This window comes from Corynebacterium sp. c24Ua_83, from assembly GCF_039907245.1.
Classification (GTDB): domain Bacteria; phylum Actinomycetota; class Actinomycetes; order Mycobacteriales; family Mycobacteriaceae; genus Corynebacterium.
The window spans coordinates 1-115,343 of the sequence record NZ_JASBOI010000001.1; the positions used below are offsets into that span (position 1 = coordinate 1).

The window sequence follows — 115,343 nt, forward strand, 5'->3', positions numbered from 1 at the left end:
GTGTCGGGCTGGCAATTAACCGCTTTTGACAACTCTTGCATCTAACCCCGCACAACCTTCACAGTCACGCCGCCGAAAATCGACAGCCCGCGGATCAGCAACAGGGGAGCGTCCTCCGGCGAACTATTCGGGTGGATCGCGCCGTTCTCCACCACTAGCTCGTTGCCGCCGAAAATAGCCAGGCCGCCCATATCGACGCGCACGCCCTCCGGCACCAGCACATCCGCCCCACCAAAGCAGCTATTCAGCCACAGCGTGGTCACCGGATCGCTAAACCGGCAATCCCGCAGGTCAAAGTCCGAACCGCCGAAAATATTGAAGTTCCAGTGAGCCTTCGGCACCTGCCACGCAGCCTTCGTCACCCCGCCGAACATCGCTAGGCTGAAGCCCGTCTCGGAGCCCCCGGCAGTCACCAGCGACCGCGACCGCGCAAGTACCATTTCACGGTGGCGTTGGGCGTCCGAAGCCTGGTGAGCAGCCCACTCCACGTCACTCGGCGCGCGGTGCGCAACCGCAGTGCTCGCGCCAGGTCCAAAGAGCAACCCCGCAGGCTCATCCACCAAATCATCCAGCAAGTCCACCAACTCGCTACGCTGGGTCGCAGCATGCGCTTGGCCCGACCGCTCGTCGAACTCTGCGATAGTCAGCTGACCATCGGCCATCGCCCTGGACAGCGCCTCCACGGCGCCGGATCGTTCCTGGTCGGTGCAGCGCTTGTCTTTGTACTCGCTCATGGTTTTACCCTACTAAAGGAGTCCCCCATTCTCTCTCCATATCGCGTAAACCTAGATTGGCTCTGGGGCACCCCACCCGGCAACGATGGCACGCCCGCCACTGTTCGCGCCGCTCTTTTTGGTGTTGACGCCCACACTTCAGCCGAAGCCTGGCTCCGTACCCTGTCCGCGGACGAAGACGGCCGGCGGGGCGAGGGAGGTTGGGGTGCCGAACTGGTCAACCCCGACGACACGACTGGTCCGGCGTTGGTGGACATCACCTCCGCCGGCGAGGATGTGGCCGACGGAATCGAGGACGGCACGCAGAACTTCTACGAGTTCCTTGCCGAACGTGCCGCCCGTGCCGAGCGCGGCGAAAACCCCTATGCCAGCGAGTTGACCGTGGAGTGGCGCGAGCTGCCGCGAACCTAGCGCGTCCAGCCCGCCGCTACTTGTCGTCGTTCTCCAGTGGCCCGAGCTCCGCGACCAGTACCTCCTGGGCGACCTTCATCGCCGAGAGGGCAGCGGGGGCGCCGCAGTAGCCGGAGGCGTGGATGATCGCCTCCGTGATCTCCGTGCGTGTCAGGCCGTTCTCCAGCGCGCCGCGGACGTGCCCGCGCAGCTCTTCGGTCGCGCGCAGCGCCACCAGCATGCCTATGTTCAGCAGGCTGCGGTCGCGGCGAGCCAGCCCGTCGCGGGTCCAGACGGAACCCCAGACGGTCTCGGTGACGTGCTTCTGCAGCGCCTCGCCATCGGAGCCCGCGTTACGCTCCAGGGCGGCATCCACGAATGCGTCACCCATGACTTCCCGGCGGACCTGAATGCCTGCCTCAAAGCGCTCGTCGTTGGTGGCCGGGTTCTGATTCGCGGTGTTATCGCTGGTCATGGGTCTGATTCTCCTAAGATGTTGGGAAAGATTGTGTGTCTAAAATTTTTTTCTGCTACTTCCGCAGCAGGTTCTCCAGCTGGCGGGCGGATTCCTTCAAATCCGCGCCGAACTTCTCTGCCGGGTGCTCGCCCATGCGGGCGACGGGGCCAGAGATGGAAAGGCAGGCGATCACCGTGCGGTTCTGCGCGTCCGCCCCGTAGACTGGCACGGAGGCCGAAGCCAGGGAGGGGTCGCGCTCGGCGGAGGATTCCGCGATCCCCTCGGCGGCGATCTTCTCTAACTCCTCGCGCGTGTACGCGGCATCCGGCAGGACCTGGTTCTGGAATGCCTCCGGCGCATAAGCAACCAGCAGCTTGGCCGCGGATCCGGCAGTCAACGTCATCCGGTGGCCCACCGGAACCGTATCCCGCAGCCCGGTGGCGGGCTCAGCGTTGGCGATGCACACGCGCTCCATCCCGGAAAGGCGGTATAGCTGCACTGATTCGCCCGTCTTTGCCATGAGGTCGGGCAGGATGAACTCTGCGGCGTCCTCAAGACGAGAAGAGGTAGACGGCGCCATCTCGGACAGGGCTGGGCCAGTGACCCACGCACCGTCCACCCCGCGCTCGATCAACCGGTGCTTCTCCAGCGCGACGGCGATACGGTGCGCCGTGGCGCGCGGAAGGCCGGTGATGGCGCACAGATCGGAAAGGTTGCGGGGCTCCGCTGCGATCACCGTTAGAATGTAGATCGCACGGTCCAAAACTTGAATGCCGCTCGTTGCGGGAATTTCCGTATTGTGTCCCATGATTTGATACTATACATTCCATCCAGTGGAACTGTATAGCGGACACAGAGGAGAGACTGTGACGAACCAACCCCTAACCCTCGCGGAAAAAGTCTGGCGCGACCACATCGTTGCAGCCGGAGAAAACGGCGGCCCCGACCTGCTGTACATCGACCTGCACCTGGTGCACGAGGTCACCTCGCCCCAGGCATTCGACGGCCTGCGCCAGGCCGGCCGCAAGGTCCGCCGCCCGGATCTGACCATCGCCACCGAGGACCACAACGTCCCCACCGTTGGCGTGAAGACCGGCGACCTGCAGGAGATCCAGGAGCCCACCAGCCGCCTGCAAGTATCCACCCTGCGCGACAACGCCAAAGAATTCGGCATCCGCCTGCACTCCATGGGTGACATCGAACAGGGCATCGTCCACACCGTCGGCCCCCAGCTGGGCCTGACCCAGCCTGGCATGACCGTCGTCTGCGGCGACTCGCACACCTCCACACACGGTGCCTTCGGCTCTATCGCCATGGGCATCGGCACCAGCGAGGTCGAGCACGTGCTGGCCACCCAGACCCTGCCGCTGAAGCCTTTCAAGACCATGGCCATTGAGGTCTCCGGCGAACTGCAGCCGGGCGTGACCTCCAAGGACCTGATCCTGGCCATCATCGCCAAGATCGGCACCGGTGGCGGCCAGGGACACATCATCGAATACCGTGGCGAGGCCATCGAGAAGCTGTCCATGGAAGCCCGCATGACCATGTGCAACATGTCCATCGAAGCCGGCGCCCGCGCGGGCATGATCGCCCCCGACCAGACCACCTTCGACTACCTCGAAGGGCGCCCGCACGCGCCGAAGGGCGAGGACTGGGACGCAGCCGTGGAGTACTGGAAGTCCCTGCGCACCGATGACGACGCGCAGTTCGACACAGTCGTCCACATCGACGGCTCCGCACTGACCCCCTTCGTCACCTGGGGCACCAACCCCGGCCAGGGCCTGCCGCTGGCGGAATCCATCCCGCAGCTGGAGGACTTCACCAACGACAACGACCGCCTCGCCGCCGAGCGCGCCATGGAGTACATGGACTTGAAGCCGGGCACCCCGCTGCGCGATATCAAGATCGACACGGTCTTCCTCGGCTCCTGCACCAACTCCCGCATCGAGGACCTGCGCGCCGCCGCGGAGGTCGTCAAGGGCCGCTCTGTCGCCGAGGGCACGCGCATGATCGTTGTTCCTTCCTCCACGCGAGTGAAGATGCAAGCGGAAGAAGAGGGGCTAGACAAGATCTTTATTGACGCCGGGGCGGAGTGGCGCACCGCAGGTTGTTCCATGTGCCTCGGAATGAACCCGGACCAGCTTGCCCCGGGCGAGCGTTCGGCCTCCACATCCAACCGAAACTTCGAAGGCCGCCAGGGCAAGGGCGGGCGCACCCACCTGGTTTCCCCACCAGTTGCCGCCGCCACCGCCGTGACGGGCCACCTTGCAGGCCCGGCGGATCTGTAAGACAGACCGCTAGATACCCGCACAAGACCCGCCTAAAAATTTTTCGAGCCTCCCCGCCAGCGACCTAAGTAGCAGGTGGGGGGCAGAAAGCAGAAGAGAACACCATGGAAAAGTTCAACACCCACACTGGCGTGGCGGCACCGCTGAACCGCTCTAACGTCGACACCGACCAGATCATCCCCGCCGTCTACCTGAAGCGCGTGACCCGCACCGGCTTCGAGGACGGCCTGTTCGCCGGCTGGCGCAAGGACCCGGAGTTCGTTCTGAACCAGGAGCCCTACAAGAACGCCTCCGTGCTGGTGGCCGGCCCTGACTTCGGCACTGGCTCCTCCCGTGAGCACGCCGTCTGGGCACTGATGGATTACGGCTTCCGCGTGGTTCTATCCTCCCGCTTTGCCGACATTTTCCGCGGCAACTCCGGCAAGGCCGGTCTGCTGGCCGCCCAGATGGAACAGAGCGACATCGAGCTGATCTGGAAGCTCCTGGAACAACAGCCGGGCGCGGAAATCACCGTGAACCTGGAAGACCGCACCGTCACTCTGGGTACCCACACCTTCGGCTTCGACGTGGACGACTACACCCGCTGGCGCCTGATGGAGGGCCTGGACGACATCGGCCTGACCCTGCGCAACGAAGAGGCCATCGAGGCCTTCGAATCCCAGCGCGCCAGCTTCAAGCCGCGCACCATTCCTGCAAGCTAGCGCAGGCCAGCCCGGGTGCCGGGGAACTGGTCGCTACTTCACGGATAGCGGGCTGGCCAGGTAATCCAGCCCCAGCAGCTTATCCCCGGCGAAGTGCAGCACCCAGGTGCTGGACTTCTTCACGCGCATATCCTCAATCTCCACGTCGTGCTCGCCCGCGATGCGGGCCAGCACACCCGGGATCACCGTGCCCTGGGCAACAACCATGGACACCGGCGCGGCCGTGGCGGCGTGGAACGCATCCACCGCTGCATCCGAATCGGCAGCCCACCCGGCATCGCCCAGGTTGGCGTCAAAAGTAACTTCCAACCCTAAGTCCTGAGCAATCGGCGCGGCCGTGTGCTCGCAACGCACCGGAACGGCCGAAGAAATCGTCTCCGGGCGGTAGCCCGACAGCTCAGAGACCAGCAGCTCCGCCTGGCGGCGGCCCTTCTTGCTCAAGGGGCGCAGGTCATCGTCGCCGGCCCAACCCTCGCGGGCATGCGCCTTCGCGTGGCGAACGTACAGCACGCGGCGGTCACAACCCAGCTTCAGCACACCCATGGCGGCATCCACGACCTTCAGGTCGGCCTCGTAGCTCAGCAGCTCCTTGGCCTCCTCCGGGGAAACCCAGCGCAGCTCATCGGATTCATCGTTGGGCTCGAACTTGCCGGACAAGTGCTGGGCAGTCCAGTAATAAACCACCTTCGTGCGCGAACCAACCGGGTAGTGGACATAACCCAGAACCCAGCCCAGGCGCACGCTGAATCCGGTCTCCTCCCAGATCTCGCGCATGGCGGTACCCGGCAGATTCTCGCCCGGATCGACCTTGCCCTTCGGCAGCGACCAGTCGTCGTAACGGGGACGGTGGATGATCGCGATCTCCACGTCCGTGGACTCGGGAGAGTTAGGGGTGGAGGCGGCGGCGTCCGAAGAGAAGCGCCAAATAACCGCACCCGCGGCGAAGGTCGGGCGGGCGAACTCCTCGCTGGGGCGGGATCCGATGCGGGTCACGTGGCCCTGATCGTGCCGCGACATGGCCAGGGACGTAGAAAGATCGCCAGTTCCTGTGTGAGTGATCACTTTTAAAGGGATCCCTTTCGATAGACTATTGCCGACAATCGTATAACGAACCCAAAAGTTATACCGAACTCAGCCAGACAAGTAGGCACGCAGTATAGGCGCACAGCGCAAGTGGGAAGGCGACAAGCAGATGGTGCAAGTAGCAGTGATGGGCGCAGGCTCCTGGGGCACGACGGTTGCCAAGGTTTTTGCTGACGCCGGTAACGAGGTCCGCCTCTGGGCGCGCCGCGCCGAAGTCGCCGACGACGTGCGCGACAATCACCGAAACAGCGCCTACCTGGGGGACATCGAACTGCCGGACGCGATGACCGCGACGGCCGACCCAGCCGAAGCACTGAGCGGCGCGGAGATCGTGGTGCTGGGAGTACCGTCGCAGTCGCTGCGCGAAAACCTGCAGAACTGGAAGGGGCTCATCGGCCCGGATGCCTCCTTGGTGAGCCTGGCCAAGGGCATCGAACACTCCAGCGGCCTGCGGATGAGCCAGCTGATCTCCGAGGTCGCGGAAGTGCCCAGCGAGCGCGTTGCCGTGCTGACCGGGCCGAACCTGGCCCGCGAAGTGGCCCAGGGGCAGCCCGCCGCAACCGTTGTGGCCTGCACCGACATGGACCGCGCGAAGCTGATCCAGGCGGCCGTGGCTGCACCGTACTTCCGCCCGTACACCAACACGGACGTCATCGGCTGTGAAATCGCCGGCACTTGCAAGAACATCATCGCCCTGGCGGCGGGCATTGCTGCGGGCATGGGGTTCGGCGACAACACCGCCGCCACCGTCATCACCCGCGGGCTGGCGGAAACGACCCGCCTGGCTCTGAAAGTCGGCGCCGACGCGCGCACCCTCAGCGGGCTGGCGGGCATGGGAGACCTGGTTGCCACGTGTACCTCCAAGCTCTCGCGCAACCGCAGCTTCGGCGAGCGCCTCGGCCAGGGCGAAAGCCTGGAAGAAGCTGCCAAGGCCACCAAGGGACAGGTGGCCGAAGGCGTGGTCAGCAGCCAGTCCGTCTTCGAGCTGGCGGAGAAGGTCGGCGTAGAAATGCCTATCACCGAGGCCGTTGTGGGGGTATGCCACGAAGGTGCGGATGTGCAGCAGATAATGATGGGGCTGCTTGGGCGCAGCAAGAAGGCCGAGTAGACCTAAGCAGACTGGCAGTTCGGTTGAAGGGGCGGGGCGGTGAGGATGTGGCGTCCTAAAAACGGCTAAGGTAAAAAGCCGTGAGTAACGAAGCCAAGAAGCACGCACGCACCACCGTCGCCGTCCTGTACGGCGGCCAGTCGACTGAGCACTCCGTATCCTGCATTAGCGCAGGTGCGGTGATCGACCACCTGGACCCGGAGATTTACGACGTGGTTCCCGTGGGGATCACCGAGGCCGGCGCGTGGGTGCCCGGGACGACCGACACCTCCCAGCTGCGCGCGGACGGGCGGGACATGCCGCGCGTGGAAGACGGGGGCGTGCACGTGCAGCTGACGTTTGGCGGGGCTGGAACTGACGCGGCGGGCGAGATGCGCTACGTGACTGGCCCGCAGGCAGGCGAAGTGTTTGCGCAGGTGGACGTTGTTTTCCCGGTGCTGCACGGCATGAACGGCGAGGACGGCACCGTGCAGGGCGTGCTGGATCTGGCTGGCGTGCGGTACGTCGGCAATGGCGTGCTGGCCTCGGCGGCGGGCATGGACAAGGACTTCACCAAGCGGCTGGCGCGCGAGGCTGGCATCCCGGTGGGCGAGGAGCTGATCCTGTTCCAGCCCCGCGAGCTGACAGCGGAGGAGAAGGAGCGGCTGGGGCTGCCCGTGTTCGTGAAACCGGCGCGCGGCGGATCCAGCATCGGCATCTCCAAGGTGGACAGCTGGGAGGAGTTCGATGCCGCCGTTGACCTGGCCTTTTCCCACGACAACAAGGTGATCGTGGAGGCCATGATCCACGGCGCCGAGGTCGAGTGCGGTGTGCTGCAGCACGCGGATGGCTCGATCGTGTCTTCTGTTCCGGCGATGCTGAACGGCACTGAGGATGGTGCCGAAGGGTTCTATGGTTTCGACGCCAAGTATGTCGACTCCACCGTTTCCGCCACCATTCCGGCGCCGCTACCTGCGGAGACGATCAAGGAGATCCGTCAACTGGCCATTCGCACGTTCAACGCGCTGGGGTGCGACGGCATCGCGCGTGTGGACTTCTTTGCGACGGAAAACGGACCCGTGCTGAACGAGATCAACACGATGCCTGGATTTACGCCCATCTCGATGTATCCGAAGATGTTCGCCGCTGAAGGTGTGAGCTTCGGCGACCTGGTCAGCGCGCTGATCGCCCGCGCCCTGGCCTAGCTGGGTTGCTGGCTCTAGCTCTGATTTAGCTGGGAGTAGCTGCCCGGCTCTGGCTTAGCTGGCTGGGTCTGATTTAGCTGGCTGGCTCTGGCTGGAGCTGGTTTAACTGGGAGTAGCTGCCTGGGGCTTTGCTGGCTGGCTCTGCCGCTGTTGCAGAAGTGAAGGTGATAGACAAATGCGGCTGTAGGGGCGGTTGTTAGTTCCTTTCGGGATGTACATCGGGCGAGCTTCCGGTGCAGATGTCGCTAGAACGGGAATCTGTTATTGATACCAGTTTTCTTTAACCTAAACCTGCAGGTCAGAGACTCGATCTAATTTGCGGGGATTTGGTCGCGGCGACATATTCCCGTTCTAACGACATTTGGTGCCGGGGTGTGCCTATTCTTTCGCCAGCTGCGGGGATGGATTTCTGTTCTGATGACATTGAGGCTGGGATGTGCCCATTACTAGCCGGCACGAGGGGGAAGTGCCGGAATGGCTGCAGATTTTTGGACCGCGGAGAGGAGAAGTGCCGGGATAGCTGCCGTTTTGGGGCCGCGGAGGGCGAAAGTGTCGGAAAAGTTGCAATTTGTTACTGGGACGTATTTTCAATATTGCAAACATGCAGGTCAGGAGCTTTTTGCTTGCGAGGGTGAGAGTAGCGTTTTGACGTTTTGCAACTTTTCCGACATTTGGCACTGACGGCATGGTGTGAGTGAGGTTCCTGTTGCAGGTGGGAAGCGCGGGGCTGCGGATGTGGAGTGTGGGACTGCAGAGGTGGCGTGTGCAGGGCCGCTACTGCTGGACCTGGGCGGGGCGGCTACCGTCGGGGGCGCCAGGCTGCTACTGCTGAGCCGGGGTGGACTGCTTCTCAGTCTGCTTGAGGGAAGAAGAGATTGCGCTGGTCACGGAAGTGATGACCTTGTCGCCGGCGGATTGCGGCATCGCCAGCCCCACAATCTGCTCCCGGCCCAGGGCATACCAGTGGCCCATCGTCGACCCGCGGGAAAGCGAGGGGTCGGAGAACCACGGAACGTCATCTACCTGGGTTAGGTTGGCTCCCGGCTCATAGGCCTCAGGCATCTCCAGGCCACAGCGAATGACCACCGGCTCATGCCCTTCGGCCAGGTAAGTCGCCGAGCCGCTGGGAGCCTTGTCGAACACCGACTCGTCCACACCCTCGGGCAGCGCATCGGGGTTCTTCACCTTGGAGCCACCATCAGATGCAGCGCCGTTGGACTTCCCGTTGCCGGATTTGTCGTCGCCGGTATTCCCACCAGACTTGCTACCGGTCGAAATGTGAACCAGGCGCCAATCGCCCAGCGAATCCGGCAGAGATTCCAGGAACTTGCGGCACGCTGGGGACTCGGTCGCGCCACCGGATGTGCCAGCCTCGCCGGAGCCACCGGAATCACCGGATGTGCCAGCCTCGCCGGAGCCACCGGAGCCACCGGAGCCACCGGAGCCGCCAGCGCCGCCAGCCTCGCCAGTCTCGCCAGTCTCGCCAGAGCCACCGGATGCGCCAGCGCCGCCGGAACCACCGGTGCCGCCGGCCACCGGAGCCTCGGACAGTGGGTAGGGGGCGGGCTTTGCTGGAGAGTTGGCGTCATAAAGAGAAGAAAGAGTAGAACCAACCCCCTCGAGCGCGCTGCCCACGTCGGAAGAAGCCGTCACCGCGACCGCGGGCGAACCCCCGACCGCGTACCAAGTACGCAGGTCAGAGCCCGGGGTGGCATCGGAAACGGCGGTCCAGCGTGCATCGCCAGAAGTAAACACCGGCGATAGCACTGTGTACTGATCCGGCACATTCACCCCGCAGCGCACAGACAGCTCCGCGCCCGAAGAATCACGATAAGCCGCGGCCCCATCTGGCGCTGGATCCCGCACCTCCACGGAGCGGAATCGATCTAAGTCCCGCGGCAGTGCCGCCACGAAATCGGCACACACCTGCGACGATGCCTCCGGCGCATCCACCGGCCCCATCGCCACCGGAGCGTAGACCTTCTTATCCATCGTGATCTTCGCCGCCACGATCACCACAACAATCAGCAAAATAGCCAGCACCGTCGACAACACCAGAAGGTACCGCGGGGTGGACACGGGAGAGGTGGAATCGTCACTCATAGCGCACCATCTTAATTAGACTTGTCGCGGTACCCCAAGCATCACTCGACTGAAAGGCCGCATGCGTACTTCACTCACCGTCGCCGAGGCCGGCGAGGCCGCCACCATCGCGGCGATCCGCCAGGCTGCACCGAGTTCTCTTAATGGTGATGACGCCGCAGTGTTGGAGCCCACAGGCACCAATTCACGGCACGTGTGCTCGACGGACATTCTCGTTCAGGACCGGCACTTCACCTTCGACTACTCGACTCCGTGGGAGGTCGGGGTGAAAGCTGTGACGCAGAACTTCGCGGACATTCAGGCGATGGGCGCCAGGCCGACGGCGATCCTGATGGCGATCGCCACGCCGGGGGATTTGCCGCTGCAGACGGTGGCGGATATTGCGCGCGGCATTGACGAGGGAGCCTCCCCGTGGGCGGCGGAGCTGGTCGGCGGGGACGTTGTGACCAGCAAAGACTTGGTCATTTCCATCACCGCCTTGGGTGAGATCTCCGGGCCTGCTGCAGCACTGACCTTGGACGGCGCGGGCGTGGGGCAGCGGATTATCGCCAGCGGGCCGATCGGTTACAGCGCGGCGGGCCTGGCGATCCTGCGCCACTACGGCTCGCGCAAGGCGATCCCGGCGGACGATCCGATTCTCAACGAGCTGGCGGATTGGCACTGCGCCCCGCGTCTGGAGCCAGGCCGCGGCTCTGTTGCGCGTGCGACGGGGGCAAGCGCTATGACAGATAATTCCGATGGCTTGATCGTGGACCTGTGTGCCATCGCGGAGCGCTCCGGGGTGTGCCTGGATTTGGATGGGGCGGCGCTGGTACCCGATGAGAAGCTGCGGCATGCAGCTCAGATGACTGGCAAGAATCCTCTGGAGTGGATCTACACCGGCGGTGAGGACCATACTCTCCTTGGAACTACGGACGCCCGCATGCCCAGCGGCTACCGCCGCATCGGGACTGTGCGTAGCCTTTCGGATGAGGGAGACTATGTGTTGGTCGACGGCGGGCGCCCGCCGTTTACGTCCGGCTGGCAGTCGGTGTAGTTGAGACGGCACAACAAGGCGAGGGAGCAGGCGTGAATTCTGTACGGGAGCAGGCGCACCAGCTGATCGAGCGGATCCACCCGGCGTGGTATCTGCCGGGGCTGCAGTCGGTGCTGGAGGGCGCGCTGGCTGAGGGGCACCAGGTGGCCCAGCAGGCGCGGGGGCAGCAGGTGCAGGCGGGACAACGAGCGCAGATCCTGCCCGCGCCAGAAAAAATTTTGCGGGCTTTCGAGGCCGACCCCACGCAGGTGAAAGTGCTGATCGTCGGCCAGGATCCGTACCCGACCCCTGGGCACTCCGTGGGGCTGGCGTTCTCCGCGGAGCTTCCCGCGGGCGAGCCGCTGCCGAAGTCGCTGAAGAATATTTACACCGAGTACGCAGATGACCTCGGCCTGCCAGCCCCCACCAGCGGGGATCTTTCTCCGTGGGCCGGCCGCGGGGTGCTGTTGCTTAACCGCGTGCTCACCGTCCAGGCGGGGAACGCCGGTAGCCACCGCGGCCGCGGCTGGGAGGCCATCACCGAGGCCGCCGTCCGCCAAGTCGCCGCCAACCCGCACTTCGCCGCGATCCTGTGGGGTAAGCAAGCTCAGCAGCTGGCGCCGCTCATCGGCGCGGAGCGCTGCGTGATATCCCCGCATCCCTCGCCGCTGTCCGCCTATCGAGGCTTCTTCGGTTCGCGTCCCTTCAGCAGGGCAAATGCGATCCTGGAGGCATCGGGTGGCGCCCCGGTCGACTGGCGGCTTTAGCTGTACTGGCTGGGGACGTTGATAAGTCTTGAGAACGGGGGGCTGGTTGTTGCAAGCGGTGTGCGGCCGGTGCTGGTTGTAGTGGTGCAGCCACGGCAGTAGAGCGTCTCGGCGTTGCTGCTCGCTGGTGTAGCAGCGAGCGTACGCCCAGCCGTCGGCCATGGTGCGATGGAAGCGCTCGACCTTGCCGTTGGTCTGAGGCCGGTAAGGGCGCGTGTGCTTCGGCATGGTCGAGAGAGCTTCGCAGGTGCTGTGCCACAGGTTGGACCGATAAGCACCTCCATTGTCCGAAAGCACTCTCTCTATGGTGACGCCGTGCTTGGCGAACCACTCCACCGCGCGGCACAGCACACCGACTGAGGTCGCAGCTGTTTCGTCATCGTGGACCTCGGTGAAGGCGACGCGGGAATGGTCGTCAAGGACGGTGTGAACGAACGAGTATCCGAGCTTTGGACTACCGTAGGCACTGAGTGACTTGCCCGGTGTTGCGGCGCGATGCTTCTCGCCATGGCGACGACCGACGTAGCGCCAGCCGCCACCGTCAGGGATGTTTCCGAGTTTCTTCACGTCGACATGTACGAGTGACCCCGGGAGGTCGTGCTCGTACCGCCTAACCGGCTCATCCGTAGCTCGATCGGTTTACGAGAGGCGATTGAGACCCGCCGAGCGCAGGATACGGTGAACCGTCGATGGGGCAACGTGGAGCCGGCCGGCGAGCCGAACGGGTCCTTCTCTCAACCGCATCCGCAGGCTCACGCACCGCTTCACCACATCCTTGCTCGTCCTTTTCGGTGACGACTTCGGCCGAGAGGATCGATCGTGCATGGGCTCACCGGCACGGTAACGGTCGACCCATCTCTTCACGGTCGGCCATGTCACCTGGAAACGAGCAGCGACCTCACTGATCGGCCATCCTTCGTGCACCACGAGACGAGTGGCTTTGAATCGGTGACGCGGCGCCAAGGCCGCGTTAGCTTGTGGCATTCGATCTCCTGGAATTAAGCAGGCGGCCCTATATGGGCCCTATATGGGATTGCCTGTCGATGGCAATTTCCCCTGCACGTTCAATCTCTTCAGAGAACGGGGATGAGCTCCTCATGGAGCCAACCACGCAGATGCGTCGACGTGGTGGTCAGCGGGGTGCGATTCTGCTCGGGGATGAAGCCCTCACGTAGACCGGTGGACATCTCAAGGATTGCCTCGGCCATGTCCGGTGGCATCCCTACCTGGAGATACTGTTCACGCATCTGGGCATCGCTGATCTGCTCGACTCGGACCTCCCGGTCGAGCTCTTCTGAAAGGATTGTCGCGACCTGGGACCATGTCAGGTCCTCAGGGCCGTGAACTGCCTGGACATGGCGTCCGCTCCAGTTGCGATTCAGCAAGATGAGCGCTGCTACCTCAGCAATATCTCGCGGGGCTACCCAGCTCATCGGAAAGTTGGGTGGCAGTACGGTCTGGAGGTGCCCCGTTCTGATCGACGCCAGGTCCAACAGCAGATTAGTGAAGAAGAACCCGCAGCGAAGGTGAGTGACGTCCACGTCACAGGCATCGAGAGCGACTTCCGTCTCGGCCAGGCCATCGATTTCACCGGCACCGTGACGCTTTTCCGCGCCAACGCTGCTCTGGAAAACAACCCGTCCGATCCGGTTCGCCTCAACTGCGGCGACGATTGACTCCGTCGCACGCCGGTAGTCTGCCAGAGGAGCCGACGAGGTGGTTGGGGGATCGACCCAATAGATCGCATCTATACCAGCGGTGGCTGAAACGATCTGGTCAGGGTCGAACGAGTCTGCTTTTACCACGTCCGCATACTCCGCAACGGAGGTCGAGATTTTCTCCGGGTGGCGGGTGAGTAACAGCGGTCTGACTCCGGCTCGGATGAGCATGCGCGTCAAGTGTTGACCAACGTTCCCCTGCGGAGTCGTGATGGCGATCGTCATGATGATTCCTCTCTTCCGTTCGTGCTTCCACTCTAGAGGCAGATCCGGCCTGATCCTGTCCGCAATTTCTGGAACCATGGAGACATGGACACTCCATCGACGCGATCACTCAAGTTGCTGGCGCTGCTCCAGTCAGGAGGACAATGGGGTGGTCGCGAGCTGGCAGATAAGCTGCAGGTCAGCGAACGAACCGTGCGTCGGGATGCCATGCGGCTGCGCGACCTGGGTTACGACGTTCGCTCCCGCCCGGGCCCCGGCGGCACTTACGCTCTTCGGCCGGGTATGAAGATTCCGCCGTTGCTGCTGACAGCGGACGAGGTCACGACGATCATCACGAGCCTGTTGGTTCTCGAAGCGTGGTCGCCCGACGACGCCACCGCTGTGACAGCACGCGCCAAGCTCGAGCAAGTCCTGCCCAAAAAGCTGAAACAGAGGGCTGCGGCGGTGGCCCTGTCGACACAAGTCTCTCGGGAACCTCCAGCGTCCGTGGATTGGAATCTCGTGGGCACGATCGCCGACGCCATCGCGACAAGTTCGCGGGTCACCTTCGGCTACACCGACCAGCATGGTCGTCGTTCGCACCGGACCATCGAACCGTATCGACACTTCCTGCGCCAGCAACGCTGGTACCTCATTGCCTACGACCTCATGCGCGAGGACTGGCGCATCTTCCGCCTCGACCGCGTAGAGGATGTGGCAACCTTCCCTGGACCTCATGACCCGCCAATATTCCCGTGGCACTCGATCGAGGACTGGCTGACAAGCGACTTCGGAGCCACCTACGAACACTGAACTAATGTCTCCGGTCAGTACAGGTAGTGGATGTTCATGACATCGGTAGCGCTGAGGATGGCGGCGGCACCCCCGTCGCGGATGAGTTCGTTCGGGGCCTCGCTGACCGGACTGGTCACCGGTCCCGGCACCGCGCCGACGGGGCGTCCCAGCTCGTGGGGCCGATCGACCACGGCCCGGGAGACGGACCGGTCGCGGGCTTCGACGAGAGTGACCGACCCGGAGATCGCCGCCTCGATTCTCAGGCGGGCCAGCACGCGCTCCAGGGTCGACCCGAACCCGGGCGGGGTCTCGCTGAGCAGCAGACCCTTCGCGGCGATCTCTTCGAGCCGTTCCCCGCCGCTGGCCCAGCACAGCGCGTCGAGGCCGGTCGCGACGACGGCAATGGTGCGCCCGCCTTTGCGCAGTGCCGTCTCATGCACGGCGGCATCGATCCCGGAGGCCCCACCGGCCACGACCACGCCCCAGTCATGAACCAGGTCCACGGCGAGCTCGCTGGCCATCTGCCTGCCATAGGCGGTGGCGTGGCGAGTGCCGGTGATGGCGAAGGCGCCCACAGGACCCAGCAACTCGGTGTTTCCGGCCGCCCACAGCACGTACGGTGCCTGATAACCCAGATCGTTCAGGCCCCTCGGGTAGTCCTTGTCGCCGGGGATGAGCGCGCGCAGGCCCGCCTGCTCGGTGCGTTCCATCACACTGTCGACCCTGTCCAGCTCGGCTTGCGGTCGCAGCCTGCCACGCCACAGGCCGGCCGAGATCCCGTCCAGGCCCGGGACCGGGCCGTCGTCGGCCAGCAGGCGCAGGGTCTCGACCGCGCCGACACCGGTAAGCACCTTCCCGGTCAGCGGGTCACCCGGCGCCGCGAGGGTCGCGAGCGTGATCCACGCCGAGCGCTCATCACCGCCTGCCGTGGTCAGGAGCTCCATGAGGGTCCTCCCTCCGTCAGTGACCAGCTACGCCGCTTGAGCATCGCCGCGACTCGGCGACGCAGCACGAACATGCACGCGAAAGCAGTATCCGAAAACACCCGTTGTAGAGATGGGTGAAAACGTTGCGGGCCGGGGTCTCCCCCGATATAGACAGCGGCATCGGTGCTGACGTTTAGGCCTTTGTCTTTTGACGCGCACGTTTCCGACTGAACTTCATGCCTCTCAGGTGCGTCGTCCCGACCCTGGGCTGGACTCCGATGCTGTCTGGATTCCCGACTCGCCATCGAGATCCACGACGGTCAGTCGGGATTCCTGACGGCCGGTCACGGTTCCTGAAGTCGCGGAGCGAAGGAACGCTCGATGGAGGATCGCCGGAACTGCTACGCGCCGTTCGTCCACCCTCTTCTGACTGCTCAACCCCGAGCGCTCGAAGCCGGTGGACATGGGATCAGGCCGAGGTGCCCGAGGTCACATCGTCAACGACCTCGACAACTGCACCGTCGAGAACACGGCCGTTTACCTGCACTTCGATACGGTGTGGACCGGGATGGATCTTTCGCACTGAGACGTGCCCGAATCGGTGTTCCCGCGAGAGGACCACGGACTTGCCTGCAGGCAGGTCTTTGACGGACAGCTTGAACACCTTGCCCGCCTTCAGGCCGCGGGCACCCTGATAGTGCACGACATAGTCGATCGCCGCTCTCGTCGCAGCAGCGGCCTGCAGGGTGAAGCTGATGGTGACCGCCTCGCCGATTGCGACAGTTAATGGCGTGCAGGTGAGATTCGTGATCTCGATCGGGACAGCGGGGTCGAATCCGAGGATCGTCAGCGCTTCCGGGTGCCCGCGTTTGATGAGTGTGCGCAACCCGTGCCGCACCACGAAGTCGCCCTGCGTGGTGGTCGCGGCCCACCGCTTGGCGGTGTCGAGGACGAGGTCGGGGTGGTCCTTGGCGATGTCGTTGAGATGGTTCACGACCGACCGGCGCACATACAGCGATTCGTCATCCACGAGAACATCCAGCAGCTCCAGTGTCGGCGTGGGGTCGGCGATGAACCCGGACAGGCGCCTGCCCCAGGGCAGCCGCGGCCGGCTGCCCTCCGAGACGAGCCGACGCACATGCTCGTCCGGGTCACGGGTCCAGACCCGTAGGTGTGCCATCGTGGCCTCGTACTGGGCGTCGATGAACGGGCGGATCGCGAACTCAGCCGTGTACCGGGGAGTCAACGCCGCCAGCAGCGGCAACCCGATATCGGGCCGATCGAGCATCGCCCGGGCGACGTAGGCGTTGACCGGCATCGACGCCCACCCCTGCAGACCCCCATCAGCCAGAGCCGCACGAACCACCCGGTCGGCGTCCTCGGGAGCGGGTGGCATCGTCTCGGTGAGGGCGTGGGCGATCCACTCCATCCGTGCCATCAGCTCGCGCCCCTCCAGCCCCTCGATCGCGCACTGCTCGAACGCTGTGCGGTCGAACGACGCCGAAGCACCGGCGAGCTCGCTGCCGAGACGCTTGATGAGCTCGGGTGAGAGCTCGTCCTTGAAGTCAGCCAACGTCCTGTCCCTCCTCGGCTCGGCCCCCCGCCCTGAGGGCCGCCGCTACCTTCTCGTTCATGCACTTCATGCGGGCCTCGCTGGTGTGAGGCATCCCAGAGATGGGGCCTCCTCGCGCGCAAACCTCGCCTCTTCGCGGACCGTTAGCCCCAGTCTGCCGGAGACCTCCGCGTGCCGGGAGAAGGCGCGCTCGGTCAGCCGCCTGATCGAGGGCAGAAGAAGGTACGGCATATGTGACCGGGCCAGCAATTATCGAAGCAGAGATGGGCCGGTAGGCGCATCAGATTCACGCCGTCCCTCACGATCTCGGCTTGCTCGACGAATTTCTCACTCTTTGCCTCCCGAATCGCATTTCGCGACTGCCTGTCATCCCGTCCCGGTGTTCTTTACTTGCCGCAGCAACCGTTGCGGCAAACAAGAAGCGCGACTCACTGTCTTCTGGTGGTACCGGCATGAATTCTCGGGTCATCAGGCGGCCGATTCAGTTGTTGGCTCGCGAGTTGTCAGAAGGATCAGGACGACGAGTGCTGCCGCGACGGCGAAGACTCCGCTGGCGGTCGCGACGGCTTGGTGGAATCCGGGAAGAAAACCGTTGCTGCCTGCGATCATGGCACCGAGGACCGCGATGCCGAAGATGCTTCCTGTCTGTCTGGCTGCGTTGATGACGCCCCCGGCCACGCCGGTGTGTGAGGGTGGAGCCGCCGTCACGGCAGCAGAGGTTGCGGCGGGCATGGTGAAGGCCATTCCGAACCCTGCGATGAAGGACAGCACCGCGATCAGCGGGTATGGCGTGGTCCCGGTCAGCACGATCAGGCTCCCGAATCCGATTGTCCCGATGCACAATCCGATCAGCATGGTTGGGAAGGGTCCGATACGAGCCGCGACCCGGCCTCCCAATGGGGAGGCGATGACTGCGCTGCATGCTTGGGGCGCCAGGGCGAGCCCGGCGAGGAGTGGCTCGTATCCGCGATAGGTCTGGAAGTACAGCGAGAGGACGAACAACTGTCCGAAGAAGCTCACGTTGAGGGCGAAGCCGACGACGGCGGCGACCGTGAATCGTGGTTTCCGGAAGAGCACAGTGGGCAACATGGGGTCGGGATGCCGGTGCTCCACCCAGACGAACACCGCCACAAGGGTCACGCCGAACAAAAGCAGGCCTAACCGGGGCGGGTTCCATCCTTGTTCACCGGAGGTGATGACGGCGTAGGTGATCGCCACCAGCGCGGTGATGGAAATCAGCTGGCCCGCGGGATCGAGCCGACGGGTGCGGTCATGCCGCGGGACACCGATACTACGCATCGTCAGCCAGCAGCCGAAAGCGATGATCGGGACGTTGACCCAGAAAACGGCTTGCCAACCGATCACCGACACGAGGGCTCCGCCGAGAACTGGCCCACAGGCGGCAGCGATGCCACCGGCCCCGCCCCAGAGCCCGATCGCCCGTGACCGCTCAGCCGGGTCGGGATAGATCGTGGCCAGTAAGGCGAGGGACCCGGGCACGACTGCTGCGGCACCGATGCCCTGGAGTGCCCGGGCGATGATGAGGGCCGGTCCGTTTGGCGCGAGTGCGCAAGCTATTGAGAGGACTCCGAAGGTGATGAGCCCGAAGATGTAGACCTTGCGTGCACCCAGCCGGTCGCAGGCGGCACCGGCAGTCAGCAACAGCGCGGCGAACACCAGTGTGTAGGAATCGACGACCCACTGCAGTGTGACCACCTGCGTATTCAAAGTCGCTGCCATGTCGGGCAGGGCCACGTTGACGATGGTGGTGTCGAGCATGACGATGAAGAATCCCAGCACGACAGCCACCAGTGCGCCAGTTTTTCGTGGTGCGCTCACCTTGCTCCTCCCTGGGTCTCGTGATTCTTAGCCATCCAGAAGTACGGGGCCAGCCCCGCATAGCGTGGCAGCGGGCTGGGGTGGAAATTGATGATGTCCTCGGTCGGCACGTCCCTCAGCGCGCGCCCGACCTGCAACTGGTAATTCGCCACGATGATGTAATCCGGCGCCAGCGTGCGCATCGCCTCCACGATCTCGAAAGCATTGGGGTCCTCGGGCTGATACACGTCGACCCCGTTCGCGCGGGCATCGGCGGCGACATCCACCTGCACGTCGTCGTCGAGGTAGTAGTCACAGAGCACACCAGGGGCCCGCGTGATGACTGCGGACAGGGCGCTGCGCTCGTTAGCGAGGAGACGGCGTAGAAACTCGTAGCCGAACAGCGAGTTGGTCTCAGTGATGAGGACGAATCGCGTGGTCATTGCGCCCACCACGCCTTCTCCACCAGCTTCGCCTGCCACGTGAGGGTGTCGAAGAGCGCATAGCCGGGCTGCACCGGAAGCGGCACCCGACCGGGAAGGTCCATGATCTCCTGGGCCAGGCGTTCGACGAGCACACCTTCAGCCAATGGCGGGCAAGCTCCGAAGATCGGCATGGTCTGGTTCTTCACAAACCATTCCTCCAGGGTCTCCTCCGACGGGAAGTCCTGGTACTCGGGCATGATCCGTTCCATCAGACGGCGCGTCACCTCTGGTGTGAATTCGGCGTCCTCGGGCACGTCGTAGACTTCTTCGATCGGCATCGACTCCTTCTTATAGGTGAAGATGATAGTCGAATGCGCCACGGTCGGGATCTTGAAGATGAACTTGCACCGGTCGGAGGCGCGGAATGCCCGATGCAGGGCATACCGGTTCTTGATCTGGAAGAACTCCATATGATCCATGACGTAGTCGCATCCGTCCATGAATTCCTCGGCGGTGTCGGGTGTGATGCCTTCGGGGAAGACATCGATGTTGACGTCGCCTGTGAGGTCGTAGACTTGCTCGGCGACCACTTCGGCCTTGTTTCGACCGATCGTGTCGCGTCCGGCACCGTACTGCCGTTGCACGTTCGTGAGATCGAAATGGTCGGGGTCAGCCAGCTTCAGATTCAGTGCTCCCATGCGCACCAGGCGGGCCGCCACTGCGCCGCCGATGCCACCGGTGCCGACGACTCTGATCACCGAGTCGCGGAGCTTCTCCTGCCGGGCCCGCTGTTCCTCGGTGGTATCGCCGAGCCAACCGAGATTGCGGTTGACTCTTTCCCAGTAGAAGTCGTCATCATATGTGCCGCGGTACTGTTGACGTTCCTTACTCACCGTCATCCCTCCTTCTGAATACGACGGGTGTGATGGCATCGAGTCTTGTCCAGGAACTGTTCGGTGGTCACCGAACAGAGCGGGGTCTATACTGAACGGATGGACACGCGCACGTTTCCCGAAGCTCTGCCGGACATCTCCCGGACCGCCGCCGCGCTGGCCGACCCTTCACGCGCAGCGATGTGCGCTGCTCTCATGGACGGGCGCGCATGGACCGTGGGCGAACTCGCGCGTTACTGCGGTCTGGCACGCTCGACGGCTCGGAACACGTCGACCTGCTCACTGCGCGCGGACTCGTCCTTGACGTCCGCCAGGGCCGGCATCGCTACGTTTGCCTCGCCGGCGGCGACATCGCCCACGTCATCGAGAGCCTCGGAATCGTGGCGCAGTCGACGTTCGATACCGCACATAGTCTTCGAGCCTCATCCGCGACTGACCGTGCCCGCGCAGGACGCACGTGCTACAAGCACCTTGCAGGCCGCCTCGGCGTCGCGCTCGCTGAACAGCTTCACGACAGAGGATGTCTGACCGACACGTGGGAGCCCACCGCTGCCGGGCGTGAGGTGCTGGCTGCCTGGGGTCTTCCCCATGCCCAGTCGGTGACCGCCACACCCTGCATGGACTCGACCGAGCGACGATTCCACCTTGCTGGACCGCTCGGAAAAGAACTGTGCACGGTGTTCTTTGACAAGGGGTGGATTGAACGCCTCGGTGCCAGTCGAGCGGTGCGCCTAACCGACGCGGGTACGACCGCGCTCGCAAACGCTGGCATTCGGCTGCTGACTGCAGCCGCATCCTAAGGCCGGAAACGCGACTGGTTATTAGTTCATACCGTCGCACCCGTAGGTCAGTGTCTCTTTGTTGAGACAATGCTTTCAGTGAAGATGTCGTGGACACAGACTGTAACTTCTATGTCGTCATGCGGCTTGTCGTGTCAAAGATTCCTCTCTTCCGTTCGTGCTTCCACTCTAGAGGCAGATCCGGCCTGATCCTGTCCGCAATTTCTGGAACCATGGAGACATGGACACTCCATCGACGCGATCACTCAAGTTGCTGGCGCTGCTCCAGTCAGGAGGACAATGGGGTGGTCGCGAGCTGGCAGATAAGCTGCAGGTCAGCGAACGAACCGTGCGTCGGGATGCCATGCGGCTGCGCGACCTGGGTTACGACGTTCGCTCCCGCCCGGGCCCCGGCGGCACTTACGCTCTTCGGCCGGGTATGAAGATTCCGCCGTTGCTGCTGACAGCGGACGAGGTCACGACGATCATCACGAGCCTGTTGGTTCTCGAAGCGTGGTCGCCCGACGACGCCACCGCTGTGACAGCACGCGCCAAGCTCGAGCAAGTCCTGCCCAAAAAGCTGAAACAGAGGGCTGCGGCGGTGGCCCTGTCGACACAAGTCTCTCGGGAACCTCCAGCGTCCGTGGATTGGAATCTCGTGGGCACGATCGCCGACGCCATCGCGACAAGTTCGCGGGTCACCTTCGGCTACACCGACCAGCATGGTCGTCGTTCGCACCGGACCATCGAACCGTATCGACACTTCCTGCGCCAGCAACGCTGGTACCTCATTGCCTACGACCTCATGCGCGAGGACTGGCGCATCTTCCGCCTCGACCGCGTAGAGGATGTGGCAACCTTCCCTGGACCTCATGACCCGCCAATATTCCCGTGGCACTCGATCGAGGACTGGCTGACAAGCGACTTCGGAGCCACCTACGAACACTGAACTAATGTCTCCGGTCAGTACATTTATCAACGATGGCCGGGTCCGTTCGTTGCTTTGTCGGATTGTGCAGCCTCGAGTTTTCCGAGGAGTTCTTCCAAGTTGGTCAACTCTCTATGGGTGAGTCCCTGGAAAAATGAGTCACGTCCTTGACGCAGGGCAGGCTGAACATCGTCCCACCACTGCTGGCCAGCGGGTGTCAAACAGAGGAGTCGTGATCTCGCATCGGCGGGGTTTGATCGAGCTTGAACCCACCCCACCGCCGTGAGCTTTTTGATTGTGGCGCCGATGTTTCGCGGGTCAACGGCTGTAACCATTGCTACGTCGTTTTGTGTTCGTTCGCCTTCCGCGATCGCCGCCATGGCTGTGAACTGCGCGGTGGTAATTCCCTGCTCTGTGAGGAGAGCTGCCCATGCTCTCTCGGCACGGCGTCCAAGTGTGGCCAACAGGAAACTAGCGCCTTGGCGGTACTTGACTTTGCTTGAATTATTCATATTTTATGTATACATGACTTCGTTGAAAATCCCGACTGGACACAACACCATAAACCCCTTCGCCATCGTCCCCGACTCCGTGAGCTTCATCCACTTCGTGGAAACAGTTTTCGATGGTCGAGAAGCAGCGCATGTTCGCACGCCGGATCGAGATGGTTCGATCATCCATGCGGAAGTAATGGTTGGAGATGCCACCATCATGCTTTGTGATCGAAAGCAAGATTGGCCGTTCACGCCAGCCCTCCTGCAGGTCTACGTTCCTGACGCCCAGGCGTGCCTCGATAGGGCTGTAAAGGAAGGAGGCCGCGTCGTTACTCCAATTAGCGATTTCTACGGTGGCTATCGTCTCGCAAGACTTCTTGATCCGTGGCAAAACCTCTGGTGGCTCTACGAGCCGACGGCTCAACCGCAAAACCAGGACGAGCGCGACAGTGACACCGAGTGGCACGATAGCGAGCCGAGTGCCGTCTACAGCACTCTCATGGAGACTATGTGCTCTATGGGTGAACGATAAACAAGTCAACCCCCCCACCTGGATTCGCGTTGGATGCGGGAGATCTACATCACTGGCACGGAAGGAATAACGCGCCGCGATCCCGCAAACCGCACTGCTGTCTGGCTGGTTCGCTAGGGTAGTGGGAGTGAAATCTAGCAAGGCAGAGGCGCAACCGGTGGCAGAAGCACAACCGGCGAATCAGGCGCCCACTCAGCTCGACGCGCGCGTCGTCGCCCAGTGGGCTCGCCTCTCGGCCAGCCGGCTGCGCGAGCAGAGCCAGGCGATCAACGCCCTGAATGTCTTCCCGATCCCGGATTCCGATACCGGTTCCAACATGGCGCACACCATGACCACCGCAGTCTCGACGGTCGACGCGCTGGAGGAAGGCGCAAGCCTCCCCGAGGTCACCATCGCCCTGGCCACCGGCGCGGTTCGTGGCGCCCGTGGAAACTCCGGCCTGGTGCTCAGCCAGGTGATGCGCGCCCTCGCCGAGGCGGCCTCGCAGGGACACATCGACGGCCCCGCCGTGGCGGACACGCTCTCGCAGTCTGTGGGCTTCGTCCGCACCGCAATCTCCACGCCTGTCGAGGGCACCGTCATCAGCGTGCTCGATGCCGCCGCCACCGCCGCTCACGAGGCCGAGCCGAACCTCGCGGACGTCGCCACCCGCGCCCTCCACGCCGCCGAGGAAGCCCTGGCCAACACCCCCAACCAGCTGCCCGTCCTCGCCGAAGCGGGGGTCGTGGACGCAGGCGGCCAGGGCCTCGTGGTGATCCTGCAGGCCCTGGTTGATGTTCTGGACGGTGCGGGTCTTATTGAGGACGCCCCCACGCCCGACCACGAACGAACCCAGCAAGAGGTCGAGGTGATGTTCTTCTTCGAGGGGAACCTGGCCGCCCTGCGGGAGCTGCTGGAGGCTCACGGCAATTCGGTGATCGTCGGACCCCTGGGGCCGGAGTCCGGCACCGCGCACGTGCACACCAACCGAGCCGGCGAGGTCATCGAGAAGGCCTTCGCCCTTGGAACTGTCACCGACTTGCGCATCGAGGTTCTGCCGGCCGACGGGGAAGCCGCCGACAACGGAAACCCAAGCACGCCAGCCCCCGCGGGGTCCCAGGCACGGACGGAAGACCAGGGGCCGTTCATCGTGGCGCTCACGCCCACCGGCGGGGTCGCACAGTTGTTTGAGGCTGCGGGGGCGGTGGCGGTGGCGTCACCAAACAATAAAACCTTGGGCGAAGCAGTGCAGGGGCTGGGCGCAGGGCCGATAGCCGTGCTGACCAACGGGCAGGACGTCGCCGCGCTGCAGGGGTTAGACGGGACGCGAGAGGTCGACATCATCGATACGAAATCGCTGGTCGGCGGGCTGGCGGCACTGGCGGTGAACGACCCCACCGTGGACTGGGACGATAACGTCGAGGAGATGATCGACGCGGTGGAGGCCCAGCGTTTCGCCACTTGCCCGCCCGACACGATGGTCGATACCCTCAGCGCCATGCTGGCCGACGGCGGGGAACTCGTGACCCTGCTGTGGAGCGCCCCCGCGACCGACCAGGCCGCCATCGAAGGACTGAAGGCCACCTTCGCCGAGCTGTACCCGGACGTGCAGATCGACGACCACCACATCGAGCTGCAAGGTAACGACCACGACCCGTGCCTGGTGCAGATCGGGGTGGAGTAGCCCATGCTGGGATGGCAGGACTCGCGCCCGCTGTCGGTTGCGATCTCCAACGACCGCGCGAAGCGGCTGGCCGATAAGCCCGGCATCAAAACCATCGCCGATGCGGTGCTGAACTTCCCCGTCACCTACGCGCGGCTCGGCTCGCCGCAGGGGCTCGACGAGCTGCGGGTGGGGGAGAAGTACACCTGTGCCGGGGAGATCCTCAGCGTGGGGGAGAAAGACAACCACTCCGGGCGCGGCCCCAGAAAATTTTTGGCGTTCACCTTCACCGACGGCGTGCGAACCTTCCGCTCCGCGCTGTTTGGGAACGTGGCCTACCACCGGAAGCGCATCAAGAGGGGCTCGATGATGCTGCTGCACGGCAAGCTCTCCGAGTTCAACGGCCAATGGGAGCTGAAGAACCCCAGCTACGTATCCATCCTGCCCGCCCTGGACGCGGAGTTCGGCATGTTCGGGCCGCTGAAGACAATCGTGGACGTCATGGGCTCCGAGACCGCCGCCCAGGAGCTACTGGCCAAGCCGTGGATGGCCGGTTACAAGCGCCGCCCCGGTACCTCCACCGCGGAGATGCTGGGAGTGATGGACCACGTACTGCGGGTGATGGACGAGCCCGGCGAGTTCCTGCCACTCCCGCGCCGCAACCCCGGCGCGCCCGCCTGGCCCACGGATGAAAAGGGCCGCCCGCTGATTAGCTTCGCCGACGCGCTGAGACACATCCACCAGCCGAGCGAAGCTGGCCCCGAACCCGCCCGACGCAGGCTGAAGTTCAACGAGGCGCTCGAGCTGCAGCTGGTCATGGCTCTACGGCGCAATGACGCCACCAAGCGCACCGGCATGGCGCTCGCGCCGGGTGAGAACGTGGAAAAGCTGATCGCGGGGCTGCCCTTTGACCTCAGCGCGGGGCAGAAGATGGCGCTGGAGGACATCGGCTCCCGTCTGGGCGGAACCACCCCGGCGAACCTGCTGCTGCACGGTGAGGTCGGCTCCGGCAAGACGATGGTGGCCTTGATCAGCATGCTCTGGGCCGTGGACTCCGGCTATCAGTGCGCTTTCATCGCGCCGACGGAAATCCTGGCCGTGCAGCACGCCCGCAGTCTGGTGAAGATGCTGGAGAACACCGACGTGCGGGTATCCGTGCTGGTCGGTAGCCAGAAGCAGGCCGACAAGCAGCGCACGCTGCTGGATCTGGTCTCCGGCCAAACCGACATTGTGGTGGGCACGCACGCGGTGATCCAGGACTCGGTGGAGTTCTACCGCCTGGGCATGGTGATCGTCGACGAGCAACACCGCTTCGGCGTGCAACAGCGCAACAAGCTGCGGGAATCCGCGCCGGTGGATGCCACCCCGCACATGATGGTCATGACAGCCACCCCGATCCCGCGCTCCGTGGGCATGACGATGTTCGGAGACCTGACCCCCATCACGCTGGTCGGAAAGCCCGGTGGCCGCGGAGACATCGAGACTGTGGTGGTGCCCGCCGATAAACACCGCTGGGTGCGGCGCGCCTGGGAGCGCATGGGCGAGGAAATCAAGGCCGGCGGCCAGGCCTACGTAGTTGCGCCCCGCATTGAGGGCTACTCCGGTGTGGAGAAGTGGTGCGAGCGCATCGCCACCGAGGAACTGCCCGGCTGCCGCGTGGCGATGCTGCACGGCAAGATGGATCCAGCCGACAAGGACCAGGTGATGCAGGACTTCGCCGCCGGGAAGATCGACGTGCTGGTCGCCACGACCGTCATCGAGGTCGGCGTGGACGTCCCCAACGCCTCCATGATGATGATCCTGGAGGCCGAGAACTTCGGCTTCTCCCAACTCCACCAACTGCGCGGCCGTATCGGCCGTGGGCGACGGGACTCTCTGTGCCTACTGCACACCACCGCTGCGCCGGATAGCCCCTCCTTCCACCGCCTGCAGGTGGTGGCGCAAAGCAACGACGGATTCCGCCTGGCGGAGGAAGACCTGAAGATGCGTACCGAAGGAGACATCCTGGGGCAGGACCAGTCGGGGCGGTCGGCGCGAAGGGCGTCACTACTAGACCTCAGCACCGACGGCGAGATCATCGAATCGGCGCGCGACTACGCAGAAGCGCTGGTGGCCTACGACGAGCAGCTGGCGCGCTCACTGGTGGTGGACATCGAGATCGACGACCAGGACTACATCGAGAAGAGCTAGGGGAGAAGAACTCGCCGACCCAGTTGCTAAACTCTGGGGCATGGAAATCTGTGCCCCATTCGCGGGAGTTGTGCACTTCCTCGTCGCCGACGGAGAGACCGTAGACACCGGCGACGCGCTGTGCACGGTGGAATCGCTGAAGCTGGAAGCGCCCGTGCTCGCGCCGGGGCCCGGGGTGGTGCGCAGGACGAACTCGCAGGACTATGAGGATGTGCACGGCGGGGACGTGATTCTGCGGGTCGAGGCCCAATAAGACCACCGCGAGTAACAACCACGAGTAACGACTAGGCAGGACTGCTAAGCACAATGACACGCATCATCTCCGGAACCGCCCGCGGCCGCAGCATCAAGGTGCCCAGCGAAGGCACCCGCCCCACCTCAGACCGCGCCCGCGAGGGGCTGTTCTCCTCTCTGCAAGTCCGCTTCGGCTTCGTCGACGAGGTCGTGCTGGACCTCTTCGCCGGCTCGGGTGCCTTGGGGCTGGAGGCCGCGAGCCGCGGAGCCAAGGAGGTCACCCTGGTGGACAACAGCGACGCGGCGGTGAAGACGATCAAGGACAACGCGCGCGTCGTGCCCGAGGCGAAAGTACAGGTGGTGGAGGCGAAGGCGTCATCCTTCCTGGCCGGAGCCCCGCGCAACCACTACACGATGGTGCTAGCCGACCCGCCTTATGAGCTCGCTGACGAGGCTGTCGCCGAAATGGTGGAGGCGCTGATTCCTGTTCTTACAAGTGACGCCGTCGTGGTGGTCGAACGCAATAGTGCTTCACCTGAAACCGCGTGGCCGGAGGGCTTTGAGCCCACCGGGCAGAAGCTAAAGAAGCGCACCTACGGAATCGCCCGCTTCGACATGGCGATTTGGCGAGGCGAGGGTTAGGTTAGGTGCCATGCGAGTAGTTTGCCCCGGATCTTTCGACCCCATCACGCTGGGTCACTTGGATATCTTCACCCGCGCCGCTGCCAACTGGGAGGAGGTCGTGGTTCTGGTGACCTATAACCCGAACAAGAACGGCCTGTTCACCGCCGAAGAGCGCATCGAGCTGATCGAGAAGTCCATCGCCGCCATCCCCAATGGGCCGAAGAACATCACGGTCGACACGTGGGACAAGCTGCTGGTGGACTACCTGAACGAGAACAATATTCAGGCGATGGTCAAGGGGCTGCGCAGCTCCCTGGACTACGAGTACGAGCTGCCGATGGCGCAGATGAACCAGCGCCTGTCGGGCGCGGAGACGTACTTCCTGCTGACCTCCCCGGAGTACGGCTACGTGTCTTCCACCCTGTGCAAGGAGGTCGCGAAGTACGGCGGCGACGTCTCCGGGCTGCTGCCGGAGCCGGTTGTCGCGGCGGTGGAGGAGAAGTTCCGCGGCTAGCGCCCGTCAAGGCGTGTCTAAACCTGTAGTTGAGGTCAAGTGATGGCACAGTGGAGGCCATGTACAAGACATTCCAGGGTATGGATGACCTTCAGCAAATGGTGGAGCAGGCCTATGGCGTGCCCATGACCTCCAACTGCATGGTTCCGCGGCGCGAGGTGCTAGACATCCTCGACGAGATGCGCAATGCGATCCCGATCGAGATGGACGACGCGCAGGACGTCCTCGACCACCGCGATGACATCGTCGCCGACGCTCAGGACCAGGCCGACGCAACCATCTCCAGCGCCAACTCCGAGGCGGACGCGATCGTGCAGGACGCGCAGGAACGCGCCAACCAGATCCTCCAGGATGCACAGGATCGTGCAACTAACACCGTCGCCCAGGCCGAGGATCAGGCCGACCGCCTGGTCAGCGACGCCCGCCGTGAGTACGAGCAGGTCACCAGCCGCGCCGCCGACGAAGCCGACCGCCTGGTCAGCGAAGGTAACGCCAGCTACCAGCGCTCCGTCGACGAAGGCCTGGCCGAGCAGCGCCGCCTGGTTTCCGATTCCGAGGTTGTCCGCAACGCCGAGGCTGAGGCCAACCGCATTATTGAATCCGCCCACGCGGACTCCGACCGCCTGCGCACCGAGTGCGACCGCTACGTCGATTCCACCCTGGCCGAGTTCGAGGACACCCTCACCACCACGCTGCGTACCGTGAACCGCGACCGCTCCGCCCTGCGCAAGGGTGCCGGTGCCTCCGGATACCAGAACGGCACTGCCGGATACCAGAACGATTCCGACCCCCACGGTTACCGTCAGCAGCGATAGACGGGTAGAAAGAAGGGTATGAGTAACCCCTTCGTTCTTGCAGTCGGCGACATCCCTACTGGACTCAGCGAGCCGGTCGACGCCCAGGGGGCGTCCCCCGTACCGTGGGGCGGCAACATGCTGGGCGTGGCAGAGGGAGCACCCGTCGAAGTTCATGGAACCCTGGCGAACTTGGGCGAGGCAATCATGGCGAACCTGCAGGTCAGCGGCGAGGCCAAGGGAACCTGCTCCCGCTGCCTGCAGGAGCTTTCCACCACCCTGGAGTACTCCATCAGCGACGTCTTTGGCCTGACCCCGGACTTCATCACCGATGACAGCGCCGAGGGCGACGATGCTGAGGACGAGGAAGAGCCGCTGCTGGTGCAGGACAACGCCATCGACATCACCCAGCTTGTCATCGACGAGGCCGGCCTGAACGCGCCGTTCAGCCCCGTGTGTGCGGATTTCGGCGCCGAATGCCGCGAGGACACCCCGGCGCCGGACGGCATCAGCGAGGAAATCGAGGAAGAGGATCGCCCGGACCCGCGCTGGGCCGGCCTGGAGAAGTTCAAGAACCTCTAAAAAAGAAAGGCATCCCGAAACCCAATGGCTCGTAAACGCCGACTGACCGGCGAGGCCGCGCTCAACGCCGCCTATGGCAAGTCCGACCACGCACCGCTGCTGGAGGCGTGGGGTGTGGACCTGCCCGACGACCTGCTGCGACTGGCGCTGACCCACCGCTCCTTTGCCAACGAAAACGGCCATTTGCCGAACAACGAGCGCCTGGAGTTTCTGGGCGACGCTGTGCTGGGCCTGGCCGTCGCGGAGCAGCTGTACCGCCAGTTCCCGGAGCGCGCGGAATCGGACATCTCCAAGATGCGTTCCGGTGTGGTGAACATGTACGCACTGGCGGATGTCGCTCGTCACCTCGGCATGGGCGACTACATCCTGCTCGGCCGCGGTGAGATGCTGACTGGCGGCAAGGACAAGCACTCCATCCTGGCGGACTCGGTGGAGTCCATGCTCGGCGCGATCTATCTGCACCACGGCTTCGAGGTCGCCCGTGCCACGGTGCTGCGCCTGTTCGCCGAGAAGATCACCGAGGCTCCCACCACCGGCCTGACGATGGACTGGAAGACCGTGCTTCTGGAGAAGCTCTCCGACATGAAGCTGCCCTTGCCCACCTACGAGGTGCGTGGCGAAGGCCCGGAGCACGACAAGACCTTCTATGCCACCGTCACCATCGAAGACCTGGTGACCGACGGCGAGGGGCACACCAAGAAGGTCGCCGAGCACGCCGCCGCCAAACAGGCCGTGCAGAAGCTTAACGAGCGTGCCTGAGCTTCCCGAGGTTGAGGTCGTCCGCCGCGGCCTGGAAGAACACCTGGTCGGGCGTCGCTTCACCGATGTTCAGATCTGTCACCCGCGCGCCGTGCGCTCCGGGGAACCGGAGGTGCTTGTTTCTTCTCTTCGTGACGCCACCGTCTCCGCCGTTAAACGCCGCGGAAAATTTTTGTGGTTGGATTTCGGCGAGGATTTCCTACTGCAAGTGCACCTGGGGATGAGTGGCCAGATGCTCGTTGCCGAGCCCGGCCAGGTGCAATCCCCGCATGTGCGCATCCGGGCGGGGCTATCCGATGGGCGGGAGCTGTGCTTCGTGGACCAGCGAACCTTCGGCGAGTGGCGGCTGGAAAAGGCCGTGCCGGATCCTTGGGCAGTGGGGGTCGGGGTGGCGTCACCAAGAAATTTTTTACCCCAGAACGTCAGCCACATCGCCGCCGATCCGCTAGAGGCCGCCTTTGATGCGCAGGCGGCGGTGGAGCGGATGAAGTCCAAGCGCGCGGCGGTGAAGACGGTGCTGCTGAACCAGGAGGTCGTCTCCGGTATCGGCAACATCTACGCCGACGAGGCGCTGTTTCTGGCCGGAGTGCGTCCGCGGCGCAGCGCGGCTCTGCTGAGTAGGCCCACCCTGCACCGGGTGTTGCAGTCGGCGGCGGAAGTGATGGAGCGCGCCTTGGAGCAGGGTGGAACCAGCTTCGATTCGCTGTATGTGAACGTTAACGGTGCGTCGGGGTACTTTTCGCGCTCGCTGAACGTGTACGGGCGCGGTGGCGAACCGTGTAAGAAGTGCGGGGTGCCGATCAAGCGAGTGGTCGTCGGCGGGCGATCGACGCACTACTGCGCGACGTGCCAGAAGTGACGGCGAAAGCTTAAAGCTTACTGAGCTGCACCGATGGACTAGGAGTGCAATCATGTCGCATTTATTTTCTGGCATTGGTTTCGGGTAAATTTCTGCGCATGGAAACAATTGAAAATTTCGTGGCGAATACGCTGAACGAAAACATTTGGAAGATCATCCCCGTCTTCCTGCTCGCAGCTGGCGCCTACTTCGGCATTCGCACCCTGGTGGTGCAGATCCGCATGGTGCCGGACATGTTCCGCTCGGTGAAGGAACCGGCGGTCGGCAAGAGCGGAGAGAACATTTCCGCATTCCAGGCATTCAGCATCTCGGCAGCGTCGCGCGTGGGCACGGGCAACGTCGTGGGCGTGGCTATCGCCATCACCCTGGGCGGCCCGGGCGCGGTGTTCTGGATGTGGATCGTCGCCCTCGTCGGCGGTGCGACGGCCTTCGTGGAGGCCACACTGGCGCAGCTGTGGAAATCCCGAGACAAGGATGGTTACGTCGGTGGCCCGGCCTACTACATGACCAAGGGACTGGGGGCTAAGCCGCTGGCGTTGATCTTCGGCATCGCCATCACCATCACCTATGGCTTTGTGTACAACGCTGTGCAGACCAACTCCATCGCGGAGGCCGCAGGCTCGTCTCTGCACTCCCTGAACCCCAACATCGCGCCCGATGCGAGCTGGCTAAAGATCGCTACGGGCCTGCTGGTGGCTGCGCTGACCGCACTGGTGATCTTCGGCGGCGTGAAGCGCATCGCTAATGCCACCCAGGTGATCGTCCCGCTCATGGCTACCGCCTACATCCTGTTGGGCGTTATTGTGCTGGCCATCAACATCAGCGAGGTGCCAGCTATGTTCGGCACTATCGTGGAGCACGCTCTGGGCATCAAGGAGATTGCCGGCGCCACCCTGGGTGCAGCGTTCATGAACGGTATGCGTCGTGGTCTGTTCTCCAACGAGGCCGGCCAGGGTTCCGCCCCGAACGCAGCCGCCACCGCTGCCGTGTCCCACCCGGTCAAGCAGGGCCTGGTGCAGACCCTGGGCGTATATTTTGACACCCTGGTGGTTTGTTCCATCACCGCCTTCATCATCCTGCTGTCCAACCCGGCCTATGGCGAGGGCGTGCAGACGGCCAACCTGACCCAGCACGCGCTGTCCGCACAGGTGGGCGAGTGGGGTACTCACTTCATCACGATCATCCTGTTCTTCCTGGCGTTCTCCTCCGTGCTGGGTAACTACTACCTTGCACAGGCGAACGTGGAGTACTTCACCAAGTCCAAGGCCAAGCTGAACGTCTTCCGCGTGCTCGTCGTGCTCTGTGTGTTCGGCGGCGCTATCGGCACTGTCCCGCTGGTCTGGTCCCTGGCCGATACCTTCGCCGCCACGATGGTTTTCATCAACCTCTGCGCTATCGTCCCGCTGGGCGGGGTGGCCATCAAGCTGCTGCGGGACTTCTCCCAGCAGAAGGCCGCAGGCAAGGATCCGATCTTCCACCGCGACAGCCTGCCGGAGCTAAAGAACGTCGAGTGCTGGGACGGAACGGACCCGGAGTGCCAGCGCCGCGAGGCTCACAACGGAGCAACGGCCTAGCCGTTTGATAGGTGCTGTTGCAAAGTTGAGGCAGTAGAAAGACCGGCGTGAAATAATCAGAGCCATGGGCATCTTCTCCGGTCGGCATTTCCCCCGTGACATCATCCTGTGGGCGGTGCGGTGGTACTGCCGCTACGGGGTGAGCTACCGCGATCTCGAAGAAATGATGACCGAGCGGGGCGTGCCGGTCGATCACAGCACCATCTACCGCTGGGTCCAGACATACGCCCCTGAGCTGGATAAGCAGACTCGCTGGTACCGGCAGGTACCCGACTGGCAGGCCCGGTCCTGGCGGGTGGATGAGACCTATATCCGGGTCGGCGGCACGTGGTGCTATCTCTACCGGGCTATTACCGCCGGTGGGCAGACCCTGGACTTTTATCTCTCTCCGAAGCGCAATGTCGCGGCGGCCAAGCGTTTCCTGGCCAAGACGCTGCGATCGAATACGACAGCCGGGTCCCCGCGGGTCATCAACACCGACAAGGTACCAGCTCTGGCCAAGGCAATATCTGATCTGAAGGCGGAGGGAATCTGCCCTCAGACGGTGGAGCACCGGCAGGTGAAATACCTGAACAACGTTATCGAGGGAGATCATGGCCGACTGAAAAGAATCCTGGGGCCGAAAGGAGCGTTCAAAAACCGAGTTTCCGCCTACCGGACGTTGAAAGGGATGGAAGCGATGCATTCATTACGGAAAGGACAGGGCACGATGTTTGCCTACGGGCACCCGAACCCAGACGCGGTGATCGTCAGCCGGATATTCGAGACAGCTTAAGCACCCCGGAGCAAGGACAACTAATGTCTTGAGGTTGGGCTTTTCGACCCTGGCCCAACTTTGCAACAGCACCCTGCTGGATATCTCTTCCAAGGCGCAGGCTACATCATCATCGGTACATATCTGGTGGTTCTAGCGCAGCCGGTTTTCGGGCAAACAGCCGCTGCCTCGACGTGGCTGGTAGCTGGATGCGCCACCGCTCCATCCCCGTTGTTTTGGTCGTATGCGGCAAACCGAGTGGGAACCTTCAAAGCGCTTGCTGGATGCTATTTCCTGCAGGTTACTGGTGCTGTCGTGGCAGTCTTCAGCTCTGGGCCCGGTCTTTTGTTTGTGTCGGCGTTTTTGTTCGGAGCTACCTTCATGGGGGTAACGATGCTGACTATTGAAGCGGGTCTCAACGCGGGGAGCCCAGTTGCGGCGGCTTCCCTGACGACGTGGTACAGCTTGGGGCAAATTATGGGCCCTGCGGTTATCGCCGTGGTGTTTAGTAACTCAACTACCTTGAGTTTCGTAGTGGCGGCTGGTTCATTGATTGTCGGGATGTTTTTCACGCTGCGCGGCGCTTACCTTACTGTTTCCAACACCGGTAGGAAGCAGGGGTGAAAATGGATAGCACAGAGCATGCCGATTTTCTTCACGTGAGGTTTTATCTAACTGCCTAACGGCAGGGAACCGTATATTGCGAGCATTCCAGCTTCTCTTTGAGGCTGGTGGCTAATTTGAGAAGTGTGTCCGGGTTATCTGCGGGTCGCTGTTGAGACAGATTTCTCTGTGCCGCGCGTACGAACTTAGCTAGCATTCCGGCGTCGCGAGCCAGTGGGGAAGTAGCAGGCAGTTGCGCCAGTTTTACTTGCAGGTGTTTAGCTGCATTGTTGGCGGCGTCTAGCGCGTACTCGTAATCTCCATCTTCGCCGTGGGCTTTGATAAATAGGCGCACAGATGCGTGTCCTGGGCTTCATGAACAATGTCGGTCACTCTAATTCCTTACTGTTCCCAGCGGATGGTGTGGGTATAAGGTCTGCCGCTTTCCATGCAATATATCCCGCGAAACCTTGACAGCCGGTACCGATTGCCAATTTTATAGCCTTCCACCATGAGGAATCCGCTTGATGAAACTTGGGGAATGCTTCAACTCCAGCTGGGAGCGCCGCTACACATGCGGTGATAAATAGTCCTAAAACCAGCCTCGGGGGTTCCTTTTCTTTATCCCAGACAGGGATGTAGTACATGATCAACCAAATGATGAATAGGAGAGCGAAAGGTGCAGACCACCCCATTGCTTCTTGTGGAGAGCGATCTCCCCACCAGTCAGAGAAGTTAGCTAGGAAGTTTGCGACAAAGAACATCCATGCTTGAATTAGGATTAATCCAGTATTTCCCACCCTGTACCGGGCTTCTGGAGAAAGACCACGAATCCTATCCAGAATTCCGCGTTTCCCCCTTTTCCTACCTTCTCGGCTAGATCCGGCGGGCATAGTACAGCTTTCCGCCTTTTCCGCTTCAATTACTAACGGTTGATCCTGCCGCTCAGTCTGCTCCACACCCCCCCTTAGGCAAGGCAGTTTCTTTTCTTCGCCCCCTTCACGGTTCTCACATTCTGATTCTTCAACCCTTTCATTTTCTGGAAAGACTTTTTGAAGCAAGTGCAGAACAAAGAATGCAAAAAGTCCCTGCATCAATTTCCCGAAGAAGGAATCATTTGGTTTCTTCACAAGTTGTCAATCCCCTTGGTCACCGGCCATCACATTTAGCATCTATAGAGTATGCCAAATGAGACACTTTCGAGTTACAGGAAAATCTGTTGCTCTAGGGTTGGTTTATGGTCAAAGAGACAGATCTGTCGCTACCGCTTGATCTAAATGAACACCAGCACGTCGTCACGGGGCAGTTGGTGGGGTATGCCCGTGTCAGCACACCGGATCAGAATCTGGACCGTCAGGTAGCCCGGCTCCAGAAGGCTGGGGCGACCGAGATTTACAAGGAAGAGATCAGTGGCGCGTCTCGTGAGAGGCCGCAGCTGGAGGAGATGCTGCGCTACCTGCGTAAGGGGGATCAGCTGATCGTCACGAGCATGGATCGGCTGGCGCGGTCGTTCCCCGACCTGCACACCATCGTCGATGATCTTGTTCACCGGGGAGTGTCAGTGCGGTTCCTCCGGGAGTCGCAGACCTACTCGTCCCAAAGTGACCCGGTGGCCGCGTTGATGCTCGGTGTCCTGGGCAGTGTTGCGCAGTTCGAGCGGGCGATCATGCGGGAGCGCCAGGCCGAGGGGATCGAGCGGGCGAAAAAGCGGGGCGCATACAAGGGAAGGGCGCCGGCAATGAACGAGGCCAGCATCGAGCAAGCGCGCGAAATGGTGGACATGGGAGTGCCTAAGGCAGATGTTGCTCGCCGTCTTGGAGTGAGTAGAGCAACGGGTGCTGTTGCAAAGTTGAGGCAGTAGAAAGACCGGCGTGAAATAATCAGAGCCATGGGCATCTTCTCCGGTCGGCATTTCCCCCGTGACATCATCCTGTGGGCGGTGCGGTGGTACTGCCGCTACGGGGTGAGCTACCGCGATCTCGAAGAAATGATGACCGAGCGGGGCGTGCCGGTCGATCACAGCACCATCTACCGCTGGGTCCAGACATACGCCCCTGAGCTGGATAAGCAGACTCGCTGGTACCGGCAGGTACCCGACTGGCAGGCCCGGTCCTGGCGGGTGGATGAGACCTATATCCGGGTCGGCGGCACGTGGTGCTATCTCTACCGGGCTATTACCGCCGGTGGGCAGACCCTGGACTTTTATCTCTCTCCGAAGCGCAATGTCGCGGCGGCCAAGCGTTTCCTGGCCAAGACGCTGCGATCGAATACGACAGCCGGGTCCCCGCGGGTCATCAACACCGACAAGGTACCAGCTCTGGCCAAGGCAATATCTGATCTGAAGGCGGAGGGAATCTGCCCTCAGACGGTGGAGCACCGGCAGGTGAAATACCTGAACAACGTTATCGAGGGAGATCATGGCCGACTGAAAAGAATCCTGGGGCCGAAAGGAGCGTTCAAAAACCGAGTTTCCGCCTACCGGACGTTGAAAGGGATGGAAGCGATGCATTCATTACGGAAAGGACAGGGCACGATGTTTGCCTACGGGCACCCGAACCCAGACGCGGTGATCGTCAGCCGGATATTCGAGACAGCTTAAGCACCCCGGAGCAAGGACAACTAATGTCTTGAGGTTGGGCTTTTCGACCCTGGCCCAACTTTGCAACAGCACCGTTTGATAGCATCAGGCAATGCACTTAAAGTCGTTGACGCTCAAAGGATTCAAGTCTTTCGCGTCCGCGACGACCCTGAAATTAGAGCCAGGCATCTGCGCCGTGGTGGGGCCGAACGGCTCCGGAAAATCCAATGTTGTGGATGCCTTGGCCTGGGTCATGGGGGAGCAGGGCGCTAAGACCCTGCGCGGCGGGAAGATGGAAGACGTCATCTTCGCCGGAACAGGGGACCGCAAGCCGCTGGGGCGCGCGGAGGTCACGCTGACCATCGATAACTCTGATGGCAAGCTGCCCATCGAATACTCCGAGGTTTCCATCACCCGCCGCATGTTCCGTGACGGCGCCTCGGAATACGAGATCAACGGCGCCAAGGCCCGCCTGATGGACATCCAGGAGCTGCTGAGCGACTCCGGCATCGGCCGAGAAATGCACGTGATCGTCGGGCAAGGCCGACTATCGCAGATCCTGGAATCCCGCCCCGAGGAGCGCCGCGCCTTCATCGAAGAGGCCGCTGGTGTGCTGAAACATCGGCGTCGAAAAGAAAAGGCGCAACGCAAGCTCGTCAACATGCAGGCCAACCTCGACCGACTGCACGACCTGACCGACGAATTGCGCAAACAGCTCGGACCGCTGGCCCGCCAGGCAGAGGCCGCGCAGAAAGCTTCCGCCGTGCAGGCCACCATCCGCAGCACGCGCGTGCAGCTGGCCGCGCACAAGGTCAAGCAGTTATCCGAGGAGCTGAACGACTCCACGCGGCGCAGCGAAATGCTGGCCGAACAGCGCGCCGAACTGCAGACCGAGCTGGAAGAACAAAGCGAGACCCTGGCCGTCACAGAGGAAGAATTGCGCACCGTCCTGGAGGAAGCCGAGGCGGCGAAGAACCTCTGGTACCGGCTGTCCGCGGTGCAGGAGAAGAACTCCGCGACTCTGCGCATCGCCAGCGACCGCGCGGAGCAGGCGCAGGTCGCCGAATGGTCCGGTCCCGACCCGCAAGAGCTGCTGGAACGCGCCGAGCGCGCCGCCGAGGAGCAGGCGGAGCTGGAAGAAAACGTAGAGATCGCCGCCGAGAAGCTGGAGACGATCGCCGAGCAGGTAGCCGAGGCCGAGGAAGCCGCCCGCGCCGCTGAACAGGAACACTTCGCCCAGGTCCGCGCTATTGCCGACCGGCGCGAGGGCGTGGTGCGTCTGCTAGCCCAGCACGAAGCCGCCGCCACCCAACGCGACAACGCCGCCGCGGAGGTCGAGCGCCTGCAAGAAAATGCCGCCGAACAGCAGGAAACCCTCGACGGCCTGATGGAGGACATCACCGAGGCGGAGGAAGCCCTGCGCGAGACTGAGGCCTCCGGCGGCGACTTAGAGGAAACCCGCGCCCAGGCCGACCGCGAGGCCGCCGGCGCGGAGGAGCGCGCAGAACAGTTGCGCGCCGAACAGCTGCAGCTGGAGCGCGACATCGCCACCGCCGAGGCCACCATCGCCGCCTGGCAGGACCGGCTAACCCCCACCGACGGCGCTGCGGTGGTCGTCCGCGCCGCCGACAAGGAGGGCATCGCCACCCGCCGCCTGGCCGAGCAGCTGCACATTCACGACGGATGGGGTGCCGCCGCGGCCGCCGTTTTGGGCGATGCGGCGAGCTCGGGAATTGTTGCCCCTCTTTCTGACGCCCTCATCTCCGCCCTCACCGATGCCCGCGAAGGCCGCGCAGTGCTGCTAGACCCGGGAGCCCCGGAGGGGGAGGCGAGCGCGACGTTCCGCCTGGATACGGACGTCTCCACAGGCAAGTGGCTGCTGGACCTGATGGACGTGCCCGCCGACCTGCTGCGCCCCCTGACCGCCCTGCTGGTGGACGTAGTGGCCGTGGGCAGTGCGGCGGAAGCCCGGAAGGTCGTGGCCGCAGACCCGCGCCTGCGTGCGGTGACGAAGGACGGCTCCGTCTACGGCGCCGGGTGGGTCGCCAGCGGTTCCGGCGGGACCACCCCTGTCGAGTTGGCGGATAGGATTGCGGCGGAGACAGAGGGCGTCACAAAGAAAAAGAAGGAACTCGACGACCTGCAGGCCGCGCTCTCCGGTGCACTCGACGCAGCCAGCGACCTGCGTACCGCCGCGGCTGCGGCGCGCGCGGCGGAGCAGGAGCACCGGGCACTGCGTGATGCGGCGGCTAAGCGCCTGAGCGCACTGCAGAAGCAAGGCGAGGCCGCGCAACGCCAGCTGGAGCGCAGCACCTCCGAACAGCAATCCGCCGAACAGCGCCTGGCGAAGGCCACCGAGGAACTCGACGAGCTGGCCGACCGCGTGTCGCGCGTGGACGATGAAGAGCACACGACCGAGCCGTCCTCGGCTGAACGAGATGCCGCCGCGCTGCACCTTTCGCAGATCAAGGCCATGGAGATGGAAGCCCGCCTGGCCCAGCGCACCGCCGAGGAACGCGCGCAATCTACCCGTGGCAAGGCGGAGAACCTGCGCCGGCAAGCCCGGGCGGAAGAAGCCGCGCGTAAACACCACCAGCAGCAACAGGCCCGTCGCGCCGCCGCCCGCGAGATGGCCACGTGCGTGCGTGAACAGGCCCAGCGCATCGCCGAACGCATCGCCGACGCGCTGGCCACCGCCGAGGCCAACCGCTCGCACACCGAGCAGGCGCACAAGCAGTGGCAGTCCACGATGGCGCAGCAGCGCGACAAGGTCTCCGCGCTGACCGCGCACCTGGGGCGCATGAACGACAACGCGCACTCCGCTGAGCTGGCGCGCACCCAGGCGCAGGTGAAGATCGAGCAGGCGGTGGCCGGCGCGATGGAACAACTGGGGCTCACCGCCGAGCAGCTCCTGGCCGAGGAACTGCCGGAGGACTTCGACGCGGCCGCCACCAAGGCGGAGCTGAAGAAGGCCGAAAAGGCACTGAACTCCCTGGGCAAGGTGAACCCGTTGGCGCTGGAGGAGTTCAAGGCGCTGGAGGAGCGCTACAACTTCCTGGCCCAGCAGCTGGACGACGTAGAGCGGGCGCGCAACGACCTGCACGAAGTGATCGCGGACGTGGACGCCACGATCCTGCAGCTATTCACCGAGGCCTGGCAGGACGTCGAGGTCGCCTTCCCACAGGTCTTCAGCACCCTGTTCCCGGGTGGCGCGGGCCGGCTGGTGCTCACCGACCCGGACGACATGCTGACCACCGGCATCGAAGTCGAGGCCCGCCCACCGGGCAAGAAGGTCAAGCGCCTATCGCTGCTGTCCGGTGGCGAGAAGTCCCTGACCGCCCTGGCGATGCTGGTGGCGATCTTCAAGGCGCGTCCGAGCCCGTTCTACGTGATGGATGAGGTCGAGGCCGCGCTGGACGACGTGAACCTGCGGCGCCTGATCGCCCTGTTCGAGGAGCTGCGGAAGGATTCCCAGCTGATCGTCATCACCCACCAGAAGCCCACCATGGACGTAGCCAATGTTCTGTACGGCGTGACAATGCGCGGCGACGGCGTGACCAGGGTGATTTCGCAGAGGATGGCTCCCGAGAAGACCGCCTGACCGGTGACGTAGGATGGTCGCGTGAGTTCTAGCGAGAAGATCCCAGCCAGCGCAGCACCTACCACCAGCCCGATCTCCGACATGCAGGATTCGCTCCTGCCGTGGGCCTCGTCCACCGAGGCGGCTCTGGCCGGGAAATTGGCCGACGTGGAACTTTTCGTAGAGCTAGACATCGACGGCGACGAGTTGGAGCGCACCAGCCGCTTCTTCGGCACCTTCATCGCCCGCCAGGTCGCCGCCGGTTCCACCGAGGAGGCCTTGCTGCAGGCCTGTCCCGCGCTGACGATCGCCACGTTGCTCTCCCGCGCCGCGCGGTTCCATGAGGTCTCGGAACTGCCAGCCGAGTACTGGTACGGCCTTGGTTTGGAGCCGACGCCCACACGTACCCAGCTAATCGAGGGGCGTTTTGGGGAACTACTCTCCGCCGCTGGGCTGGATCCCATGGACGCGGTATCCGGCGGGCCGGACGGAGAGCTCGGGCGCCTGTTCGCCCACGTGGGCATCGCCTCTGACTGGGTGCCGGAGCTGATCGAGCTGGTGGATAACCGCCGGGCGGACAGTGAAGCCAGTGAGGACAGTGGGGAGGGAGCCGACGCTGCCGACATTGCGCGGGCAGTTGTGGCCGAGCTGGCCGATGAACCGCGCCAGGTAGGTCCGCTGTGTGCCACCTTGCCGGAAGCGGCGGTGAAGCTGATCGCCCCGATCGTGGAGATCGTCTCTCACGCCGCCGCGCACCCGGACTCCTGGGAGTACACGCTTCCCGCCGTGGAGCTACCCGCACTCATCCTGGAGGATGTGATTGAAGAGCTGCGGGAGAGGCCGGTGGGCACGCAAGATCGGCGTCACAGCGTGGGCGTGGCACACCGCGAAGACCAGCCGCGCCTGCAGCTAGATACGCTGCGCCAGCGCGTGGTTCTGCGCCTGCCCTCGCAGCCACTGGAAAGCGAGGGGAAGGTGCATACTGAGGTGCGCTGGCGCGTGGACTTCGACGGCGAGCCCGCGGCCTTCCGCACCATGCACGCGGACAACGCCGGCCGGGCCGTGACAGAGATCCTGGACATTCCCGTGCGCCAGCCGCTGCGCAAGGTCAGCGTGCGCAATGCCAACGACGGCCAGCACTGGCAGCTACCGCTGGTGGATACCGAGGACCCGGTGCTGGTGTTCACCATCCGCGGCACGGACCTGACCGACCGGGTTTCCCTGCACCACGAGCAGGTGTATGTGGTGGTTCCCGCCGAGACTGCCGCTGTGGATCCGGTGACCGGGGCGGACATCCCGGTGCTGGAAGAACAGCCGATGAAGAGTTGGAACGGTTGGGTCATTCGTCTGTTGGACTTAAGCGAATCCTTGAGTCTGCACATTGCCAAGCCGGGCGAGCGCAGCCCGTCCATGGCCGGAGTGCGTGCCGTGGACCCGCGCCAGCGCGCCCAGTTCGTAGAGCCCGACGACGTGGTGGGTGGCGTGGAAACCACTTCCGGCAAGGTGATCCACTCCCAGAGCCTGCAGGTGGAATTCCCGCCGACGATTTCCGGCGCGGACGAGATCTGGTACCTTTCCGTCTCCGCCTATGCGGGGCCCGGCGAGACCGGCGAGGCCGTCTCCGACGAGGAACCGCTGGAGGTTCCCGCCGAGGGCGGCGTGTTCGACGTATTCGACCCCGAAGCGTGGGATAGCCCCTGGGCAGGCGAGTACCTGGTGCGCCTGCGCGGTCCCCGCAACGAATCCTTCCGCCACGAATACGCCCTGGTAGAGGGGCTTTCCCTGGAGATGGAATTCGGCGGCCCCAGCAATCAAACGCGCCTGCCGATGGCTGGCGGTCTAAGCCCCGTGACGGTGCGCCTGCTGCCGGGGGAGAAGCCCTTCGAGAAGATCCCGCCGCAGAAGCTCGGGCCCACCGATCGCTTCAGCACCACCGTCGTGCAGACCGACGCGGGCGACGCCCTGCCCGTCATCGTCAAACCCTCCCGCCTGCGCTACCAGCTGACGATGCAGGGGGAGGATCCGATGTGGCGCACCGACCCCATCGAAGTCTCCGCCCGTGCCATCGACACGCAGACCCGCTTCCGCGTACGCCCCGGCTTCCGCCCCGGCATGGGCTCCAAGGCGGAAAACCTGGCGCTGATGAACGACGCCCGCGTGGTGATCCGCAACCACCACGGCTCGCCCGTGCGCACCTTGAAGCTGGAAACGATAGACGAGGTCACCTGGTTTGTGGATCTCGCCAGCGCCGCCGGGTCCCTGGCCACGCTGACCTCCGGAGCCATCGAGCTGGAGTTCGTGGAGGACCGCCGCGTAAGCGTGCGCCTGGCCCGTATCGTGCCCGGCTTCGACTACACCGCTTCCATCGACGGGGATGCCCTGTTCATCCACGGCGGAGACGACTCCGAGGAGACCCCGGTGCAGTTCGGAGCGCCGGGCGCCGGCGCGTGGGTCTGGCCCATCACCGCGCCCTGGCAGCCCGCATACTTCGTGGAGCTGCAGGCTACGCCTAGTGCAGGCACCCTAGAGAAGAGTGCTCTAGCCCAGGGAACCCTGCCCGCCGAGCTCGTGGACGCTGGCCCCTTGAGCGTGCAGCTGTTCGGCCGCGACCGCTTCAACTACCTGCGGGCTCCCGTCGCCGCCGGCCAGCACGCCGCCGTCGCACAGGCCGAGGGCTACTTCGGGGCCAACAAGGAAGACGCCGACACCGACCCGTGGGTGCAGCTGGCCGCCTTCCTGGCGGGCGAATCCGAAGAACTCCCCAGCGATACTGCAACGCTTTCCACCCTCTGGGACGTGCAGGCCGGTTGGCTACGCGGACGCTTCGACGTACTGGACAACCTGCGCACCGCGCTGACGAACAACCCGCGGGAATCCGTGCACGCCATGTCGCAGTCCCTGGTCCCCGCTGCCGACCGCCCCGCGCAGTTCATCCTCTCCGGACTGGTGCACTCCACCCTGGTGGGAGCCGAAGCCGAGCGCTCGAATCCCCCGTGGATCGCAGCCCTCGAGATCCTGGGGGATATGTCGCTGGTTGACCCCGAAGGGGCGTCAGAAGAAAAAGAACAAGACAAGCGCCTGCGGCAGGAGCTCAAGAAGGTCGCCGGGCAACCCGCCGTGCAGACCGTCGATACCGGCCGCGACGTGTCCCTGGACACCGCGTGCATCGACAGCACCACCGTGCAGATCGCGCACATGGACCCCGCACAGCAAAAGGCCGTGCTGGACATGTTCTTCGGCAAGGCCGGAGTGGTGCCGGGCGCGCTGAGCGAGGAAAACAGCCGCCTCATCGCCGTGTTCGAGACCTTCAACAAGCGCGCCGAACTCTCCGAACTGCTGGGCGACCCGGAGCTGATGAAGACCGCAGTTACGCTGCTGCGCAAGGTGAAGGCCGCCAACCGTCAGCTGTACCTCTCCGCGCGCGTGCGCTTCGACCGCCTGGAGGGCGTGGATACCGACGCTCCGGAAAACCGCTGGGCGCTGACGCCCGTGATCTCCATGGTGTTCGCCCTGGCCACCCGCATGTACGCGCACAAGAAGATGTCCAGCCTGGGCAAACTGCTCAGCGCCTACCCGGGGTGGGCGGCCATGGCGCGGCTAGTGCCAGACCTAGTGACTGGGGACATCGTCATGGCAGATGCCATGGTGCGCGGCGTGTTCGGGCCGACTGTCTGACGGAAGGTGCATAATTCGTGGAGTGAATGTTGATCGCAAAAACACTCTGCGTCCGCTGGCGGGATCGCGTGGTTTCTTTCCCCGCTTCATCGGAACCATCCTGTGCGCCTATGCTCTGATGGCGCTGGCGCTGAGCATCTCCACCGCAGCGCGTGTGCATGTTCGCCAACTGCTAGTGGTGATGGATAACGTCTTCCTGCCAGTCCCCGTGCCCTCCGTCGCGTGGTCCGCCGCGTTGCTGGTGCTGGGCATAGGTCTCTATCGGACCAAACGTGCAGCCTGGGTGGTAGCCGTGGCCGCGCTGCTGATCCTTAACTGCAGCAATGTGCTGCTGCTTTTGCTACCGCAATACTTCTACGTCGGCCCTGAGTGGGCGCACTCGCTGTTTGTAGCGGGAATGGTTGTACAACTCCTCTTGCTGCTCCTGATGCTTCGGCAGCGCAAAGATTTCTACACGCACACAGTGAAAGGTGCGATCCTGGCGGCCTTCCTGCTCTGGCTGGGCGGCACCGTCGCGGTGTTCCTGATTGCCTTGGTGCTGGTGCACTTCTTCCACGGCAACCTGGCGCCGGAATGGCGAGCGCTGTGGGCGCTGAACCACTCCGCCGGATTCTCCCTGTTCACCCACGTACACACAGGCGGCCACCCGCCGAAGCTCATCACCTTCCTGGTCTCCGCTCTGTCGGCGCTGGTGCTCCTCGTCGCGGGGCTGATGCTGCTGCGCTCCCACCGCGACGAATATGGCATCAGTGCAGAGGACGAAACCGCCTTGCGCGCCCTGATCCGGCGCTTCAACACGAACGACTCGTTGGCATACTTCGCCACCCGTCGCGATAAGTCCGTGGTCTACGAACCCAAGGGGCGGGCAGCGGTGACATACCGCATCGAGGCCGGCGTGTGCTTGGCGTCCGCAGACCCCATTGGCGACCCGCGGTTCTGGGACCAGGCAATCACCGCTTGGCTGGATCGTGCACGGGAATTCGGGTGGGTGCCGGCGGTGATGGGGGCGTCCGAACAAGGAGCAAGGGCCTACGAAAAGCAGGGGCTAAGCTCTATCCACTTGGGCGACGAAGCAGTGATTGATACGCAGAGCTTCCACCTTTCCGAACTACGAGAAGTGCGTCAGGCGCGGGCCCATGCGCAGAAGGCAGGAGTGCGGGTGCGTATCCGGCGCCACGGCGAGTTGAGCATCGAAGAGATGCAGCGCGTAGAGGAATTGGCAGAAAAGTGGCGCGATACAACCGACGAACGTGGCTTCTCTATGGCGCTTGGAAGGCTCGGCGATCCGCAGGACAAGGACTGCCTCTTGGCAGAGGCCCTGGTGGGGGACGAGATTGTGGCAGTGCTGTCGTTTATCCCCTGGGGGCTAAGCGGCACCTCGCTGGACCTTATGCGTCGCAGCCCGGAGGCTCCTAACGGCACGGTCGAAACTATGATCGTGGCGCTGTGCACTGAAGCGAACCTGCACAAGCTCTCTCTGAACTTCGCAGTTTTCCGCGAACTGTTCGCCAGCGAGGATGCCGTGGCCGTGGGGCCTATTCGCAGGCAGACACGCCGGGTGCTGACATATCTGTCGAAGTGGTGGCAGATGGAGACGCTCTATCGCTCCAACCAGAAGTACAAGCCGGTGTGGATCCCGCGGTATGTCTGTTACCCGGATTCCTTGTCGATGGCGCGCGTGGGCATTGCATCTGGCATTGCGGAGGGCTTCGTACCCACTTTCGGCAGCACGTTCGGTAGTTTGTTTGGGCGGGGAACCGAGGAGCATCGTGAATACGCCACCAGTGGGCAGCCCGAAGCAGCACAGGCGCTGAACTACGTTGAACAGCTAACGGATGCCCACAAGAAAACCGCCAGCGAGCAGACCGCCGTGCGAATCAAAAAGGCACTGGCATTGCGCGAAGCTGGGGTAGAGCCGTGGCCGGTCGCGGCGCGTGGTGCCGGAGAACGCTCGGACGTTGCTGTGGTGCAGTGTGTTGAGATTGCCGAAGGTAGTGACGCCATCACTTCCGGCCCGCTGCGCATTTCAGGTCGCATCGTGGCCAAGCGCGAGTTCGGGGCAGTGTCCTTTATCGACCTGCGGGATGCCTCCGGCAAATGCCAAGTTCTAGTCGAGGCGCCGGGGGAAGAACTGGCCTCGAGACTGCGTGCCCTGGATCTGGGCGACCTGATTGCAGTGGTAGGAACGCGCGGGCATTCACGGACTGGCGAGCCTTCTCTGCTGGCAGAGGCCATCGAATTGGAGGCGAAGGATCTGCACCCCCTGACGCGCCGTGGCGCGGGGATCGGGGAGGTCAACGCCCGACTGCGTGCCAGGTCGGTGGTGAACGCCGCGATCCGCCGCACGCTTGGGGACCTGGGGTTCATGGAAGTGGAAACCCCGATTCTGCAGCGTGTTCACGGTGGTGCGAATGCGCGCCCATTTAGAACGCGGAGTAACGCTGCGAATCAGGACCTCTACCTGCGCATCGCCCCGGAGCTGTACCTGAAGCGCCTGCTGACCCAGGGGGCGGAAAAGGTTTACGAGCTGGGACGTGTGTTCCGTAACGAGGGCGTGGACGCTACCCACAACCCGGAATTTACAACTGTGGAAGCCTACGAAGCGCACAGCGACTACGAGTCGATGCGCTGGGTAGCTCAGCGGATCATTCAGGCGGCCGCCACTGCTTACCACGGGGAGCCGCTGGTGCTGGACCCGGAAGGCAACCTGGTGAGCATCGCCGAGAACTTCCCGGTGAAGACCGTCTACGAGGCCATCAGCGAGAAAGTGGGGCAATCGATCACCCCGGAGACGAATTTCGAGACGCTGCTAGAGCTGTGTGCTGTACATGGGATTGCTACCCAGCCAGGGTGGGATTCCGGTGAGGTAGTGCAGGAGATGTACGAGGCTCTGGTCGAATGCACCACCACTATGCCGACGTTCTACACGGACTTTCCCACTAGTGTCTCGCCGCTGACCCGCCAGCACCGAAGCCAGCCGGGCGTGGCCGAGCGCTGGGACCTCGTTGCCTGGGGAGTAGAGCTCGGAACAGCGTATTCGGAGCTTACCGACCCACTGGAACAACGTGACCGCCTGGAGGCGCAGTCGCTGAAGGCAGCGGGTGGCGACCCGGAAGCGATGGAAGTTGATGAGGCGTTTCTGCGTGCCTTGGAAGACGGCATGCCGCCGACTGGCGGGTTGGGGCTTGGCGTCGACCGCCTCATTATGCTGCTCACGGGCCGTTCAATCCGCGAGGTCCTCAGTTTCCCAGCCCACCCCGGCGGGCAATAAACGGGAAAGCCAAGGCTAGGCCGGAGCGCCAAGTCCGGAAGTTGTGTCCGCCGTCGACCTCGTTATAGCTGGCCTCCATTTTCGCCTTCACAGCCAGTTGGTGAAGGTGCTTGAGGTCTTTGACGGCCTGACTGTCGTCGCGTCCGGCGATAAACATGCCTGCAGTATGGGGATAAGTGCGGGTCTTCAGCAGGTCCTCGGGGTTATGCGCTTTGAATTTATCTTCCGATCCGCCGAAGAAGTTCCGTACTGTTGATTCGTGGCTATTGCCATCGTCGGGTGTGCGCTCCCCGGAGATATTCACGAAGCTGCCGTAGGCATCGGGATGGTTCGTGACGACCTGAAGCGTGCAGGTTCCGCCGTAGGAAAGCCCGCCGATGGTCCATGTGCGTTGGTCAGGGTTGGGGGAGAGGTGGTGCTGCACCCAGGAAGGCAGATCCTCTGTCAGGAAGGTCTGTACTTTACCCTTGTTGGAGTCCGTACACACCGGGTTATTCCATGTACCGCCGGTTGCGTCGGCGGAAACAATAATAGGGGCGACCCCGCCGTGTGCCTTCTGGTACTTGCGGGCTACGTCGGTAGCGTCACCGGTATCGAACCATTGGTCGGGGTCTCCGGGGATACCTGCCAGCAGAACCAGTACCGGTAGCTGGGGACGGGGAGAGGTAAACCACGCCGGTGGCAGGTATATGCGTAGGTCGCGTGCTTGGAAGCCTGACTTCTTCTTCGGAGCCGAAGCTTTCAGAATGCTTCCCTCGGCCGGGATGTTATCGTGCGTTGTCTTACGCCATTCCTTGAGGGGTACCGATTGCGCTTTCGGTAGTTCGTCCACATTGTTGAAGGTTCGCAGCTTGACGGGATCGATCTGCCCGACATCCGGAAACAGGTCATAGGATTGGTTCGCTACTGCTGCGCTGCCGACCGCTAGTACGGCCACCAGCAGGATCGTCCAAATCTTCTTTAATGACGCCCCTACGCACCAACCCGCCAAGTTTGCGGCGAGGAATAGCGCGGCGGTGCCCGCTACCAGTCTGAATCCGAGCTCCGACCAAGGTGTGGTGGTGCCCCACATGAGGAGGACGAGTCCGCCACAAGTGAGAATGGCGGTGACACCTGTTGACCAGATCATTGCCCTTTTCCGACGGCCTGCAGGCTCGGTGGGCAGTGAGTAAAACAGGGCGGTCAGGGTGGCAAAAATGAGCACCCAGGTGATTACCTCCGGCCAGGTGCCGGTGAGGGGAATGTTGCGGACAAACTCGGTCACGAAGGTCTATCTTAGGCTGGTCGTGGAGATTATCCGCTTGGCACTGTGGATCCCCGGTAGCGGCTTGAGCCACAGTGTGTGAACGGCTTCGGCGCTGGACTCGGCATTAGTCACGAAGTTCTGATTCACTGGAGGCTATGAATAATGTTTTGATGTGGGTCCTTATTGGCCTTTTGGTTCTCGTCATTGTTGTGGCGATTCTCGTTGTTCTGGGGTTGCGCCGGAACAAGGCGAAGCAGGTTTCCTTCGAGAAGAAGGATGAGATCGAGCAGAAGAAGCCCAGCAGTGGTGATTACAAGGCCCAGGGCGGATTTAACTTCACCGCCGGTGGTGGTGCCGGAGCCGGTGCCGCGACTGCCGAGAAGCAGCCGGAGTTGCGTTCCGACCAGGAGCTGAAGAAGCCCGAAGCAACCCCGGAGCCCAAGGCCGCTCCGGAGCCGGAGCCGACGCCGGAACCGGAAGCTACCCCCGAACCTAAATCAACTCCCGAGCCGGAGGCTCCGAAGTCCGCTCCAGCCCCGGCTCCTACTCCAGAGCCGGAGCCGGTTGAGGAGCCCAAGCCGGTCGCTGAACCCGAGCCCGAACCGAAACCCGAGCCGACGCCCGAGCCGGAAGTTGAGCCCGAGCCGGAACCCGAACCAGAGCCAGCCCCCGCGGAACAGCGCGAGGAGATCGCGCCCGTCCAGGGCCGCCTGGGCAAGCTGCGCGGCCGCATGTCTAAGTCCCAGAACGTCATCGGCCGCGGCGTGCTCGGCATCCTGAGTGCCGGCGACCTCGACGAGGACGCATGGGAGGAGATCGAAGACACCCTCCTGATGGCCGACCTGGGCACCCCAACCACGATGAAGGTCGTCGATGACCTGCGTGAGCGCATCGCCATCAATGGCGTATCCAGCGAGGAAGAAGCCCGCGGCATGCTCCGCGAGGCGCTGATCGACGCCTGCAAGCCGGACATGGATCGCTCCATCAAGGCCATGCCCTACGAGGGCAAGCCAGCCGTAATCATGGTGGTGGGCGTCAACGGAACCGGTAAGACAACCACCACCGGTAAGCTGTCCCGCGTGCTCATCGGCATGGGTCACAAGGTTCTGCTCGGCGCGGCGGATACGTTCCGTGCGGCCGCGGCTGACCAGCTGGAGACGTGGGGGCGTCGAGTGGGGGCAGAAACCGTACGCGGTGCAGAGGGCGCAGACCCTGCCTCCGTCGCTTTCGACGCGGTGGCGAAGGGCATCGACTCCGGCGTGGACGTCGTGCTGGTCGATACCGCCGGCCGCCTACACACCAGCGTGGGCCTGATGGACCAGTTGGGCAAGGTCAAGCGCGTGGTGGAGAAGAAGGCGAAGGTCGACGAAGTGCTGCTGGTGCTGGACGCGACCGTCGGCCAGAACGGCCTCATGCAGGCACGCACGTTCCGCGAGGTCGTGGACATTTCTGGCGTGGTGCTCACCAAGCTCGACGGCACCGCAAAGGGCGGCATCGTCTTCCAGGTGCAGGAAGAACTCGGCGTGCCAGTGAAGATGGTGGGCCTCGGCGAAGGTGCGGACGACCTGGCACCGTTTGAGGTCGAGAGCTTCGTCGATGCTCTGCTGGGGTAGAAAATAAGCCCCATCGGACAGTAAAAATTTAAAAAATTTACGTAAATAACCCCGTATGTGTGCAGCGTACGGGGTTATTCGCGTTGTCCGCCTAAGAATTCAGTGATCTGCGTCTCAAAAATTTTTTTTCTTTCCTGAATACGAGTTTTCAGCATTTTATTCTTTGCAGCACAAGTGCTGAGACTCACAGATATGGATGTGAAAAATGACCCCAGATCAACTTGTACTGGCCTCCGGAAATTCGGCTTGGATGCTCATCAGCGCGTCGCTGGTGCTGCTCATGACCCCAGGCCTTGCACTGTTCTACGGCGGCATGACTGGCCGCCGCCAAGTGCTCAACATGATGATGATGTCCTTCGGCGTGATGGCCATCGTCCCCGTTCTCTACGTGCTGTGGGGCTGGTCGATGTCCTACGCCGGCACGGACATCGCAGGGTTGTTCGGCAACCCCTTCACCGCGTTCGGTCTTTCTGGCGAAATTACTGACGCCGCGGGCCAGCCGATCGAAGGTGCCAACGGATACCCCAACGCCATCGACATCGGCTTCCAGGTGACCTTCGCGATCATTTCGACCGCCATCATCTCCGGCGCACTGGCCGGGCGCGTGAAGTTCGCAGCCTGGTTCGCCTTCGCCGGCGCGTGGGTGACCCTGGCGTACTTCCCACTGGCCCACATGGTGTGGGGCGGCGGCCTGCTCGGCGACGGTGAGAACTCCATCGCTGCTTGGATGTTCGGCTCCGCCGACGGGGAAGCCAACATCACGCCCATCGACTTCGCAGGTGGCACCGTGGTGCACATCTCCGCCGGTACGGCGGCGCTGGTTCTGGCTCTGCTCGTTGGTAAGCGCGCAGGCTTCCCATCCAAGGTGGGGCGCCCGCACAACCTGCCGATGGTGATGCTCGGTGCCGCACTGCTGTGGTTCGGTTGGTACGGCTTCAACGGCGGCTCCGCCTTCGCCGCCGACGGAATGGCTGGTCTGGCCTGGGTAAACACCACGGTCGCTACCTCGGCCGCGATGCTTGGCTGGATGCTCTGTGAAACTATCCGCGACCGCGCCGCTACCTCTCTAGGTGCCGCGTCTGGCGCCGTGGCAGGTCTGGTTACGATCACCCCGGCGGCTGGAACGTTGACGCCCCTAACTTCCATCGTCATTGGATTCATAGGTGGCGTCATCGCCTGCATGGCAATCGGCCTCAAGTACCGTTTCGGCTACGACGATTCCCTCGACGTCGTGGGTGTGCACCTGGCCGCAGGGCTGTGGGGCACGGTGGGCCTGGCGCTGCTGTCGAAGGACAACGGTGTGTTCACCGGTGGCGGGGTAGATGGCCTCAAACTGCTGGTGGTGCAGATCGTGATCGCAGTGGTGGCAATGATCCTCTCCGGTGTGGTTACCTACCTGATCGCAATTCTGATCAAGGCCACGATCGGTTGGAGGGTCGACGACGAAGGCGAGGATACGGGCATCGACCTGGTGGAACACCGCGAGTCCGCCTACGATCTTAACGTTACCTCGAGCTCGCATATCCGCAGTATGTACAGCGCCGAGAACCCCCAGAACAGCGCCCAGAACAAGGGAGAAGAATCGTGAAACTCATCACCGCAGTAATCAAGCCCTTCACACTGCCAGATATTCGCCAGGCCCTCGAGGCCATCGAGATCCACGGCTTGACCGTCAGCGAGACCCAAGGCTTCGGCCGCCAGCGCGGCCACAGCGAGGTGTACCGCGGCGCCGAGTTCGCGGCGGACTTCGTGCCGAAGGTAAAGCTAGAGATCGTGGCGGCGGACGCCTCGGTAGATAGCATCGTAGACGCGATTGTCGGCGCCGCCTGCACCGGAAAGATCGGCGACGGAAAGATCTGGATCACCCCGGTGGACGAGGTGATCCGCGTGCGCACCGGCGAGCGCGGAGAGGATGCGCTGTAAAACGGCGCTCTAAAACGCGCTAAAACACCGGTGAAATGTGACTGTCGTGTAGGCCACTGGCTAAGCTAGGGGAGTTATAAACCAACCTCCGATACCTACAAGGGAGCACTAAGTAGTGTTTGAGTCTTTGTCAGACCGCCTGCAATCTGCCATGAAGGGCCTTCGTGGCAAGGGCAAGCTGTCCGAGGCTGATATTAATGCCACCGCGCGCGAGATCCGCCTCGCGCTCCTGGAGGCAGACGTATCCCTCCCGGTGGTGCGCGCCTTTATCAAGCGCATCAAGGAGCGCGCCGCCGGGGCAGAGGTATCCGAGGCGCTGAACCCAGCCCAGCAGGTCATCAAGATCGTCAACGAGGAGCTCAAGGAGATCCTCGGCGGTGAGACCCGCCGGCTGAACCTGGCTAAGCACCCGCCGACAGTCATCATGCTGGCCGGTCTGCAGGGTGCCGGTAAGACCACCCTGGCCGGCAAGCTGGCCCTGCACCTGGCCAAGCAGGGCCACACTCCCATGCTGGTGGCCTGTGACCTGCAGCGCCCGGGTGCGGTGCAGCAGCTGCAGATCGTCGGCGAGCGCGCCGGCGTAAAGACTTTCGCCCCGGACCCGGGTACCAGCCTGGATTCCCACGACCACGAGATGGGCACCAGCCACGGTGACCCGGTCGACGTCGCGCAGCGCGGTATCGAAGAGGCTTACCGCAGCCAGCACGACATCGTCATTATCGATACCGCGGGTCGCTTGGGCATCGACGAGGAGCTCATGCGCCAGGCGCGCGACATTCGCGATGCGGTGGAGCCCGACGAGGTGCTCTTTGTTATTGACGCCATGATCGGCCAGGATGCCGTTACTACGGCCGAGGCGTTCCGCGATGGCGTGGACTTCACGGGTGTCGTCCTGACGAAGCTGGATGGTGACGCCCGCGGTGGTGCCGCGCTGTCGATCCGCGAGGTTACCGGCAAGCCGATCCTGTTCGCCTCCACCGGCGAGAAGCAGGAGGACTTCGACGTCTTCCACCCGGATCGCATGGCTAACCGCATCCTCGGCATGGGTGACGTGCTCACCCTGATTGAGCAGGCCGAACAGGTTCTGGACGCCGAAAAGGCCGAAGATTCCGCCATGCGCATGGCCTCCGGTGATCTGACGCTGGAGGACTTCCTCGAGCAGATGCTGATGATCCGTAAGATGGGGCCCTTGGGCAACATCCTGAAGATGATGCCCGGCGGCTCCCAGATGTCGAAGATGGCCGACATGGTGGATGAGAAGGAACTGGACCGCATCCAGGCCATCATCCGCGGTATGACCCCGGCCGAGCGTCAGGATCCGAAGATCTTGAACGCCTCTCGCCGCAAGCGCATCGCCAACGGTTCTGGCGTGAGCGTTTCCGACGTGAACAAGCTGGTTGACCGCTTCTTCGAGGCCAAGAAGATGATGGGCAAGATGGCTGGCCAGTTCGGCATGGGTGGCCGGTCTGCGACCAAGAAGCAGAAGGTGCACCGCAAGGGCAAGAAGGGCAAGAACGCCAAGAACAAGAACCGCAAGAACATGCGCCGGAACATGGGCGGCGGCCAGGGGATGCCAGGTATGCCGGGCATGCCGGGGATGCCGGGCATGGGCGGCGGAATGCCCAGCATGAAGGACCTGGAGAAGATGCAGGAGCAGCTTCCCCCGGGCTTCGAGGGCATTGACCTGTCGAAGATGAACTTCCCGAAGAAGTAGCGGGCACCACCAGCAGAGGATTTGGTTCCCGCGGGTGCCGGCTACTACACTTATGCAGGTTGTCTGTGTAACACCGTCCCCGACCACGGTCGGCCGGTGGTCACGCGCAGCAAAAATACGAAGGGGTTGAACCGGCTCTGGCCAGAAAAATTTTTTAGCGGGTTTTCCGCAGAGATTCTTCGCAGAGTGTCTGAACTGCCCAGTGACCAACTAGAAGAAAAGGAGCCATCACATGGCCGTCAAGATTAAGCTGCAGCGCCTGGGTAAGATCCGTACCCCGGAGTACCGCGTCGTCGTTCAGGATGCTCGCACCAAGCGTTCCGGAAAGATCATCGAGAACCTGGGCATCTACCAGCCCACCCAGGAACCGTCCCTGATCCAGATCAACTCTGAGCGCGCACAGTACTGGCTGGGTGTCGGCGCACAGCCGACCGAGCCGGTTCTGGCTCTGCTGAAGGTCACCGGCGATTGGCAGAAGCACAAGGGTATCGAGGGCGCCGAGGGCACCCTGAAGGTGGCCGAGGAGAAGAAGTCCAAGCTGGACCTGTTCAACGAGGCTCTGGCTGAGGCTGCCGATGGCCCGACCGCTGAGGCTATCACCGAGAAGAAGCGCAAGGCCAAGGAAGAGGCAGAGGCCAAGGCCGCTGCTGAGGCTGCCGCTGAGGAAGAGGCTGCTGCCAAGGCAGCCGAAGAGGCCGAGAAGGCTGAGGCTGAGGCTGACTCCGAAGGCGAGGCAGAAGCTGAGGCCGAGTCCGCAGAGTAAAAGCAGCGGCGGTGCGCACCGCCACCAGCTTGCGCACCCCAGGTTGAGTATCGACTGCTCACCTGGGGTTTTTCTGTATTTAAAGAGTTGCTTCTAGGGCGCCTTTCAAAAGTGACTTTTGTGGCAATTGCCCCCGAGTGCACCACTTGAATGTGTTGTCGGTCATGGGGAGTAGACTAAATGACTGTCATCACAGGCCGGCCGTGCGCCGACCATTGAGTTTTTCGCGAGAGGCAAAGAAGGCATCCTCAATGAACGTCGAAGAAACCGTCAGCGGTTACTACCAGCAGATCATTCAACGCAACGCGGGGGAGCCAGAGTTCCACCAGGCTGTTTCAGAAGTGCTGGATAGCCTGACGTACGTCCTGAAGAAGGACGATCACTACGCAAACTACGCACTCATCGAGCGCATGTGTGAGCCGGAGCGGCAGGTTATCTTCCGTGTCCCGTGGATCACCGACGAGGGCGAGGTGCGCGTGAACCGCGGTTTCCGCGTGCAGTTCAACTCCGTGCTCGGCCCCTACAAGGGCGGCCTGCGCTTCCACCCGTCGGTGAACCTGGGCATCATCAAGTTCCTCGGCTTCGAGCAGATCTTCAAGAACTCCCTAACCGGCCTGCCGATCGGCGGCGCAAAGGGTGGCTCGGACTTCGACCCGAAGGGCAAGTCGAACCGAGAGATCATGTCCTTCTGCCAGTCCTTCATGACGGAGCTGCACACCCACATCGGTGAAGAGGTTGACGTTCCCGCCGGTGATATCGGTGTGGGCGGTCGCGAAATCGGTTACCTGTTTGGCCAATACCGCCGTATGACGAATCGCCACGAGTCCGGCGTGCTCACCGGCAAGGGCCTGACCTGGGGTGGCTCCCTGGTCCGCACCGAGGCCACCGGCTATGGCACCGTGTACTTCACTCAGGAAATGATGGGTGCCCACGACGATCGCTTCGACGGTGCCAAGGTCATCGTCTCCGGTTCCGGTAACGTCGCCATCTACGCTGCTCAAAAGGCCCAGGAGCTCGGGGCAACTGTCGTTGCCATGTCTGATTCCTCTGGCTATGTGTGCACCCCCGAAGGCGTGGACATCGAACTGCTGAAGGACATCAAGGAGGTGCGCCGCGCCCGCCTGTCCGACTACGCCAAGGAGACCGACGGCGTGACCTACCACGAGGGCGGCAACATCTGGGAGGTTGAGGCCGACGTGGCTCTGCCGTGCGCCACCCAGAACGAGCTGGACGGCGAGTCGGCCATCATGCTCGCCGACAATGGCTGCCGCTACGTCGCCGAGGGTGCCAACATGCCGTGCACCCCGGAGGCCATCGAGGTCTTCCGTAAGCGCAAAATCTTCTTTGCTCCGGGTAAGGCTGCCAACGCCGGTGGCGTGGCTACCTCTGCCCTGGAGATGCAGCAGAATGCCTCACGCGATTCCTGGACCTTCGACTACACGGATAGACGCCTGCGCGACATTATGCGGGGAATCTTCAAGCGTTGCGATAGGACGGCCCGGGAATACGACCGGGAAGACGATTACGTCCTCGGCGCCAACATCGCCGGCTTCCGCAAGGTGGCCGATGCAATGCTGGCACAGGGTGTTATCTAGCCTATGGAGTTGCAGATCGGCCGGGTGATCAAGCCCCACGGCGTGCGGGGAGAGGTGGTCGTCGATCCCACGACGGACACCCCCGAACTGCGTTTCGCCACCGGCGAGGTTTTGAAGGGTAGGCAGGCGGGCAAGGAGCTGTCCTTGACCGTTCGTTCCTTCCGCCCGCACCAGGGGCGCCTGTTGGTCACCTTCGAGGAGGTCGCCGACCGTACGGCCGCTGAGTCCCTGCGCGGCGTGCGCTTCTTCGCCGCCCCTGTGCACGATGGGGACGACGACGGTTTCTACGACCACGAGCTCGAAGGCCTCACCGCCTACCTGCTCGCCCCCGGCACGGATCTGGAGGGCGACGAGATTCAGCTCGGGGATCTGGTCGGGGAGGTCGTCGCCGTTGAGCACACTCCGGCCGGGCAGTTGCTCGTTATTCTTATTGACGCCGAGTCCCAGCTGCCGACCGCCGGCAAGGAAGTGCTCGTTCCCTTCCGTCACCAGATTGTCCCGGTGGTGGACTTGGAAGAGGAGATCCTCGTGCTCACCCCGCCCGAGGGGCTTTTGGAGCTGAGCTAGTTTTGCGCCTAGACGTAGTAACGATCTTCCCCGAATACCTAGAACCGCTGCGCCACGCCCTTCTAGGCAAGGCCATTGAGCAGGGAATTCTAAGTGTCGGCGTGCATAATCTGCGCGCCTGGACCAGTGATGTCCACCAGTCGGTGGATTCCACCCCGTGCGGCGGTGGCCCGGGCATGGTGATGAAGCCCGAGGTCTGGGGACCGGCTCTCGATGACGTCGCGGCGGGCACCGGCCCGGCGGCCAGGGTCAGCGACCTGGAGAGCTCCGCGGAGCACAAGCGCAACCTTCTGCCTGCCACAGGCGACAGCGATGCTGAGCGTTTAGGGGAGGAGGCGGGTGGCGTCACAAAACCGCTGCTTATCGTCCCCACACCCGCAGGAAAACCGTTCACCCAAGACATGGCAGAACGGTGGAGCACCGAAGAACATGTCGTGTTTGCCTGCGGCCGCTACGAGGGCATCGACCAGCGAGTGGTGGAGGGCGCACAGAACCGCTACCGCGTGGAAGAAGTCAGCATTGGCGACTACGTGCTGATCGGCGGGGAGGTCGCCGTGCTGGTCATGGCCGAGGCGATGGTGCGGCTGATCCCCGGTGTGCTGGGCAACCAGGCCAGCCACCAGGAGGATTCCTTCCAGGACGGGCTGCTGGAAGGCCCCAGCTACACGCGCCCCCGGCAGTGGCGCGGACTGGACGTGCCGGACGTGTTATTCAGCGGCAACCACGCGAAGATCGCGCAGTGGCGGCGCGAGCAATCCCTCGCCAGGACCAAAAAAGTACGCCCGGATCTGCTGGACAACGTGGAGCTATCCAAGGCAGATCGGGCGTATCTGGACGGGCTGGAGCCCTAGAAACTTAGAGCCCTAGAAACTAGAGCTCTAGCAACTAGTGGTCAGCGCCCGGGATGGCGTTGACGTGATCGCGGGGCTCTTCGCCCTCCGCGTACAGCGGCATGTCCTGCTTAGCGTGGTAGAAGGGGATGTCGATCGGATCGAGGGGCTTGTCGCCCTTGATCAGGTCGGCGGCCTTCTCTGCCAGCATGACGACCGGCGCGTAGATGTTGCCGTTGGTGATGATCGGCATGACCGATGCATCGGCGATGTACAGGCCCTCAACACCGTGGACCTGCATGGTCTCCGGGTCGACAACGGCCATCTCGTCGTCCGCCGGGCCCATCTTGGCGGTGCAGGACGGGTGCAGAGCGGTCTCGGCATCGTTGCGTACCCACTCCAGGATCTCCTCGTCGGTCTCCACGGTAGCGCCGGGGGAGATCTCGCCGTCGGTGAACTCCTTCATAGCCGGGGTGTCCAGCAGCTTGCGGGAAGTGCGAACGGCCTCGACCCACTCGCGGCGGTCCTGGTCGGTAGCCAGGTAGTTGAACAGGATCTCCGGCTTTTCCTTCGGGTCGTTCGACCTGATGTGAACGTGGCCCTTGGTGTCGGAGTACATCGGGCCGACGTGGAACTGGAAGCCGTGCTCGCCCTCCGGCTGGGAACCGTCGTAACGGATCGCCATAGGCAGGAAGTGGAACATCAGGTTCGGGTAGTCCTCGTTCTCGTTGGAACGGGCGAAGCCGCCGGCCTCGAAGTGGGAGGAAGCAACCGGGCCACGGCGGGTCAGCAGCCACTGCAGGCCGATGAACGGGCGGTTGATCATCTTGTAGTACGGCTGGGAGCTCACCGGCTGGGTGCAGTTGTACTGCACGTAGACCTCGAGGTGGTCCTGCAGGTTGTTGCCCACGCCGGGCAGGTGCTTCTTGACCTCGACGCCAGCCTTTTCCAGCACCTTGCGGTCACCGATACCGGACAGCTCCAGCAGCTGGGGTGTGTTGAAGGCGCCGCCACAGAGGATGACCTTGTCCGCGAAGACGCGGTGAGTCTGACCCTTCCACTGGTACTCCACACCCACGGCCTTGCCGTTTTCAACGATGACCTGCGTGGTGTAGGCACGGGTGCGCACGTCCAGGTTCTTGCGGTTCATGACCGGGTGCAGGTAGGCGCGGGCGGCGGACAGGCGCTTGCCGCCCAGGATGTTGCGGTCGAAGGGGGCGAAGCCCTCCTGGCGGTAGCCGTTGACGTCGTTGGTGAGGTTGTAGCCGGCCTGCTGGACGGACTTGAAGAAGGCCTGGAACAGCGGGCTGGTGGCCGGGCCGCGGGTCAGCTTCAGCGGGCCGTTGTGGCCGCGGCGCGGGTCGTTAGCGTCGGCGCCCAGGGCGGTTTCCATCTTGTTGAAGTAGGGCAGGACGTGGCTCCAGCCCCAGTTGGACATGCCGGGCAGCTTGCCCCACTTCTCGTAGTCCATCGGGTTGCCGCGCTGGAAGATCATGCCGTTGATGGAGGAGGAGCCACCCAGCACCTTGCCGCGGGCGTGGTAGATACGACGGCCGTTCATCTCCGGTTCCGGCTCGGATTCGTACTGCCAGTCGTAGTGCTTGTCGCCGATGGGGAAGGAGAACGCAGCTGGCATGTGGATGAACAGATCCCACAGGGAGTCCGGGCGGCCGGCCTCCAGGACCATGACGTCCTTGGTGGAGTCTTCGGAGAGTCGGTTGGCCAATACGGAACCTGCGGAACCGCCGCCGACGATGACGATATCCCGACGACGGTCTTCGACTACCTGGCCTTTGGTGTCGTTCTTCTTTCCTGGAATCAGCTTGTCAATGAAGCTCATCTATTCACTCGCCTCCTAGTTAAATGACTGAACGTTTACCAGTATGCCATTTTCTTTATTAATTCGCTAGATGGCAGGTAAAGGGCATGATTAAACCACCTCACTAGTGAGGTAGTAATTAACACCTATGTGAGGGGGAATGCTGGCAAATTAGAAAGACCTGTGTACTCTAGGAAATTGTATTTCTGAGAAAATGAACTCCCTTTGGCGAGGAAGCGATCGAGGAGAACAAGAGGAGAACTACATGACAAATCCCGAAAACGACCATCAGCCGGAGGCGGCCGAAAGCGCCTCCCGGCGCATCGTGAGCAGGAAAAAAGCCTCTGCTCCGCGAGTGATCGTCGGCTCTTTTGATGTTAATGACCGCGAGAGCTATTCGCCGGGTGAAGTAACGGACCCCAAGACCAACTGGCCCGTGTTCATCATTTCGGCGCTGGGCATTCTGGCCGTCGCCCTCTACGCTTTCTTCGGCCGCGAGCAGGCCAAGGACACCCTGGGCACCGTCACCGGCTGGATCTCCACGAACCTCGGCTGGTTCTACATCGTCACCGCGACGGTCGCTGTGATCTTCGTCCTAGTGGTCGCCTTCTCGAAATCGGGCAACATCCGCTTGGGGCCGGACCACTCCCGCCCGCAGTTCCGCCTCTTTTCTTGGTCGGCAATGCTCTTCGCCGCCGGCATCGGCGTAGACCTGATGTTCTTCGCCGTCGCGGAGCCCGTCACCCAGTACATGGCACCGCCGGTAGGTGAGGGGCAGACCCGCGAGGCTGCAGAACAGGCCGTCGTGTGGGCACTGTTCCACTACGGCATCACAGGTTGGGCTCTGTATGCCCTGATGGGCATGGCCTTCGGCTACTACGCCTACCGACTGAACATGCCGCTGGCCATCCGCAGCGCCCTGTACCCGCTGATCGGTAAGCGCATCCATGGCCCCATCGGCGGTGCAGTGGACATCGCCGCCGTGCTGGGCACCGTCTTCGGCATCGCAGCTTCCCTGGGTATCGGCGTGGTGCAGCTGACCTACGGCCTGCACCTCATCTTCGGCTGGGACCAGGGTGTGGCTGTCCAGTCCGGCCTGATCATTTTCGCCGTCGGTATCGCTACCCTGTCCGCCGTCTCCGGCGTGGACAAGGGCATTAAGCGCCTGAGTGAGATCAACGTGTTGCTGGCCATCGGCCTGGTGCTCTATGTGACCGTTACTGGCCAGACTGCCTTCCTTCTTGACGCCCTCGTGATGAACATTGGCGACTATGTCTCATCCTTCCCGGGCATGACGATGGATACGTTTGCCTTCTCCGAGGACCCGGAGGCAACCAAGGCATGGATGGGCGCCTGGACGCTGTTCTTCTGGGCTTGGTGGGTAGCTTGGGCGCCTTTCGTCGGCCTGTTCCTGGCCCGCATTTCCCGCGGCCGCACTCTGCGCCAGTTCGTTGTCGGCGTGCTGACCATTCCGTTCCTGTTCATCCTCCTGTGGATGAGCCTATTCGGAAACACCGCCCTCAAGCGTGTGGTTAGTGGCGACATGGACTTCGCCAACAACACTATGGACGCCCCGGAGCAGGGCTTCTATGCACTACTGCAGGACATGAATGGTGGCGGGGTGCTGATCATCCTGTGCACCCTGATCGGTCTGTTGCTGTACATCACCTCCGCCGACTCCGGTGCGCTGGTGACCGCTAACTTCACCTCCAAGATCGAGGATTCCCGTCAGGACGGTGCCAAGTGGTCCCGCATCTTCTGGGCCGTCCTGGTCGGCGTGCTGACGCTGGTCATGCTGCAAGTTAACGGCGTCGAAACAGTGCAGCTGGCAACTATCGTGATGGGCCTGCCGTTCACGATCGTGATCTACCTCATCATGTTCGGACTGTGGCGCTCCCTGCGCCTGGAGAGCTACGCGACCGAGGCCCGCAGCATCTCGCTGCACAGCGCCATGTCCGGCCGCTCTGGTGCAGGCGGGGACAAGCAGTCTTGGCGCAAGCGCCTGTCGCGTGCCTCCACCTGGCCGAGCCAGGCCAAGGCCAACGAGTACCTCACCAAGGTGGCGCAGCCTGCGCTGGAGGCCGTCGCACGCGAGCTGAATGACGAAGGCATCGACACTACGCTGGTGGCTGCCGACGTGCCGAACCTGCCGGTAAACCAGTTGGACCTCACCATCCACCTGGGTGAAGAGCAGGACTTCCGCTACCAGATCTACCCCTTGGAGCACCCGGTGCCGAGCTTCACCCGCAGCACCAGCGATGGGGAGCTCTACTACCGCCTCGAGGTCTTCGACAACACCGGCTCGCTGGGCTACGACATCTACGGCTACACCACGGAGCAGCTGATCGATAACGTCCTGGATCTCTACGAGCGCCACCTGGAGTTCCTGCACATGCAGCGCGACCTGCCGGGCACCTCTGACATGTCCGACGGCGCGGACCCAGTGCGCACCTGGACCGAAGACTAGAACCTGGACAAACTGGACCAAAAGGCCAAACACAGAAAGCGAGAATCCAACCATGAACGCTGTACTGTTCGACCCCACCACCTGCGAACTGCTGGCCGGGGTGCACAAGAATGAGGGCGCTCCCGCCTCGCTGTTCATCAACGGCGAGTGGGTAGCGGCCGAAAAGGGCGAGACCCGCACGATCACCAACCCTGCCGATAACTTCACCGTGGGCCTGGTGTCCGAGGCCTCCGACGAGGACACGAACAAGGCCATCGCCGCCGCCCGCGCCTCCTTCGACTCCGGCGTGTGGGCCGACGTGCCCGCCGCCGAGCGCGGCAAGCTGCTGCTGCAGGTTGCAGACAAGATCCGCGAGAACAAGGATGCCTTCGCCCGCGCCGAGTCCGCCGACACGGGCAAGCGCCTGGCCGAGTCCGAGATCGACATGGACGACATCGCCAACTCCTTCGAGTACTTCGGCACGCTCGCCCAGCACCAGGCCGGTCGCGTTGTGGACCCGGGCGATGCGAACGTTCGCTCTCGTATTGACGCCGAACCGGTCGGCGTATGCGGCCTGATTACCCCGTGGAACTACCCGCTGCTGCAGGTGGTCTGGAAGGTCGCCCCGGCCCTGGCTGCCGGCAACTCCTTTGTGCTGAAGCAGGCGGAGCTCACCCCGCACACCGCCATGATGCTGATGACGGTCCTGGACCAGCTGGGCCTGCCGGCCGGCGTGGCTAACCTGATCACCGGCGCGGGCGCCAACTGCGGCAACCCGCTGTCACAGAGCCCGGATGTGGATATGGTCAGCTTCACCGGCGGTCTGGTCACCGGCAAGCTGATCGCTCGCAACGCGGCGGAGACCGTCAAGCGCGTGGCCCTGGAGCTGGGCGGCAAGAACCCGAACGTCATCTTCGCGGACGCCGACTTCGACGCTGCGGTGGATAACGCTCTGAACGGCGCGTTCGTCCACTCCGGCCAGGTGTGCTCCGCGGGCTCACGCATCGTGGTGGAGGAATCCATCCACGATCAGTTCGTCGAGGCTTTGGTGGCCAAGGCCGAGAAGATCAAGGTCGGCGGCCCGCTGGACGAAGCCGCCGAGACCGGCGCCCTGATCTCCGCGGAGCACCGCGACAAGGTTGCGGCCTACGTCGACCGCGCCCGCGAGCAGAGCGCGAAGATCCTCTGCGGCGGTCGCATCCCGACGGCCGAGGACAACCAGGGCTCCCACGCCACGGGCAACACGGACCTGACCCGGGGCGTGTTCTACCTGCCGACGATCATCGATGGCTGTACCCAGGAGATGGACTGTGTGCACGACGAGGCCTTCGGCCCGGTCGTGACCATCGAGACCTTCGCCACGGAGGACGAGGCCGTGGCTATCGCCAACGACACCGAGTACGGCCTGGCCGGAGCCGTGTGGACCACTGACGCCGGAAAGGCGGAAAGGGTCGCACGTAAGCTGCGTCACGGTACTATTTGGATTAATGACTTCCACCCCTACCTGCCGCAGGCGGAGTGGGGCGGAATGAAGCAGTCCGGCAACGGTCGCGAGCTCGGCCCCACCGGACTGGCCGAGTACCAAGAGCACAAGCACGTCTACACCAACATCGCGCCAGCGGTGACGGGGTGGTTTAAGGAATAGGAAAAGTTGGCGGACAAGAAGCGATCCAGACTGTCAGCTGGCCCTCGGGCCATCGTCGGTACGTACTCTGCGGGGGCGGACCGCTCACGCAGTGGGGAGCCTCCCAAGGCCAACTGGCCCGTGGTGGTCGTCACCGCGGTCATTACCCTGCTGGTCGCTATCTGGGCCGCCGTCGCCAGCGATAACTTCGATTCCGTCGTCGGGGGAATCACCGGGTGGCTGACAGAGAGCCTGGGTTGGCTCTATATTGCCACCGTCGCCATCGCGCTGATCTTCATGATCTGGATCGCCTTGTCCAAGGCGGGCGCTATCCGCTTGGGACCCGACCACTCCAAGCCCCAGTACAGCCTTTTCTCCTGGTCGGCGATGCTCTTCGCCGCCGGTATCGGCATTGGCGTGATGTTCTACTCCGTGGCCGAGCCGCTGGCGCAGTACTCCACCCCGCCGGTGGGCGAGGGGATGACGGAGCAGGCTTACAACGAGGCCATCGCCTGGACTCTTTTCCACTGGGGCGTGTCCGGCTGGGCGCTGTACGCGCTGATGGGCCTGGCCTTTGGCTACTACGCCTACCGCCTAAACATGCCCCTGGCCATCCGCAGCGCCCTGTACCCGCTGATCGGCAAGCGGGTCAACGGGCCGATCGGCGACGCGGTAGATGTCGCCGCCCTGCTCGGCACGATCTTCGGCGTGGCGGCCTCCCTGGGCATCGGCGTGGTGCAGCTGAACTTCGGTCTGAACATGGTGTTCGGCCTGCCCGAGGGCCGTGGCATGCAGATCGCCCTGGTGGCGCTGGCAGTGGGCGTCGCAGCGATCTCCGCAGTATCCGGTGTGGACAAGGGCATTAAGCGCCTCAGTGAGGCGAACGTCTACCTCGCCACCGCACTGCTGCTGTTCGTCCTGTTCACCGGCCGCACTGGCTGGCTGCTGAACTCCGTGGTGAAGAACATGGGCGACTACCTCGCCTGGCTGCCGCGCTGGACCTTCGAGACCTTCTCTTATTCCCAGGACCCGGCCGCCACAGCGGACTGGATGGCCAACTGGACCCTGTTCTTCTGGGCCTGGTGGGTGGCCTGGGCGCCGTTCGTGGGTCTGTTCCTGGCCCGCATTTCCCGTGGCCGCACCTTCCGTCAATTCGTCATCGGCACCCTGTGCGTGCCCTTCCTCTTCGTCGCGCTGTGGGCCTCCATCTTGGGTAACACCGCGCTGGACCGTGCGGTGAACAACGACGATCACGACTTCCTGCAGACCGCTGTGGACTCCCCGGAGCGTGGCTTCTACACCCTGCTCGATGGCCTGCCCGGCGGCACGATCGTGGTGTTTATCGCCATCCTCGTGGGTCTGCTGTTCTTCGTCACCTCCGCGGACTCCGGTGCGCTGGTTATGGCGAAGTTCTCTTCTATTTCTAAGGACCCCCAACAGGACGGCGCGCCGTGGATGCGCCTGATGTGGTCGGGTGCCGTCGCCGTGCTGACGATCGCGATGCTGCAGGTCGGCGGCATCGCCACGCTGCAGATGGCCACGCTGATCATGGGCTTGCCCTTCATGGTGGTGGTGTACCTGATCATCGTGGGCTTGATGCGTTCGATACGTATGGAGACCGCCCAGGTGGATTCCCGCGCCATCGCCCTGCACTCCGCGATCTCCGGGCGCACCCTGCCCTCCGGCAACGACCTGGACTGGGAGAACCGCCTCGACCGCACCTCCACTTGGCCGTCGGAGCAGACCGCGTATCGCTATGTGGTGCAGATCGCCAAGCCCGCCCTCGAATCGGTCGCTACGGCGCTGCGGGCTAGGGATTATGACGCCACGTTGTTGGTCGCCGACAGTAAGGACACCAAGGTTCCCCAGTTGGACCTGTCCGTGATCTTCGGGGAGGATCCGGTCTTCCGCTATCAGCTCTACCCGGTCATCTCCACCACCCCGGAGTTCGCCGTCCGCGAGGGTGCGTCGGACAAGCTCGACAACGGCAAGAACTACGTCCGCCTCGAGGTCTTCGGCATGAACGGCTCCCTGGGCTTCGACGTGTTCGGCTACACCCGCGCGCAGCTGATCAACAACGTGCTGGATCTTTTCGACCGCCACCTGGAGTACCTACACATGCAGCAGGGCTTCAGCGGCGAGCGCGATCTGACGGAGTTCACCAGCGATGCGCCCGAGTGGGCCGAGGACTTCGGCAAGCAGTAGCCCCTCTAGAATGTGGGGAATGACCGATAGCATCGCTAGCATCATTGCCCACGAACTCGAGGTGGATCAGCCCCGAGTTCAGGCCACCATCGACCTGCTGGACGGCGGAGCGACCGTTCCGTTTATCGCCCGCTACCGCAAGGAAATCACCGGTGGTATGGACGACGGCCAGCTGCGCCAGCTCGAGCAGCGCCTCGACTACCTGCGCGAGCTTGCCGCCCGCAAGGAGACCATCCTCAAGAGCATCGAGGAGCAGGGCAAGCTCACCGACGAGCTGCGCCAGAAGATCCTGGCCGTGGACACGAAGGCCCGCCTCGAGGACCTGTACTTGCCGTTTAAGAAGTCCCGCCGCACCAAGGCCGCCATCGCACGCGAGGCCGGCTTGGGCGAGCTGGTTGAGAAGCTGCTCGCCGGTGGCAGCCCGGAGCTGGCCGAGGGCTACGTCCAGGAAGGTTTTGCTGACGCCGCCTCGGTGATGGCCGGCGCCAGAGCCATCGTGGTCGAGGATATTTCCACCGACGCAGATCTGGTGGGGGAGATCCGCGAGGAATACTTCAAGCGCGGCCGTGCCGAATCCGCCGTGATCGAGGGCAAGGAGGAAGAAGGCCAGAAGTACCGCGATTACTTTGAGTTCGATGAGCCCTTCGGGGATCTACCGAGCCACCGCGTGCTGGCGCTGCTGCGCGGCGAGAACGAAGGCGTGCTGCGCGTGAACTTTGCGCCGGGGGAGGACGACGAGTTCTACCAGGGCATCATCGCCGATCGCACCGGGCTGCATGCTCAGGGCGACCCGGCGGATAAGTTCCGCGCCGAATGCGTGCGCTTCGGCTGGAGCACGAAGCTGGCGGTCAGCTCCGCGGTGGACGTGCGCATGCGCCTGAAGGAGAGAGCCGACGAGGCCGCTGTGAGCGTGTTCTCGAAGAACCTGAAGGATCTGCTGCTGGCGGCCCCCGCCGGCCACCGGGCGACCTTGGGCATGGACCCGGGCTACCGCAATGGTGTGAAGTGTGCAGTGGTAGACGGCACGGGCAAGGTGCTGGACACGGTCGTGGTCTACCCGCATTCCGGCCAGTGGGATAAGGCCCGCACGATCCTGAGCGCCCTGGTGAATAAGCACGGTGTGGAGCTGCTGGCAGTGGGCAACGGCACCGCCAGCCGCGAGACGGAGAAGCTGGCAAAGGAGGTTGCCGGGCTGGCGGAGGGCACCAAGCCCCAGACCGTCGTGATCTCCGAGGCGGGTGCGTCGGTCTACTCCGCCTCGGAGGTGGCCGCCCAGGAGTTCCCGGACATGGACGTCTCGCTACGCGGGGCCGTTTCGATTGCCCGCCGCCTGCAGGATCCGCTGGCGGAGCTGGTGAAGATCGACCCGAAGTCCATCGGCGTGGGTCAGTACCAGCACGACGTCAACCAGTCACTGCTGGCCGCCGGGCTGGACACCGTGGTGGAGGATGCGGTGAACTCCGTCGGTGTGGACGTGAACCTGGCCAGTGCGCCGCTGCTGAATCGCGTGGCGGGCGTTACTCCGACCCTGGCGGAGAACATCGTGGCCTACCGCGATGAGAACGGCGCTTTCAAGTCCCGCAAGGAGCTGCTGAAGGTGCCGCGCCTGGGGCCGAAGGCATTCGAGCAGGCCGCGGGCTTCCTGCGCATCAACGGAGCTGCCGACCCGTTGGACGGCTCAGCCGTACACCCGGAGGCCTATCCGCTGGTGCGCCGCATCGTGGACGCCACCGGCGTGGAGGTTGCGCAGCTCGTGGGCAACTCCGCCGTGCTGGGCAAGCTGCGTGCGGGGGACTTCGCCGACGAGAAGTTCGGAATCCCCACCGTCACGGACGTGCTGGCGGAGCTGGACAAGCCGGGGCGCGACCCGCGCCCGACGTTCAAGACCGCCACGCTCGCCGAGGGGATCGAGACCATCAAGGACCTCAAGCCGGGCATGGTGCTAGAGGGCACGGTCACGAACGTTGCAGCCTTCGGAGCCTTCGTGGATATCGGCGTGCACCAGGATGGCCTGGTTCACGTCTCCGCCATGAGCGAGCAATTCGTCAAGGACCCGCACGACGTAGTCAGTTCCGGCGAGGTGGTGAAGGTGCGCGTCGTCGACGTGGACGTGCCGCGCAACCGCATTGGCCTTTCCCTGCGCCTGCAGGACGAACCCAAGGGCTCCACAGCCAACGGCAAGTCCAAGCCGAAGAAGGGGGCGGGGCAGAAGCGCAATGCGCGGAGGAAGCCCAACCACCGCAATCAGGCTCCGCAGGGCAGTATGGCCGCCGCGCTGAAGAACGCGGGATTTGGACAAAACCACTAGTCGGTGTCATACTACTCAAGTTAATTTCTGTTGTGGGTACGAACCCGTAGGCGCGCAGGTAACGCGAAAAGCCGCGAGGATCCTCTATCCAGACGAGCAAAAGGATTTCATCCATGCACATTCTTGATAAGGTTGACGCAGCTCAGCTGCGCGACGACATTCCCGAGTTCCGCGCCGGCGATACCCTGGACGTTCACGTCAAGGTTATCGAGGGCTCCAAGTCCCGTCTGCAGGTTTTCCGTGGCGTTGTGATCCGCCGCCAGAATTCCGGCATCCGCGAGACCTTCACCATCCGCAAGGTTTCCTTCGGCATCGGTGTGGAGCGTACCTTCCCGGTTCACTCCCCGAACATCGACCGCATCGACGTCCTGTCCCGCGGTAAGGTCCGCCGTGCGAAGCTGTACTACCTGCGCGAGCGTCGCGGCAAGGCAGCCCGCATCAAGGAGCGCATCTAGTACTTACCCCCCAAGTGCTATCAACCCAGTCACACTTTCGTGGCTGGGTTTTTTGCTGTTCGCCCCACTGGTATCCTCGTTCCTTGTGACTCATCGACAGGAACCCAACGACCCTAACGTGCCCAATGAGGCTGCCGCGCAGCCGGAGCAGGGGGCGTCACCAAAAAAGAAGAAGGAGAAGAAGACCTACCCTTGGTGGGTCGAGATGCCGATCATCATCCTGGTGACGATGCTGGTGCTGGGCGCTTTCAATAACTTTGTGGGTCGCATGTACCTGATTCCTTCCGAGTCGATGGAGCCGACGCTGCACGGCTGCGTGGGCTGTACACCCGACCGCATCTTCGTGAACAAACTGGCCTACCGCGGCGACAAGATGCCCGACCCGGGCGAAGTCGTCGTTTTCGTCGGCACTGAGTCTTGGAACGAGGAATACACCTCCCGCCGCAGCTCCAACGACGTGGTGCGTGGGCTGCAGAACCTTGGCGCCACCATCGGCATCGTCGCGCCGGACGAAAACACCCTGGTCAAGCGCGTGATCGCCACCGGTGGCCAGACCGTGCAGTGCCAGGAGGGCGACCCGGGCATCATGGTCAACGGCAAGAAGGTCGACGATTCCTACACGATGAACCCACCGGCGAACCCGATCGACCCGACCACGGGCTCCAAGGAGTGCCAGGGCGACTACTTCGGGCCCGTCACCGTGCCGGACGACGCTGTCTGGGTGATGGGCGACAATCGCACCAACTCGCTGGATTCCCGCGCGCACATGGGCGACGAGCACCAGGGAACCATCCCTGTGGAGAACATCGTCGGCGAGGTCGAGACCATTCTGCTGCCGTTCAGCCGCATCGGCGGCGTGGACTCCCTGCCCATCCAGGGCTAGAGCCGCCAGAGCCGCTCAAGAGTTAAGGTGGAACGCGAGCTAGAGGCCGCGGGGCTGGGGCCTGTCGCGGGGGTGGACGAGGCTGGGCGTGGTGCGTGCTGCGGGCCGATCTCGATTGCAGCGTGCATCCTTCCTGCCGACCTGGACGGAGCTGGGCTGGACCGCCTGACCGACTCGAAGAAGCTCACGGAGAAGACCCGCGAGCGACTGTACGACGTCATTCGCGACGTCGCCGTTTCCTACTCGATCATCCACATTAGCGCCGCAGACATCGACCGCTTCGGCATTCAGCACGCGAACGTCTCCGGCATGCGGCGTGCTGTGGCTGCTTTGCACGTACAGCCCGGCTACGTGCTGACGGATGCGGTGAAGGTCCCCGGCCTGCCCATGCCGCACCTGCCCGTGGTGAAGGGCGACCAGATGGCCAAATGCATCAGCGCGGCAAGTGTGCTGGCAAAGGTTTCCAGGGATCGAGTGTTGCGAACGCTCGACGAGGAGTTCCCGGGGTATGGTTTGGCTAGTCACAAGGGCTATGGCACCAAGGCGCACATGACTGCGGTGAGCCTACACGGTGGCACCCCTTATCACCGTTACAGTTACAGGAACGTGGCCGCTGCGCACCAGCAATGGCTTAAGGGAAAGGATCGAGGGTAAGTCCGTGAGCGCTGAGGAACTAGACGACTACGAGGCAAACGTCGAGCTGTCGATGTACCGCGAGTACCGCGACGTGGTCAGCCAGTTTTCCTACGTTGTGGAGACCGAGCGCCGCTTTTACCTGGCCAACGCCGTCGAGCTGATCCCGCGCAATTCCGGCGGGGAGGTCTACTACGAGGTCCGCATGTCCGATGCCTGGGTGTGGGACATGTACCGCCCCGCCCGCTTCGTCCGCTACGTGCGCGTAATCACCTACAAGGACGTAAACATCGAGGAGCTCGACAAACCCGAGCTGCAACTGCCGGACTGACCTGCACCTTTCGCCTTATTCACAGCCCAGGGGTTTTCCACAGCCCCCTGGGCTTTTGTTGTCTCTGTTTCTTTTTATGACGCCACCCCACGGGGATGATGGCCCACACTTGTGAATCAGGTACCGGGCGTGAAGAACCGGTGCCGGATCACGAAAAGGGGAGGGCGACTAGTGACGGCGGCGAACAAGCGAGCAGTGGGGAACCTGGGGGAGGACCTGGCGGCTGAGTATCTGCAGCGGGCGGGGTATGAGGTGCTGGACCGCAACTTCTATACCCGCTACGGGGAGCTGGACTTGGTGGCGCGCACACCCGAGGACGACCTGGCTTTCATCGAGGTGAAGTATCGCGCCTCGGACTCCGACGGGGGCGGAGTGGCGGCGGTGGGGCCGCGGAAGCTCAGGCGGATTCGCACGCTGGCCGGGCTGTGGCTGGAGCAGAATCGCGAGAGGGTGCAGTTTTCCGGGGGACTGCGCGTGGATGTGATTGACGTCGGACCGGACGGCGTGCGCGAGCACGTCGAGGGGGTGTGGTGACCAATGGCCGTGGGGCATGCGCAGTCGATAGCGCTGGAGGGGACCAGACGGACCGTGATCACCGTCGAGTGCGACGTGAGCAGGGGGCTGCCCGGAATATCAATCGTGGGCATGGGGGATACCGCGGTGGTGCAGGCGAAGGATCGCATCCGGTCGGCGCTGAAGAACTCTGGCGTGGGGTGGCCGGGGTCGCGGACCGTGATGAGCCTGTCGCCCGCCGGGCTGCCGAAGCAGGGGGCGGGCTACGACCTGGCGATGGTGTGCGCGATGCTCTCCGCGGTGGCGGATGACGCGCTGGGGGCTGGGCGGCTATCCCAGACGATCCTGGTGGGGGAGCTGGGGTTGGATGGGCAGATCCGCCCGGTGCAGGGAGTGTTCGCGCTGGTGCTGGCCGCGGCGATGGAGGGCTTTTCCACTGTCGTGGTGCCCGTGGGAAACGAAGCCGAGGCGGCGGAGGCGGCGCAGGCAGCGGCGGCGAGCGACGGGGGCGTGAGTGTGCTGGTGGCCCCGAACCTGGGGACGGTCATCGACTGGCTGCACGGGGGAGAGCTGCCAGAGGCGTGCCCGGGGGAGTACGCCCCGCCTCGGCAAGTGGGGGATCTAGCGGAAATTGTGGGACAGCCCGCCGCCCGCCGGGCAGTGGAGGTGGCCGCGGCCGGGGGACACAACCTAATGCTGACGGGGCCGCCCGGAAGTGGCAAATCAATGCTGGCCGAACGCCTGCCGGGGATCCTGCCGCCTATGACAGATACCGAGCGGGTGGAGGCCGCCAGCGTGCACTCCCTGGCGGGGGTGAAGGGGAGCCTGCCGGAGGTGCTCGCAGGACAGCGGCCGTTCATCGCGCCGCACCACAACGTGACCCCGGCGGGACTCATCGGTGGCGGGCGCGTACCCGTACCCGGGGCCGTGAGCCTGGCCCACCACGGAGTGCTGTTTATCGACGAGGTTAGCGAGGCGCGCCGGGATAGCCTGGAGTGCCTGCGCGTGCCCATGGAGCTGCGCCGCGTAGAGCTTATGCGAGCGAACCGAATCTCCAGCTTCCCCGCCGACTTTCAACTGGTGATGGCCGCCAACCCCTGCCCGTGTGGCGCGGAGCTGCCGTTAGATTGCACCTGCCCCTCCGGGGCGCGGCTGCGGTATCAGGCGAAGCTCTCCGGCCCGCTGCGCGACCGGGTGGACGTATTCGCCACCACCACGGGCAGGCCCCAGATTGAGGCGCTAAGCAGCCCAGGCGAGGCCAGCGCCGCCGTCGCCGAACGGGTGGCCGAAGCCAGGGATCGAGCCCGCCAGCGGTGGGGTACCGCCAGCAACGCGCTGGTGCCCGGAAAAATTTTGCGACAGGTGGGCGTGGACGAATCCGGCTCCGTTCTGCTGGAGGACATGCTGCGCACCGGCACGATCACGCAGCGAGGGGTGGACCGGACCATCCGGGTCGCCTGGACTCTCGCGGATCTCGACCGCGCCTCCGCCCCGCACCTGGGGCACATCAGCGACGCGGTGGAATTCTTCGGAGCCGACAGGGAATTGGTAGAGGTGCAGCGATGACGACCCAGGAAAATTTTTTGGAGTGGGTCTACGTGCGTCGGGTCATAGAGGCTTCGCGCCTCGACGTGTTGGACATGCTGTGGCCCAACGGTTGGGAGCAGGCCGGCCCCGCGGACGTGCGATCCGTAGCAGAAGCCCTGGCACGCCGGGGCGGGAAGCTGCCGGACGCGTTGGCGGACTCGACCTCGCAGCGCTACGAGCAGAACCCCACCCGCGACGCGGAGCTGGCCATCGCCCGCGGCTGGCGGTTGGTCACCCCGGAGGACGATGAGTGGCCGAGCGAACTGACCGCCAGCTTCGTCCGCATGGCCGATTCGGGTGCGGATCACGATTCCTCCGTCCGCGGCCAGGCGGCGGCACCCTTCGCCTTGTGGGTGCGCGGAGACACGCGCCTGGATGCGCTGGTGAGCCGCTCGGTCACTGTCGTGGGCACCCGCGCCGCCACGCGCTACGGCGAGCAGGTCACCCAGTCCTTCGCGGGAGACCTCGCGGACGCGGGCTTCACCCTGATCTCCGGGGGTGCGATCGGCATCGATGCCATCGCCCACCGCGCGGCCCTCGAATCCAAGATGCCCACGATTGTGGTCATGGCCTGTGGGCTCGACGTTTCCTACCCCAAGGCGCATGGGGATCTGTTTGAGCAGATCGTCGCCGCCGGCGGAATGCTCATCAGCGAGTATCCACCGGGCACTCCGCCGGCCCGCCATCGCTTCCTCACCCGCAACCGCCTGGCCGCGGCTCTCGGCCAGGCGACCCTGGTGGTCGAGGCGCCGCTGCGCAGCGGCGCCCTCAACACACTGAACTGGGCCGAGGCGCTGGTGAAGCCCACCTTTGCCGTCCCCGGCCCCGTCACCTCCCACGCCTCCCTCGGGTGCCTCGATCGCATCCGCACCGCCCGCGCCACGCTGGCCGTCAGCGCCCGTGACTTGATCGAGGAGCTCACCCCTCTCGGCGAGCAGATGGCGCTGGGGCTAGGCCAGGAGGATCGTTCGTTCCTACCTAGCTGGGAGCACCTCGCCATTATTGACGCCGCAGCCTTGCCGAGCGGCAAAGGTCCCGAAGGCAGACTGCCGCAACTGGTGGAGGCCACCGGTTTGCCCGCCCGCACGGTGATCCGCTGCCTGCGCGACCTGGAGGCCATGGGCAGGCTCCGGAGGGAGGCGGACCGCTGGATAAGGGTCGAATGACCGGCTAGATTGGTCACATGAGCAACTCCCGTCCCACTGGCACCACGGCGCCGCTGTGGTCTGCGCTGGACGACTACGAGCAGCACCTGCGCCACGTGGTCGGGCGCTCCGAGAACACGATCCGCGCCTACCGACGGGACCTCGACAGCGCGCTGGAAGGCCTAGAGCGCATCGAGGAGTTCGACCTGGATCGCGCCCGCGACGTGCTGGGCTGGGCGGTGGATAACGGAGCCAGCCGGGCCAGCCTCTCCCGGCTGGCCTCCAGCATGCGCGGCTTCGGAGCCTTCCTTGCCCACCGCGGCTTCGTGCAGGCCAACCCGGTCGCCGCGCTGAAGGCTCCGAAGCCGCAGCGCACGTTGCCGCGCGTGCTGCGCGCCGACCAGGCCTCCGACATGCTCAACGGCCTGCAGCCCGAGGCCGATGCATCCACGCCCAGCGCCATCCGCGACTGGGCCATGGTCGAGCTGCTGTACGCCACCGGCATCCGCGTCTCCGAGCTGACCGGCTGCGACGTGAACGACGTGGACTTTTCCAACCGCCTCCTCCGCGTAACTGGTAAGGGCAGCAAGACTCGCGTTGTTCCCTTCGGAGCCACCGTGGTGACAGCCCTTGAAAAGTGGCTCGAGGTGCGCGGGGACATGGCGAAGGGCACTCCGGCTCTCTTTGTGGGCGTGCGCGGCAAGCGCATTGATCCCCGTCAGGTGCGCACAGTGGTGAACCGCGTAACCCAGGCCGGCCCCGGCCCGCGCCTATCTCCCCACGGGCTGCGGCACTCCGCGGCCACGGCAATCCTGGAGGGCGGGGCGGACCTCCGCGTGGTGCAGGAGCTCCTCGGCCACTCGAACATGTCCACCACACAGATCTATACCCACGTCGGCACCGAGCGCCTGAAGGCCGTCTTTAACCAGGCACATCCCAGAGCCTGACCCGCACGGAACCGAGGAGCGTCATCGGGTCGATATACACCCGCCCCTTGCCCTCGAATCTGGCGCCCCAGGAAAGCCCCGGGGACTTCCGGGCATAATCAGGCAAAGTGGTGACATCAGCTAACACGCCGATGGTCTCGCCCCGGCGAACTTTCTGTCCGGTGCGCACGCGCGCCAAGACGGGCTCATAAGTGGTGCGGATACCGTCCGCGTGGCTGATGGAGACCACCGGAGTTCCGGCCACCACGCCAGCAAAGGCGACGGTGCCACCCCGGCTGGCTACGATCACCTGCCCGGGAGAGGCCTCCAAGTCCACGCCCCGGTGACCCGGTTCCCACACGGCATCGGGAATGTCCGCAGCGCGGATCACCTGCGCATCCTTCGCAGTCGGCAGCCTATGAGAGCGGACAATGCGGGGCGCATCGGGTTGGGGCGTGCCGGTTTGGGTGGTAGCGGGTTGGGAACTTGCAGTTGGCAAGTGTGTAGGCGGGGCGCCACCCCAGAGGAGAACCAGCGCAAACGTTAAGGAAATGGTGCGGTATAGCCGTGGGATCATGGCTACAGATGATGCGTGGGGGCGTCACCAAAAAGAAAGGGCAAATCTGCGGGGGCTGTGGATAACTCAAAGTTGTCCACAGAAACGGCAAAACGCGCGGCAACAGGACTTGTTTAGGCAGCGTGAGTGGGGGTAGGGTAGCAAGCGCAGTATGTCCGGATTCGTCTGTCGCGCTTTCTTGATACGTCCGATTTCAAGAGAGTGCACTCGGTTTCGCGAAGGCCAAGGGGCGGAGTAAGGCGACTGACTACGCGTAGATATTCGCACCCCACCTAATGGCTCACCAGCACGGTCCCGCTAGAAGCAGCGGGCGAACATGGCGAGCCACAGCTACACCGGGGACTATCTGCCAGGATGGTGCATAAGCCACGCACGTACAGTGAGTGTCGAGTGCATCGTGAAGAAAACCGTCAAACCCTAAACTTTGAAAGCGAGGAAGGGGCGGCGCCGACCACGCGGTTGGCTAGAAGAAATACGCCCCTGTAACACCATGGCTGTTGTTACTATGCGCGAGCTGCTGGACGCTGGTGTCCACTTCGGTCACCAGACCCGCCGTTGGAACCCGAAGATGAAGCGCTTCATCTTCACCGACCGCAACGGCATCTACATCATCGACCTGCAGCAGACCCTGACCTACATCGACGAGGCATACGAGTTCGTCAAGGAGACCGTCGCCCACGGCGGCAACATCCTGTACGTCGGCACCAAGAAGCAGGCCCAGGAAGCAGTTGCCAACGAGGCAGAGCGCGTGGGCATGCCCTACGTGAACCACCGCTGGCTAGGCGGCATGCTGACCAACTTCCAGACCGTTGCTAAGCGTCTGCACCGCCTCAAGGAGCTGCAGGCAATGGACGCAGCTGAGGACGGCTACAAGGGGCGCACCAAGAAGGAAGTTCTGATGCTGACCCGCGAGCGCAACAAGCTGGAGCGCGTCCTCGGCGGTATCGCGGACATGACCAAGACTCCGTCCGCTCTGTGGATCGTCGACACCAACAAGGAGCACATCGCTGTTTCCGAGGCACAGAAGCTGAACATCCCGGTTGTCGCAATCCTGGACACCAACTGCGACCCGGACGTTGTCGACTACCCGATCCCGGGCAACGACGACGCTATCCGCTCCGCAAACCTGCTGACCAGCATCATCTCCTCCGCAGTCGAGGCTGGCCGCCAGGCCCGCGCAGAGCGCCAGGAGGCTGCAGCCAAGGAAGCTGCCGGCGACGCTGACAAGGCACCGGCCGAGGCTGAGAAGACCGAGGCTCAGGCTGAGGCAAAGGCCGAGGGCAACACCGAGGCATAAGCTGCTTTAGAGCTAGCGATTTAGCGCCCACCCCCGTATGGGACACAGTTTCAGACCCGTGTCCGACGGGCGTGGGCGTTACTTGTAACCTAGGCTGGAAAACAGGACTGAATTTAGAAACTGTTATTTCAGCCACTATGAACACTTCCACCAGAAGGAGGATCGCCCCACATGGCGAACTACACCGCTGCAGACGTTAAGAAGCTCCGCGAGATCACCGGCGCCGGCATGATGGACTGCAAGAAGGCCCTGGAAGAAGCCGCTGGCGACTTCGACAAGGCCATCGAGATCCTGCGCATCAAGGGCGCCAAGGACGTCGGCAAGCGCGCAGAGCGCTCCGCCTCCGAGGGCCTGATCGCCGTTTCCGGCAACACCATGATCGAGGTCAACGCTGAGACCGACTTCGTGGCCAAGAACTCCGAGTTCATCGAGTTCGCCGACAAGGTCGCAGCCGCTGCAGCCGAGGTTAAGGCAAACTCCCGCGAGGAGCTCGAGGCAGTTGAGGTGGACGGCCAGAAGGCTGTCGACGCTCTGCAGCAGCTGTCCGCAAAGATCGGCGAGAAGCTGGAGCTGAAGCGAGCCACCACCATCGAGGGCGACAAGGTTGCTGTCTACATGCACCACCGCTCCGCCGACCTGCCGCCGGCAGTTGGCGTGCTGGTTGCCTACGAGGGCGACGACGAGGGCGCAGCCAAGGCCGCCGCTATGCAGGTTGCCGCCCTGAAGGCTAAGTACCTGAGCAGCGACGAGGTCCCGGCTGAGACCGTCGCTAAGGAGCGCGAGATCGCCGAGGCTACCGCCCGCGAGGAGGGCAAGCCAGAGAAGGCTCTGCCGAACATCATCGAGGGCCGTCTGAAGGGCTACTTCAAGGACGTTTGCCTGCTGGATCAGCCGTCCGTCACCGAGTCCAAGAAGTCTGTTAAGCAGGTTATGGACGAGGCCGGCGTGACCCTGAAGGGCTTCAAGCGCTTCGAGGTTGGCCAGGCTTAGGGCTTGTACAGCCTGTACGGTCTGTAAACTCCGAAAATTTTTTCGGTAGAGGCTCCGGCACGCGAAAGGGCGCCGGGGCCTTTTTCCATGCCTTGGGTGGGGTAGTATGGCCAGCAGTGCAAAACACGTCGACAAAGGAGATTCCCCGGTGACTACAGCCGAAAACCGCGAAGGCTACAAGCGCGTTATGTTGAAGCTGGGGGGTGAGATGTTCGGCGGCGGCAAGGTCGGCATCGACCCCGACGTCGTGCAGAACGTGGCACGACAGATCGCGGAGGTTTCCAAGTCCGGCGTGGAAGTTGCCGTGGTTATCGGCGGCGGCAACTTCTTCCGCGGCGCAGAGCTGCAGCAGCGCGGCCTGGACCGCTCCCGCTCCGACTACATGGGCATGCTCGGCACGGTCATGAACTGCCTGGCCCTGCAGGACTTCCTCGAGCAGGAGGGCGTGGACTGCCGCGTGCAGACTGCCATCCAAATGACGCAGGTTGCCGAGCCCTACCTGCCGCTGCGCGCCTCCCGTCACCTGGAGAAGGGGCGCGTGGTTATCTTCGGCGCGGGCATGGGCATGCCGTACTTCTCCACTGACACCACCGCCGCACAGCGCGCCCTGGAGATCGGCTGCGAGGTACTGCTAATGGCCAAGGCCGTCGACGGCGTGTACAGCGACGATCCGCGCACCAACCCGGAGGCGGAGCTCTTCCACGAGATCACCCCGTGGGAGGTCATCGAGAAGGGGCTCAAGGTCGCCGACGCCACCGCGTTCTCCCTGTGCATGGATAACAAGATGCCGATCCTGGTGTTCAACCTGCTCACCGAGGGCAACATCGCCCGCGCCATCGCCGGCGAGCGCATCGGCACGCTGGTCGACAGCAACGTCGGCGCCCGCTAAAGAGCCAACACAACCCGATCCTTAAACCCATATCCCCACCGTAGGCTGGTAAATTTCTAATCATGATTGACGATATTCTGCTTGAGTCCGAAGAGCGCATGACTAGCTCCGTGGAGCACGCCCGCGAGGATCTGACAACCATCCGCACCGGTCGCGCGAACCCCTCCATGTTCAATGGTGTTGTCGCCGAGTACTACGGCGTTCCCACTCCGATCACCCAGATGGCCACCATCAGTGTTCCGGAGCCCCGCATGCTGCTGATCAAGCCCTACGAGCAGTCCACCATGGATGCGATCGAAAACGCTATCCGCAACTCCGACCTGGGCGTCAACCCCACCAACGACGGCCAGGTGCTGCGCGTCACGATCCCGCAGCTCACTGAGGAGCGACGCAAGGAAATGGTCAAGATGGCCAAGTCCAAGGGCGAGGACGCGAAGATCGCCATCCGCAACATCCGCCGCAAGGGCATGGAGCAGCTGGGCAAGATCCAGAAGGACGGCGAGGCCGGCGAGGACGAGGTCCGTGCGGCTGAGAAGGATCTGGAGAAGATCACCCACAACTATGTCGAGCAGGTTGATTCCCTGGTCGAGGCCAAGGAGAAGGAACTGCTCGAGGTTTAACTCGAGCGCCTGCTAGCCCCGCGCACGAAAGGCCGATTTCTCATCGTTGCTCGCCCGAAACCCAAGAATGGTCCCGGCCGGGATCTGAAACAGGCCATCGGCGTTGGCGTATTTCTGGGTGCCATCGCCATCGCGGGGCTTTTTACGCCTTTCGCGTGGTATCCGCTGGTGGCTCTGGCTTTGTCGCTGGCGGTCTACGAGGTCTGGCGTCGGCTCTACGAGGGCGGCTATGTGCTGAACCTGCCCGTCCTCTTCTTGGGCGCGCAGGTGATCGTGTGGCTCTCGTGGCCTTTTGGGCCGACGGGCGCGCTGGCGGGCTTCGTCATCAGCGTGTTGCTGCTGATGGTCACGCGCCTGTTCCACTACGGGCGCTCGTCGCCGCCGCATAACTATCTGCGGGATACGGCGGTCGGCGTCTTTGTGCTGACGTGGATCCCCCTGTTCGGCAGCTTCGCGGCCATGCTGTCCCGCATGGAGCGCGATCACATCGACGGCTGGGCCTTCATCGTCACGTTCATGCTGTGCGTTGTGGGCTCCGACGTGGGCGGTTACATCGCCGGCGTGCTTTTCGGTACCCATCCGATGGCACCTGCCGTGAGTCCGAAGAAGTCCTGGGAGGGCTTTGCCGGATCGCTGATTCTATCTACCGCCATCGGCGTGGCCTGCGTGACGTTGCTGCTTTCCGGCCCGTTCTGGGTCGGTCTGCTGCTGGGGCCGGGGCTGGCCTGTTGCGCCACCCTCGGTGACCTGGTGGAGTCGCAGTTCAAGCGAGACCTCGGGATCAAGGACATGTCCGGCATGCTGCCGGGCCACGGCGGCCTGATGGATCGCCTGGACGGCATGTTGCCGTCGGCGATGATCACCTGGGTTGTGCTGAATATGCTCAGCGGCGTGTAGCTATTCCGTAACCTGCTTGCGCAGCTGCACGATGCGCACGCCGCCGACCAGCGCCATGATCAGCGCACCGACAATCGCGGCGATCAGCATTCCCACGCCGATCGGGAAGGTCATCGTCCACCCCAGCAGCTGCAGCTCTGCGGATTCCTGGTTCTGGAGGATAAACACCAGCAACAGGATCAGCAGCAGCACGCCGACGATGAGCGCCACCCACGTCGTTCCCGCCAGGGTCTTCTTCACCTCGCGGTGCTCGCTGTTCTTTTTTGGTGACGCCGGAATCTGCGCCGGCGTTCCAGCCGGAGGGTTAGTGTGCGTTGTCGGCGGGTGCGAGGGAGTGTTAGGCGATTGCTTGTTAGTCGGCTGCGGTACGGACTTCCGGTTGTTGTCGCTCATACCTACCATTCAACGGCATAACCTGGTTGGGTTCAGATTTTTGCAATGTGAGGGTTACCCCCGTTACGTGCAATAATGGGCGCATCATGGCTACACCAGTAAAACTTCAGTTCGCAGCACCCAAAAGGGGTATGCCGCCGGTACACATGGCAGATCTCGATGAGGAGACGCTCAAGGAGCGTGTGCAGGAGCTCGGTCTGCCGAAGTTCCGGGCGGATCAGATTCGGCGTCAATACTACGGTCGCTTGCAGGGCGACCCGATGGAGATGACGGACCTGCCCGAGTCTAAGCGCGCGTCGGTGAAGGAAGCTCTATTCCCCGAGCTGATGCACCCCATGCGCAACATGGAGGCCGACGACGGGGAGACGCGTAAGACGCTGTGGCGATTGCACGATGGCACGATGCTGGAGAGTGTGCTGATGCGCTACCCGGGGCGCGCCACGTTGTGCATTTCCTCCCAGGCGGGCTGCGGCATGGCTTGCCCGTTCTGCGCGACAGGCCAGGGTGGCTTGGATCGCAACCTCTCCGTCGGCGAGATGGTGGAGCAGGCCCGCGCGGCTGCAAGCACGATGCAGGAGGAGGGCGGTCGCCTGTCCAACATCGTGTTCATGGGCATGGGGGAGCCGCTGGCCAACTACAAGCGCGTGGTGGACACCATCCGCAAGGTGTCCGCGCCCGCGCCGGATGGCTTCGGCATTTCCCAGCGCAACATCACCGTGTCGACGGTCGGCCTGGCCCCGGCGATCCGCAAGCTGGCGGACGAGGAGATGAAGGTTCGCCTGGCGGTTTCCCTGCACACTCCGGACGATGAGCTGCGCGACGAGCTCGTCCCCGTGAACAACCGCTGGTCGGTGGAGGAGGTGCTGGATGCCGCGCGCTACTACGCGGATACCTCCGGCCGGCGTGTTTCCATTGAGTACGCCCTGATTCGCGACATGAACGACCAGCCGTGGCGCGCGGATCTGCTGGGGAAGAAGCTACGCGGGGCGCTGGGCACGAAGGTGCACGTCAACCTGATTCCGCTGAACCCCACGCCAGGCTCCAAGTGGGATGCCTCCCCGAAGGACCGGCAGGACGAGTTTGTCCGCCGTGTGGAAGACCAGGGCGTTCCCTGCACTGTGCGCGATACCAAGGGCCAGGAGATCGCCGCGGCCTGTGGCCAGCTGGCAGCAGAAGAGAAATAAAAAACTGCGCAGGCTTTAAAGCAGCCTGCGCAGTTAAAAAATTTTTGGGGGCTAAAAACTAGCTGGTCAGAGCTAGCGGTTCAGCGTAGCCGGGTCGATGTTCTGGCTACGCAGCTCATCGTCGCTCAGGTCGGCGTAAGCACCCGTCAGGTTCAGCTGGTCAGCGGACCATACCGGCTCCACATGGCCCTCGGGCTGGTTGCGAGCGGTAACGGTCGTACGCTGCTTGAAGGTCGGGCGGGCCACCCACAGGCCAACGCCGAGGAAGACCACGACTGCCAACACGATCAGCCAGATGTTCTCAACGTTGCCCTTGTGGTTGCCGAAAAGCATGCCCAGCAAGAACAGGCCGCCGATGACACCGGCAGTAATGATTCCGCGACGCGGAAGCTCGCTCCAGCCCCAAGCCGCAGACGGAACGTCCGCAGTGGATACGCCGTTGTAAACTTCAGCTTCCTTAGAGTGGTGCGCCACCGTTTCCTCCTGAAAGTCAAAAAAATTTCTATCCCCGCTATTTTGACACATCGGGGCGAGAATGTCCCTATCCGCGCCCAGGCATGGGCTGGAAAACACCCAATTTAGGTGGGGAGACGGGGCGTCACCAAGAAAAGAAATAGAATAGACCGCGTGAAAACGCGAGTAGTAGTCCTAGGCAGCACCGGATCCATCGGCACCCAAGCGCTGGAGGTGATGGCGGATAACCCGGAGCGCTTCGAGCTGGTCGGCATTTCCGCGCACGGCTCTAAGCCGGAGGTGCTGGCGCAGCAAGTCCGCGACTTTGGGCTGGATCTCGCGCGGGTGGCGGTGGCCTCCGACCACACGGCGGAGTGGCTGGACGGGGAGTTCAGCGCCCACTGCATCCGGGGCAAGGATTCCGCCCGCGAGCTGGTCCAGGCCATCGGTCCGGAGCTGGGGGAGGGCGACGTCATTCTGAACGCCCTGGTCGGCTCCCTGGGGCTCGACGCGACGCTGGCGACACTGGGCACAAAGGCGAAGTTGGCGCTGGCGAACAAGGAATCCCTCGTCGCAGGCGGCCAGCTGGTGCTGAAGGCGGCGGACGAAGGGCAGCTGATCCCCGTGGATTCCGAGCACTCCGCGATGGCGCAATGCCTGCGCTCCGGCCGGGTGGACGAGGTCGATTCGCTGGTGCTCACCGCCTCGGGCGGGCCGTTCCGCGGGTACACGCGCGCCCAGCTGGAGGACGTCACCCCGCTGCAGGCCGCAAACCACCCGACCTGGTCGATGGGGCAGATGAACACCCTTAACTCCGCGACGATGGTCAACAAGGGACTCGAGCTGATCGAAGCCAGCCTGCTATTCGGCATCCCCGCCGAGAAGATCGACGTGACGGTCCACCCGCAGTCGATCGTCCACTCCATGGTCACCTTCATCGACGGGGCGACGATCGCCCAGGCCTCCCCGCCGTCGATGAAGCTGCCGATCTCCCTGGCTCTCGGGTGGCCCGACCGCATCGCGGATGCTCAGCCCAAGCTGGACTTTTCCCAGGCAACCGACTGGCACTTCGAGCCCTTGGACGACGAGGTCTTCCCGGCCGTAATCCTGGCACGCCAGGCGGTCACTGCCGGCGGGACGATGCCCGCGGTTTATAATGCTGCGAACGAGGAAGCGGCCGTCGAGTTCCTCAACGGCCGTCTGAGCTTCCCCCGCATTGTGGACACGGTTGCGGCAACCATGGAGACCTGCCAGCACCTGTCCGCCGAACCCAACGATTTGGAAGATGTGCTGGCGGCAGAGCGCGAAGCCCGAGCCAAGGCGCACGAAAGGATGGCCACGTGGCTTTCGGACTAGGGATCCTTCTCTTCGCCCTAGGCATCGCCCTATCCATCGCCCTGCACGAGGCAGGGCACCTGATTGCCGCCCGCATGTCCGGCATGCGTGTGCGGCGTTACTTCATTGGCTTCGGCCCGACGATCTTTAGCTTCCGCAAGGGCCACACCGAGTACGGGCTGAAGGGAGTGCCCCTCGGTGGCTTCTGCGACATCGCCGGCATGACGAAGCTGGACGAGATGACCGACGAGGAGCGCCCGTACGCCATGTACGACAAGCCGGCGCACCGGCGCATCTTCGTCATGCTCGGCGGCATCATCATGAATATTTTGCTGGCTCTCGGCATTCTCTACGGGGTAGCGCTGGCCTGGGGACTGCCGGACCGCAACGTGGTCTTTACTCCCACCGTCGAATCCACCCAGTGCGCACCGGCGAAGCAAAATTCGGACGGCACGCTCGCCAAGTGTTCGGGCGACGGTCCCGCGGCGGAATCTGGCGTCCAGACCGGCGATACCTTCCTCTCCGTCAACGGCGAAGAGACAGAAGACTTCCGGGAGTTCACCAAGGCCATCGCCGCCGAGGCCGAGCGTGCCGCCGACGACGGCAAGCAGGTCGGCGACCGCATCACGGTCCCCGCGGTCGTCGACCGCGACGGGCAGCACAAGAACCTCGACCTGCAGATCGAACTGGTCGAGCGCCTAAACACCGCCGGCAACACCATGACCTCCGGCGCCGTCGGCATCCGCGCCAAGCGCCCGGATCTCGTGATCAACCAGTACAACCCCGCCAGCGCGGTGGGCGGCACGCTGTCCTTCACCGGCGGCATGGTCAACGACACCTTCCACGGCCTGATCGCCCTGCCGCAGCGCGTGCCGGGCGTGGTCGAGTCCATCTTCGGCGGCAACCGCGAGGACGATTCCCCGATGAGCGTGGTCGGCGCCTCCCGCGTCGGCGGCGAGCTGGTGCAGTACCAGCAGTGGATGAGCTTCCTCATGACTCTGGCGAGCCTGAACCTCTTCCTGGCCGCCTTCAATCTGGTGCCGCTGCCACCACTGGACGGCGGGCACATCGCCGTGGTGATCTACGAAAAGATCCGCGACTTCTTCCGCCGCCTGCGCGGCAAGCAGCCCGGCGGCCCCGCCGACTACACGAAGTTGATGCCACTGACGTACGCGGCCACGGCGGTACTGCTGGTGTTCGGCATTATCGTAATCGTCGCCGATGTGGTTAACCCGATCCGTATTTTCTAGTTAGTTGACGCCCACCTCTGCGTCCGCTGAACGGCGCGTAGAATTGGTGGGAGTTTGAACGGCATTCACGACTGAAAGGTTGTCTTCGTACATGTCTGGTATTTCCCTGGGTATCCCCGACGGTCCGCCTCCGGTGCTGGCCCCGCGGCGCAAGACCCGCCAACTAATGGTCGGCGGGGTAGGGGTCGGTAGTGACCACCCGATTTCGGTGCAGTCGATGACCACCACGAAGACGCACGATGTTAATGCGACGCTGCAGCAGATCGCCCAGCTGACCGCCTCCGGCTGCGACATTGTCCGCGTGGCCTGCCCGAAGACGGTGGATGCCGAGGCCCTGCCCGCGATCGCCGCGAAGTCCCCGATCCCGGTGATCGCGGACATTCACTTCCAGCCGAAGTACATCTTCAGCGCCATCGACGCCGGCTGTGCGGCGGTGCGCGTAAACCCCGGCAACATCAAGGAGTTCGACGGCCGAGTCAAGGAAGTTGCGAAGGCTGCCGGGGATGCAGGCATTCCGATCCGTATTGGCGTCAATGCCGGTTCGCTGGATAAGCGCATCATGGAAAAGTACGGCAAGGCTACGCCCGAGGCGCTGGTTGAGTCCGCGCTGTGGGAGGCCAGTCTTTTCGAGGAGCACGGCTACGGCGACATCGCCATCTCCGTGAAGCACAACGACCCGGTCGTAATGGTGGAGGCCTACCGCCAGCTCGCCGCCCAGTCGGATTATCCGCTGCACCTGGGTGTCACGGAGGCCGGCCCGGCCTTCCAGGGCACCATCAAGTCCTCCGTGGCTTTCGGAGCCCTGCTGGCCGAGGGCATCGGCGACACGATCCGCGTGTCCCTGTCCGCCGATCCTGTGGAGGAGATCAAGGTCGGCGACCAGATCCTGCAGTCGCTGAACCTGCGCCCCCGCAAGCTCGAGATCGTGTCCTGCCCCTCCTGTGGTCGCGCGCAGGTGGATGTGTACAAGCTGGCCGACGAGGTCACCGCGGGCCTGGAGGGCATGGAGTTCCCGCTGCGCGTGGCCGTCATGGGTTGTGTGGTGAATGGCCCAGGCGAGGCGCGCGATGCCGACCTGGGCGTGGCCTCCGGCAACGGCAAGGGCCAGATTTTCGTCAAGGGCGAGGTCATCAAGACCGTGCCGGAGGACCAGATTGTGGAAACCCTCATCGAGGAAGCGATGCGCATCGCCGAGGAGGAGGGCCTGGAGGCCGTCGAGGGACAGAAGGCCGAGGTGCGGGTGACTAAGTAGTCGTCATCTCTACCTCGCTGGCCTTGCCGTCGACTAGCTCGATGCGGCGGTCCAGCGTGGCCAGCTGCTCCTGATCGTGGGAGACGTACAGCACCGGCGTGTTGCGTTCGCGCGCCAGGTCCACGATCAGCTCGGTTACTCGCTGCGCGTTGGCGGTGTCCAGCGCCGCGGTCGGCTCGTCCACCAGCAGCAGCGCCGGGTCGTTCATCAGGGCGCGTGCCAGGTTCACGCGCGCCTGCTGGCCGCCGGAGAGCTCGGAGACCTTCGCGTTCTCTCGCCCTTCTAGGCCCACTTCCTTGAGCAGGCGCTCGGCCTTCTGTTCTTGGTGACGCCACGCCTTGCCGCTGATACCGAATGGCTTATCCAGGCGGCTCATCACCATGAGCTGCTCCTTGGCCGTCAGTGCCGGCAGCAGGTTCGGCTGCTGGAATACAATGCCCAGGTGGCGGCGGCGGATCTCCACGGCCTGGCGGCCGGAGACCGTGCCGAGTTCCAGGGTGTCCGCGCCGTGCAGGGTGGCGGAGCCGGAGGTGGCGGTTTCCAGGCAGCCGATGATGGACAGCAGGGTGGACTTACCAGAACCGGAGGGGCCGGTGATGCCGACGACCTCGCCGGGGTCCACGTTGAAGCTGACGTCCGTCAGCAGGTTGCGCTTGGTGGTTCCGTCGGTGATCTCGAGGGAGATGTTCTTTACTTCGAGTGCTGGGAAAATCATGAGTTCATTGCCTTTCGCGGATCGACCTTCATTACAGGGATGATGGACAGGCCGGCGCCGAGCAGGCCTGCGGCCAGCAGGATGGCGGCCGGGACGAGGGTGGTGTTGGCGGTGACATCCATGGGGATGCCTTCCATGGATCCGCCGACGCCGACGGTGAGTAGGGTGCCCGCGGCGATGCCCACGAAGAGCACGACCAGAGCCTGGCCGACCGCGTCGCTCAGGATGCTGGAGCGCGTGCCGCCGAGTGCCACGGTGATCGCCACGCCACGCAGGCGCTGCATCGTCCACACGGTGAAGAACGCACCCAGCACCAAGGCGGAGATCACGTAGAGCAGCACGATCATGAGGTTCAGGGAGGACTGCTCGCCCTTGTAAGAGGCACTGGCCTCCAGGGCATCCTTGCCCTGCAGCATGACTGCGCTGTCGACCGGCTCGGCATCCTCGGCAACCACGCCGAAGGTGGAGGCTCCGGGCAGCTTCTCCATCTCGCCGGTGCTCATCCAGTGGATGGGCTGGTGCTCGAGGTAAAGTTCCTCGCTGGGCCTGGTGCCCTCGTAAGACATTGCGATGAACGCTTGACCTTTTGCATCTTTAGAGCGGGCCATCGTGACGACCTCTCCGCCACGGCTCTTGACCTCGCTGACTTGGGCGTCGGTAAGAGAACCAGTACTCAAATTCACAGTGCCGCCGGCATCGTTCAACACGAGTTGGCGATCGTTGCCGACCTTGTGCTCCAAGGCGGAGGCGGACTGGTAGCTCAGGCCTGCCGACAGGGAGCTCAGGAGCGTGACCATTGCGGTGATGAGCAGGACGGTGGTGATGATGAGCGCCGTCTTGCCACGGGATACGCGCAGCTCGCGGATCCCCTGAAACATGAATCCCCGGACCGGGGTTAACGACTTATTACTTAGCATGGTTCTTATTCTTCGCGCGTTATAGAAGGAACACATCGGGCTAAGGAGTAGTCTTTGCCTCATACTTTTGGTGGAGGCGGATAGCACCTTTCGGCCACTAGACTTGGGGACGATCATGATGCACAAAGCCAAGTCGAACAAAGTCGTTGCGCTGAACCGCGCCTGGGCTTACCTGGGTCTGGGGCTCCACCTGCTGATGGCCCTGCTGATGGCCGTGACTATCATCAGGGACGGCTGGTCGTGGAACGCGGTGGCCCTGTGCTTCATCTACGTCATGGGCCTGTGGTTGCGCCCCACCTGGCTGTGGCTGACGTTGGTCATCGCCACCTGGGCGTGCCTGTTGCTGGTCGCCCCGAGCGCCGTTTTCATGGCATTCGCGCTGTTCTTCCTGTGCGTCGGGGTGCTGCCCCTGTGGCCGGCAATCGTGTGCAATGCAGTGGTGACCATCCTGTCTGTTTATCAGGGTGGCGAGGCGCTGGGCCCCACCGTCGCCGCCGTGGTTGCCACCGTCGTCGGCGTGGGCTTCAAGGAGCTGCGCGACGAAGCCAGCGCCCGCGAGGCCGCCAGCCGCCACGCAGGCGAAATGGGTGAGCGCACGCGCCTGGCCGGGGAGATCCACGACACCATTGCGCAAGGGCTAAGCTCCATCCACATGATCCTGCAGGCCGTAGAGAAGCGGGTGGAGGATCCGGAGGTTCTGGAGGACCTGCGCCTTGCCCGCACCACCGCCGAGGACAACCTGGCCGAAACCCGGCGCATCATCGCCGCACTGCAGCCCGGCCCGCTGGTCGGCGGCGACCTGCCAATCGCCCTGGCGCGCGTAAGCTCCGGCACCCCGCTGGGCGAGGCCTTGAGCTTCGAGGTCGAGGGGGAACCCTACGACCTGGACGAGAAGGTGGAGCAGGAGCTCACCCGCATCGCGCAGTCCCTCGTCTCCAACGTGGTGAAGCACTCGGAGGCCACTCGCGCCCGGGTCACCCTGACCTACCAGAGCGACCTGCTCAGCCTCGACGTCGTGGACAACGGCCGGGGCATGGACGAAGAGCTAGTCAGCAAGATCGCCGCAGACAAGATGAGCCTGTCGCCGGTCGGCCTGGCGGGCGTGCGGCGCCGCGCCAACCTGATCGGAGCGACCATGCATGTGGAAAGCTCGCCGGGCGCCGGCTGTGGTGTATCTATCCAAGTGCCGATTCGTTAGGAGTTTGAACAGTGCCAGACCAGCTGCGTGTCCTGATCTGCGACGATCATCCCGTGGTCCGCGCCGGAATCGAGGCGATGCTGCGCGGAACGGGGGACGTGGAGATCGTGGCTTCCGTGGGCGACCCCGACCGCGCCGTCGCCATCTGTGCCGAGGAACAGCCCGACGTGGTGCTCATGGATCTGCGCTTCGGGGAAGGCCCCGGCAGCGAGGGTGCCGAATCCGGGGGAGTGCGCGCCACCCGCGCGATCCGCAAGCGCAAGCCCGCCCCGCAGGTGCTGATCCTGACGAACTATTCCACCGACAGTGACGTCCTGGGCGCCATCTCCGCCGGCGCGGTGGGCTACCTGCTCAAGGACTGCGCTCCCGACGAGTTGGCCGAGGGCATCCGCCAGGCTGCTCGCGGGCAGACGGTGATGAACAAGAACATCATGGGCAAACTCCGCGGCCGGCTGGCCAATCCCTTCGAGTCGCTGACCAATCGCGAGCAGGAGGTCCTTGTGCTCGCCAGTCAAGGTAAATCTAACCGGGCGATTGCAAAGGACCTGATCCTTACCGAAGCGACCGTGAAGTCCCACTTGGCGCACGTTTTCTCCAAGCTGAATGTGAAAAACAGAACAGCTGCCGTTGCCGTGGCGAGGGAACGCGGAATCATTGATTAACCCTGTTACTCTCTGTGCCTATGCGCACCACCTCTTGGACCCCTCGCCGGAGCATCACCGCGGCCGTCACGACGGCTGGCCTGGTGCTGGGCGCTGCGGCTTGTACGCCGAAACCCGATGTTGCTGATGACGCCGCCCAGGCCTTCCTTGCCGCCCTTTCCAACCCGGGCGAAGCCTCACAGGCCGGAGGGGAGACCGATAACCCCGACAAGGCGACCCAGGCCATCGAGAAGGCGTGGCAGTCTCTGCAGGCCGAGGGCCTGCATACGGAACTGAAGAACGTCAATACTCAGGACAACCAGGCCACCGCGCAGTATTCGATGCGCTGGGACCTGCCGGGCGGGCGGGAGTTTTCCTATGACTCGTCGATGAACCTCACCCGCACCGGGGATGACTGGTCCGTGCGCTGGCAGCCCGCCGTGCTACACCCGGAGCTGGGCGCCAACCAGCACCTGGAGCTGCGCAGCGTTCCCGCCACCGTCGCCAACGTGGTGGGCTCCGATGGCGCGGTGCTGCTGGAGCCGGGTACCCAGTATCGCGTACTTGTCGATCCGGATAAGGTTTCCAGCGTCCATAGCACTATGCAGCGCATTGCCGGCGAGCTGGACTCGCTGCGGGGCAGCGATAAGTCCGTGCCCCGCATCGACCCGGTGGAGAAGGCCAAAGAGGCTGCCGATGTGGACGGGGAGTACTCCGTCCTGACCGTCAACCAGGGCCAGGGCAAGCGCCTGCAGAGCGTCCTCGGCAACGTCGAAGGAGTACGCCTCAACGAGGAGCCCGCCCTCGTACGCCCCGATCCCTCCTTCGCCCCCGACATCATGGCGCGCGTCAGGGGTGTAGTGGAGAAGGACCTGCAGGGCGAGGCTGGCTGGAAGGTCGTCGCCGCCACCAGCGAGGGCAACGAGGTGGCCAAGGTCGGCGGCGAGGATCCGAAGTCTTCTCCGAGTGTGCGCGTATCCCTGTCCCGCAAGGTCCAGGAGGCCGCCCAGAAGGCGGTGGATACCCGAGCCGACGCCAAGACGATGATGGTGGTCATGCGCCCCTCGACCGGCGAAGTGCTGGCGGTCGCCCAGTCGGAGAAGGCCGACGAGGACGGCGACGTCGCCCTCATGGGCCAGTATCCGCCGGGCTCGACGTTCAAGATGCTCACCGCATACGCCGGCCTGCAGAAGCAGGGGCTCAGCCCGGATTCGATCGTCGGCTGCCCCGGCACGCAGGACATCGGCGGGCGCATCGTCACCAACTACAACGGTTTCTCGCTGGGCAACACTCCGCTGGAGAATGCCTTCGCCAAGTCGTGTAACACCACCTTCGCGGACATCTCGACCAAGCTGAAGCCGGGCGAGTTGAAGGACATCTCCGCACAGTTCGGCCTGGGCGCCGACTACGACATCGAGGGATTGGAGACCATCACCGGTGCGGTGCCCGAGGGGGAGACGATGCTCGACCGTACCGAGGCCGGCTATGGCCAGGGCCTCGACCTCGCCAGCCCTTTCGGCATGGCCCTGGTTGCTTCCGCCGTGGCAGCCGGCAAGGCGCCCACCCCGTACCTCATCGCTGGCGAGAACCACCACACCGAAGCCAAGAACGACGAGGCCAAGAAGGATGCCAAGCAGAAGCTGGATCCGAAGGCCATCGGGGAACTCCGCCGCATGATGCGCGCCGTGGTCACCAACGGCTCGGGCTCGGGCGTGGCCGGCGCCGGCGAGGTCTACGCCAAGACCGGTGAGGCCGAGATCAACGAGGGCTCCCACAGCTGGCTCGCCGGATACCGCGGCGACCTGGCCTTTGCCACCCTCATTGTCCTTGGCGGCGGCTCCGAGCACGCTACCTCCGTGACCGCCGACTTCTTCAAGAACCTGGATGGCCCGGCCGCGGAGGCGGAAGGGCGTCAAGAGTAAGATAGGGAGCCATGACTCGAGCACCATTGACCCCCGGTAATCCCACGCCCATCCGCTCCGTCCCGGCCCACATCGAAAGGCCGGAGTACGCCTGGAAGGACAGTGTGCAGGAGAACGTGGGCGAGCCGTGGGTGCAGACTCCAGAGACCATCGAGAAGATGCGCGAAGCCAGCCGCATCGCCGCCGATGCCCTGCAGGCCGCAGGTGCCGCCGTCGCCCCCGGCGTGACTACCGATGAGGTCGACCGCGTGGCGCACGAGTACATGTGCGACCACGGCGCTTACCCCTCCACGCTCGGCTACCGGCACTTCCCGAAGTCCAGCTGTGTGAGCCTCAACGAGATCATCTGCCACGGCATCCCCGACAGCACCGTGATCCAGGATGGCGACATCGTCAACATCGACATCACCGCCTACAAGAACGGTGTGCACGGCGACACCAACGCAACCTTCCTGGCCGGCGACGTCTCCGAGGAACACCGCCTGCTCGTCGAGCGCACCGAAAAGGCCATGTGGCGCGGCATCAAGGCCGTGAAGCCCGGCCGGCAGATCAACGTCATCGGCCGCGTGATCGAAAGCTACGCCAAGCGCTTCGGCTACAACGTCGTGGAGGACTTCACTGGCCACGGCGTTGGCCCGACCTTCCACAACGGCCTGGTGGTACTGCACTACGACCGCCCGACCATGTACACCGACCTGCTCGAGCCGGGCATGACCCTGACCATCGAGCCGATGATTAACCTCGGCGGGCTGGAATACGAGGTGTGGGACGACGACTGGACCGTCCAGACCAAGGATCGCCAGTGGACCGCGCAGTTCGAGCACACCCTGGTCGTCACCGAAGACGGCTACGAGGTTCTGACAATTCCCAGCGAGGGCTAGCTCGACCGACTAACCTCCCGGAAGTATGGGAGACAAAACTATACCTCTGGGGCCTGGCCCCGTTCCTCGTAAACAACACCTCCGCCGCCTCGGCCCGTTCGGCGCCTTCGCCACGCGCGTGGGCGCCCGAGTGACCAAAAGGAAGAACCTCGGAGTGTTCGCCACCATTGGCCGCGCTCCGCGCTTGTTCTTCTTTTGGCTGCTGTATGGTGGCTCGATGATGCCCTTCGGCTACCTCTCGCGCGTCGAGACCGAAATGATCATCCTGCGCGTCGCCTACTTGCGCGGTAGCGCCTACGAAGCCGACCAACACCGTGCCCTCGCTGCAAAGGTTGGGGTTCAGGATATTGACGCCCTATTCCAGCCCGACCACGGCCGCACCGGTCGCCACGGCACCTTGCTGGACGCCGCCGAGCAGCTCGTCCGCGACCGTGGCCTTACCGCCGACATGGCCCAGCGGCTGCGGGGTCTGCTGAGCGAGCGCGGGCAGGTCGCGTTCGTCATGCTAGTGACCAACTATGACGGCCTGGCCACGGCGCTGGACGTCATGGGAGTCCCAGTAGACGAGCCGCGCTAGGCCGCCCGCCGGCGATTCTCCGCCCGCTGGGCAAAGGTTTCCCGCCCCAGCGGCCCGTTGGGTGCCGTCATGACGGTGTGCCCGTCGCCGTGGCTGGTCCAAGTTTCATTGCCGTCGGGATGGATGGTGACGTCCCAGGAGCCAGTCGTCTTCGCGTTGTGGTGCTTGGTGCAAAGACAATGGAGGTTTGAGGTGGAAGTAGGGCCACCTGCCTGTGGGGTTTCATGGTTATAGCGCTGCACGTGGTCCAACTGGCATTTATGCGCGGGCACCGAGCAGCCAGGGAAGCGACAGGTTCCGTCGCGCCCCTCCACGCTGGCCCGCACCAAAGATATAGGGGAATAGCCCTCGTTGCTAACGGCGCCGGGGAACTGGACGTGTGTGACGCGATCCTTCCACCTCTGTGTGGCCTTTGAGTTGACCCAACCACCTGCGGCCCAGATCTGGGCATCTGGCTGATCCGTACTCTGATAAAGGTTCAGTGTGATTTCTGCCTTGGTCTGCCTGCGAACCAAGCGCATTAGTGCCTCGGCGCGGGAGCAAGAATTGTTCTTGACCACGTTGTTGAGCGTCCGCTGGAGCTCTAGCCCTTCGAGCTTGGGTAGCGTCAAGAAGAAGACAGTGGTGGTATCGGGGCGATCGTCGATGTCCAGGCGCGCGGAGGAGCCCGGATCCGTATCCTTTGACTCCTCCGGCAGGGCCTGGGGATCGTGTTTGCGGATCACTTGCTCGATACGGCCGCGGATGGTTGCCCGGGCAAGCATTGCTTGGTTCGGGACGGTGGGGGAGATCGCCCTAAAAATTTTTTCCTCGAAGGTTTCGGGGACGTCTGCCTTCACGGGGCTGAGGCACTCAGCCATGCATCGCAGCAGGTCAAGCGAGTAAGCACCGGAACGGGCGAGCTCGAGGATGGTGGGGAAGCGGCGGAACATGTGGCCGATCTCCACCAGCGTGAGCGCGCGGTATTCTGTGAGCCCCAGGCGCACGGCCAGGCGGGTGGATACGTCGATGACACACTCGTTCATCTCGGGCGTGCAGGCCACGGCGAGGTTCACGTGCCCGCGGTTAACTTCGCACGCGGCTGCGCTTAGTGGATCGTTCGGGTCGGTGATGCGCCAGCAGGGTGTGATGGTGGAATGCTCGAACATGGTTTTCCCCTTATTGCCTGTTCGGAGGTGCTTTTGTGGTGTAGCCAAAAAATTCTCTTGGCTTGTGCGAGCAGTATATAAACCGCCTCGGACAACCCCTTGCGCCTAAGTAGAATTAATCGAACACCGAGCTTGAAAAAATCTTTGAGGAACACCGATGAGTACAGCAAACCGCACATGGACGCTCACTGGGGCGGCGCTGGCGCTGCTTGGCCTGGCGGCCGGGTACGTGGCCGCGCGGTGGGAGGACATTCCGGAGCGCTTCGCGACCCACTTTGGTACTCGCTTCGAGCCGGATGGCTGGAGTGACAAGACCGTGGGGTCGGTGTTCTTCCCGACGATATTCGGCGCGGTATTGGTGCTGCTTTTCGTGCTGATAGCCGCGGGGATACTGCGTTGGAAGCCCTCGCATGGTTACACGGCAATGTGGCTAGCCGTGATGAACTTTGCGCTGGCCATCATGTTTGCGAGCCTGCAGGTCGTGACCGTGCTGCACACGGACTGGGTGGCTCCGGCCATGATCGGTTCGCTGGTGCTGGTGCTGGGAGCTAGCCTCGCCATGGTTGTGGCGCTGGCGAGGAAGCAGAACAACACCACGAGCCCGAGCACCGACAACGACGAGCACTACAAGTGGGGCATGTTCTACTACAACCCGGACGACCCGGCCGTGCTGGTGGACAAGCGCCACGGGGTGGGCGTGGACTTCAACTACGCCCACTGGCAGGGCAAGGCGTTCGCTGTCTTTGTCGTTCTGGTGCTGCTCGGCTCTATTCTGTTGCCCTTTTCATTTTGACGCCCATCGGAACCCAGCGTTAAGCGCCTTCATCACGCCCTTGTAAGCCCAGGGGGTGTTTACTTGCGCCCAGCGGGCAATAGGAATGTCCCCGCTGGTGTTGATGAGGTACTTGCCCTTGTCCACACCCTTCAAAATTTTTTGAGCCGCCTTGGCGGGGGTGACGGCGTGGCCCTGGAACAGGGCCGTTGCCTTCTGGATGCGCTTCTTGGAGCGATCCACGCCGTGGATGTCGATGGTGCGAACCAGGGGAGTGTCCACCGCTCCCGGGGCGACGGCGTGCACGTCCACGCCGAAGGGTGCCAGGTCGAAGCGCAGCACCTCGCACATGCCCAGCACGCCACCCTTGGAGGCGGAATAGGCCGCGTGCCACGGCAGGCCGATGATGCCCGCGGCGGACGAGACGAACACCAGCTTCCGGCGGTCGCGGCGGCGCCGGCGCACAGGCTGGTCCTCCATCATCTTGGGCGCGAAGGCCTCCACCATGTGCACGGAACCCATCAGGTTCACATCGATCACGCGCTGCCACTTTTCGTGGGGCATCTGGCGCACGTCACCCCAGATGGCGATGCCGGCCACGTGGTGTACCTGGTCCGGGGCGCCGTGAGTGGAGACCACGTCGTCTGCCCAGGCTTTCACTGCTTCCACGTCGGTTACGTCCACGGTGCGTTGGTCGGCGACGGTACCCCCGCGGTTGGTGATGTCTTTGGCAGTAGCGGCCAGGCCTTCCGCGTCGCGGTCGCTGACGGCCACTGCATAGCCGCGTTCAGCCAGTTGCAGTGCCACCTCCCGGCCGATACCTGAGGCTGCTCCGGTGACTACTGCAAACATGGCGAGAAAGCTCCTTTGTTAGTTTTCGAAATCTAACCCAAGTAGGGCGTTCTCGACCAATTCTGTCAGAGCGGGGTGGGGCCAATACTGTGTTTCGGCGAAATCGCGGGCATTAATTCCGAAAGTCATGGCGGTGACGAAGCACTGGATCAAAGAGCTAGCCTCCGGCCCGATGATGTGCGCGCCGAGGATCTCGCCGGTGCTGCGGTCGGCGATGACCTTGCAGAACCCGGTGGTGTCTTCCATCGCCCAGCCGTAGGCCACGTCGCCGTACTTCTGGATCTTGACGGTGAGGGGGCGGCCGGTCTCGCGCGCCTCCTGCTCGGTCATGCCCACCACGCCGATCTGCGGGTGCGTGAACACTCCGCTGGGGACCACGTCGTGGTTGAACTTTCGCAGGCCATCGGGGTGAGCCAGGTTGTGCGCCACCACTCGCGCCTCGGCGTTGGCGACGTGCTTGAGCTCGAAGTCGTTGCACGCATCACCCAGCGCCCACACGCCGTCGGCGCTGGTGCGGCCGTATTCGTCGACCTCGATTAGGCCGTCTTCTCGGGTTTTGACGCCACCCGCTTCGCAGTCCAACGTGTCCGAATTGTTGACGCGCCCCATCGCAACGAGGACCTCCTCGCCGGTGACGGTAGTTCCGTCATCAAGGGTGAGGGTGATCTGGCCATTGTCGGCTTCCTCGGCGGCGGTGATGGTGCGCCCCAAGTGGTTCGTCCACTGCTGCTTGGCCTGAGTGGTGAAGGCTTCGGAGATGTCGGCGTCCAACTTCCGCAACAGCTTCTCCGAGCGATTGATGAGCGTAACCTGCGTGCCGAGGCCAGAGAACATGGCGGCGAACTCCACGGCGACGATGCCACCGCCGACGACGATGAGGGACTTCGGCAGTTCATCCAGGCGCATGATGTCCTCGTTGGTGCGGTAGCGCACGTCGGCGAGGGCGGGGTGAATGCGCGGGCGGCCGCCGGTGGCGAGCACGATGTTGGCGCCGGTGATGGTGGGGCCGTCGTCGATCTGCAGCGTGCGGGGGCCAACGAAGCGGGCGGTGCCTTCGAAGAGAGTGATGTTCGGGGTTTCGTCTCCCGCGCGGTAGGCAGCGCCGCTTTGACTGATGGGATCGATACGGTCGGCGAAGACGCGGCGCTGGATGTCCTTCCAGTCGACGTGCTGGAGCTCGCCAGTGAGGCTCAGGCGGGAGGCTTCGGAGAAACTGCGGGCAACGTCGGCGGTGTGGACGAACATCTTGGTCGGGATGCAGCCCACGTTGATGCAGGTGCCGCCGAATGTGCCCTTTTCCACGATGGCGATTTTCTGGTGCTCGTTGGCGGGGCTGGGCAGGGAGTTGCCGGAGCCAGTGCCGACAATGATGAGGTCGAAATCAGGCACGGTGAACCTTCCTTTCGTTGAAGACGTCGCTAAGCCACTCGTCGGTGGCGGCGAAAGCCTTGGAGCGGACCTTGGGGCGGGAGAGGAACACGTCGTGCAGCGCGCCTTCGATCACGATGGTGGTGGACAGGGAAGAAGCGTTGGAGGCCTGCTGCCACATCTGGCTCGGCATGAGGATGAGGTCGGCGTTGTAAGACTCGTGGGACAGCTTCTTGGAGAAGTGATGGGTGTGGCTGGTCAACAGTAGCGTGGGCACGCCCGTGTCACCCTTACCGGAGTGGAGGCGGCGGATCTCCCGGGCCACGCCCAGGAGCCACTGCAGATACTTCGGGCGGGGCTCCAGGGGCTTGAGGCGCAGGTTGTAATTCCACTCGCCGGCCTCGGTGACGTGCAGGGACCGGCCGTAGGTCGGGTTGATCCCGCCGGGTAGCAGCATGTTGGGCCGCAGCTTGTTGACCACCGGGAACACGCGGTTAATGACGAAGCGAACAGCCGGGTTGAACTGCAGGCCAAACCACGGCGAGTTCAAAACGATGGCGGCGATGGAACTGTGGAGGGGGGAACCGGCGTCAAAGAGGCGATGAGCCCACATCGTGACATCCAACCCGCCGGTCGAGTGCCCAACAGGAACGACCGCGGCGTGGGCGGCGGTGAGGAGGGACGTGGCGGTGGAGAGATCCACGTCGTAGAGTGACTGATCGCTGACGTGGTGCCAGGTTTGCCCCTCGCGCCAGGAGCGACCGCACTTGCGCAGATCCAGACCGTAGACGGCAAAGCCGGAGTCGTGAAAATGGCGGGCCACGTGATCCTGAAAGAAATAGTCCGTCATTCCATGGACAAATAGCATGGCGGGGCGAGAGAAAAAGGAATCGTCGGGCGTATCCGGGCAGTAACGCACCAGGGTGCAACGAATGGGGGACTCGCCATCCGGGTCATCGCCCAGCTCGAGGAAGCATTGGCCGAAGCCTTCGCCCAGCTCATCGGGCAAAAACTTGAGATCGGCGGCGGAGGAAGGGAGTACGGGGCTATTAGGCATGTACTCATGCTAGCGCCACGAGCAGGCAAAGATCATTGAAACATTGGCCTATAGGCGTAGAGTAAATATGACACAATAACGGTCTGACTTTTTTCGCCTTTGAAGGAATGAATAGATAGTGGTACATAAAGATTCTGTGGACGTCGCACTAATTGGTGCGGGTGTTATCTCCACCACCCTGTCCGTCATGCTGAAGCAGCTGCAGCCGGACTGGAGCCAGGTGATCATCGAACGTCTGGACACCCCTGGTGCGGAATCCTCCGACCCGTGGAACAACGCTGGTACCGGCCACTCCGCGCTGTGCGAGCTGAACTACACCCCTGAGGTCAACGGCAAGATCGACATCTCCAAGGCCGTCGGTGTGAACGAGAAGTTCCAGGTCTCCCGCCAGTTCTGGAGCTACTTGGTCGAGCAGAACGTGCTGGGCGACCCGTCCGAGTTCATCAACAAGGTTCCGCACGTCTCCTTCGCACAGGGCATGGACCAGGTGGACTACCTGAAGGCTCGCTACGAGGCGCTGAAGGATCACCCGCTGTTCCCGAACATGCAGTACAGCGACTCCGACGAGAAGTTCGCCGAGTTCCTGCCGCTGATGGCCCGTGGCCGTGACTTCAACAACCCGGTTGCGATTTCCTGGTTCGACGCCGGCACCGACATCAACTACGGTGCGCTGACCCGCCAGTACCTGGACGCCGTCACCGCTCAGGGCGTGGAGGTTCGCTACGGCAACGAGGTCAAGAACATCAACCGCGACAGTTCCAAGTGGAAGATTACCACCAAGAACCTGCACACCGGCGACACCTCCGTGATCACCGCGAACTTCGTCTTCGTCGGCGCCGGCGGCATGGCTCTGCCGCTGCTGCAGAAGACCGGCATCCCGGAGATCAAGGGCTACGGCGGCTTCCCGGTCTCCGGCCAGTGGCTGCGCTGCACCAACCCGGAGCTGGTGGAGCAGCACCAGGCCAAGGTCTACGGCAAGGCATCCGTCGGCGCCCCGCCGATGTCCGTTCCGCACCTGGACACCCGCGTGATCGACGGCAAGAAGGGCCTGCTGTTCGGCCCGTACGCAGGCTGGACTCCGAAGTTCCTGAAGAAGGGCAGCTACCTGGACCTGTTCAAGTCCCTCCGCGTGGGCAACCTCCCGTCCTACCTGGGTGTGGGTGTGCAGGAGATGGGCCTGACCAAGTACCTGATCGAGGAGGTGCTGAAGGACCAGGCAGCCCGCGTGGAATCCCTGCGCGAGTACATGCCGGAGGCACGTGCCGAGGATTGGGAGCTGGTCACCGCCGGCCAGCGCGTGCAGGTGATCAAGCCGATCGGCGCGCCGAAGTTCGGCTCCCTGGAGTTCGGCACCGCGCTGATTAACTCCAACGACGGCACCATCGCCGGCCTGATGGGTGCTTCCCCGGGTGCTTCCATCGCTCCGTCTGCAATGCTGGAGGTGCTGGAGCGTTGCTTCGGCAACCGCATCGCCGACTGGGCACCGAAGCTGCGGGAGATGATTCCTTCCTACGGCACCCGCCTGTCCAAGGATGCCAACCTGTTCAACGAGCAGTGGGATCGTTCCCAGAAGGCTCTGAAGTTGGTCTAAGTACCGCAGTAGGTCGTGAACTCGGCTTCCTCGCGCGGCACCGCCGCACGGAGGCCGAGTTTTTCGTATTTCTCGTCCCATTCAAAGGGGCTACGCAGAGCCTCGAGCGCCAGCAGGTAGCGGCTGAGGTCACCCGCCTCGGCCTGCTCTAGCGCGGCCTGCATGCCGTGGTTGCGGGGCAAGTAGATGGGATTGCGCGGGTGGGGGTCCTGCGCCGTCCAACGCTCGGTCCACTCGGCGGCACCGGGAGTGTTCTCTAGCCCCTGGGGGATTTCGCCCGGGTTCAGGCTGGCCAGGAGAGCACCGTAGTCGGGAGCCGCGACCTGCAGCAGGTCAAGCAGCTGTTCGGCGCAGTCCAGGGCTCCCAGCGCAGCGGCCATCTGCTCGTCCCACGCCGCGGCGTACTGCGGCTGGAAGCGCTGCAAGCGCTCTGTAAATTTTTTGACGCCCTCATCCACCAGCGGCACGAGCGCCTCAGCCAGGCGCGCGAGGTTCCACATCATGACGGCGGGCTGCTGGGCGTATGCGTAGCGGCCACGGGTGTCTATGGAGCTGTACACCGTGTCGGTGGCGAAGTAATCCATGAAGGCGCACGGGCCGAAGTCGATGGTCTCCCCGGAAATTGCGATGTTGTCGGTGTTCATCACCCCGTGGATAAAGCCGAAGCGCATCCAGCTGGCGACGAGTTTGGCTTGGCGGGAGACGGTGGCGTCAAAAAGATCGAGCGGCGACGTGCCTTCCGGAAAGTGGCGGGCGAGCGTGTAGTCGACGAGGCGTTCGGTGACCTGCGGGCCCATGAGCGCGGCGTATTGGAAGGTGCCGATGCGGATGTGGGAGCCGGCGACGCGCACGCCGACCGCGCCTGGGTGGAAGTGATTGCGCCGCACGGTGTGACCGGTGGAGAGGACAGCCAGTGAGCGGGCGGTGGGGACACCCAGGGTGTGGAGGGACTCGGCGAAGGCATACTCCTTGAGGGCGGCGTCGAGGGGATAGTGGCCGTCACCCCCGCGGGAGAAGGGGGTGCGCCCAGTGCCCTTGGCGTGGATGTCCCAGTCCTTTCCCTGGGGATCCGTGTGCTCTGACAGTAGGAGCGCGCGGCCATCGCCCATGCGCGGGTTGAACTGGCCGAATTGGTGGCCGGCGTAGCCGAGTGCATGGCCTCCGTGCTGGCCGGTGAGGAAGGCAATGCCCTCGGGGCTGCGGAGCCACTGCGGATCCAAGCCCAGCTCAGTGGCGAGGGGCTCGTTGAGCACGAGGATCTGCGGGTCGGGGAATACCTCCCCGGTGCAGGGGAGAGCGAGTTCCGGGAAGTGCTCGGCAAACGTATTCATGGTGTTGCCCATTGTAGGGGTAGGCTGAATTGCCATGAGTGACACAGGGAAAGTGGTGCTGATCGGCGGAGGGCCTGGGGCATGGGACCTGATTACGGTGCGCGGGATGCGCGCGCTGCAGGCAGCCGACGTGATCCTGACCGACCACCTGGGCCCCACCAGCGAGCTGGACAAGCTGTGCGATGTGGAGGCCAAGGAGGTCATCGACGTGGCGAAGCTACCGTACTCCAGGCAGGTCAGCCAGGAAAAGACCAACGAGCTGCTGGTGGAGCACGCACGGGCGGGCAAGACCGTCGCCCGGCTTAAGGGCGGGGACCCGTTCGTGTTCGGGCGCGGCTTCGAGGAAGTGCAGGCGTGCGCTGCGGCGGGTGTGGCCTGCGAGGTTATCCCCGGCGTGACCAGTGCTGTGAGCGTGCCCGCGGCCATCGGCGTGCCCGTGACCCAGCGGGGAGTGGTGCACGCCTTCACCGTGGTCTCCGGCCACGTGGCGCCGGATAATCCGAGCAGCTTGGTGGACTGGCGCGCGCTGGCGGCCTCGGGGGCCACGCTGTGCGTGATCATGGGCGTGCGGAACGTCGCCGCGATTGCCGCGGAGCTACAGGCCGGGGGATTGGCGGCCGACACTCCTGCGGCCGTGATTCAGGAGGGCACTACCGACCAGCAGCGGGGATTCCGCTGCACCCTGGGTACGCTGGCCGAAACTTTCGAAGCCAACGAGGTCGGCTCGCCGGCGGTGTACGTGATCGGCGAGGTCGCGGGCCTCTAGACGACGAGGGTTAGCTCCGTGGAGTCCTGCTCCACGGTGAAGCCTGCGGCGCGGGCGATGTCAGCAACCTCGGCGGCAGTGGTGCCGCTGGGATCTTGGGCCAGAGCGCGGGCGAGCAGGCCCTTGTAGTGCTTGTTGAAGTGGCTGACGACCTTGCGGCTGCCATCGGGTTGCACGGATTCTACCCGCACAGTCACCGCAGTCTTCAGCTTGCCGAGCTGCTGATACGCCCCGGAACGCAGGTCCACCACCAGGCCGTGTTCTTGCTCTGCGCGTTTCAGCGCCTCGGTGATGGCGGAACCCCAGCGCTTCTTCATGGTGGTGCCGGGGGTGAGCTTGGTACTACCCGAAAGCCGGTAGTGGGGGATCGGATCCCCGCCCATGACCAGGCCATACAGTGCTGAGCCGATGGCTAGGTGGGGCGTGGTGGCGTCAGAAAGAGAAGACACATCGAGCGCATCGTAGAGCACGCCCGTGTAACGGCGCAGGGCCGGCATCGTCGGGGCGGTGCGCAGCACCTGATTGGCCTCGACCTCGCTGTACTGCTTCTCGGAAAGGCCCAGGACCTGCATGGCGGCCTCCGGATATTCGGTGCACAGGGCGACTAGATCGCGGGTGATCTCCTCGCGGATGGGGTCGAGTTCCGGGAAGTGTAACGGCTCCCCGGCGGGCCGCGAGCCACCGGGAGCCTTGGTTTCGGACGGAGGAAGCACGATCAGCATTCCCACAGACTAGCTAAAACCCCTACCAAACGACACAAGTCAAAGGGCGAAAAGGTAAAGTCATGACTCATGATTACTCGGATGTCACAACTATTCTTGCGCACCCTGCGTGACGACCCCGCAGACGCAGAGGTGCCCAGCCACAAGCTGCTGGTACGCGCGGGATACATCCGCCGCGTTGCCCCCGGCGTGTACTCGTGGCTGCCGCTTGGCCTGCGCGTGCTGCGCAACGTTGAAAAGGTCGTACGCGAGGAGATGAACGCCATCGGCGCGCAGGAGATTTCCTTCCCCGCGCTGCTGCCGCGTGAGCCCTACGAGACGACCGGCCGCTGGGTCGAATACGGTGATGCGCTGTTCCGCCTGAAGGACCGCAAGAACGCGGACTACCTGCTGGGGCCGACGCACGAGGAGATGTTCACCTCGGTCGTGAAGTCCGAGTACAACTCCTACAAGGACTTCCCTGTGATCCTGTACCAGGTGCAGACGAAGTACCGCGACGAGGAGCGCCCGCGCGCCGGCATCCTGCGCGGCCGCGAGTTCATCATGAAGGATTCCTACTCCTTCAACATGGACGATGAGGGGCTGGAGGAGTCCTACCAGCTGCACCGCAAGGCCTATCAGAACATCTTCGACCGCCTGGGCATCAAGTATGCGATCTGCTCTGCGACCTCTGGCGCTATGGGCGGCTCGGCATCCGAGGAGTTCCTGGCTGTGGCCGACACCGGCGAGGACACCTTCGTGCGCTCCACCGAGAGCGACTACGCCGCGAACGTCGAGGCGGTAGTGACGCAGGTCCCGCCGGCTCAGCCGATCGAGGGCCAGCCGGAGGCCAAGGAGTACGAGACCCCGGACAGCGAGACCATCGAGGCGTTGGTGGACTGGGCCAACGACGAAGGCATTACCATCGACGGCCGTGCCGTTGAGGCCGCGGACACGCTGAAGTGCATCGTGATCAAGGTCAACGACCCGACGCTGGACGAAGAGGGCAAGCCGCGGGGCGAGTCCCTGGCCGGCGTGCTGGTGCCGGGCAACCGCGAGGTGGACATGAAGCGGCTCGAGGCGGCCATGGAGCCCGCGCAGGTGGAGCTGGCCGAGGAGGCGGACTTTAAGAAGAACCCCTTCCTGGTCAAGGGCTACGTAGGACCAAAGGGGCTGGCTGCAAACGGTGTTCGCCTGCTGGCCGACCCGCGTGTGGTGGAGGGTACCTCCTGGATCACCGGTGCGGACGCTAAGAACCGCCACGTCGTGGGGCTGGTCGCAGGGCGCGACTTCACCCCGGACGGCTTCGTGGAGGCCGCAGAGGTGCTGGAGGGCGACCCGTCCCCGGACGGCAAGGGCACCCTGACGCTGGCTCGTGGTATCGAGATCGGCCACATCTTCCAGCTGGGGCGCAAGTACACCGAGGCCTTCGACGTGAAGATCCTGGACGAGTCCGGTAAGCGCTCTGTGCCGACGATGGGCTCCTACGGCGTGGGCGTGTCCCGCCTGGTGGGCGTGATCGCCGAGCAGATGCTGGACGATTCCGGACTGCGCTGGCCGGCATCCGTCGCGCCTTTCGACGTGCACGTGGTGATCGCCAACAAGGACGCCGCCGCGGGCGAGGCAGCAGCGGAACTGGTGGAGACGCTGTCCAACGACGGCCTGGAGGTCCTCTTCGACGACCGCCCGAAGGTCTCCCCGGGCGTGAAGTTCAAGGACTCTGAACTGCTGGGCATGCCCCTGGTGGTCGTGGTTGGCCGTGGGTTCGCCGACGGCAAGGTGGAACTGCGCAACCGCCTGACCGGCGAGACCTACGAGGTCGACTACGCGAATGCGCTGCCGGAGGCTAAGCGGGCTCTCCGCGGAGAGGCACGTCCTTAGGATCCTTGCCCTGGAGCCGCTCTAGGGCGGCTTCGCCCCAGGCGTTGGCCTTTACCCATTCGGCGGCGTAGGTTACAGCCTGCTCGTTGGTGGCCAACTCCGTGATGCGACGAAGCTGAGTGGTGATGGGCTGCACAGTGGGGTGGAAGTACTCCACAGCATCCGACTTCTCGTCGGCTTCGTTTTGCGTGTATCCGGCCTCGGGGGAGGGAACCTCCGAACCCAGCTCCTCCAAGATGTCATTCGTGAGGTCGCGTAGCACGCGCAGCTGATCGGCTAAGGATTGGATCCGCGAACGGGTCTTGTCCTCTGAGCTCTTGGCCAGTGCGACGCCCGAGGCGTAGATCGCGCCGTAAGTCAGCGTCAACAAAGTACGGAGCTCCGCTGCCACATCGACATCCGGGTTAGAAAAGCCCTCGACGACCTCCGCGTTGACCTCGGCGGGGTGGTCGGGGCGTTCGTTGTCGCCGGCGGCCTTGTAGGCGGCGAAAAGTCCGGCGATGAGGGAGGCCTGGGAGCCCAGCTCGCCCGTGAGGGCGCGAGTGTAGGACTTGTCTAGGGACACAGCCTTCCTGGGCGCATTCTTGGTCTCGGAAACTTTTTCTTCACAGCCCTGGGGCGCGTTGCCCTCGCTATCGGTGCCGCACTGGCGCAGGGCTTCCTCCGTGACCAGGTCGTATTGCTTGCCGAGGAACTCGGACCATTTCTTCGCCCGCTTGGCCTCAAAATTTTTCTGGGTGCTGCGCAGCGCCGTGGCGAGCTCGATGAGCTGTTCGTTTGCTTGGGGCTCCTCGCCGAACTCGCAGGCGGATATCGCCAGACCGGCGCCGAGAAGCGTGCCGACTCCCAGGAAGCGACGGCGGGTAAGGAGGGGGCGAGAGCTGGTCATATTCATCAAGACTAGGAGTCTACTAGAAGCCAGCTGCTGCTAGACTGCATGGTCATGGCATTTCCAAACAAGGAGCAGCTCGAAGACTCGCTGCGCGGATTGGTAAAAGAGTTCGGACTAGTGATCGAGGTCATCAAGATCACGAAGGCAGGGGCGAAGTCCGCCATTCGGATCGCAGTGGATACCGCCGACCCCCGTGCCGAGCGCCCGGACCTGGATCAGTTGGAAGAACTGAGCCGCGAGGTATCGAAGCACTTGGATGACGCCGAGGCAGCGGGGGAGATGAGCTTCGGAGCCGGATACACCCTGGAGTTGACGACTCCTGGCGTCGATTTCCCTCTTGTTGAGCAACGCCACTGGGTGCGCAACATCGGGCGCCTCGTGCGACTGGCCGACGGGGTGGAGCGCATCGCGCAAGTAGACGGCGACGATGTTGTTTTGATCACACCGGGCAAGAAACAGCCCAGCGTGCGTCGCGTGCGATTCGGAGATGTAGCTGGTGCGGTGGTAGAAGTGGAATTCTCACAGGCACCCGCCGCCGAGGCCGATCTTGTCGGATTGGCTATTGACGCCTACGGGTTGCCCGGTGCAGAAGATCAGCAGGATAGTCCCGCGGAAAACTAGGAGTAACAAGTGAATATCGATATGGCCGCACTGCGTGCAGTCGAAAAGCAGGAGTCGGTGGATTTCGACGACCTGCTGGAGGGGGTTAAGCGGGGGCTGCGCGAGGCGTACCGGGCGAACAGCCAGTTCACCGGACCGGTCGATGTGGATATCGACCCGATCAGCGGTGAAGTGACCATCTACCAGGTGGAAAAGGACGAAGAGGGTAACGTCACCGGGCGCATCGACGATACTCCAAAAAATTTTGGACGCGATGGTGCGCTGGCCGTGCGCGAAGCCATCCGCTACCGCATCAACTCCGCCCGGGTGCAGAACCGCTACGACGAGTACGCCGAGCTGCGCTACCGCGTGGTCTCCGGCGTGGTTTCCGCCGATGCCCGCGCCAACGAGCGCGGTGTGACCATCGTGCACCTGGGCACCGAGGCGAACGGCCAGGATGGGCAGATCTTGCCCGCCGAGCACATCCCCGGCGAAGAGCTGGAACACGGTATGCGTGTGAAGGCCTTCGTTACGGACGTGATCAATAACGCCAACCGTATGGTGCAGATCAACCTCTCCCGCACGCACCCGGAGCTAGTTAAGGGACTGTTCGCCCTGGAGGTTCCGGAGGTCGCCGATGGTTCTGTCGAAATCGTCTCCGTGGCGCGCGAAGCCGGACACCGCACCAAGATTGCCGTGCGCTCGACCGTCAAGGGGCTGAACGCCAAGGGAGCCTGCATTGGGCCGCGCGGCCAGCGAGTGTCCAACATCATGCAGGAGTTGGGCGGGGAGAAGATCGACATCATCGACTACTCCGACGATCCGGCGACGTTTGTAGGCAATGCACTGTCGCCGTCGAAGGTCGTCAGCGTGAAGGTCACGGACCCGGAGATGCAGATTGCCCGTGCCGTCGTGCCGGACTATCAGCTGAGCCTCGCCATCGGCCGCGAAGGGCAAAATGCCCGACTCGCCGCGCGCCTGACCGGGTGGAAGATCGACATTCGCTCGGAGACGGACGCCGCGGCGGAGGACACGCCCAGTTAACTGTTTCGGGGGCCGGCGCGATACACTGGACAAGTGGTATCCCGTAAGTGTCCCACGAGCAAGCACCTTCCGTTACGGACGTGCATTGCGACGAAGCAGGTGATGGGAATAGATCAGCTGTTGCGTTGCGTTGTGCAGGAAAGCGCGGAAGTTGGCGAGGGCGAGGGTGAACTCCAGGTTGTCCCCGATCCGGGTCGGAAACTTCCCGGGCGTGGCGCATGGATCACCCCCACAGTGGAGGCATGGGAGATCGCCGTGAAGCGCAGGGCCTTTGGCCGTGCGCTGAGGGTATCCGCCAACGTGGATGCAGACCCTGTACGTGAATACATCGTCACACTGCCAGTGACAGTGACAAGTAAAGACGAGGAAGTTACGTCGACATGAAGAACAACCAACCCTGATGAGCACGCGATGAAGCAGCATCAGCGATGAGTATCTACAAGTACGGGAGTCGTAAGTAGCCCGGCTGCAGGCGCACCTGCACGCTAGAGCGCACTACGGCTCCGCAAACATGAAGGAGAGTAGTGGCCGGAAAGCTACGCGTACACGAGTTGGCCAAGCAACTCGGAGTGACGAGCAAGGAGTTGCTCGCCACCCTGAAGGAACAAGGCGAGTTCGTTAAGACCGCTTCTTCGACGGTGCAGCCGCCCGTCGTGAAGAAGATGAAGAAGCACTACGGGGTGGGTGAAGAGACCACCAAGGAAGGTGCAGCTACCCCCAAGCCCGCAGCAACGCCGGGGTCGAAGCCTGCCGCTAAGGCTGCCGCGAAGCCGGGGCCGAAGCCCGGACCCAAGCCGGGGCCGCAGCCAGTGAAGAACACCAACCCGGTCGCGGGCGCTGGCACCCGTCCTACCTCCACTGTGAAGCCAGGCGAGAAGCCAGCTCCGAAGCCCGGTGCCAAGCCGGGCCCGAAGCCGGGTGGTGCCAAGCCAGGGCCCAAGCCGGGCGGTGCCAAGCCAGGTCCGAAGCCGGGCGGCCGCGCCCCGCGTGTGGCCAACAACCCATTTTCCTCTGGCGCTCCGGCCGAGCGCCCAGCACCGCGTCCGCGCGGTGGCCAGGCAGGCCCGGGCGACATGCCGCGTCCGGGTAGCCGCCCGGGTGGAGCCAAGAAGTCCGGTCCGAAGCCAGGCGCTAAGCAGGGCGGCGGCCGCCGTCCGTCGCCGGCAATGATGCCGAGCCACCCGAACCCAGCCCAGATGCCGTCGAAGTCCGACAACTTCGGCGGCGGCCGTGGTCGCGGTGGACGTCACGGTGGCCCCGGCGGTCCAGGTGGCCCGGGAGGCCCGCGCGGTGGACGCGGTGGGCGTCGTGGCGGCACCGCAGGTGCATTCGGCCGTCCGGGTGGCGCACCGCGTAAGGGGCGCAAGTCGAAGCGTCAGAAGCGCAACGAGTACGAGGCAATGCAGGCGCCGAGCGTCGTTGGCGGCGTGAAGCTGCCTAACGGCAAGGGCGCGAAGATTCGCCTCGCTCGTGGTGCCTCCCTGATGGACTTCGCAGAGAAGATCCAGGCGGATGCGGCAGCACTGGTTCAGGCACTGTTCAACCTGGGCGAGATGGTGACCGCTACTCAGTCGGTCTCCGACGAAACCCTGATGCTGCTCGGCGAGGAAATGGATTACAAGGTCGAGGTCGTCTCCCCCGAGGACGAGGACCGCGAGCTGCTGGAATCCTTCGACCTGCAGTTTGGTGAGGACGAGGGCGAGGACGAAGACCTGGCCCAGCGCCCGCCGGTGGTTACCGTCATGGGTCACGTTGACCACGGTAAGACCCGCCTGCTGGATACGATCCGTAAGGCCAACGTCGGTTCCGGCGAGGCCGGCGGCATCACCCAACACATCGGTGCCTACCAGGTTTCCGTGAATATGGAGGGCGAGGACCGCCTGGTCACCTTCCTGGATACCCCGGGTCACGAGGCATTCACCGCCATGCGTGCTCGCGGTGCAAAGTCCACCGATATTGCGATCCTGGTGGTCGCCGCGGACGACGGCGTGATGCCGCAGACCGTGGAGGCGATCAACCACGCCAAGGCCGCCGACATTCCGGTCGTGGTCGCGGTGAACAAGATCGATAAGGACGGCGCCCAGCCGGACAAGATCCGTGGCCAGCTGACCGAGTACGGCCTCATTCCGGAGGAGTACGGCGGCGACACGATGTTCGTGGACATCTCCGCTAAGCAGGGCACCAACATCGACCAGCTGCTGGAGTCCGTCCTGCTGACGGCCGATGCGTCGCTGGATCTGCGGGCTAACCCGGATATGGACGCACAGGGCGTCGCTATTGAGGCGCACCTCGACCGTGGCCGCGGCCCGGTTGCCACGATCATCGTCCAGCGCGGTACCCTGCGCGTCGGCGACTCCATCGTCGTTGGCGACGCCTACGGCCGCGTGCGCCGCATGATCGACGAGCACGGCAACGACGTCAAGGAAGCCGGCCCGTCCCGCCCGGTCCAGGTTCTGGGCCTGACCAGCGTGTCCGGTGCTGGCGATAACCTGCTGGTTGTCGACGAGGACCGCACTGCGCGCCAGATCGCGGATCGCCGTGACGCCCGTCGCCGCAACGCGCTGGCTGCACGCAGCCGCAAGCGCGTTTCCCTGGAGGATCTGGACGCGGTGTTGAAGGAAACCAACACCCTGAACCTGATCCTGAAGGGCGACAACGCCGGTACCGTCGAGGCCCTGGAAGACGCGCTGCTGAAGATCGAAGTCGACGACGAAGTGGATCTGAACATCATCGACCGTGGTGTCGGTGCGGTGACGGAGACCAACGTCAACTTGGCAGCCGCCTCCGACGCGGTGATCATCGGCTTTAACGTCCGCGCGGAAGGCAAGGCCACCGAGGTGGCGAACGCCGAGGGCGTGGACATCCGCTACTACTCGATCATCTACAAGGCGATCGAGGAGGTAGAGGCAGCGCTGAAGGGCATGCTGAAGCCGATCTACGAGGAGAAGGAGATCGGTACCGCGGAGATCCGCCAGATCTTCAAGGCTTCCTCCGTCGGCCTCATTGCAGGTTGCATGGTGGAGACCGGCAAGGTCCGCCGCAACGCCCAGGCGCGTCTGGTGCGCGACGGCAACGTCGTGGCGGAGAAGGCGACTATCGAGTCGCTGCGCCGCGAGAAGGACGACGTCACCGAGGTCTCCGCAGGTTACGAGTGCGGTATGGTGCTGTCGTACCCTGACATCCAGGTCGACGACATCATCGAGGTATTCGAGCTGGTCGAGGTGCCGCGAACCTAACAGTCGCGCACCTAAGCTGTCTAGTGTCCAAGGTCTTTAGAAGGAGAAGTTAATGGTTGATCACGCGCGTGCCGCGCGCATGGCTAAGCGCATTCAGCAGATTGTTGCCACGGCCATCGAGCGGCAGATCAAGGACCCGCGCCTGGAGTTCGTGACCATCACGGACGCGCGCGTAACCGGCGACCTCCACGACGCGACGGTGTTCTACACCGTGCGCGGCAAGACCGTGGACGCAGAGCCGGATACGGATGCGGCGGAGGCAGCGCTGGCTAAGGCTACGGGGCAGTTGCGCAAGATCGTTGGCGATCAGCTGAGCGTGCGCTTCACCCCAACCTTGAGCTTTAGCTTGGACACGGTTCCGGAGGCTTCCGCGCACTTCGAGGAGCTGCTGGCCCGGGCGAAGGCCCAGGACGAGGCTCTGCGTGCGCAGTCCGCGGGCGCCCGCCCGGCAGGCGATGAGGATCCGTACAAGCCGTAGTGACTGCACAATCCGCTACCGGCCAGGCCGATGCCCGCACTATCCTGGGGCTGGCCTGGCCGGCTCTCGTTGTTTTGGCGGCCACGCCGCTGTATCTGCTGCTGGACACGGCGGTTGTTGGCCGCCTGGGGGCTGCGGACCTGGCGGCGCTGGCTGCGGGCGCGACGGTGTTGGGCACCGTCACCACCCAGCTGACGTTCCTGTCCTATGGCACGACCGCCCGCGCCGCTCGCCACTATGGTGCCGGTCGCCGTGCCAACGCGATCTACGAGGGCGTGCAGGCGACGTGGGTTGCCCTGGCCGTCGGAGCGCTGTTGGCTGGCGTTGTTTTCGCCTTCGCCCCGGCGATTATGGGCTTCTTTTCTAATGACGCCGCCGTCGTCTCCGAGGCCACGAAGTGGATGCGGGTGACGTGCGCGTCGATCATCCCGGCGCTGTGTACCATGGCGGGCAATGGCTGGCTGCGGGGAATGTCCAACACGAAGCTGCCGCTGTGGTTCACGCTGGCCGGGGTGATTCCGATGGCGGCAATAGTCCCGCTGGCGGTCAACCGCTACGGGTTGGTGGGCTCGGCGTACGCCAACGTGCTGGGGGAGGTCATCATCGCCGCCTGCTTCCTCGGGGCGCTGGTCGTGTACTGGCGCGCGGAAGGGGACGGCAAGTCTCTGGCTCCGAACTGGCCGGTGATTAAGTCGCAGCTGGTGATGGGGCGGGACCTGATCCTACGCAGCCTGAGCTTCCAGGTGGCTTTCATTTCCGCGGCGATGGTGGCCGGACGCATGGGTCCGGCCCCGCTGGCCGCCCACCAGGTGCTGCTGCAGCTGTGGAACTTCCTGACTTTGGTGCTGGATTCGGTTGCCATCGCCGCCCAGGCGCTGGTGGGGGCGGCCTTGGGCGCGGGGTCGGCGGCGACGGCACGCAAGGTCGGAGTCTCCGTGCTGCGCTTCTCCGTCGGTGCCAGCCTGGTGCTGGCTGCCGGGCTGGCGGTAGGCGCCCACGCCATCCCGCGCATTTTCACGACGGATACCGACGTGCTGGCCACGATCGGCGGGCCGTGGTGGCTGTTGGTGCTCCTGGTGCTGGCCGGGGGTGTGGTTTTCGCCCTGGATGGCGTGCTGCTCGGGGCGGCGGATGCGGCCTTCCTGCGCACCGCCACCATCGTCTCTGTGCTGGCCGGATTCATTCCGCTGGTGTGGCTTTCCTGGATCTTTGGCTGGGGATTGGTCGGCATCTGGTGGGGCCTCTTTAGCTTCATTTTGATCCGCCTGGCCTTCGTGACTTGGCGCTTCGCCGGTGATCAGTGGGTTAGCTAGTGTTAAACTTGTTAACCGTTGTGACCTGATCGCGAGAGGGGGAGCGCCCGATGTCCCGAACCCTATGGGCTGTCAGCGACCTGCACGTGCGCGCCCCCGGCAACCTGGATCTGGTCCGCGAACACGTCCGGCCTGCTCACGCGGGCGACTGGCTCATCGTCGCCGGGGACATCGCAGAGGATCTGCCCACCATCGAGCGCACCCTGGGGCTGCTGCAAAGCCGCTTCGCACAGGTCATCTACGCGCCCGGCAACCACGAGCTCTATAGCCGCACCAGCGATACCACCCACGGTCGCGCGAAGTACGACGCAGTCATCGCGGTCGCCCAGCGCCTCGGTGTGCTTACCCCGGAGGATCCCTTCCCGATGTTCGCGGGGCACACCGTGGTGCCGCTGTTTACCCTCTACGATCACTCGTGGCGCGACCCTTCTATGACGCCCACTGCAGCGCTGGCGGCAGCCCGCGACAAAGGCATCGTGTTGATGGACGACCTGGCGATTGCGCCGTATGAGGACGTGATTCTGTGGTGCCGGGAGCGGCTGCGCTACTCGGTGCGCAGGCTGGCCTCTGTGGAAGGGCCGACCATTCTGGTGAACCACTGGCCGCTGGCGCGGGAGGCAATGGCTAACGTCCGGCACCAGGAGATCGGCCTGTGGTCGGGTACGCGACACACTCAGGAGTGGCCGGAGCGCTATCGAGCGCGCGCGGTGATTTATGGCCATTTACATATTCCGGTAGAATTTTCGCTCGGCAATGTAACGCATGTGGAAGTCTCCCTCGGTTACCCGAGGGAGAGGAAGGTCACCCTTCCGCCCCGCTTGGAGAAAAATTTGTGGCCCTACCCAGTACTCGTCGAGGAGGTGACAGCATGAGGCACAACGGAACGCTCGCAACGGCGCCAGGGGATCTGGCGATCGTGGAGACCTTCGGCGCACAGCAGCCGACCATTCCGCGCGGATTGCTGCCGCAGGGTACAGCCTGTGCAGAGCTGCACAGCATTCAGGGGGATCTGAGCCAGTTCAACGCACTCCCGGCAGAGGAGCAGGCTCTGGTGGACGGGGCTGTGGATCGGCGTAAGGCCGACTTCGGCGATTCGCGCTGGTGTGCGCACCAGGCGCTGAAGAACTTCATGGACGCACACCCGCCGATCCTACGCGGGCCGCGCGGGATGCCGCTGTTCCCGCAGGGAATCTCTGGATCCCTGACCCACACCGACGGCTTCCGCGCGGCATTGTTGGCGCCAACCGACCGTTGGGCGTCCGTCGGTATCGACGTGGAGGTGGCTCGCCCGCTGCCGGAGGGCGTGTTCAACACGATCGCCAACCTGGGCGAGCAGCGCCGCATCCACAAGGCAATGCGCTCCGAGGACCTGCAGCTGCTGGATACCGTGCTGTTCAGCGCGAAGGAAGCCACCTACAAGACGTGGTTCCCTCTCACGCACCGCTTCCTGGACTTCGATCAGGCCGACATTGACCTGCGCCCTGACGGCACGTTTACCTCATACCTGCTGGCGCGCCCGGTGCCGGTGCCGTTCATCCAGGGGCGGTGGACCATCCGCAACGGCTATGTGATTACCGCCGCGGCCGTTCCGGCTCATTAGTCCATTCCCGCCGGGCGGGCGACGAACACGCTGGAAGCGCGCTTGCCCTTCTCCTCGATCAGCGCGATGGCCTGCCCGGACGGCGTGATCGCCGCGCGCACGCCCTGGTTGCCAACCGGCTCCAGCCATTTGCCGAGGGAAAGGTCTACTCCCTCCGATTCGCTGATCTCGCGGGGCTCGAAGCAGCGCACCATCGCCTCGTCCAAGGTGAGCGTCAGGCTTGGATCCTCCTCGATTTGTTCCAGCGTGCGCGCCTCGGAGACGTCGAAGGGCCCCACCGAAGTGCGGCGGAGCTGCGTCAGGTGTCCGCCCACACCCAGAGCCTCGCCGACGTCCCGGGCAATCGCCCGGATGTAGGTACCGCTGGAACAGTGCACGGAGATGCGGGCGTCGATGCACGAGGTGGCGTCATCAACAACAACATCGTGGACGTCCAGAGCAAAGATCGTGACGGGCCGCTCGGGCAGCACCACGTCGTGGCCTTCGCGGACGAGCTCGTGGGCGCGCTTGCCGTCGATCTTGATGGAGGAAACCGAGGTCGGGCGCTGCATGATGTCGCCCCGTTGTGCGGCAAAGGCGTCGCGGATCTGCTGTTCTGTCAGCGCCTGTAGTTCCTCCGAAGAGGCTGTGGAAAGCACGTCGCCCTGTGCGTCGTCGGTGTGGGTGGCGGCCCCTAAACGGACGGTTGCCTCATAGCGCTTGTCGTGAGTGACGACGTGGGCCAGAAATTTTGTTCCTCTTTCGACGCCCACAACTAGCAACCCCGTGGCCAGCGGATCGAGGGTGCCCGAATGGCCGACCCGGCGCGTGCCCATGATCCGGCGAAGCTTGGCCACCATGTCGTGCGAGGTGGGGCCGGAGGGCTTGTCCACGAGGACGACCCCGGAGTGGCTCAGGACGGAACGGGCACTGCGCTGGTTCATACCCATAGACTATCGACTAGCATGCAACGTGTGAGTATCTGGTACGGACTGGACAGAATTCCCGAACACCTGGCAGCCGGCGGCACCGTCGTGACCATCGGCGTGTTCGACGGCGTGCACCGCGGGCACCAAGAGCTGCTGCAACGGGCGGTGGAGCTGGCGCGCGAACGGGGAGTGCCGAGCGTGATGTTCACCTTCGACCCGCACCCGACCGTCGTCTTTAAGCCGGAGGCGGTGCCGCCACTGCTGTCGAGCGTGCGCCGTCGTGCGGAACTGGCCCACGAGTACGGCATTGACCACGTGGTCGTCGTTTCCTTTACCAAGGAGATCGCCAGCTGGTCGCCGGAGGAGTACGTGGACCAGGTGCTGGTCAAGATGCTGAACGCCAAGGCCGTGGTGGTGGGGGATAATTTTACCTTTGGCCACAAGGCAGCGGGCACGCCCGAGACTCTGCGCGAGCTGGGCGCGGCGCGCGGCATGCGGGTGGACGTGCTGGAGCTGCTGGAAGACGGCGATCACGTGGTCTGCTCTACGTGGATCCGTAAGGCTCTGGCCGAGGGCAACGTAGACGGCGCGAACGAGGCGCTGGGAAGGCACTTCCGGGTAGCGGGGGAAGTAACCCACGGTGCTGGCCGCGGCGGCAGGGCGTTGGGATTCCCCACGGCGAACTTGTACTTCGCCGAGAAGTTCGCGTTGCCCGCCGACGGTGTTTACGCCGGCTACGTGACGACCCTGCCCGGGCACGGGATTTCCGCCGGGGCGACCATCGGCACCATGCCGGTGGGCGAGCGGCTGCCGGCCGCGATCTCCGTCGGCACCAACCCCACCTTCGGCCACGAGCCGCGCAGTGTGGAGAGCTTCATCCTGGATCACGATGCCGACCTGTACGGCCTGGACATCGCTGTGGAGTTTGTTCACCACCTGCGGGGAATGGAAACGTATAACTCGCTGGACGAGCTGATCGAGGCGATTGGCCGGGACGTCACCGAAACCCGCATGGCGCTGGGCTAAGCGTTTTGGGAGCTGAGGCCTGGGCGTGCTAGACTCCCAAGGTCTAGCGACTGTGGTCTGCGGTAGTCGCTGGTTGAACCTTTCGCGCGGACTGAAATAACTATCAAGGAGATTCATCCATGGCACTGTCCAAGGAACAGAAGACCGAGACTCTCAAGGAGTTCGGCCTGCACGAGACCGACACGGGCTCCCCGGAGGCTCAGATTGCACTGCTGACCGTTCGCATCCGTCAGCTGACCGAGCACCTGAAGTACCACAAGCACGACCACCACTCCCGCCGTGGCTTGCTGCTGCTGGTTGGTCGCCGCAAGGGCCTGCTGAAGTACCTGGCCGAGAACAACGTTGACCGTTACCGCTCCCTGATCGAGCGCCTGGGTCTGCGTCGCTAAAGCTTTAAATCAAACGCCCGCCACCTCTCAAAAGACGAGGTGGCGGGCGTTTGTGCTATTTCGTGCTAGTCTTGATGCCGGTTAAAACCTAAAAGCCAATCGAATAGTTCAAGAAAATTCCACGTCGG

The 115,343-nt window shown here is 63.6% G+C and carries 103 protein-coding genes and 2 pseudogenes; 75 read left to right on the forward strand and 30 right to left on the reverse strand.

The features are described from left to right. Nucleotides 1–41: 41 nt before the first annotated feature. A complete protein-coding gene (locus tag QKE30_RS00005) occupies nt 42–734 on the reverse strand; it encodes a DUF1707 domain-containing protein (RefSeq protein ID WP_347933780.1) in 693 nt (230 codons plus the stop codon). 249 nt (nt 735–983) lie between these two features. On the opposite strand from QKE30_RS00005, the gene QKE30_RS00010 reads away from it, so the two are divergent. Further along, nucleotides 984–1,145 (forward strand): hypothetical protein, encoded by a 162-nt coding sequence (locus tag QKE30_RS00010; RefSeq protein WP_347933781.1) that lies wholly within the window; start codon nt 984–986, stop codon nt 1,143–1,145. 16 nt (nt 1,146–1,161) lie between these two features. Here the strand turns inward: QKE30_RS00010 and QKE30_RS00015 are convergent, their stop codons facing one another. Then, the gene (locus QKE30_RS00015) at nt 1,162–1,599 is read right to left on the reverse strand and encodes a carboxymuconolactone decarboxylase family protein (protein WP_297667042.1); all 438 of its coding nucleotides are present in this window, start codon (nt 1,597–1,599) and stop codon (nt 1,162–1,164) included. 55 nt (nt 1,600–1,654) lie between these two features. Then, entirely contained in the window at nt 1,655–2,389 is a 735-nt protein-coding gene (locus tag QKE30_RS00020) for an IclR family transcriptional regulator (protein WP_297667043.1), read from the reverse strand. Nucleotides 2,390–2,447: 58 nt separating this feature from the next. Between QKE30_RS00020 and leuC the strand changes: the two genes are divergently transcribed. Then, nucleotides 2,448–3,869, forward strand: coding sequence for a 3-isopropylmalate dehydratase large subunit (leuC, locus tag QKE30_RS00025; protein WP_347933782.1), 1,422 nt, complete (start codon nt 2,448–2,450; stop codon nt 3,867–3,869). A 104-nt stretch (nt 3,870–3,973) separates the two neighbouring features. After that, nucleotides 3,974–4,570 carry a 3-isopropylmalate dehydratase small subunit gene (gene leuD, locus QKE30_RS00030; RefSeq protein WP_034973007.1) on the forward strand — a complete coding sequence of 199 codons (597 nt, stop codon included), beginning with the start codon at nt 3,974–3,976 and terminating at the stop codon, nt 4,568–4,570. A 33-nt stretch (nt 4,571–4,603) separates the two neighbouring features. Here the strand turns inward: leuD and QKE30_RS00035 are convergent, their stop codons facing one another. Beyond that, the gene (locus tag QKE30_RS00035) at nt 4,604–5,632 is read right to left on the reverse strand and encodes an NUDIX hydrolase (protein WP_239202489.1); all 1,029 of its coding nucleotides are present in this window, start codon (nt 5,630–5,632) and stop codon (nt 4,604–4,606) included. A gap of 130 nt (nt 5,633–5,762) precedes the next feature. Here QKE30_RS00035 and QKE30_RS00040 point away from each other — a divergent pair, with 130 nt between their 5' ends. Both QKE30_RS00040 and QKE30_RS00045 read left to right on the forward strand, forming a co-directional pair. Beyond that, nucleotides 5,763–6,761, forward strand: a complete 999-nt coding sequence (locus tag QKE30_RS00040; protein WP_239202488.1) for an NAD(P)H-dependent glycerol-3-phosphate dehydrogenase — start codon at nt 5,763–5,765, stop codon at nt 6,759–6,761. A gap of 80 nt (nt 6,762–6,841) precedes the next feature. Continuing rightward, the gene (locus QKE30_RS00045; RefSeq protein WP_239202487.1) at nt 6,842–7,945 is read left to right on the forward strand and encodes a D-alanine--D-alanine ligase family protein; all 1,104 of its coding nucleotides are present in this window, start codon (nt 6,842–6,844) and stop codon (nt 7,943–7,945) included. 822 nt (nt 7,946–8,767) lie between these two features. On the opposite strand, the gene QKE30_RS00050 is transcribed toward QKE30_RS00045, so the two are convergent. After that, nucleotides 8,768–10,048 carry a DUF3515 domain-containing protein gene (locus QKE30_RS00050; protein WP_239202486.1) on the reverse strand — a complete coding sequence of 427 codons (1,281 nt, stop codon included), beginning with the start codon at nt 10,046–10,048 and terminating at the stop codon, nt 8,768–8,770. A gap of 61 nt (nt 10,049–10,109) precedes the next feature. Between QKE30_RS00050 and QKE30_RS00055 the strand changes: the two genes are divergently transcribed. Beyond that, the gene (locus tag QKE30_RS00055) at nt 10,110–11,084 is read left to right on the forward strand and encodes a thiamine-phosphate kinase (RefSeq protein ID WP_239202485.1); all 975 of its coding nucleotides are present in this window, start codon (nt 10,110–10,112) and stop codon (nt 11,082–11,084) included. Nucleotides 11,085–11,116: 32 nt separating this feature from the next. Beyond that, nucleotides 11,117–11,830, forward strand: a complete 714-nt coding sequence (locus QKE30_RS00060; protein WP_239202483.1) for a uracil-DNA glycosylase — start codon at nt 11,117–11,119, stop codon at nt 11,828–11,830. Here the strand turns inward: QKE30_RS00060 and QKE30_RS00065 are convergent. Together QKE30_RS00065 and QKE30_RS00070 are read right to left on the reverse strand one after the other, a co-directional pair. Further along, nucleotides 11,827–12,814: pseudogene (locus QKE30_RS00065) on the reverse strand (IS481 family transposase). The gene QKE30_RS00060 and the pseudogene QKE30_RS00065 overlap by 4 nt on opposite strands. Nucleotides 12,815–12,903: 89 nt before the next feature. Further along, a complete protein-coding gene (locus tag QKE30_RS00070; protein ID WP_239202481.1) occupies nt 12,904–13,773 on the reverse strand; it encodes an NAD(P)H-binding protein in 870 nt (289 codons plus the stop codon). Between the two features lie 84 nt (nt 13,774–13,857). Here QKE30_RS00070 and QKE30_RS00075 point away from each other — a divergent pair, with 84 nt between their 5' ends. Next, nucleotides 13,858–14,565 (forward strand): WYL domain-containing protein, encoded by a 708-nt coding sequence (locus QKE30_RS00075; protein WP_239202479.1) that lies wholly within the window; start codon nt 13,858–13,860, stop codon nt 14,563–14,565. A gap of 14 nt (nt 14,566–14,579) precedes the next feature. On the opposite strand, the gene QKE30_RS00080 is transcribed toward QKE30_RS00075, so the two are convergent. The 6 genes from QKE30_RS00080 to QKE30_RS00105 form a co-directional block, all read right to left on the reverse strand. After that, nucleotides 14,580–15,491: a DNA-processing protein DprA gene (locus tag QKE30_RS00080; protein WP_347933783.1), complete on the reverse strand. Its 912-nt coding sequence runs from the start codon at nt 15,489–15,491 to the stop codon at nt 14,580–14,582. Between the two features lie 451 nt (nt 15,492–15,942). Next, nucleotides 15,943–17,046 carry a DNA alkylation repair protein gene (locus QKE30_RS00085; protein WP_347933784.1) on the reverse strand — a complete coding sequence of 368 codons (1,104 nt, stop codon included), beginning with the start codon at nt 17,044–17,046 and terminating at the stop codon, nt 15,943–15,945. 468 nt (nt 17,047–17,514) lie between these two features. Then, complete coding sequence (locus tag QKE30_RS00090; RefSeq protein WP_347933785.1) at nt 17,515–18,885, reverse strand: MFS transporter; 1,371 nt, start codon at nt 18,883–18,885, stop codon at nt 17,515–17,517. After that, entirely contained in the window at nt 18,882–19,307 is a 426-nt protein-coding gene (locus tag QKE30_RS00095) for a formyltransferase family protein (RefSeq protein WP_347933786.1), read from the reverse strand. The genes QKE30_RS00090 and QKE30_RS00095 overlap by 4 nt, the downstream gene beginning before the upstream one ends. Then, a complete protein-coding gene (locus tag QKE30_RS00100; protein WP_297668295.1) occupies nt 19,304–20,188 on the reverse strand; it encodes a ThiF family adenylyltransferase in 885 nt (294 codons plus the stop codon). The genes QKE30_RS00095 and QKE30_RS00100 overlap by 4 nt, the downstream gene beginning before the upstream one ends. A gap of 227 nt (nt 20,189–20,415) precedes the next feature. Beyond that, nucleotides 20,416–20,592, reverse strand: a complete 177-nt coding sequence (locus tag QKE30_RS00105; RefSeq protein ID WP_347933787.1) for a hypothetical protein — start codon at nt 20,590–20,592, stop codon at nt 20,416–20,418. A 610-nt stretch (nt 20,593–21,202) separates the two neighbouring features. Here QKE30_RS00105 and QKE30_RS00110 point away from each other — a divergent pair. Next, nucleotides 21,203–21,910: a WYL domain-containing protein gene (locus QKE30_RS00110; protein WP_239202479.1), complete on the forward strand. Its 708-nt coding sequence runs from the start codon at nt 21,203–21,205 to the stop codon at nt 21,908–21,910. 26 nt (nt 21,911–21,936) lie between these two features. Here QKE30_RS00110 and QKE30_RS00115 read toward each other — a convergent pair whose 3' ends face one another. Further along, the gene (locus QKE30_RS00115) at nt 21,937–22,401 is read right to left on the reverse strand and encodes a MarR family winged helix-turn-helix transcriptional regulator (protein ID WP_297666955.1); all 465 of its coding nucleotides are present in this window, start codon (nt 22,399–22,401) and stop codon (nt 21,937–21,939) included. A 13-nt stretch (nt 22,402–22,414) separates the two neighbouring features. Between QKE30_RS00115 and QKE30_RS00120 the strand changes: the two genes are divergently transcribed. The 13 genes from QKE30_RS00120 (at nt 22,415) to QKE30_RS00180 (ending at nt 34,065) form a co-directional block, all read left to right on the forward strand. Then, on the forward strand, nt 22,415–22,915 hold the full coding sequence (locus QKE30_RS00120; protein ID WP_239202475.1) for a VOC family protein: 501 nt from the start codon (nt 22,415–22,417) through the stop codon (nt 22,913–22,915). A 127-nt stretch (nt 22,916–23,042) separates the two neighbouring features. Further along, nucleotides 23,043–24,578: a DAK2 domain-containing protein gene (locus QKE30_RS00125; RefSeq protein WP_347933788.1), complete on the forward strand. Its 1,536-nt coding sequence runs from the start codon at nt 23,043–23,045 to the stop codon at nt 24,576–24,578. 3 nt (nt 24,579–24,581) lie between these two features. Beyond that, complete coding sequence (locus tag QKE30_RS00130; RefSeq protein ID WP_347933789.1) at nt 24,582–26,747, forward strand: ATP-dependent DNA helicase RecG; 2,166 nt, start codon at nt 24,582–24,584, stop codon at nt 26,745–26,747. 40 nt (nt 26,748–26,787) lie between these two features. Next, entirely contained in the window at nt 26,788–27,000 is a 213-nt protein-coding gene (locus tag QKE30_RS00135; protein ID WP_034986380.1) for an acetyl-CoA carboxylase biotin carboxyl carrier protein subunit, read from the forward strand. Nucleotides 27,001–27,053: 53 nt separating this feature from the next. Further along, a complete protein-coding gene (locus QKE30_RS00140; protein WP_297666945.1) occupies nt 27,054–27,623 on the forward strand; it encodes an RsmD family RNA methyltransferase in 570 nt (189 codons plus the stop codon). Nucleotides 27,624–27,633: 10 nt separating this feature from the next. Continuing rightward, nucleotides 27,634–28,119: a pantetheine-phosphate adenylyltransferase gene (gene coaD, locus QKE30_RS00145; protein WP_034986378.1), complete on the forward strand. Its 486-nt coding sequence runs from the start codon at nt 27,634–27,636 to the stop codon at nt 28,117–28,119. A gap of 59 nt (nt 28,120–28,178) precedes the next feature. Next, nucleotides 28,179–28,934, forward strand: a complete 756-nt coding sequence (locus tag QKE30_RS00150) for a DivIVA domain-containing protein (RefSeq protein WP_239199911.1) — start codon at nt 28,179–28,181, stop codon at nt 28,932–28,934. An 18-nt stretch (nt 28,935–28,952) separates the two neighbouring features. Continuing rightward, nucleotides 28,953–29,495 carry a DUF177 domain-containing protein gene (locus QKE30_RS00155; protein WP_239199908.1) on the forward strand — a complete coding sequence of 181 codons (543 nt, stop codon included), beginning with the start codon at nt 28,953–28,955 and terminating at the stop codon, nt 29,493–29,495. Nucleotides 29,496–29,519: 24 nt separating this feature from the next. After that, nucleotides 29,520–30,254 carry a ribonuclease III gene (rnc, locus tag QKE30_RS00160; protein ID WP_347933790.1) on the forward strand — a complete coding sequence of 245 codons (735 nt, stop codon included), beginning with the start codon at nt 29,520–29,522 and terminating at the stop codon, nt 30,252–30,254. Beyond that, a complete protein-coding gene (gene mutM / locus QKE30_RS00165; protein ID WP_347933791.1) occupies nt 30,247–31,113 on the forward strand; it encodes a bifunctional DNA-formamidopyrimidine glycosylase/DNA-(apurinic or apyrimidinic site) lyase in 867 nt (288 codons plus the stop codon). The genes rnc and mutM overlap by 8 nt, the downstream gene beginning before the upstream one ends. A gap of 98 nt (nt 31,114–31,211) precedes the next feature. Next, nucleotides 31,212–32,687 (forward strand): alanine/glycine:cation symporter family protein, encoded by a 1,476-nt coding sequence (locus QKE30_RS00170; protein ID WP_347933792.1) that lies wholly within the window; start codon nt 31,212–31,214, stop codon nt 32,685–32,687. A gap of 64 nt (nt 32,688–32,751) precedes the next feature. Next, a complete protein-coding gene (locus QKE30_RS00175) occupies nt 32,752–33,462 on the forward strand; it encodes an IS6 family transposase (protein ID WP_347933793.1) in 711 nt (236 codons plus the stop codon). Between the two features lie 60 nt (nt 33,463–33,522). Next, entirely contained in the window at nt 33,523–34,065 is a 543-nt protein-coding gene (locus QKE30_RS00180) for a YbfB/YjiJ family MFS transporter (protein WP_347933794.1), read from the forward strand. Nucleotides 34,066–34,433: 368 nt separating this feature from the next. On the opposite strand, the gene QKE30_RS00185 is transcribed toward QKE30_RS00180, so the two are convergent. Next, on the reverse strand, nt 34,434–35,174 hold the full coding sequence (locus QKE30_RS00185) for a hypothetical protein (RefSeq protein ID WP_347933795.1): 741 nt from the start codon (nt 35,172–35,174) through the stop codon (nt 34,434–34,436). Between the two features lie 107 nt (nt 35,175–35,281). Between QKE30_RS00185 and QKE30_RS00190 the strand changes: the two genes are divergently transcribed. From QKE30_RS00190 to lysX, 5 genes are all read left to right on the forward strand, one after another. Next, on the forward strand, nt 35,282–35,905 hold the full coding sequence (locus QKE30_RS00190) for a recombinase family protein (protein ID WP_347933796.1): 624 nt from the start codon (nt 35,282–35,284) through the stop codon (nt 35,903–35,905). A gap of 27 nt (nt 35,906–35,932) precedes the next feature. After that, a complete protein-coding gene (locus tag QKE30_RS00195; RefSeq protein ID WP_347933793.1) occupies nt 35,933–36,643 on the forward strand; it encodes an IS6 family transposase in 711 nt (236 codons plus the stop codon). Between the two features lie 91 nt (nt 36,644–36,734). After that, on the forward strand, nt 36,735–40,223 hold the full coding sequence (gene smc / locus QKE30_RS00200) for a chromosome segregation protein SMC (RefSeq protein ID WP_347933797.1): 3,489 nt from the start codon (nt 36,735–36,737) through the stop codon (nt 40,221–40,223). Between the two features lie 21 nt (nt 40,224–40,244). Beyond that, nucleotides 40,245–43,877 (forward strand): hypothetical protein, encoded by a 3,633-nt coding sequence (locus tag QKE30_RS00205; RefSeq protein ID WP_347933798.1) that lies wholly within the window; start codon nt 40,245–40,247, stop codon nt 43,875–43,877. 22 nt (nt 43,878–43,899) lie between these two features. Further along, nucleotides 43,900–47,148, forward strand: coding sequence for a bifunctional lysylphosphatidylglycerol synthetase/lysine--tRNA ligase LysX (gene lysX, locus QKE30_RS00210; protein ID WP_347933799.1), 3,249 nt, complete (start codon nt 43,900–43,902; stop codon nt 47,146–47,148). On the opposite strand, the gene QKE30_RS00215 is transcribed toward lysX, so the two are convergent. Next, nucleotides 47,117–48,412, reverse strand: coding sequence for an alpha/beta hydrolase-fold protein (locus QKE30_RS00215; protein ID WP_347933800.1), 1,296 nt, complete (start codon nt 48,410–48,412; stop codon nt 47,117–47,119). The two genes, lysX and QKE30_RS00215, sit on opposite strands and share 32 nt — an antisense overlap. 137 nt (nt 48,413–48,549) lie before the next feature. Here QKE30_RS00215 and ftsY point away from each other — a divergent pair, with 137 nt between their 5' ends. The 8 genes from ftsY to trmD all read left to right on the forward strand — a co-directional run bounded on the left by ftsY (nt 48,550) and on the right by trmD (nt 57,420). Continuing rightward, nucleotides 48,550–50,007, forward strand: coding sequence for a signal recognition particle-docking protein FtsY (gene ftsY, locus QKE30_RS00220; RefSeq protein WP_347933801.1), 1,458 nt, complete (start codon nt 48,550–48,552; stop codon nt 50,005–50,007). A gap of 205 nt (nt 50,008–50,212) precedes the next feature. Next, nucleotides 50,213–51,595 (forward strand): ammonium transporter, encoded by a 1,383-nt coding sequence (locus QKE30_RS00225; RefSeq protein ID WP_347933802.1) that lies wholly within the window; start codon nt 50,213–50,215, stop codon nt 51,593–51,595. Next, on the forward strand, nt 51,592–51,930 hold the full coding sequence (locus QKE30_RS00230) for a P-II family nitrogen regulator (RefSeq protein ID WP_071056845.1): 339 nt from the start codon (nt 51,592–51,594) through the stop codon (nt 51,928–51,930). Before QKE30_RS00225 ends, QKE30_RS00230 begins: the two co-directional genes overlap by 4 nt. Before the next feature lie 115 nt (nt 51,931–52,045). Then, a complete protein-coding gene (ffh, locus tag QKE30_RS00235; protein ID WP_347933803.1) occupies nt 52,046–53,644 on the forward strand; it encodes a signal recognition particle protein in 1,599 nt (532 codons plus the stop codon). 232 nt (nt 53,645–53,876) lie between these two features. Further along, nucleotides 53,877–54,407, forward strand: a complete 531-nt coding sequence (rpsP, locus tag QKE30_RS00240) for a 30S ribosomal protein S16 (protein WP_347933804.1) — start codon at nt 53,877–53,879, stop codon at nt 54,405–54,407. Between the two features lie 251 nt (nt 54,408–54,658). Further along, the gene (gene gdhA, locus QKE30_RS00245; RefSeq protein WP_347933805.1) at nt 54,659–56,002 is read left to right on the forward strand and encodes an NADP-specific glutamate dehydrogenase; all 1,344 of its coding nucleotides are present in this window, start codon (nt 54,659–54,661) and stop codon (nt 56,000–56,002) included. A gap of 3 nt (nt 56,003–56,005) precedes the next feature. Then, entirely contained in the window at nt 56,006–56,569 is a 564-nt protein-coding gene (gene rimM / locus QKE30_RS00250) for a ribosome maturation factor RimM (protein WP_239199875.1), read from the forward strand. Nucleotides 56,570–56,571: 2 nt separating this feature from the next. Next, nucleotides 56,572–57,420 (forward strand): tRNA (guanosine(37)-N1)-methyltransferase TrmD, encoded by an 849-nt coding sequence (trmD, locus tag QKE30_RS00255; RefSeq protein ID WP_347933806.1) that lies wholly within the window; start codon nt 56,572–56,574, stop codon nt 57,418–57,420. Between the two features lie 34 nt (nt 57,421–57,454). Here trmD and betA read toward each other — a convergent pair whose 3' ends face one another. Next, nucleotides 57,455–59,239: a choline dehydrogenase gene (gene betA / locus QKE30_RS00260; protein WP_347933807.1), complete on the reverse strand. Its 1,785-nt coding sequence runs from the start codon at nt 59,237–59,239 to the stop codon at nt 57,455–57,457. Nucleotides 59,240–59,483: 244 nt separating this feature from the next. Between betA and betT (QKE30_RS00265) the strand changes: the two genes are divergently transcribed. The 12 genes and pseudogenes from betT (QKE30_RS00265) (at nt 59,484) to QKE30_RS00320 (ending at nt 74,295) form a co-directional block, all read left to right on the forward strand. Further along, nucleotides 59,484–61,685 (forward strand): choline BCCT transporter BetT, encoded by a 2,202-nt coding sequence (gene betT / locus QKE30_RS00265; protein ID WP_347933808.1) that lies wholly within the window; start codon nt 59,484–59,486, stop codon nt 61,683–61,685. 52 nt (nt 61,686–61,737) lie between these two features. Beyond that, nucleotides 61,738–63,309, forward strand: a complete 1,572-nt coding sequence (locus QKE30_RS00270) for an aldehyde dehydrogenase family protein (RefSeq protein ID WP_297666921.1) — start codon at nt 61,738–61,740, stop codon at nt 63,307–63,309. Nucleotides 63,310–63,315: 6 nt separating this feature from the next. Beyond that, nucleotides 63,316–65,493 (forward strand): choline BCCT transporter BetT, encoded by a 2,178-nt coding sequence (gene betT, locus QKE30_RS00275; protein ID WP_297666918.1) that lies wholly within the window; start codon nt 63,316–63,318, stop codon nt 65,491–65,493. 19 nt (nt 65,494–65,512) lie between these two features. Continuing rightward, nucleotides 65,513–67,801: a Tex family protein gene (locus QKE30_RS00280; protein ID WP_347933809.1), complete on the forward strand. Its 2,289-nt coding sequence runs from the start codon at nt 65,513–65,515 to the stop codon at nt 67,799–67,801. Nucleotides 67,802–67,914: 113 nt separating this feature from the next. Further along, complete coding sequence (gene rplS / locus QKE30_RS00285) at nt 67,915–68,256, forward strand: 50S ribosomal protein L19 (RefSeq protein WP_005295302.1); 342 nt, start codon at nt 67,915–67,917, stop codon at nt 68,254–68,256. A gap of 118 nt (nt 68,257–68,374) precedes the next feature. Beyond that, nucleotides 68,375–69,139 (forward strand): signal peptidase I, encoded by a 765-nt coding sequence (gene lepB / locus QKE30_RS00290; protein ID WP_347933916.1) that lies wholly within the window; start codon nt 68,375–68,377, stop codon nt 69,137–69,139. Between the two features lie 15 nt (nt 69,140–69,154). Beyond that, nucleotides 69,155–69,793: pseudogene (locus QKE30_RS00295) on the forward strand (ribonuclease HII); the annotation flags it as partial. A gap of 4 nt (nt 69,794–69,797) precedes the next feature. Further along, nucleotides 69,798–70,103, forward strand: a complete 306-nt coding sequence (locus tag QKE30_RS00300) for a DUF2469 domain-containing protein (protein ID WP_005295294.1) — start codon at nt 69,798–69,800, stop codon at nt 70,101–70,103. Nucleotides 70,104–70,274: 171 nt separating this feature from the next. Continuing rightward, entirely contained in the window at nt 70,275–70,637 is a 363-nt protein-coding gene (locus QKE30_RS00305) for a YraN family protein (protein WP_347933810.1), read from the forward strand. A gap of 3 nt (nt 70,638–70,640) precedes the next feature. Beyond that, nucleotides 70,641–72,182 (forward strand): YifB family Mg chelatase-like AAA ATPase, encoded by a 1,542-nt coding sequence (locus tag QKE30_RS00310; RefSeq protein WP_347933811.1) that lies wholly within the window; start codon nt 70,641–70,643, stop codon nt 72,180–72,182. Beyond that, the gene (gene dprA / locus QKE30_RS00315) at nt 72,179–73,369 is read left to right on the forward strand and encodes a DNA-processing protein DprA (protein ID WP_347933812.1); all 1,191 of its coding nucleotides are present in this window, start codon (nt 72,179–72,181) and stop codon (nt 73,367–73,369) included. Before QKE30_RS00310 ends, dprA begins: the two co-directional genes overlap by 4 nt. A gap of 17 nt (nt 73,370–73,386) precedes the next feature. After that, complete coding sequence (locus QKE30_RS00320; RefSeq protein ID WP_297666907.1) at nt 73,387–74,295, forward strand: tyrosine recombinase XerC; 909 nt, start codon at nt 73,387–73,389, stop codon at nt 74,293–74,295. Here QKE30_RS00320 and QKE30_RS00325 read toward each other — a convergent pair. Then, on the reverse strand, nt 74,270–74,851 hold the full coding sequence (locus QKE30_RS00325; RefSeq protein WP_347933813.1) for a M23 family metallopeptidase: 582 nt from the start codon (nt 74,849–74,851) through the stop codon (nt 74,270–74,272). The two genes, QKE30_RS00320 and QKE30_RS00325, sit on opposite strands and share 26 nt — an antisense overlap. Nucleotides 74,852–75,341: 490 nt before the next feature. Here QKE30_RS00325 and rpsB point away from each other — a divergent pair, with 490 nt between their 5' ends. The 5 genes from rpsB (at nt 75,342) to QKE30_RS00350 (ending at nt 79,544) form a co-directional block, all read left to right on the forward strand. Beyond that, nucleotides 75,342–76,148, forward strand: a complete 807-nt coding sequence (gene rpsB, locus QKE30_RS00330; protein ID WP_297666905.1) for a 30S ribosomal protein S2 — start codon at nt 75,342–75,344, stop codon at nt 76,146–76,148. A gap of 171 nt (nt 76,149–76,319) precedes the next feature. Further along, nucleotides 76,320–77,138, forward strand: coding sequence for a translation elongation factor Ts (tsf, locus tag QKE30_RS00335; protein ID WP_034986351.1), 819 nt, complete (start codon nt 76,320–76,322; stop codon nt 77,136–77,138). Nucleotides 77,139–77,286: 148 nt separating this feature from the next. After that, a complete protein-coding gene (gene pyrH, locus QKE30_RS00340) occupies nt 77,287–78,027 on the forward strand; it encodes a UMP kinase (protein WP_239199785.1) in 741 nt (246 codons plus the stop codon). A gap of 62 nt (nt 78,028–78,089) precedes the next feature. Then, on the forward strand, nt 78,090–78,647 hold the full coding sequence (gene frr / locus QKE30_RS00345; protein ID WP_347933814.1) for a ribosome recycling factor: 558 nt from the start codon (nt 78,090–78,092) through the stop codon (nt 78,645–78,647). A gap of 42 nt (nt 78,648–78,689) precedes the next feature. Continuing rightward, on the forward strand, nt 78,690–79,544 hold the full coding sequence (locus tag QKE30_RS00350) for a phosphatidate cytidylyltransferase (RefSeq protein ID WP_297666958.1): 855 nt from the start codon (nt 78,690–78,692) through the stop codon (nt 79,542–79,544). Here QKE30_RS00350 and QKE30_RS00355 read toward each other — a convergent pair whose 3' ends face one another. After that, nucleotides 79,545–79,946: a lipopolysaccharide assembly protein LapA domain-containing protein gene (locus QKE30_RS00355; protein ID WP_239199779.1), complete on the reverse strand. Its 402-nt coding sequence runs from the start codon at nt 79,944–79,946 to the stop codon at nt 79,545–79,547. Between the two features lie 77 nt (nt 79,947–80,023). Between QKE30_RS00355 and rlmN the strand changes: the two genes are divergently transcribed. After that, nucleotides 80,024–81,121 (forward strand): 23S rRNA (adenine(2503)-C(2))-methyltransferase RlmN, encoded by a 1,098-nt coding sequence (rlmN, locus tag QKE30_RS00360; protein ID WP_297666897.1) that lies wholly within the window; start codon nt 80,024–80,026, stop codon nt 81,119–81,121. A 72-nt stretch (nt 81,122–81,193) separates the two neighbouring features. Here the strand turns inward: rlmN and QKE30_RS00365 are convergent, their stop codons facing one another. Continuing rightward, nucleotides 81,194–81,595 (reverse strand): DUF2631 domain-containing protein, encoded by a 402-nt coding sequence (locus tag QKE30_RS00365; protein WP_035006047.1) that lies wholly within the window; start codon nt 81,593–81,595, stop codon nt 81,194–81,196. A gap of 144 nt (nt 81,596–81,739) precedes the next feature. On the opposite strand from QKE30_RS00365, the gene dxr reads away from it, so the two are divergent. The 3 genes from dxr (at nt 81,740) to ispG (ending at nt 85,411) form a co-directional block, all read left to right on the forward strand. Next, nucleotides 81,740–82,930 (forward strand): 1-deoxy-D-xylulose-5-phosphate reductoisomerase, encoded by a 1,191-nt coding sequence (gene dxr / locus QKE30_RS00370; protein ID WP_347933917.1) that lies wholly within the window; start codon nt 81,740–81,742, stop codon nt 82,928–82,930. Then, a complete protein-coding gene (locus QKE30_RS00375) occupies nt 82,915–84,159 on the forward strand; it encodes a site-2 protease family protein (protein ID WP_297666895.1) in 1,245 nt (414 codons plus the stop codon). Before dxr ends, QKE30_RS00375 begins: the two co-directional genes overlap by 16 nt. A 91-nt stretch (nt 84,160–84,250) precedes the next feature. After that, on the forward strand, nt 84,251–85,411 hold the full coding sequence (gene ispG, locus QKE30_RS00380; protein WP_011273699.1) for a flavodoxin-dependent (E)-4-hydroxy-3-methylbut-2-enyl-diphosphate synthase: 1,161 nt from the start codon (nt 84,251–84,253) through the stop codon (nt 85,409–85,411). On the opposite strand, the gene QKE30_RS00385 is transcribed toward ispG, so the two are convergent. Next, nucleotides 85,404–86,126 (reverse strand): ABC transporter ATP-binding protein, encoded by a 723-nt coding sequence (locus tag QKE30_RS00385; RefSeq protein WP_347933815.1) that lies wholly within the window; start codon nt 86,124–86,126, stop codon nt 85,404–85,406. The two genes, ispG and QKE30_RS00385, sit on opposite strands and share 8 nt — an antisense overlap. Next, complete coding sequence (locus QKE30_RS00390) at nt 86,123–87,043, reverse strand: FtsX-like permease family protein (protein ID WP_347933816.1); 921 nt, start codon at nt 87,041–87,043, stop codon at nt 86,123–86,125. Before QKE30_RS00390 ends, QKE30_RS00385 begins: the two co-directional genes overlap by 4 nt. A gap of 115 nt (nt 87,044–87,158) precedes the next feature. Here QKE30_RS00390 and QKE30_RS00395 point away from each other — a divergent pair, with 115 nt between their 5' ends. From QKE30_RS00395 to QKE30_RS00415, 5 genes are read left to right on the forward strand one after another with little or no spacing between them, the layout of a single operon-like run. Next, nucleotides 87,159–88,241: a sensor histidine kinase gene (locus QKE30_RS00395; protein ID WP_347933817.1), complete on the forward strand. Its 1,083-nt coding sequence runs from the start codon at nt 87,159–87,161 to the stop codon at nt 88,239–88,241. 11 nt (nt 88,242–88,252) lie between these two features. After that, nucleotides 88,253–88,903: a response regulator transcription factor gene (locus tag QKE30_RS00400; protein WP_347933818.1), complete on the forward strand. Its 651-nt coding sequence runs from the start codon at nt 88,253–88,255 to the stop codon at nt 88,901–88,903. Between the two features lie 20 nt (nt 88,904–88,923). Next, nucleotides 88,924–90,804 (forward strand): penicillin-binding transpeptidase domain-containing protein, encoded by a 1,881-nt coding sequence (locus QKE30_RS00405; protein WP_347933819.1) that lies wholly within the window; start codon nt 88,924–88,926, stop codon nt 90,802–90,804. 11 nt (nt 90,805–90,815) lie between these two features. Further along, entirely contained in the window at nt 90,816–91,685 is an 870-nt protein-coding gene (gene map / locus QKE30_RS00410; RefSeq protein ID WP_239199739.1) for a type I methionyl aminopeptidase, read from the forward strand. A gap of 25 nt (nt 91,686–91,710) precedes the next feature. After that, entirely contained in the window at nt 91,711–92,262 is a 552-nt protein-coding gene (locus QKE30_RS00415; RefSeq protein ID WP_239199736.1) for a carboxymuconolactone decarboxylase family protein, read from the forward strand. Here the strand turns inward: QKE30_RS00415 and QKE30_RS00420 are convergent. After that, a complete protein-coding gene (locus QKE30_RS00420; protein ID WP_347933820.1) occupies nt 92,259–93,410 on the reverse strand; it encodes an HNH endonuclease signature motif containing protein in 1,152 nt (383 codons plus the stop codon). The genes QKE30_RS00415 and QKE30_RS00420 overlap by 4 nt on opposite strands. A 157-nt stretch (nt 93,411–93,567) precedes the next feature. Here QKE30_RS00420 and QKE30_RS00425 point away from each other — a divergent pair, with 157 nt between their 5' ends. Continuing rightward, nucleotides 93,568–94,203 carry a DUF1648 domain-containing protein gene (locus QKE30_RS00425; protein ID WP_239199730.1) on the forward strand — a complete coding sequence of 212 codons (636 nt, stop codon included), beginning with the start codon at nt 93,568–93,570 and terminating at the stop codon, nt 94,201–94,203. Here QKE30_RS00425 and QKE30_RS00430 read toward each other — a convergent pair. Genes QKE30_RS00430 through QKE30_RS00440 form a run of 3 tightly spaced genes read right to left on the reverse strand, consistent with a single transcriptional unit; the run spans nt 94,195 to nt 97,459 of the window. Continuing rightward, nucleotides 94,195–95,034, reverse strand: coding sequence for an SDR family oxidoreductase (locus QKE30_RS00430; protein ID WP_347933821.1), 840 nt, complete (start codon nt 95,032–95,034; stop codon nt 94,195–94,197). The two genes, QKE30_RS00425 and QKE30_RS00430, sit on opposite strands and share 9 nt — an antisense overlap. An 18-nt stretch (nt 95,035–95,052) precedes the next feature. After that, nucleotides 95,053–96,423 carry a mycothione reductase gene (mtr, locus tag QKE30_RS00435; RefSeq protein ID WP_297666873.1) on the reverse strand — a complete coding sequence of 457 codons (1,371 nt, stop codon included), beginning with the start codon at nt 96,421–96,423 and terminating at the stop codon, nt 95,053–95,055. Beyond that, a complete protein-coding gene (locus QKE30_RS00440) occupies nt 96,416–97,459 on the reverse strand; it encodes an alpha/beta hydrolase (protein ID WP_347933822.1) in 1,044 nt (347 codons plus the stop codon). Before QKE30_RS00440 ends, mtr begins: the two co-directional genes overlap by 8 nt. A gap of 118 nt (nt 97,460–97,577) precedes the next feature. Between QKE30_RS00440 and mqo the strand changes: the two genes are divergently transcribed. Further along, entirely contained in the window at nt 97,578–99,050 is a 1,473-nt protein-coding gene (gene mqo, locus QKE30_RS00445) for a malate dehydrogenase (quinone) (RefSeq protein ID WP_347933823.1), read from the forward strand. Here mqo and QKE30_RS00450 read toward each other — a convergent pair. Then, nucleotides 99,047–100,381 (reverse strand): protein adenylyltransferase SelO family protein, encoded by a 1,335-nt coding sequence (locus QKE30_RS00450; RefSeq protein ID WP_347933824.1) that lies wholly within the window; start codon nt 100,379–100,381, stop codon nt 99,047–99,049. The two genes, mqo and QKE30_RS00450, sit on opposite strands and share 4 nt — an antisense overlap. Before the next feature lie 34 nt (nt 100,382–100,415). Between QKE30_RS00450 and cobA the strand changes: the two genes are divergently transcribed. Then, on the forward strand, nt 100,416–101,147 hold the full coding sequence (gene cobA, locus QKE30_RS00455; protein WP_347933825.1) for a uroporphyrinogen-III C-methyltransferase: 732 nt from the start codon (nt 100,416–100,418) through the stop codon (nt 101,145–101,147). Here cobA and yaaA read toward each other — a convergent pair. After that, nucleotides 101,144–101,869: a peroxide stress protein YaaA gene (gene yaaA, locus QKE30_RS00460; protein WP_347933826.1), complete on the reverse strand. Its 726-nt coding sequence runs from the start codon at nt 101,867–101,869 to the stop codon at nt 101,144–101,146. The two genes, cobA and yaaA, sit on opposite strands and share 4 nt — an antisense overlap. Before the next feature lie 69 nt (nt 101,870–101,938). Here yaaA and QKE30_RS00465 point away from each other — a divergent pair, with 69 nt between their 5' ends. Further along, nucleotides 101,939–103,729 (forward strand): proline--tRNA ligase, encoded by a 1,791-nt coding sequence (locus tag QKE30_RS00465; protein WP_347933827.1) that lies wholly within the window; start codon nt 101,939–101,941, stop codon nt 103,727–103,729. Here the strand turns inward: QKE30_RS00465 and QKE30_RS00470 are convergent. Then, on the reverse strand, nt 103,695–104,618 hold the full coding sequence (locus QKE30_RS00470) for a ferritin-like domain-containing protein (RefSeq protein ID WP_239199703.1): 924 nt from the start codon (nt 104,616–104,618) through the stop codon (nt 103,695–103,697). The two genes, QKE30_RS00465 and QKE30_RS00470, sit on opposite strands and share 35 nt — an antisense overlap. A 48-nt stretch (nt 104,619–104,666) precedes the next feature. On the opposite strand from QKE30_RS00470, the gene rimP reads away from it, so the two are divergent. From rimP to QKE30_RS00510, 8 genes are all read left to right on the forward strand, one after another. Further along, nucleotides 104,667–105,242 carry a ribosome maturation factor RimP gene (gene rimP, locus QKE30_RS00475; protein ID WP_239199701.1) on the forward strand — a complete coding sequence of 192 codons (576 nt, stop codon included), beginning with the start codon at nt 104,667–104,669 and terminating at the stop codon, nt 105,240–105,242. Nucleotides 105,243–105,251: 9 nt separating this feature from the next. Further along, nucleotides 105,252–106,265, forward strand: a complete 1,014-nt coding sequence (gene nusA / locus QKE30_RS00480) for a transcription termination factor NusA (protein WP_034986326.1) — start codon at nt 105,252–105,254, stop codon at nt 106,263–106,265. A gap of 33 nt (nt 106,266–106,298) precedes the next feature. After that, nucleotides 106,299–106,649: a YlxR family protein gene (locus QKE30_RS00485; RefSeq protein WP_347933828.1), complete on the forward strand. Its 351-nt coding sequence runs from the start codon at nt 106,299–106,301 to the stop codon at nt 106,647–106,649. A 140-nt stretch (nt 106,650–106,789) separates the two neighbouring features. Continuing rightward, the gene (infB, locus tag QKE30_RS00490; protein ID WP_347933829.1) at nt 106,790–109,501 is read left to right on the forward strand and encodes a translation initiation factor IF-2; all 2,712 of its coding nucleotides are present in this window, start codon (nt 106,790–106,792) and stop codon (nt 109,499–109,501) included. A 52-nt stretch (nt 109,502–109,553) separates the two neighbouring features. Then, a complete protein-coding gene (gene rbfA, locus QKE30_RS00495; protein ID WP_239199693.1) occupies nt 109,554–109,979 on the forward strand; it encodes a 30S ribosome-binding factor RbfA in 426 nt (141 codons plus the stop codon). Beyond that, on the forward strand, nt 109,979–111,292 hold the full coding sequence (locus tag QKE30_RS00500; RefSeq protein WP_239199690.1) for an MATE family efflux transporter: 1,314 nt from the start codon (nt 109,979–109,981) through the stop codon (nt 111,290–111,292). Before rbfA ends, QKE30_RS00500 begins: the two co-directional genes overlap by 1 nt. A 50-nt stretch (nt 111,293–111,342) precedes the next feature. After that, nucleotides 111,343–112,164, forward strand: a complete 822-nt coding sequence (locus tag QKE30_RS00505) for a metallophosphoesterase (RefSeq protein WP_239199687.1) — start codon at nt 111,343–111,345, stop codon at nt 112,162–112,164. Beyond that, nucleotides 112,161–112,892 carry a 4'-phosphopantetheinyl transferase superfamily protein gene (locus QKE30_RS00510; RefSeq protein WP_239199685.1) on the forward strand — a complete coding sequence of 244 codons (732 nt, stop codon included), beginning with the start codon at nt 112,161–112,163 and terminating at the stop codon, nt 112,890–112,892. Before QKE30_RS00505 ends, QKE30_RS00510 begins: the two co-directional genes overlap by 4 nt. On the opposite strand, the gene truB is transcribed toward QKE30_RS00510, so the two are convergent. Then, the gene (gene truB, locus QKE30_RS00515; protein WP_239199682.1) at nt 112,889–113,815 is read right to left on the reverse strand and encodes a tRNA pseudouridine(55) synthase TruB; all 927 of its coding nucleotides are present in this window, start codon (nt 113,813–113,815) and stop codon (nt 112,889–112,891) included. The genes QKE30_RS00510 and truB overlap by 4 nt on opposite strands. A 30-nt stretch (nt 113,816–113,845) precedes the next feature. Here truB and QKE30_RS00520 point away from each other — a divergent pair, with 30 nt between their 5' ends. Together QKE30_RS00520 and rpsO are read left to right on the forward strand one after the other, a co-directional pair. Next, nucleotides 113,846–114,826: a bifunctional riboflavin kinase/FAD synthetase gene (locus QKE30_RS00520; protein WP_239199680.1), complete on the forward strand. Its 981-nt coding sequence runs from the start codon at nt 113,846–113,848 to the stop codon at nt 114,824–114,826. Nucleotides 114,827–114,945: 119 nt separating this feature from the next. After that, complete coding sequence (rpsO, locus tag QKE30_RS00525) at nt 114,946–115,215, forward strand: 30S ribosomal protein S15 (RefSeq protein WP_005295163.1); 270 nt, start codon at nt 114,946–114,948, stop codon at nt 115,213–115,215. Nucleotides 115,216–115,343: the final 128 nt, after the last annotated feature.

What these genes read in the sequence shown, in the direction of transcription:
- QKE30_RS00390 (WP_347933816.1), bottom strand. Translation starts at nt 87,043, where the DNA reads ATGCTAAGTAATAAGTCGTTAACCCCGGTCCGGGGATTCATGTTTCAG.
- ftsY (WP_347933801.1), top strand. Translation starts at nt 48,550, where the DNA reads ATGAATAATGTTTTGATGTGGGTCCTTATTGGCCTTTTGGTTCTCGTC.
- frr (WP_347933814.1), top strand. Translation starts at nt 78,090, where the DNA reads ATGATTGACGATATTCTGCTTGAGTCCGAAGAGCGCATGACTAGCTCC.
- QKE30_RS00130 (WP_347933789.1), top strand. Translation starts at nt 24,582, where the DNA reads ATGCTGGGATGGCAGGACTCGCGCCCGCTGTCGGTTGCGATCTCCAAC.
- QKE30_RS00075 (WP_239202479.1), top strand. Translation starts at nt 13,858, where the DNA reads ATGGACACTCCATCGACGCGATCACTCAAGTTGCTGGCGCTGCTCCAG.
- QKE30_RS00225 (WP_347933802.1), top strand. Translation starts at nt 50,213, where the DNA reads ATGACCCCAGATCAACTTGTACTGGCCTCCGGAAATTCGGCTTGGATG.
- QKE30_RS00080 (WP_347933783.1), bottom strand. Translation starts at nt 15,491, where the DNA reads ATGGAGCTCCTGACCACGGCAGGCGGTGATGAGCGCTCGGCGTGGATC.
- QKE30_RS00095 (WP_347933786.1), bottom strand. Translation starts at nt 19,307, where the DNA reads ATGACCACGCGATTCGTCCTCATCACTGAGACCAACTCGCTGTTCGGC.
- QKE30_RS00140 (WP_297666945.1), top strand. Translation starts at nt 27,054, where the DNA reads ATGACACGCATCATCTCCGGAACCGCCCGCGGCCGCAGCATCAAGGTG.
- QKE30_RS00135 (WP_034986380.1), top strand. Translation starts at nt 26,788, where the DNA reads ATGGAAATCTGTGCCCCATTCGCGGGAGTTGTGCACTTCCTCGTCGCC.
- tsf (WP_034986351.1), top strand. Translation starts at nt 76,320, where the DNA reads ATGGCGAACTACACCGCTGCAGACGTTAAGAAGCTCCGCGAGATCACC.
- QKE30_RS00270 (WP_297666921.1), top strand. Translation starts at nt 61,738, where the DNA reads ATGAACGCTGTACTGTTCGACCCCACCACCTGCGAACTGCTGGCCGGG.
- QKE30_RS00040 (WP_239202488.1), top strand. Translation starts at nt 5,763, where the DNA reads ATGGTGCAAGTAGCAGTGATGGGCGCAGGCTCCTGGGGCACGACGGTT.
- cobA (WP_347933825.1), top strand. Translation starts at nt 100,416, where the DNA reads ATGAGTGACACAGGGAAAGTGGTGCTGATCGGCGGAGGGCCTGGGGCA.
- QKE30_RS00325 (WP_347933813.1), bottom strand. Translation starts at nt 74,851, where the DNA reads ATGATCCCACGGCTATACCGCACCATTTCCTTAACGTTTGCGCTGGTT.
- QKE30_RS00430 (WP_347933821.1), bottom strand. Translation starts at nt 95,034, where the DNA reads ATGTTTGCAGTAGTCACCGGAGCAGCCTCAGGTATCGGCCGGGAGGTG.
- rpsO (WP_005295163.1), top strand. Translation starts at nt 114,946, where the DNA reads ATGGCACTGTCCAAGGAACAGAAGACCGAGACTCTCAAGGAGTTCGGC.
- QKE30_RS00415 (WP_239199736.1), top strand. Translation starts at nt 91,711, where the DNA reads ATGGGAGACAAAACTATACCTCTGGGGCCTGGCCCCGTTCCTCGTAAA.
- dprA (WP_347933812.1), top strand. Translation starts at nt 72,179, where the DNA reads ATGACGACCCAGGAAAATTTTTTGGAGTGGGTCTACGTGCGTCGGGTC.
- QKE30_RS00320 (WP_297666907.1), top strand. Translation starts at nt 73,387, where the DNA reads ATGAGCAACTCCCGTCCCACTGGCACCACGGCGCCGCTGTGGTCTGCG.
- rnc (WP_347933790.1), top strand. Translation starts at nt 29,520, where the DNA reads ATGGCTCGTAAACGCCGACTGACCGGCGAGGCCGCGCTCAACGCCGCC.
- QKE30_RS00170 (WP_347933792.1), top strand. Translation starts at nt 31,212, where the DNA reads ATGGAAACAATTGAAAATTTCGTGGCGAATACGCTGAACGAAAACATT.
- QKE30_RS00120 (WP_239202475.1), top strand. Translation starts at nt 22,415, where the DNA reads ATGACTTCGTTGAAAATCCCGACTGGACACAACACCATAAACCCCTTC.
- QKE30_RS00510 (WP_239199685.1), top strand. Translation starts at nt 112,161, where the DNA reads ATGAGGCACAACGGAACGCTCGCAACGGCGCCAGGGGATCTGGCGATC.
- QKE30_RS00115 (WP_297666955.1), bottom strand. Translation starts at nt 22,401, where the DNA reads ATGAATAATTCAAGCAAAGTCAAGTACCGCCAAGGCGCTAGTTTCCTG.
- QKE30_RS00150 (WP_239199911.1), top strand. Translation starts at nt 28,179, where the DNA reads ATGTACAAGACATTCCAGGGTATGGATGACCTTCAGCAAATGGTGGAG.
- rpsB (WP_297666905.1), top strand. Translation starts at nt 75,342, where the DNA reads ATGGCTGTTGTTACTATGCGCGAGCTGCTGGACGCTGGTGTCCACTTC.
- rplS (WP_005295302.1), top strand. Translation starts at nt 67,915, where the DNA reads ATGCACATTCTTGATAAGGTTGACGCAGCTCAGCTGCGCGACGACATT.
- coaD (WP_034986378.1), top strand. Translation starts at nt 27,634, where the DNA reads ATGCGAGTAGTTTGCCCCGGATCTTTCGACCCCATCACGCTGGGTCAC.
- rpsP (WP_347933804.1), top strand. Translation starts at nt 53,877, where the DNA reads ATGGCCGTCAAGATTAAGCTGCAGCGCCTGGGTAAGATCCGTACCCCG.
- QKE30_RS00355 (WP_239199779.1), bottom strand. Translation starts at nt 79,946, where the DNA reads ATGGTAGGTATGAGCGACAACAACCGGAAGTCCGTACCGCAGCCGACT.
- QKE30_RS00440 (WP_347933822.1), bottom strand. Translation starts at nt 97,459, where the DNA reads ATGCCTAATAGCCCCGTACTCCCTTCCTCCGCCGCCGATCTCAAGTTT.
- QKE30_RS00070 (WP_239202481.1), bottom strand. Translation starts at nt 13,773, where the DNA reads ATGACGATCGCCATCACGACTCCGCAGGGGAACGTTGGTCAACACTTG.
- QKE30_RS00425 (WP_239199730.1), top strand. Translation starts at nt 93,568, where the DNA reads ATGAGTACAGCAAACCGCACATGGACGCTCACTGGGGCGGCGCTGGCG.
- QKE30_RS00395 (WP_347933817.1), top strand. Translation starts at nt 87,159, where the DNA reads ATGATGCACAAAGCCAAGTCGAACAAAGTCGTTGCGCTGAACCGCGCC.
- map (WP_239199739.1), top strand. Translation starts at nt 90,816, where the DNA reads ATGACTCGAGCACCATTGACCCCCGGTAATCCCACGCCCATCCGCTCC.
- rimP (WP_239199701.1), top strand. Translation starts at nt 104,667, where the DNA reads ATGGTCATGGCATTTCCAAACAAGGAGCAGCTCGAAGACTCGCTGCGC.
- truB (WP_239199682.1), bottom strand. Translation starts at nt 113,815, where the DNA reads ATGAACCAGCGCAGTGCCCGTTCCGTCCTGAGCCACTCCGGGGTCGTC.
- leuD (WP_034973007.1), top strand. Translation starts at nt 3,974, where the DNA reads ATGGAAAAGTTCAACACCCACACTGGCGTGGCGGCACCGCTGAACCGC.
- QKE30_RS00110 (WP_239202479.1), top strand. Translation starts at nt 21,203, where the DNA reads ATGGACACTCCATCGACGCGATCACTCAAGTTGCTGGCGCTGCTCCAG.
- rbfA (WP_239199693.1), top strand. Translation starts at nt 109,554, where the DNA reads ATGGTTGATCACGCGCGTGCCGCGCGCATGGCTAAGCGCATTCAGCAG.
- QKE30_RS00055 (WP_239202485.1), top strand. Translation starts at nt 10,110, where the DNA reads ATGCGTACTTCACTCACCGTCGCCGAGGCCGGCGAGGCCGCCACCATC.
- QKE30_RS00020 (WP_297667043.1), bottom strand. Translation starts at nt 2,389, where the DNA reads ATGGGACACAATACGGAAATTCCCGCAACGAGCGGCATTCAAGTTTTG.
- QKE30_RS00005 (WP_347933780.1), bottom strand. Translation starts at nt 734, where the DNA reads ATGAGCGAGTACAAAGACAAGCGCTGCACCGACCAGGAACGATCCGGC.
- QKE30_RS00050 (WP_239202486.1), bottom strand. Translation starts at nt 10,048, where the DNA reads ATGAGTGACGATTCCACCTCTCCCGTGTCCACCCCGCGGTACCTTCTG.
- QKE30_RS00465 (WP_347933827.1), top strand. Translation starts at nt 101,939, where the DNA reads ATGATTACTCGGATGTCACAACTATTCTTGCGCACCCTGCGTGACGAC.
- QKE30_RS00405 (WP_347933819.1), top strand. Translation starts at nt 88,924, where the DNA reads ATGCGCACCACCTCTTGGACCCCTCGCCGGAGCATCACCGCGGCCGTC.
- rimM (WP_239199875.1), top strand. Translation starts at nt 56,006, where the DNA reads ATGGAGTTGCAGATCGGCCGGGTGATCAAGCCCCACGGCGTGCGGGGA.
- gdhA (WP_347933805.1), top strand. Translation starts at nt 54,659, where the DNA reads ATGAACGTCGAAGAAACCGTCAGCGGTTACTACCAGCAGATCATTCAA.
- QKE30_RS00105 (WP_347933787.1), bottom strand. Translation starts at nt 20,592, where the DNA reads ATGTGCGGTATCGAACGTCGACTGCGCCACGATTCCGAGGCTCTCGAT.
- QKE30_RS00155 (WP_239199908.1), top strand. Translation starts at nt 28,953, where the DNA reads ATGAGTAACCCCTTCGTTCTTGCAGTCGGCGACATCCCTACTGGACTC.
- ispG (WP_011273699.1), top strand. Translation starts at nt 84,251, where the DNA reads ATGTCTGGTATTTCCCTGGGTATCCCCGACGGTCCGCCTCCGGTGCTG.
- QKE30_RS00450 (WP_347933824.1), bottom strand. Translation starts at nt 100,381, where the DNA reads ATGAATACGTTTGCCGAGCACTTCCCGGAACTCGCTCTCCCCTGCACC.
- yaaA (WP_347933826.1), bottom strand. Translation starts at nt 101,869, where the DNA reads ATGCTGATCGTGCTTCCTCCGTCCGAAACCAAGGCTCCCGGTGGCTCG.
- QKE30_RS00385 (WP_347933815.1), bottom strand. Translation starts at nt 86,126, where the DNA reads ATGATTTTCCCAGCACTCGAAGTAAAGAACATCTCCCTCGAGATCACC.
- QKE30_RS00175 (WP_347933793.1), top strand. Translation starts at nt 32,752, where the DNA reads ATGGGCATCTTCTCCGGTCGGCATTTCCCCCGTGACATCATCCTGTGG.
- smc (WP_347933797.1), top strand. Translation starts at nt 36,735, where the DNA reads ATGCACTTAAAGTCGTTGACGCTCAAAGGATTCAAGTCTTTCGCGTCC.
- betA (WP_347933807.1), bottom strand. Translation starts at nt 59,239, where the DNA reads ATGAGCTTCATTGACAAGCTGATTCCAGGAAAGAAGAACGACACCAAA.
- QKE30_RS00310 (WP_347933811.1), top strand. Translation starts at nt 70,641, where the DNA reads ATGGCCGTGGGGCATGCGCAGTCGATAGCGCTGGAGGGGACCAGACGG.
- QKE30_RS00190 (WP_347933796.1), top strand. Translation starts at nt 35,282, where the DNA reads ATGGTCAAAGAGACAGATCTGTCGCTACCGCTTGATCTAAATGAACAC.
- QKE30_RS00195 (WP_347933793.1), top strand. Translation starts at nt 35,933, where the DNA reads ATGGGCATCTTCTCCGGTCGGCATTTCCCCCGTGACATCATCCTGTGG.
- QKE30_RS00470 (WP_239199703.1), bottom strand. Translation starts at nt 104,618, where the DNA reads ATGACCAGCTCTCGCCCCCTCCTTACCCGCCGTCGCTTCCTGGGAGTC.
- QKE30_RS00280 (WP_347933809.1), top strand. Translation starts at nt 65,513, where the DNA reads ATGACCGATAGCATCGCTAGCATCATTGCCCACGAACTCGAGGTGGAT.
- QKE30_RS00505 (WP_239199687.1), top strand. Translation starts at nt 111,343, where the DNA reads ATGTCCCGAACCCTATGGGCTGTCAGCGACCTGCACGTGCGCGCCCCC.
- betT (WP_347933808.1), top strand. Translation starts at nt 59,484, where the DNA reads ATGACAAATCCCGAAAACGACCATCAGCCGGAGGCGGCCGAAAGCGCC.
- QKE30_RS00100 (WP_297668295.1), bottom strand. Translation starts at nt 20,188, where the DNA reads ATGACGGTGAGTAAGGAACGTCAACAGTACCGCGGCACATATGATGAC.
- QKE30_RS00420 (WP_347933820.1), bottom strand. Translation starts at nt 93,410, where the DNA reads ATGTTCGAGCATTCCACCATCACACCCTGCTGGCGCATCACCGACCCG.
- QKE30_RS00015 (WP_297667042.1), bottom strand. Translation starts at nt 1,599, where the DNA reads ATGACCAGCGATAACACCGCGAATCAGAACCCGGCCACCAACGACGAG.
- rlmN (WP_297666897.1), top strand. Translation starts at nt 80,024, where the DNA reads ATGGCTACACCAGTAAAACTTCAGTTCGCAGCACCCAAAAGGGGTATG.